Source organism: Danxiaibacter flavus, from assembly GCF_041060425.1.
Lineage (GTDB): Bacteria > Bacteroidota > Bacteroidia > Chitinophagales > Chitinophagaceae > Danxiaibacter > Danxiaibacter flavus.
On record NZ_JAULBC010000004.1, the window covers coordinates 244,005 to 335,645 of the forward strand.

General features: G+C 41.6%; 63 protein-coding genes. 29 read left to right on the top strand and 34 right to left on the bottom strand.

Features of this window, described 5'->3' with window-relative positions; genetic code table 11:
• Positions 1–268: 268 nt before the first annotated feature.
• Together QTN47_RS13750 and QTN47_RS13755 are read right to left on the bottom strand one after the other, a co-directional pair.
• A complete protein-coding gene (locus tag QTN47_RS13750) occupies positions 269–1,021 on the bottom strand; it encodes an NUDIX hydrolase (protein ID WP_369329965.1) in 753 nt (250 codons plus the stop codon).
• 280 nt (positions 1,022–1,301) lie between these two features.
• Complete coding sequence (locus QTN47_RS13755; RefSeq protein ID WP_369329966.1) at positions 1,302–2,870, bottom strand: ArnT family glycosyltransferase; 1,569 nt, start codon at positions 2,868–2,870, stop codon at positions 1,302–1,304.
• Between the two features lie 457 nt (positions 2,871–3,327).
• On the opposite strand from QTN47_RS13755, the gene ligA reads away from it, so the two are divergent.
• The 6 genes from ligA (at position 3,328) to QTN47_RS13785 (ending at position 10,929) form a co-directional block, all read left to right on the top strand.
• Positions 3,328–5,424, top strand: a complete 2,097-nt coding sequence (gene ligA, locus QTN47_RS13760; RefSeq protein ID WP_369329967.1) for an NAD-dependent DNA ligase LigA — start codon at positions 3,328–3,330, stop codon at positions 5,422–5,424.
• A gap of 677 nt (positions 5,425–6,101) precedes the next feature.
• Complete coding sequence (gene eno / locus QTN47_RS13765) at positions 6,102–7,385, top strand: phosphopyruvate hydratase (RefSeq protein WP_369329968.1); 1,284 nt, start codon at positions 6,102–6,104, stop codon at positions 7,383–7,385.
• 256 nt (positions 7,386–7,641) lie between these two features.
• Positions 7,642–7,956: an FtsB family cell division protein gene (locus QTN47_RS13770; protein WP_369329969.1), complete on the top strand. Its 315-nt coding sequence runs from the start codon at positions 7,642–7,644 to the stop codon at positions 7,954–7,956.
• A gap of 79 nt (positions 7,957–8,035) precedes the next feature.
• The gene (locus tag QTN47_RS13775) at positions 8,036–8,269 is read left to right on the top strand and encodes a hypothetical protein (protein ID WP_369329970.1); all 234 of its coding nucleotides are present in this window, start codon (positions 8,036–8,038) and stop codon (positions 8,267–8,269) included.
• A gap of 246 nt (positions 8,270–8,515) precedes the next feature.
• A complete protein-coding gene (nth, locus tag QTN47_RS13780; protein ID WP_369329971.1) occupies positions 8,516–9,190 on the top strand; it encodes an endonuclease III in 675 nt (224 codons plus the stop codon).
• Between the two features lie 110 nt (positions 9,191–9,300).
• Positions 9,301–10,929 (top strand): amidohydrolase, encoded by a 1,629-nt coding sequence (locus tag QTN47_RS13785; protein ID WP_369329972.1) that lies wholly within the window; start codon positions 9,301–9,303, stop codon positions 10,927–10,929.
• A gap of 208 nt (positions 10,930–11,137) precedes the next feature.
• Here QTN47_RS13785 and QTN47_RS13790 read toward each other — a convergent pair whose 3' ends face one another.
• The gene (locus QTN47_RS13790) at positions 11,138–11,653 is read right to left on the bottom strand and encodes a ferritin (RefSeq protein WP_369329973.1); all 516 of its coding nucleotides are present in this window, start codon (positions 11,651–11,653) and stop codon (positions 11,138–11,140) included.
• Between the two features lie 388 nt (positions 11,654–12,041).
• Here QTN47_RS13790 and ileS point away from each other — a divergent pair, with 388 nt between their 5' ends.
• A complete protein-coding gene (ileS, locus tag QTN47_RS13795) occupies positions 12,042–15,428 on the top strand; it encodes an isoleucine--tRNA ligase (RefSeq protein WP_369329974.1) in 3,387 nt (1,128 codons plus the stop codon).
• 6 nt (positions 15,429–15,434) lie between these two features.
• The gene (locus tag QTN47_RS13800) at positions 15,435–16,361 is read left to right on the top strand and encodes a TraR/DksA family transcriptional regulator (protein WP_369329975.1); all 927 of its coding nucleotides are present in this window, start codon (positions 15,435–15,437) and stop codon (positions 16,359–16,361) included.
• Between the two features lie 337 nt (positions 16,362–16,698).
• On the opposite strand, the gene QTN47_RS13805 is transcribed toward QTN47_RS13800, so the two are convergent.
• Complete coding sequence (locus QTN47_RS13805; RefSeq protein ID WP_369329976.1) at positions 16,699–18,513, bottom strand: ABC transporter ATP-binding protein; 1,815 nt, start codon at positions 18,511–18,513, stop codon at positions 16,699–16,701.
• 185 nt (positions 18,514–18,698) lie between these two features.
• Here QTN47_RS13805 and rbfA point away from each other — a divergent pair, with 185 nt between their 5' ends.
• Both rbfA and QTN47_RS13815 read left to right on the top strand, forming a co-directional pair.
• The gene (rbfA, locus tag QTN47_RS13810) at positions 18,699–19,091 is read left to right on the top strand and encodes a 30S ribosome-binding factor RbfA (RefSeq protein ID WP_369329977.1); all 393 of its coding nucleotides are present in this window, start codon (positions 18,699–18,701) and stop codon (positions 19,089–19,091) included.
• Positions 19,092–19,127: 36 nt separating this feature from the next.
• A complete protein-coding gene (locus tag QTN47_RS13815; RefSeq protein ID WP_369329978.1) occupies positions 19,128–20,351 on the top strand; it encodes an FtsX-like permease family protein in 1,224 nt (407 codons plus the stop codon).
• A gap of 149 nt (positions 20,352–20,500) precedes the next feature.
• Here the strand turns inward: QTN47_RS13815 and QTN47_RS13820 are convergent, their stop codons facing one another.
• Positions 20,501–21,343 carry a transketolase gene (locus QTN47_RS13820; RefSeq protein WP_369329979.1) on the bottom strand — a complete coding sequence of 281 codons (843 nt, stop codon included), beginning with the start codon at positions 21,341–21,343 and terminating at the stop codon, positions 20,501–20,503.
• A 224-nt stretch (positions 21,344–21,567) separates the two neighbouring features.
• On the opposite strand from QTN47_RS13820, the gene QTN47_RS13825 reads away from it, so the two are divergent.
• The 5 genes from QTN47_RS13825 (at position 21,568) to QTN47_RS13845 (ending at position 25,734) form a co-directional block, all read left to right on the top strand.
• Positions 21,568–22,707, top strand: coding sequence for a glycosyltransferase family 4 protein (locus tag QTN47_RS13825; RefSeq protein ID WP_369329980.1), 1,140 nt, complete (start codon positions 21,568–21,570; stop codon positions 22,705–22,707).
• 70 nt (positions 22,708–22,777) lie between these two features.
• Positions 22,778–23,341, top strand: a complete 564-nt coding sequence (frr, locus tag QTN47_RS13830) for a ribosome recycling factor (RefSeq protein ID WP_369329981.1) — start codon at positions 22,778–22,780, stop codon at positions 23,339–23,341.
• A 185-nt stretch (positions 23,342–23,526) separates the two neighbouring features.
• The gene (locus QTN47_RS13835; RefSeq protein WP_369329982.1) at positions 23,527–24,276 is read left to right on the top strand and encodes a PPK2 family polyphosphate kinase; all 750 of its coding nucleotides are present in this window, start codon (positions 23,527–23,529) and stop codon (positions 24,274–24,276) included.
• Positions 24,277–24,320: 44 nt separating this feature from the next.
• Positions 24,321–24,749: a large conductance mechanosensitive channel protein MscL gene (gene mscL, locus QTN47_RS13840; protein ID WP_369329983.1), complete on the top strand. Its 429-nt coding sequence runs from the start codon at positions 24,321–24,323 to the stop codon at positions 24,747–24,749.
• A 160-nt stretch (positions 24,750–24,909) separates the two neighbouring features.
• Positions 24,910–25,734 (top strand): segregation and condensation protein A, encoded by an 825-nt coding sequence (locus QTN47_RS13845; RefSeq protein WP_369329984.1) that lies wholly within the window; start codon positions 24,910–24,912, stop codon positions 25,732–25,734.
• A gap of 84 nt (positions 25,735–25,818) precedes the next feature.
• Here QTN47_RS13845 and QTN47_RS13850 read toward each other — a convergent pair whose 3' ends face one another.
• On the bottom strand, positions 25,819–26,982 hold the full coding sequence (locus tag QTN47_RS13850) for a PepSY-associated TM helix domain-containing protein (protein WP_369329985.1): 1,164 nt from the start codon (positions 26,980–26,982) through the stop codon (positions 25,819–25,821).
• A 255-nt stretch (positions 26,983–27,237) separates the two neighbouring features.
• Between QTN47_RS13850 and QTN47_RS13855 the strand changes: the two genes are divergently transcribed.
• Together QTN47_RS13855 and QTN47_RS13860 are read left to right on the top strand one after the other, a co-directional pair.
• Positions 27,238–30,156: an FAD-binding and (Fe-S)-binding domain-containing protein gene (locus QTN47_RS13855; protein ID WP_369329986.1), complete on the top strand. Its 2,919-nt coding sequence runs from the start codon at positions 27,238–27,240 to the stop codon at positions 30,154–30,156.
• A gap of 576 nt (positions 30,157–30,732) precedes the next feature.
• On the top strand, positions 30,733–31,923 hold the full coding sequence (locus QTN47_RS13860; protein ID WP_369329987.1) for a fasciclin domain-containing protein: 1,191 nt from the start codon (positions 30,733–30,735) through the stop codon (positions 31,921–31,923).
• 146 nt (positions 31,924–32,069) lie between these two features.
• Here the strand turns inward: QTN47_RS13860 and QTN47_RS13865 are convergent, their stop codons facing one another.
• The 15 genes from QTN47_RS13865 to QTN47_RS13935 form a co-directional block, all read right to left on the bottom strand.
• A complete protein-coding gene (locus QTN47_RS13865) occupies positions 32,070–32,363 on the bottom strand; it encodes a winged helix-turn-helix domain-containing protein (RefSeq protein WP_369329988.1) in 294 nt (97 codons plus the stop codon).
• Complete coding sequence (locus tag QTN47_RS13870) at positions 32,356–33,039, bottom strand: hypothetical protein (protein ID WP_369329989.1); 684 nt, start codon at positions 33,037–33,039, stop codon at positions 32,356–32,358. The genes QTN47_RS13865 and QTN47_RS13870 overlap by 8 nt, the downstream gene beginning before the upstream one ends.
• Positions 33,040–33,069: 30 nt before the next feature.
• On the bottom strand, positions 33,070–33,738 hold the full coding sequence (locus QTN47_RS13875) for a DUF2306 domain-containing protein (protein ID WP_369329990.1): 669 nt from the start codon (positions 33,736–33,738) through the stop codon (positions 33,070–33,072).
• Between the two features lie 285 nt (positions 33,739–34,023).
• On the bottom strand, positions 34,024–34,653 hold the full coding sequence (locus tag QTN47_RS13880) for a hypothetical protein (RefSeq protein WP_369329991.1): 630 nt from the start codon (positions 34,651–34,653) through the stop codon (positions 34,024–34,026).
• Between the two features lie 23 nt (positions 34,654–34,676).
• Positions 34,677–35,132, bottom strand: coding sequence for a DoxX family protein (locus QTN47_RS13885; RefSeq protein WP_369329992.1), 456 nt, complete (start codon positions 35,130–35,132; stop codon positions 34,677–34,679).
• Positions 35,133–35,238: 106 nt separating this feature from the next.
• Positions 35,239–37,485 (bottom strand): TonB-dependent receptor, encoded by a 2,247-nt coding sequence (locus QTN47_RS13890; protein WP_369329993.1) that lies wholly within the window; start codon positions 37,483–37,485, stop codon positions 35,239–35,241.
• A 305-nt stretch (positions 37,486–37,790) separates the two neighbouring features.
• Complete coding sequence (locus tag QTN47_RS13895) at positions 37,791–38,543, bottom strand: lysophospholipid acyltransferase family protein (protein WP_369329994.1); 753 nt, start codon at positions 38,541–38,543, stop codon at positions 37,791–37,793.
• A 300-nt stretch (positions 38,544–38,843) separates the two neighbouring features.
• Entirely contained in the window at positions 38,844–39,788 is a 945-nt protein-coding gene (locus QTN47_RS13900) for a hypothetical protein (protein ID WP_369329995.1), read from the bottom strand.
• 320 nt (positions 39,789–40,108) lie between these two features.
• Positions 40,109–41,014, bottom strand: coding sequence for a hypothetical protein (locus tag QTN47_RS13905; protein ID WP_369329996.1), 906 nt, complete (start codon positions 41,012–41,014; stop codon positions 40,109–40,111).
• A gap of 448 nt (positions 41,015–41,462) precedes the next feature.
• Positions 41,463–43,040: a F0F1 ATP synthase subunit alpha gene (gene atpA, locus QTN47_RS13910; RefSeq protein ID WP_369329997.1), complete on the bottom strand. Its 1,578-nt coding sequence runs from the start codon at positions 43,038–43,040 to the stop codon at positions 41,463–41,465.
• 85 nt (positions 43,041–43,125) lie between these two features.
• The gene (atpH, locus tag QTN47_RS13915; protein WP_369329998.1) at positions 43,126–43,689 is read right to left on the bottom strand and encodes an ATP synthase F1 subunit delta; all 564 of its coding nucleotides are present in this window, start codon (positions 43,687–43,689) and stop codon (positions 43,126–43,128) included.
• A gap of 72 nt (positions 43,690–43,761) precedes the next feature.
• The gene (gene atpF / locus QTN47_RS13920; protein WP_369329999.1) at positions 43,762–44,256 is read right to left on the bottom strand and encodes a F0F1 ATP synthase subunit B; all 495 of its coding nucleotides are present in this window, start codon (positions 44,254–44,256) and stop codon (positions 43,762–43,764) included.
• Between the two features lie 176 nt (positions 44,257–44,432).
• Entirely contained in the window at positions 44,433–44,681 is a 249-nt protein-coding gene (atpE, locus tag QTN47_RS13925) for an ATP synthase F0 subunit C (RefSeq protein WP_369330000.1), read from the bottom strand.
• Positions 44,682–44,720: 39 nt separating this feature from the next.
• On the bottom strand, positions 44,721–45,833 hold the full coding sequence (gene atpB, locus QTN47_RS13930) for a F0F1 ATP synthase subunit A (protein WP_369330001.1): 1,113 nt from the start codon (positions 45,831–45,833) through the stop codon (positions 44,721–44,723).
• A 262-nt stretch (positions 45,834–46,095) separates the two neighbouring features.
• Positions 46,096–47,934 (bottom strand): ABC transporter ATP-binding protein, encoded by a 1,839-nt coding sequence (locus QTN47_RS13935; RefSeq protein WP_369330002.1) that lies wholly within the window; start codon positions 47,932–47,934, stop codon positions 46,096–46,098.
• A gap of 582 nt (positions 47,935–48,516) precedes the next feature.
• Here QTN47_RS13935 and dnaB point away from each other — a divergent pair.
• The 4 genes from dnaB to QTN47_RS13955 all read left to right on the top strand — a co-directional run bounded on the left by dnaB (position 48,517) and on the right by QTN47_RS13955 (position 54,646).
• Positions 48,517–50,124 carry a replicative DNA helicase gene (dnaB, locus tag QTN47_RS13940; protein ID WP_369330003.1) on the top strand — a complete coding sequence of 536 codons (1,608 nt, stop codon included), beginning with the start codon at positions 48,517–48,519 and terminating at the stop codon, positions 50,122–50,124.
• 255 nt (positions 50,125–50,379) lie between these two features.
• Positions 50,380–51,081, top strand: a complete 702-nt coding sequence (locus QTN47_RS13945; RefSeq protein WP_369330004.1) for an RsmE family RNA methyltransferase — start codon at positions 50,380–50,382, stop codon at positions 51,079–51,081.
• 8 nt (positions 51,082–51,089) lie between these two features.
• Positions 51,090–52,697: a L,D-transpeptidase family protein gene (locus tag QTN47_RS13950; protein ID WP_369330005.1), complete on the top strand. Its 1,608-nt coding sequence runs from the start codon at positions 51,090–51,092 to the stop codon at positions 52,695–52,697.
• A 776-nt stretch (positions 52,698–53,473) separates the two neighbouring features.
• The gene (locus QTN47_RS13955; RefSeq protein WP_369330006.1) at positions 53,474–54,646 is read left to right on the top strand and encodes a hypothetical protein; all 1,173 of its coding nucleotides are present in this window, start codon (positions 53,474–53,476) and stop codon (positions 54,644–54,646) included.
• An 807-nt stretch (positions 54,647–55,453) separates the two neighbouring features.
• On the opposite strand, the gene QTN47_RS13960 is transcribed toward QTN47_RS13955, so the two are convergent.
• Complete coding sequence (locus QTN47_RS13960) at positions 55,454–56,386, bottom strand: NAD-dependent epimerase/dehydratase family protein (protein WP_369330007.1); 933 nt, start codon at positions 56,384–56,386, stop codon at positions 55,454–55,456.
• 234 nt (positions 56,387–56,620) lie between these two features.
• Between QTN47_RS13960 and QTN47_RS13965 the strand changes: the two genes are divergently transcribed.
• Together QTN47_RS13965 and QTN47_RS13970 are read left to right on the top strand one after the other, a co-directional pair.
• Entirely contained in the window at positions 56,621–58,495 is a 1,875-nt protein-coding gene (locus QTN47_RS13965; protein ID WP_369330008.1) for a DNA polymerase III subunit gamma/tau, read from the top strand.
• A gap of 411 nt (positions 58,496–58,906) precedes the next feature.
• Positions 58,907–60,589, top strand: a complete 1,683-nt coding sequence (locus QTN47_RS13970) for a pyruvate dehydrogenase complex dihydrolipoamide acetyltransferase (protein ID WP_369330009.1) — start codon at positions 58,907–58,909, stop codon at positions 60,587–60,589.
• Positions 60,590–61,609: 1,020 nt separating this feature from the next.
• Here QTN47_RS13970 and kdsB read toward each other — a convergent pair.
• From kdsB to QTN47_RS14005, 7 genes are all read right to left on the bottom strand, one after another.
• Positions 61,610–62,335, bottom strand: coding sequence for a 3-deoxy-manno-octulosonate cytidylyltransferase (gene kdsB / locus QTN47_RS13975; RefSeq protein WP_369330010.1), 726 nt, complete (start codon positions 62,333–62,335; stop codon positions 61,610–61,612).
• A 158-nt stretch (positions 62,336–62,493) separates the two neighbouring features.
• Complete coding sequence (locus QTN47_RS13980) at positions 62,494–63,675, bottom strand: glycoside hydrolase family 76 protein (protein WP_369330011.1); 1,182 nt, start codon at positions 63,673–63,675, stop codon at positions 62,494–62,496.
• Positions 63,676–63,750: 75 nt separating this feature from the next.
• Positions 63,751–65,055, bottom strand: coding sequence for an IPT/TIG domain-containing protein (locus QTN47_RS13985; RefSeq protein ID WP_369330012.1), 1,305 nt, complete (start codon positions 65,053–65,055; stop codon positions 63,751–63,753).
• 318 nt (positions 65,056–65,373) lie between these two features.
• Positions 65,374–67,176, bottom strand: a complete 1,803-nt coding sequence (locus QTN47_RS13990) for a RagB/SusD family nutrient uptake outer membrane protein (RefSeq protein ID WP_369330013.1) — start codon at positions 67,174–67,176, stop codon at positions 65,374–65,376.
• A 16-nt stretch (positions 67,177–67,192) separates the two neighbouring features.
• Entirely contained in the window at positions 67,193–70,582 is a 3,390-nt protein-coding gene (locus tag QTN47_RS13995) for a TonB-dependent receptor (protein ID WP_369330014.1), read from the bottom strand.
• Positions 70,583–70,679: 97 nt separating this feature from the next.
• On the bottom strand, positions 70,680–71,624 hold the full coding sequence (locus tag QTN47_RS14000) for a FecR family protein (protein ID WP_369330015.1): 945 nt from the start codon (positions 71,622–71,624) through the stop codon (positions 70,680–70,682).
• 153 nt (positions 71,625–71,777) lie between these two features.
• A complete protein-coding gene (locus QTN47_RS14005; protein WP_369330016.1) occupies positions 71,778–72,386 on the bottom strand; it encodes an RNA polymerase sigma factor in 609 nt (202 codons plus the stop codon).
• Positions 72,387–72,589: 203 nt separating this feature from the next.
• On the opposite strand from QTN47_RS14005, the gene QTN47_RS14010 reads away from it, so the two are divergent.
• Positions 72,590–74,227, top strand: coding sequence for a mechanosensitive ion channel family protein (locus QTN47_RS14010; protein ID WP_369330017.1), 1,638 nt, complete (start codon positions 72,590–72,592; stop codon positions 74,225–74,227).
• Here the strand turns inward: QTN47_RS14010 and QTN47_RS14015 are convergent.
• From QTN47_RS14015 to QTN47_RS14030, 4 genes are all read right to left on the bottom strand, one after another.
• Positions 74,217–75,509, bottom strand: a complete 1,293-nt coding sequence (locus tag QTN47_RS14015) for a TolC family protein (RefSeq protein WP_369330018.1) — start codon at positions 75,507–75,509, stop codon at positions 74,217–74,219. The genes QTN47_RS14010 and QTN47_RS14015 overlap by 11 nt on opposite strands.
• A 146-nt stretch (positions 75,510–75,655) precedes the next feature.
• Positions 75,656–78,721 (bottom strand): efflux RND transporter permease subunit, encoded by a 3,066-nt coding sequence (locus tag QTN47_RS14020; RefSeq protein ID WP_369330019.1) that lies wholly within the window; start codon positions 78,719–78,721, stop codon positions 75,656–75,658.
• 49 nt (positions 78,722–78,770) lie between these two features.
• Entirely contained in the window at positions 78,771–79,844 is a 1,074-nt protein-coding gene (locus QTN47_RS14025; protein WP_369330020.1) for an efflux RND transporter periplasmic adaptor subunit, read from the bottom strand.
• 341 nt (positions 79,845–80,185) lie between these two features.
• Entirely contained in the window at positions 80,186–82,600 is a 2,415-nt protein-coding gene (locus QTN47_RS14030; protein WP_369330021.1) for a hypothetical protein, read from the bottom strand.
• 382 nt (positions 82,601–82,982) lie between these two features.
• Between QTN47_RS14030 and QTN47_RS14035 the strand changes: the two genes are divergently transcribed.
• Positions 82,983–83,849 carry a serine hydrolase gene (locus QTN47_RS14035; protein ID WP_369330022.1) on the top strand — a complete coding sequence of 289 codons (867 nt, stop codon included), beginning with the start codon at positions 82,983–82,985 and terminating at the stop codon, positions 83,847–83,849.
• A gap of 57 nt (positions 83,850–83,906) precedes the next feature.
• On the opposite strand, the gene feoB is transcribed toward QTN47_RS14035, so the two are convergent.
• A complete protein-coding gene (feoB, locus tag QTN47_RS14040) occupies positions 83,907–86,024 on the bottom strand; it encodes a ferrous iron transport protein B (RefSeq protein ID WP_369330023.1) in 2,118 nt (705 codons plus the stop codon).
• Positions 86,025–86,443: 419 nt separating this feature from the next.
• Between feoB and QTN47_RS14045 the strand changes: the two genes are divergently transcribed.
• The 4 genes from QTN47_RS14045 (at position 86,444) to QTN47_RS14060 (ending at position 90,764) form a co-directional block, all read left to right on the top strand.
• On the top strand, positions 86,444–88,087 hold the full coding sequence (locus tag QTN47_RS14045; protein WP_369330024.1) for a M28 family peptidase: 1,644 nt from the start codon (positions 86,444–86,446) through the stop codon (positions 88,085–88,087).
• 24 nt (positions 88,088–88,111) lie between these two features.
• Positions 88,112–88,546, top strand: a complete 435-nt coding sequence (locus QTN47_RS14050; protein ID WP_369330025.1) for an IPExxxVDY family protein — start codon at positions 88,112–88,114, stop codon at positions 88,544–88,546.
• A 215-nt stretch (positions 88,547–88,761) separates the two neighbouring features.
• On the top strand, positions 88,762–89,013 hold the full coding sequence (locus QTN47_RS14055) for a 4a-hydroxytetrahydrobiopterin dehydratase (RefSeq protein WP_369330026.1): 252 nt from the start codon (positions 88,762–88,764) through the stop codon (positions 89,011–89,013).
• 221 nt (positions 89,014–89,234) lie between these two features.
• Positions 89,235–90,764: an arginine deiminase family protein gene (locus QTN47_RS14060; RefSeq protein ID WP_369330027.1), complete on the top strand. Its 1,530-nt coding sequence runs from the start codon at positions 89,235–89,237 to the stop codon at positions 90,762–90,764.
• Positions 90,765–91,641: the final 877 nt, after the last annotated feature.

The following is a 91,641-nucleotide window of genomic DNA, read 5'->3' on the forward strand; positions in this document are numbered from 1 at the left end:
CTGCGCGAAGCGCACCTTAAATCTTTGTGCCCCTTTGCGCTTTCGTGTCTTTGTGGCAAAAATCGTCGTGTTTCGCCCTGTCGCCGTGTCTCCGTGGTTCCTGGCGAAACATTTCACGCGCCGAACACTACGAAGCATAAAGCTATCACCGTTATCTTCTTCTCTTTTCTGCGCGAAGCGCACCTTAAATCTTTGTGCCCCTTTGCGCTTTCGTGTCTTTGTGGCAAAAATCGTCGTGTTTCGCCCTGTCGCCGTGTCTCCGTGGTTTTTAAAAATCAATTCCCGTCCACCTTCTCTTCGTATTCTCATACTTCGCAAAATCAAACTCGTACAATTTCCCCGGCCTGTGCGGCACGTCATCTTCCATTTCACCGGTATCAATCAATAGATCCATAGAGAAAAATTTCTTTCTGAAATTGCGCCTGTCCAGCTTTACATTTAGAATGGCCTCATACAGGTTCTGCAGTTCACGCAAAGAGAATTTTTTTGGAAGAAGGTTAAAGCCCAGCGGGTGTTCCTGTATCCGCTTTTGCAGCCATCTATAGCATTCCATCATAATTTCCTTATGATCGAAAGCCATGCTTTTTATTTCAGTTACTTTATGCCAATGCAGCTCGTTCTCAATCTTGTCCAGTTTAATATGCTCAATGCTTAGCAAGGAGCAATAGGCAACGGTTAAGACCCGGCCGCCCGGGTGCCGGTCTGGTTTGCTGAAGATCTTTACCTGTTCCAGGTAAACGTCATGCATGCCTGTTCGTTGCTGCAACACCCGTTGTGCCGCTTCATCCAAATCTTCATTATCCGCAGCAAAGTCACCCAAAAGGCTCCATTCGCCCTTAAATATTTCCAGGTCACTTCTTATCAAAAGAATCTTCAGGTCGTTTTCTTCAAACCCGAAAATTACACAATCAACTGTTATGGGCACCCGAGGATAAGAGTCAACAAGCTTACGTGCATCCTTGATCAGACCAGGAGTAAATTGTCGATCATCGTCAGTGGATATTCCAACTTCTTTTCCCATTTTGGCTTAATCTTTTAATTCAGGCATTGTTTAGAAGACTTGAAGCAATTTTGGTATACAGGCCTGGTAAACAACACAATCGAAATGCGCTAAAGGTACTCAAACTGGACATAGCATAAAATGTCCCTACATTAAAAAAGGCTGAAAGGGATGAATATGTTTCATAAGGTAATTTCCTTTAGAGAGCGGGCTTTATCAACCCGATACATTGCTATCTGCCGGAATCAATTGACACTATATTCCCCCCACTAAATACCTACAAAAAATGTACGGGAAATGTTTACCTGAATGTAAATTTTTTATTGTGTAACTCATCTTTTGCATTGAAGTTTTTCAACAAAAAGACGTCAAAATATCTTGCAGGTTTACCGCGTCGCACCTGCACAAATCTCCTCAAAAAAGTTATTTCGGAAAAATAGGGTGAATACACCTCCTTTGCGGTCTGGCCGCAGTTGGTCGGTACCACGGCCAACGCATTTCTTCCCGCGATTATATCGCCCCTAAGCTGGTTAAGCCAGGCATATTGGTGAAGATCTTCCAGATGTCCAACTCCTACAACATGACTATTGCGATGCCTGGCAACATAATAATCAAGATGCGCTGCAGGAAACCATTTTCCACATACCAAAGGGAGGTCTTTTTCGAGTGTGCCTGCGACCACAGCACTGTCCTGCCACTTGTTAAACTGCTGACCAAAAGAATCCCATCCCCAAAGATCTAGCGTGAAATCCGTTTCTCCGTAATTTTCTTCCGAAGTCTTATCACCAACAGTTCCGGGATAAAAATGAACCAGCGTTACACAACCAACTGCCAGTATCAACATGAATATAACAGTAGTTTTAAGAATACCCGGCCAGACTTCCGACTGTCTAAATCTGAATTTCTCATCAAGATAGGCAGCTGCAATAAAACCAAGACTCATAAAACCAGGACCGGTCCAGTGTGGCAATACGTTTCTAAATAAAGAAACTGCCGTCACTACAATGATAATTGGCCAGCCGCAAAGCGATAATAGTCGCTGATACGGGCGCTCCGTTAATCTTCTTCTTCTTAAAGAAATCACTGCCAATATGGTCAGAACAACGTTAATGGGATTGTTATAAAAAATCTGTCCAAAAATTGTCTGCAAAAAACCGTCTTTATCAAGCGTAAATTTTGTTACGGTCACCCGTTCACTATGGTAACGCCATGTAATAAAATTGTTCTGGATATTCCAGAATATGATCGGGCTGAAAATAATAACGGTTATAATAAAAGACAGGTACAGCCAGGGATTGAGCAGCATTTTTCGGTTGTAGAGCAGTATATAAAGCCCCAATCCACCCCACAGGAAAATGCCGTGCACCTTACACATAATACAAAGCCCGTTAAGCACACCGGCCCACAACCAATATTTCGCGGGTATATGGCTTCTCTTTTTGTCCAGTTGTACTATGCGCAACATAACATATAATGCCGCAAGCCAAAATACTACTTGCGGACTATCCGGCAGAATAAAGGTGCCCGCAATTATGGAGCTGTAAATGCTCGTATTATAGAGTACTGCAGCAAACCAACCTGTACGCTCATTGCGCACAAGTTGACCGATCCGGTAAGAAAGTATTGTGCCGATGGCTGCAAAAACAATTGATCCCAACCTGATAAAGACCTCACTTTGAAAATGGAGATTGAACGTAAACAGCTTTATCAGAATACCCACTGCAGGCGGGTGATCAAAATAGTTGTTTTGCAAATGCAATGCATAGGTGTAATAGTACACTTCATCGTTACCCAGCTCCAGCAGAGAGGCAAGCACAATTCTGATAACAGTGGTTATTAAAACCAAATAGAGCACTTTGTTAATCTTCATGAGACACAGTTGGTAACGATGCTTAAGAAGCCGGAAAAATAGTAAATATGTGATCAAATTCAAGTAATTAGGTGGGATATTTTGCGAGAAGCCTGAGGCATAGGGTGTGAGGCATAAGGCAGGGGGGGATAAGTTGTACGTTATACGTTGTACGTTTTTTGAAGCGGAGTTTGAAGACAATGGTTAAGATAAAAGTTTGAAGCTGGGGGAAGCCGTAAGGCATGGGGTGCCAGGAAGAGGGGTGAAGTATAAGGTGTGAGGTGCAATACTTAATTCGAGATGAGCTTTAGCTGGCTAGCCTTCCTTTCGCTCAGATAAACGTACAACGTATAACGTATAACTTACAACTCATGCCTCACACCTCACGCCTCACGCCTCATCCCTCACACCCTACGCCTTAGGCTCTGAGCTCTAAGCTTTCAGCTTTTACATATCTTAGCCGCATAATTTCCTTCGCATGTATAATGAAGAACAATCAAAACAACTCCAGAAACAAACTACGCTTCTTTTAAAAAGCCTGAATGAAACCGGGCCGGAAGAGATAAAGACGTTAAGGGATGTTTTAAGATTTCATGAGCACCGGTATTACGTAATGGACGACCCTTTACTTGCAGATGCAGAGTATGACCAATTATATACGCGCCTGAAAAAAATTGAAGAAGAGAACCCCGCGCTGATCAGTTCTGACTCTCCAACACAACGTGTGGGTAGTTCCCTTAATCAAAGCTTCCCTACCGTTCAACACCTTGTGCCGATGCTGAGTCTTGACAATAGTTATAACGCGGATGATTTGCTCGATTTCGACCGTAAAGCCCGCGAAATAACAGGTTTGAAGGAAATTGAATATTGTATTGAGCCGAAGTTTGATGGTGCGAGTATCTCCCTGATCTACGAAAACGACATGCTGGTGCGTGGCGCAACACGTGGTGATGGTGTTGAAGGAGATGAAATTACCACCAATATAAAGCAGGTCAGGTCAATACCATTATCTGCTCCATTTTCAAAATACGGCATTCAGCAGATCGAGATCCGCGGTGAGGTGATCATGACCAAAAACAGCTTTAAGAAATACAACGATGCACTTGCTGAACTGGGTATTGCGGCTTTAGCCAATCCACGCAATGCAGCCAGCGGTAGTCTTCGTATCAAAGATCCGCGCGAAGTAGCTAAAAGAAATCTTGAAGCATTTCTGTATCACGTGAGCGACTATACCTTGCTTCCAGGCAAGAGCGTTCCGGAAGAATTGACAACGCATAGCGGCTCTCTGAAATTGTTGTGGGATTGTGGCTTCAGATCTCCGCAAAAGGAAAAACAAGTGCGGGAAGGTATTACAGATGTGATAAAACATGTGCATGATTATGAGGAAATGCGCGACACACTTCCTTATGAAATAGACGGGATGGTAATTAAAGTGAACGATTTTGAGTTGCAGGATAAAATGGGGATGACCACCCACCACCCCCGATGGGCAATTGCCTTTAAATTCAAAGCAAGACAGGCAACAACCAAACTCAAAGGCATTGAGTTCCAGGTTGGCAGAACCGGCGCAGTTACGCCCGTTGCGAAACTGGAACCTGTGTTCATAGGCGGCGTTACCGTATCAAGTATTTCTGTTCACAATGAAGAATACATCAAGGAAAAGGACCTTAAAATTGGCGATAGTGTGTTAATTGAGCGAGCAGGAGATGTAATTCCTCAAATTGTAAAATCCTTGCCGGATGTAAGAACAGGACATGAAAAGCAAATTGTATTCCCGAGAAACTGTCCCGTTTGCAACAGCGAACTATACAAAGAAGAAGGCGAGGCTGTCTGGCGTTGCATCAATATCGAATGCCCGGCGCAGGTAGTCGAACGGATCATCCATTTTGTGAGCAAAGATGCTATGGATATCAGAAGCTTTGGTGAGGCCAACGTTCGCAAGTTTTATGAACTGGGCTTATTGAAAGATGTGCCGGGTGTTTACCAGCTTGATTTTTCAAAAATTGGTCAGTTGGAAGGATTTGGTAAAAAATCCATCGATAACCTTCAGACAGCCATCGAAACTTCCAAAAAGCAGCCGCTGAACAGGTTAGTCTACGCACTTGGGATCCGCTATGTTGGAGAAACAACCGCGAAAACACTGGCAAACACTGTTTCCGATTTGATGGATCTGACCAAAATGTCGGAGGAAGATCTGCAGCAATTGGAAGACATCGGAATTAAAGTGGCTCAAAGCGTTTATAAGTTCTTCAGCAATGTTCAGAATATTGAAATGCTCAATCATCTGAAAGAACTGGGAGTAAACTTCAGTAACACAAAAAAACAGGCTGTAACAGGCGAAAACACACTGCACGACCAAACCTTCCTTTTTACGGGCACCATGAACAAACTGAAACGCAGCGAAGCCGAAGCGATGGTGGAAGAACATGGCGGGAAATTACTGTCCGGCGTAAGCAGCAAACTGAATTACCTCGTGGTTGGCGAAGATGCCGGCAGCAAACTGGAAAAGGCCAAGAAAATCAATACGGTGAAGATCATCAGTGAAGACGAGTTTATTAAGCTGATAGGCGGGTAGAGAAGCTGAAAGCTGAAAGCTTAAAACCTACCGAAGCATAAGATAAATTAGTCGCAAATCTGGGTAGACCGATGCTGCCTTGAAAACCTGGTCAGGTTCTACAATCAATGCGGCGCAGAGCGAGGTGTTGGCCCGGCACTCCTGCCTGAACCGACTTGCCGGGACGGGGTTTGACTTGAATTTTCTTTCCAGCCCGACCAAGTCATTCAGGCAGGAGTTGCTTTCTTTTTTCAGGAAAAGGAAAGTGACAAATTTTGAAAGAGAACAAGTTTCTTATCAATCGACAAATCATGCGGCGACTTTTTATAGACGGAGGGTGTGCAGCATCGTATGATTTTTTTTAGGTTGAAAGATGACATTCCTCATTTTAGAAAGGTTTTCAGAAAAATACTTTTTAACTCTACTTCGCTGAAACGACTACTACACCTGCGTTTGAGAAGCAGTCTACGATCTTTTTTCCTCGCTGGAGATTGTCTAAAATCGCTAACCCCCGTTAGCTTTAAATTATGGACATTTTTGTGTGAAACAATGCAGGAGAATTAAAAACATTGTTTCTTTGCATCCTGTTCGATTTTTTGCCGGACAGGATGAACGCACATGTCTGCGACGCCCGTCACACACTTGTGCCAGTAACACCGAAATCAAATAATATTTATAACAGTAAACAAAAAGAAATCATGAGCTACATTGCCGACATTCATGCCCGCCAGATTTTAGACAGTCGCGGAAACCCTACAGTAGAAGTTGATGTACTTACAGAAAATGGCCAGCTGGGCCGTGCCGCTGTTCCTAGTGGCGCTTCAACAGGTATTCATGAAGCAGTTGAACTGCGTGATAACGACAAGTCTGTATACATGGGCAAAGGCGTTCTGAAAGCGGTAAGTAACGTAAACGATATAATTGCTGACCAACTGATCGGTTTTTCTATCAATGACCAGACTGGCATTGATGCTAAACTGCTTGAACTGGATGGCACTGAAAATAAAAGCAAATTAGGCGCTAACGCAACTTTAGCTGTTTCTATGGCTGTTGCAAAAGCTGCTGCACTTGAAAGTAACCTGCCGCTTTACCGCTACCTGGGTGGCGTAAATGCAACAGTGCTTCCAATGCCTTTAATGAACATTTTGAACGGTGGTGTTCACGCTGATAACAAGATCGACTACCAGGAATATATGATCGTTCCCGTTGGCGCAAGCTCTTTCAGCGAAGGTCTCCGTTGGGGCGTTGAGGTTTTCCACAACCTGAAAAGCGTTTTGAAAAAGAAAGGTTACAGCACTAACGTAGGTGACGAAGGTGGTTTTGCTCCTGATATCCAGAGCAACGAAGAAGCTATCGAAACCGTACTGCAGGCTATTGAAGCTGCAGGTTACAAAGTAGGCGAGCAGATCGGTATTGCACTAGATGCTGCAAGCAGCGAAATGTTCAAAGATGGCAAATACAAATTCTACAAGAGCTCAGGCAAAGAAATAAGCAGCGATGAAATGGTTGCTTACTGGACTGAGTGGGTGAACAAATATCCTATTGTTTCTATTGAAGACGGTATGGCCGAAGAAGACTGGGACGGCTGGAAAAAATTAACCGATGCTATCGGCAGCAGATGCCAGTTAGTGGGTGATGACCTGTTTGTTACCAATACCAAAATCTTACAACGCGGCATTGACAGCAAAACTGCAAACAGCATCCTGATCAAAGTAAACCAGATTGGTACTGTTACTGAAACTATCAACGCTGTTCAGTTAGCTCAGACCAACGGCTACACTACCATCATGAGCCACAGAAGCGGTGAAACTGAAGATACAACGATCGCTGACCTGGCTGTTGCATTGAATTGCGGACAGATCAAAACCGGCTCTGCTTCACGTACTGACCGTATGGCGAAGTACAACCAGCTGATCCGTATTGAAGAAATGCTGGGCGAGAATGGCATCTATCCTAAAGGAAAGATCCGCTTTGGGAAATAAGACCGTAAGATGGTAAGATCGTAAGACCGTAAGACCGTAAGATTGTAAGACGTGTAAGAAGGCGGTTAATTGAACGGAGACGTTTTTATTAAATAGAGATTATGGAGAAGACATAGAGACCTGCAGAGATATTCTCGGTAACTTTGTGTCTTCTCTTTTTTTGAAATAAAACCGGGCCGATGACGTTATAGAACCAGTGAGGGCAGCCTTTTTACTTTTGACTTTTGAATTTTGAATTTTTACATTTGCTTATTACATGAAAGCACTCAACATCATATTATCCGTTTTAAAGAACAAATACCTCCTGGCTATCGCGGTATTTGTGGTAATGTTAATATTTGTAGATAAGAATGATGTTTTCGTGCAGGTTTCGAGGAAACAACAGCTCAAAGAGCTAACCGACAGCAGGGATTTTTACCTGAAAGAAATAGAAAAAACCAAAAAAGAACTTGCTGATCTTCAAAACAATCCGGCAGCATTGGAAAAATATGCCCGGGAAAATCTGTACATGAAAAAGAGCAATGAAGATATTTTCATTGTTGAAACACCCGTCGACTCCTTAAAAAAATAGACCGGGCGTATAATAATCCGGCCAAATGATCGTTTTAGAGCTAGAAAAATGATTGATCACCCCAAAATGTTTTTCTACCATGACCAATTTTACCACAGAAGATTTACTTATGTTCTTATATGATGAACTTTCTCCGATGAAGAGAAAACAAATAGAAGAAGCTCTTCAGCAAAATTGGGCTCTGAGAGAAAAACTACAGGTGCTGCGCGAAGCCGCCGCTCGCTTAAGTAAATGCAAACTTAAAAGCCCCACAGATAAAACTGTTGGTTTGCTTTTAAATTATGCTGCTGGGAAAGTGAGTCTATCGAGATAGCTTGGAGCTATTAGCTATCAGCTTTGGGCCTGAAATGCCCGATGCATTCGGATCTCAATGTCTTTATTAGGTCTATCACCTTTTTGTTTCTCCAACTTTATAGTAACATATAGTGTATATGGCACAAGGTAGTTGCGTTTAGTATAATTGTGTTGTCAAATGTTCCATTCGCGCAGCTCACAGTTAATAGCTGATAGCTGAAAGCTGAGGGCTTTTCCCCATCTTTGCCAAACAACCACAGCTATCATGACGCGGAAACAACGTTACCAGTTTGTAATAGACTATTTTCAGGAACATGCACCGGAGGCAGAAACAGAACTTATTTATGATAATCCTTACCAGTTATTGGTAGCAGTGATATTGTCCGCCCAATGCACGGATAAACGGGTAAATATGACTACGCCTGCGATATTTGAAAAATATCCAGATCCGGAGCATCTTGCCATGGCAAGATTTGATGAACTTTTCCCACTGATCAGAAGTATTTCCTATCCCAATAACAAGACAAAGCATCTTATTGGAATGGCCAATATGCTGATCAATGATTTCCATGGCGAAATACCTATGACTGTAAACGAGCTGGTAAAACTGCCCGGCGTTGGGCGTAAAACTGCAAATGTTATTACGTCTGTAGTCGATGAACAACCTAATATGGCTGTTGACACGCACGTTTTCCGCGTCTCTGCCAGAATTGGCCTCACGGAAAAAGCCACTACTCCACTCGCGGTTGAAAAACAACTGCTACAGTTTATTCCGAGGGAACTGGTACACAAGGCGCACCACTGGCTTATCTTACATGGAAGATATATTTGTGTTGCCCGCAATCCCAAGTGCAATATTTGTGGATTGAAACCAGCATGTAAATACTATAATAAGGTTGTGCTAAAAGCTCAAAGCCTAAAGCCCAAAGCTGAAAGCTAGATCTAAAGCGCATCAGCCTGTAGCCTAAATAGAACAGCTTACACCTTTCACTATTCACCATTCACTATTCACTATTTTAATTTCCACTTTTGACTTCTAAATTCTCCCCAATGCGTTCAATTTTTCATTTGTTTTTAGCCTGTGTGTTCTTTGTTTCCTGCAAGAACAAGGAAGCGGCAGATCTTATTGTCCATAACGGCCTGGTTTATACTGTTGACAGTTCCTTTGCCACGGCTCAGGCGTTCGCTGTTAAGGACGGCAAAATACTTGCCGTAGGTACAAATGATGAAATACTGGATCAGTACTCAGCAAAGGAGAATGTAGACGCCCAGGGCAACGCGGTGTATCCTGGCTTTATTGATGCGCATGCACATTTCGTGGGTTATGGCCGTTCTTTATTCGCAGTAGATCTTTTTGGCTGCACCAGTTTTGAAGAAGTGGTAAGCAGGGTGCAAAAATTTGCATCAGAACATCCCGACGAGGCATGGATCATTGGCCGCGGATGGGATCAAAATAAGTTTCCCGGCAAAGCCTACCCCACCAATGACACATTAAACAAATTATTTCCCAACAGACCGGTAATGCTTGAGCGAGTTGACGGGCATGCGGCCATCGCTAACCAAAAAGCACTTGCATTGGCAGGAGTAGTTGCAGGTCAGAAATTGACCGGCGGCGAAATTGAAACGAAGAATAATACTCTTACAGGTGTGCTGATAGATAATGCAGTTGATCTTGTTGGCGCTAAAATTCCGTCTCCATCTAAAGCCGACTATACCAAATGGCTGCTGGCTGCACAAAAGAACTGCTTTGCACAAGGTCTTACCACTATTACCGATTGCGGCCTTAATTACACCGATGTGGACGTAATAGATACTTTGCAAAAAGAGCATAAATTACTGATGCGGATGTACATCATGTTAAGTGATAACCAGGATAATCTTCAACGATACATAAAGCGTGGCCCCTATAAAACAGAAAGAATGTATGTGAGAGGCTTCAAAGTTTATGCAGATGGTGCACTGGGAAGCCGGGGAGCCTGCCTGTTACATCCTTATAACGATAAGCCGGGATGGTCAGGATTTTTGTTGAGCAGCAAAAGCCACTATGATTCCCTGGCTGCAGTATTATCTCAAACCGATTTTCAAATGTGTACCCATGCCATCGGTGATAGTGCCAACCGCGAAATACTCAACATCTACAACAAATATCTCAAAGGCGAAAATGACAAACGCTGGCGCATAGAACATGCACAGCTTGTTAATCCGCTTGATATTAATTTGTTCGGAGCGGCAACGATCATTCCCTCAGTTCAACCAACACACGCAACCAGTGATATGTATTGGGCCGCTGACAGACTCGGTACTGAGCGTCTGAAACAAGAAGGGTATGTTTACAAACAACTGCTGAAACAAAATGGCTGGATACCATTGGGAACGGATTTTCCTGTTGAAGATATAAGTCCTTTTAAAACCTTTCTTGCTGCAGTTTTCAGAAAAGATGCCAAAGGTTATCCGTCCGGAGGTTTTCAAATGGAAAATGCTTTAACAAGAGAGCAAACGATCCGCGGCATGACAATCTGGGCAGCGAAGGCAGGATTTCTGGAAAAAGAAAGCGGCAGCATTGAAAAAGGCAAGAATGCAGACTTCATTATCCTATCACAGGATCTCATGAAGGTCACCGAAAAAAATGTGCTCGATACAAAGGTTACGGCGACTTATGTTGGCGGGAAGAAAATGTAAAGTCACATTCAAAAGTGAAAACCCATGTGTAGCCTTATCTGTATTCTTTGAGGTTAATTTTGACAATAGCAAAAAGCCACAAAGAGAAAATTCTCTGTGGCTTTTTGATATATAAATAGACATCGAAACATCCCAACCAAAACCGCTTCAAAAGAATGAACAAGACCGCCTGAAAAGTTTTGACTTTTGAATTTTTACTTTTGAATTTCTATCTTTTCTTCCCTCCTTCCGGCCCTCTGAACAGCATAATATCTCTGTCAAATAAATAGATCCCACCTTTATCTTCACCCACCAGCACTAATTTATCGTTCAATGTCCGTGCTAAATGCTCTTCTTCTATTTGTTCATTTACATACCATTGTAAAAAGTTGTGGGTCGCATAATCTCTTTCAGTTAGCGCCATCCCCACTATATCATTAATACTGGTTGAAACAATAATTTCATGTTTCAAAAATTCTTCGAATACCCGCTGCAACGATTGAAAAGTGATCATTGGTTGTTCGAGATGAGGAACAATCGCAAATCCTCCGCGTTCATTAATATACCGGATGAGTTTTAACATATGCATTCGCTCCTCATCAGATTGTTTGTAAAAGAAATTCGTAACTCCGTCGAGCCCAGGCTGAATTTCCGCCCAACTTGCCATAGCGAGATATGCCTGGGAACTTTCCGCTTCCAATTGAACCTGCTTGTTTAATGCTTCTTGCATGGGTTTCGATAACATAAGCTTGGTTTTATATTTCTAATATAACTAAAGGAGAAAAGAAAAACAAGCAATGAGCAATCAGCTATCAGTTATCATCTATTGTGAAAATTAACCACAGAGTGGCAGGAGTTCTTTCACAGAGAAAAGGAGTTTTTTAATTTTTAGCGCTTCATTAGTTCATTTACTTCTTGCCCCTTATATAAATTGGAAGAATACAGCTGGTCATGATCAATGCCTTAATAATATACTAAATATCACAGTTCAAAGAAATACGCACCTGCAAATGCAGCTAAAAGCTATCAGCTGTCAGCTTCTCTTACGGTCTTACATGTCTTACTGTCTTACGCGTCTTACATGTCTTCATTTTCCTACCTTTGCAAACTTAAAATAGGATAGAACTGTCAATATGAGCGCTAAATACCAGGAATTTTCAGGGTTAAACCTTCCCGCAATAGAACAGGAAATTCTTGCCAAATGGCATGAAACACAGGCATTTGAACAAAGTGTATCACTGCGCGAAGGCGCAACACCATTCGTGTTTTACGAAGGTCCGCCGAGTGCCAATGGTATGCCAGGCATTCACCACGTTATTTCACGTACGCTGAAAGACCTGGTTTGCCGCTATAAAACCATGCGCGGATACCAGGTAAAACGCAAAGGCGGATGGGATACGCACGGTCTGCCCGTTGAGCTTGGTGTGGAGAAAGAATTGGGTATTACCAAAGAAGATATTGGCAAAAAGATCTCTGTAGAAGAATACAATAAAAAATGCCGCGAAGCAGTGCTTCGTTATAAAGACAAATGGGATGACCTGACCCGTAAAATGGGGTATTGGGTTGATCTGAATGATCCCTACATCACATTTGAAAATAATTATATAGAAACGCTTTGGTGGATGCTAAGCGAATTGTATAAAAAAGGATTGTTGTACGAAAGTGTGAGCATTCAGCCATACTCACCTGCTGCAGGAACGGGTTTAAGCTCACACGAATTAAATCAACCCGGCACTTACAAGGACGTAAAGGATACCAGTGCTGTGGTGATGTTCAAAGCGGTGAAGAATGAAAAGAGCCAGTTTCTTTTCGACGCAGCAGGCAATGACGAAGTTTTCTTCCTGGCCTGGACCACTACTCCATGGACATTACCTTCCAACCTTGGCCTGACTGTCGGTGGCAATATTGATTACGTGCTGGTAAAAACTTTCAATCCATACACGCATCTCCCTGTAAATGTTGTCCTTGCAAAAGCTTTATTGGGCAAATACTTTAAAGAAGACGCAGAGAACGGTGATTTTGAAGCCTATAAAGAAGGTGACAAGGTTATTCCGTGGCAAATACTGACAGAATTTAAAGGGAGAGATATCGAAGAAGCACGTTATGAGCAGTTGTTACCATATGAAGCGAACAGTGCTGATAAAACTGGCGGCGATCCCTTCCGCGTATTGCTTGGCGACTTTGTAACCACTGAAGATGGTACAGGTATCGTTCACACAGCTCCGGCATTTGGTGCAGATGACTTCAGGGTTGGACAGAAATATGGCATCGGCATTCTCGTTATGGTTGATCGCCAGGGAAAATTTGTTGACGGGTTGGGTGAGTTCAGCAACAGGTATGTGAAAGATTATAAGGATGAGCCTAATTATGTGGATGTTAACGTAGACATCTGCGTTAAGCTGAAGAAAGAGAACAGGGCTTTCAAAGTGGAAAAATACGAGCACAGCTACCCGCATTGCTGGCGCACGGATAAACCGGTTCTGTATTATCCGTTAGATGCATGGTTCATTAAGACCACTGCTTTGAAGGACAGAATGGTTGAACTGAACAAAACAGTTAACTGGAAACCAAAAAGTACCGGCGAAGGCCGTTTTGGCAACTGGCTGGAAAACATGGTAGACTGGAACCTTAGCCGCAGCCGCTTCTGGGGAACACCATTGCCGGTTTGGAGAACAGAAGACGGGTCTGAAGAAAAATGCATTGGCAGCATTGCCGAACTGAAAGCGGAAATGGCCAGGGCCGATAAAGTACTTGGCACAGACCAAAGTGCGTCAATCGACGGAGCTTCGCTGGATTTACATAAACCATTTGTTGACGAAGTAACGTTGGTAAGTGAGAAAGGACTGGCTATGAAACGCGTTCCGGATCTGATAGACGTTTGGTTTGATAGCGGAGCAATGCCTTATGCTCAATGGCATTTTCCTTTTGAAAACGCCGACACTTTTGCTCAGAACTATCCGGCTGATTTTATCGCCGAAGGCGTTGATCAAACCAGGGGATGGTTTTATACCCTGCATGCACTTGGCTCCTTAATGAAAGAATCTGTTCAGGAGGAATTGAAAAAGCATGGCATTGAGGCTGATGACAAAAAATATCCCGGTTTAGCTTACAAAACAGTTGTTAGTAACGGTTTGGTTCTGGACAAGAATGGCAACAAAATGAGTAAGCGTCTTGGCAACGTGGTAAATCCTTTCGAAACCATCGAAAAATTCGGAGCCGATGCCACACGCTGGTACCTGATCACCAACGCGTCTCCCTGGGATAACCTGAAATTTGATATAGAAGGCATTAAAGAAGTTCAGCGTAAGTTCTTTGGTACCTTATATAATACCTACCAGTTCTTCGTTCTGTACGCGAATGTGGACGGTTTCTCGTTCGAGGAAGCATATATCCCGCTAGAACAGCGCCCTGAAATTGACAGGTGGATCTTATCTTCTCTTAACACGTTGATTAAGAAGGTAACAGAAGCGATGGATGAGTACGAGCCAACTATCGCCGGCCGTGCAGTTGAGGAATTTGTGGACGAGCACCTGAGTAACTGGTATGTACGTTTGTGCCGTCGCCGTTTCTGGAAAGGAGAATACGAGCATGACAAGATCTGTGCTTACCAGACTTTATATGAGTGTCTGGAGACACTGATCCGGCTGATCGCACCAATTTCTCCGTTCTTTAGTGATGCTGTCTTCCGCAACCTGAATGCTGTAAGTAAGCGTTTCACTGTTGAATCTGTTCATCACGCAGACTTCCCGGTGGTAAAAGAATCCGCTATTGACACGCTTTTGGAAGAAAGGATGCAGTTGGCACAGGATGTTTCATCATTGGTACTGTCTTTGCGTAAAAAAATGAACCTTAAAGTTCGTCAGCCACTCCATAAAGTGCTTATCCCGGTATTAAATCCGCAAATGAAAGTACAATTGGAAAAAGTAGAAGATCTGGTTAAGGCGGAAGTAAACGTTAAAGAAATCGATTATATAACGGAGACTGAAGGATTCATCAGCAAGAAGGTAAAAGCCAACTTTAAGGCGCTGGGAAGCAAGTTAGGACCAAAAATGAAAGCGGTAAGCCAGGCTTTATCCTCATTTAGTCAACATGATATAGCTTCTTTAGAAAAAGATGGGCAATATGCATTGAATATTGGAGGAGAATCCATTACTTTACTCCTTAGTGAAGTTGAGATTGCTGCCGAAGACATCCCCGGATGGAGTGTAGCAGCAAAAGGAAACTTGACGGTTGCTTTGGATATTACCGTTACCCAAGAATTGAAACAGGAAGGCGATGCCCGCGAGTTCGTAAATCGCATCCAAAATATTAGAAAAGACAGTAGTTTTGATTTAACAGATCGTATATTCGTAGAAGTGCTTGAAAACGCTGATATCAAGACATCTATAAATGAATTTAAAAACTATATTTGCGCTGAAATTTTGGCAGACAGTCTGACTTGGGTACCTGAATTACAGGATGGTACTGAGATTGAGGTGAACGACATTCTGTTGAAAGTGAGCGTGAACAAAAAAGGATAACGTTCTATGCCAACAAAAAAGCCTGCACCCAAGAAAGTGGCTAAACCAGCGGCCAAACCGGTTGCTAAAAAAGCAGTGCCTGCAAAAAAGGCGGCACCAGCTAAAAAAGCAGCAGCGCCGGTTAAGCCTGCTAAAAAAGCGGTGGAAAAATCCGTATCAAAGCCTGCAGTAAAAAAAGCTGCACCAAGCAAAAAAGTAGTGCCAGCACCTGTAGCTAAAAAAACAACTCCGGCTCCTGCTCCTAAAAAAGAAGTTGCGGTTAAAGCAGTTGCAAAAAAAGCTCCGGTAAAATCGGCACCGGAAAAAGAAAAACCGGTTAAAGCGGCCCAGGCAGAACACATAAATAAGACGAAACCAGCCTTGGCCACAAAACCAGAACCGGTAGCTCCGGCTCCTGCACCAGTGCCCAAGCCGGCTCCGAAACCTAAACCGGAACCCTTAAAAGAAGTAAAAGTTCCAAAGACATCTGTAAAGACAAGTGTACCTTATCAACCAGAGTACAAATCGCTGGAACAGAGGCAAGAACCATCAAAATCAAACGAACCATTGGTACGATATAACGATGCCGATCTGGCAGAATTCAGAGAGCTGATCAATAAAAAATTGGAAGCAGCGAAAAAAGAACTGGCTTATCTTCAAGGACTTATCACCCGCAAAGACGAACTTGGCGGAGATGAGGCAGAAAGCCGCTACATGACCATGGAAGATGGCAGTATGAGTATGGAACGTGAGCAATTGAGCCAGATGGCCAGCAGGCAGATCACGTACATCGACCACCTGGAAAAGGCACTTATCCGCATTGAAAACAAAACTTACGGAATTTGTCGCGTTACGGGTAAACTGATAGACAAAGCGCGCTTAAGAGCTGTTCCTCACGCTACCTTGAGCCTCGAAGCAAAACTGGGATTGGTTAAGCCAACGAATGAACAATAGTAATTAGTATCTTATTAAAAAAGGCTGTCATGTAGTAATGATGGCCTTTTTTGATGTACTATGTGAGGCGAATGTACGGTGTTAGATGCCCGCCCGTACCGAACGACACGTTCGGGCGGGTACGGTGTACGATGTTGGGCAGCCGGATGGAAAGGCGCTGTAAGTACGATTTACGAAGTACGAAGTACCTCTGTGCAACAACAATGATTGAAGGCGGACAACTTGAATGCGCCTACCTGCTACCTGCTACCTGCTACCTGCTACCTGCTACCTGCTACCTGCTACCTGATACCTGATACCTCACCCAAGCTAATAGCTCATAGCTGACAGCCGATAGCTACTTAACTTCCTGCATCGCAACCAGCTTATAATAAATTCCTTCTTTAGCCAGCAGTTCATCGTGAGAGCCACGTTCTGCGATTTCGCCTTTTTGCAAGACGACAATTTCATCCGCGTGTCTGATAGTTGAAAGACGGTGGGCGATTACAATGCTTGTACGGTTTTGCATCATATTATTAATAGCATCCTGAACCAGGCGTTCACTTTCAGTATCCAGAGAGGATGTCGCTTCGTCTAAAATAAGGATGGGAGGATTTTTGATAACCGCCCTCGCAATGGTTAGGCGTTGTCTTTCGCCACCACTTAATTTGCTTCCCCGGTCACCAATGTTCGTGCGGAATCCGTCTTCTTTATTCAGGATAAAATTGGAGGCATTGGCCACTTTTGCTGCCTGTATAATTTCATCTTCGGATGCATCAGGTTTACCAAGAGAAATGTTGGAGGCAATTGTCTCATTAAATAATACAGGCTCCTGTGTTACTATACTAATATGTTTGCGGATAGAACCCAGCTGATATTCTTTAATATTAACACCATCAATCAACAATTCACCAGAACTAACATCGTGAAAGCGCGGAACGAGATCCGCAAGCGTACTTTTACCAGCACCGGAAGATCCGACCAATGCAACTGTTTTTCCTTTTGGAATGGTAAGATTGATGTTCTTTAAAATCATGTGATCACCATAACCAAAACTTACATTGCGAAACTCAATGGAGCTGTTAAAGCTGTCCAGTTGTTTAGAACCGAAATCGTCAACAACAACAGGTGCATCAAGCAACTCTTCTACCCTGTCGATGGCTGCCGCTCCACGCTGCACGTTAAAAAAAGATGTTGAAAGATTTTTTGCCGGATTGATCAGCAAACCAAAAGTGGCGATATAAACAATGAGATTACCCGCGGCCATGCCGTTATCTCTTAGCGCCAGCCTTGCGCCGAAATATAGAATAGAACACAGTACGGTAATACCAAGTGTTTCCGTTAAAGGAGATGCCAGATCACGACGTGCATTCATTTTATTCCGGATACGAAACAATGTGTTGTTTACGTAGTGAAACCTGTCCAGCATAAGCTTTTCAGCAAGGAACGCTTTAATCACACGCATGCCACCAAGTGTCTCGTCAAGAATTGAAAGAGCCTCTCCCAATTTAACTGAAGCAGCCTGAGATTGTTTTTTTAGAGTCCGGCTGATGCGACCTATAATAAATGCAGTAAGCGGTAATAATATTAAAAGGAATAATGAAAGACCCGGGCTTAAGTAAACAAGATAAGCAAGATAGAAGAGTACAGTCAATGGATCTTTGATGAGCCCTTCAAGCGTACTTACAATCGAACTTTCAATCTCACTAACATCATTCGTCATCCGGGATATGATATCACCTTTTTTCTGTTCGGTAAAATAACCGATGGGTAGCATTAAGGTTTTGTCATACAAATCGCTTCTCAACCTTGTAACGACAGCACTTCTTATCGGCGCAGAAATTAAATTTGAAAAATACAGGAACACATTTTTGAGGATCGTAACAATAACTATAAACACGCAGATAAAGCCTACTGCAACAAGTTTGTCATTATTGTGCTGATGAATTATATCAAGAATAAGACGGTTCACATATCCACCCACCGCATTGGAACTCATTACTGCTTTATCAGCCTGGGAGTCATCAGCATTAAATATTATTTGCATGAAAGGTGCAAGCATCCCTATTGAAAAAATGGAGAAAAATATAGATAATACAGTACACAAAAAATACAGTCCCAGCTTTCCCTTATACTCACCTACATATTTAAAGATCCTGGATAATTTTTTCATCCGTTAATATTTGTTGTTTTGGCCGGACAAATAATCCGCACCGGTTAGCTTCGAAAGTTGTAAATTACCTTAGGTGAATATCTCTATTCACCTAAAAGCGCGAATAAACGTGCAAAGTAACTAATTTTACAAGCTCATTTATTTATTCCGCATGCGGCGGAATGGAAATAGGAAAAAATTAAGTTATGGAGGAAGGTAAAAGACAACGGCAGGTGGCCGGCGTAATTCAACAGGAAATGAACGAAATATTCAGACGACTGGGGCTAAACATGATTGATGGAGGTATGGTTTCCATTTCTTCCGTAAAAGTTACACCAGATCTTTTGGAAGCAAGAATATACCTGAGCTTATTCCAGGTTGCCGACGCAAAGACAACCATGAAAAAAATTGAGGATAGAGCCTGGGAGATCAAAAAAGAACTTTCCGAAAGAGTTAAGCATCAGCTGCGAAGAATTCCCGTTATACATTATTTTCAGGATGATACGCTTGACCATGTATTTAAAATGGAAGAGCTGTTTAAAAAGATACACGAGGAAAAGCAGAAGCCATCATCTGATGAAGCAGATAAGGCTGAATAGTGCATAGATTAACCGATCAAAGCTGAAAATAGATCCATGAAACTTCTGTTTGCCTGGCGTTATTTTAAATCACGGAAGAGTACCAACGCAATCAACATTATTGCCTGGATAAGTGTGCTGGCAATAGCTGTCGGTACCGCTGCACTTATCATCGTGCTTAGTGTTTTCAATGGTTTTGAGGATCTTGTTAAAAGCCTTTATGGTGATTTTTATTCTGACATTAAAATAACTCCCGCTAAAGGAAAATTTATTCAGCTTTCTCCATCTCAGATATTAAGCGTTAAAAAAGTAAATGGTGTGAGGGGCCTTAGTCTTGTAGTTGAAGAGAAAGCCATGCTGGTAAATGGAGACTGTAACTCCATTGTTTTTCTAAAAGGCGTTGACGAAAACTATGACAAGGTAAACGGCATTTCGTCCCAATCACATATTATTCGTGGTGACTATCACCTCGGAGTAGTGGATACTCCGGCACTGGTGCTTGGTGTTGGCATTGAAAATGCAGTTTGTGTTGATCCTGCATTCAGAGGCTCAGAACTTACGATCTATTTACCTAACAGGAAAGCGAGCAACTTTAACAGCCTTGATGCCATGAACGCTTACAATGTTAGTGTGGCAGGCACTTTTATGGTACAGCAGGAGTTTGACAACAAATATGCATTTACCAACCTTTCATTTGTTCAGAACATGCTCAATCTCCCTGCTGATGAATATAGCGGCATTGAGGTAGCTGTTTCAAACCAGGAACAGGTGGACCAGATAAAACAGCAACTGCAAAAAACATTGGGCGACAAGTTTATTGTACAAACACGCTACGAGCAAAACCAGAGTTTGTATAGCATTATGCAGGTAGAAAAATGGGTCATTTATGGTATTCTTTCATTAATACTTGTAGTGGCAGCATTCAACATGATTGGTGCGCTAACAATGCTGGTATTGGAAAAACAAAAAGATATTGCTGTATTAAAAGCAATGGGAGCAACCAGCAACCTGGTTCAGAAGATTTTTTTAAACGAAGGATTACTGCTGGCAGCCATTGGTGGTATTGCAGGAATGATTGTCGCTATTATTATATGCTTTCTACAACTAAAATTTCACCTGGTTAAGTTACAGGGCGGCACATTTATAGTTGACTACTACCCGGTAAAAATGTATCCTTTCGATTTTGTACTTGTAAGTATCACGGTTTTGCTTGTTGCCGTTCTTGCGGCATGGATCCCTTCAAAAAAAGCAAGCACGCGCGAGTTCTCGCTAAAAAGTTAAGATCTTTTTTTCTGAATGGTACATCACCATTTCTCAAACTACATTCCTTTCCATTTCAGAAATAAAAAAGCCGGCATTGCCGGCAATTTTATCAAAAACTACAACAATATTTTAGTGTGTGGAATACAAGCAAGCATCCACGGTGCATTTTAATAGTCGCCTAAAGTCTCTGGTAATTGACCAAGGGCTTTAGATAATTGTTCGTCATTTGGAGCAACACCGTGCCATTCGTGGTGGCCTTCCATAAAGTCAACACCTTTACCCATTACAGTTTTCATCAGGATACATATAGGTTGTCCCTGTCCTGTTAATGATTTTGCTTTGTCCATGGTAGCAATTACATCGTCCATATCATTGCCATCCATTTCAATTACGTTCCATTTAAACGCCTCAAATTTGGCTCTCAGATCACCAAGATCCATAACCTTAGCCGTCGGACCGTCAATTTGCTGACCGTTCCAGTCAATAGTAGCAATCAGGTTGTCTACTTTTTGGTGACCTGCAAACATGATCGCTTCCCAATTCTGTCCTTCATCAAGCTCACCGTCTCCGTGAAGCGAAAATACCAGGTGATTATCTTTATTCAACTTTTTGGCAAGTGCAGCGCCCACAGCCACGCTCATACCCTGACCAAGTGAGCCGCTGGCGATTCTGATACCGGGAAGATGTTCGTGTGTTGCAGGATGCCCTTGTAAACGGGAGTTAAGTTTACGGAAAGTTGCAAGTTCTTTCACTTCAAAGTATCCGCTTCTTGCAAGCGTTGAATAATATACGGGTGAAATATGACCGTTGGATAAAAAGAAAAGGTCTTCGCCTATGCCATCCATCTTAAAATCAGGATCGTGGTGCATCACCTTAAAATATAAGGCCGTAAAAAAGTCTGTGCATCCAAGAGAACCACCCGGATGACCGCTTTGAACAGCATGTACCATTCTTACAATGTCTCTTCTAATTTGCGTAGCAATGTCCTTTAGTTGTGCAACATCTGGCATAAGCATTTAAATTTTAGGCTCACAAAGCTAAGGTAAACGTTATAGAATTCATTCTTTTTAGCAGATTTAAAAAATTGAAATCATGGCTTAAATATTGCACATACATGTATTTTTTTTACACTACGTCTTAATTAACTTTTGTCAATTAAATAAGTTGGATTACTTTTACGCCCAAGATTGACATAGCTTTTAACATAAGTGTATTAACACAAAACCAATTGAGAATGACACAAATTGTCTTAGGTTGCGTATTGTCATTTGTTGTTACGTTTTTTCTTATGCCAATCGTAATAAGGATAGCTCATATAAAAAACTTATATGACCTGCCGGATAAAAGGAAAGCTCATACCAACCCTACCTCTTCGCTTGGAGGCGTCGCAATTTTTGCCGGGATAGTTATCAGCCTCCTTCTTACGATGAACTTTGCTGACAACAACACCGCATTTCAGTCATACGCCGCTTGTTTCTTTATTATTTTTATCCTTGGGGTAATAGATGATATAGTTATTATATCTGCGTGGAAAAAGGTGGTAACCCAGCTCCTTATAAGTGTAGTATTGTCTTTTAAGGCCGGCCTGCTCATTGATAACCTGCATGGTTTTATGGGCATTGACAACCTTGACGTTGTTTCTAGTCATTTATTCACGTTCTTCACAGTGATCGTTATCATAAATGCCTTTAATCTTATTGATGGTATTGACGGATTAGCGGGTTCCCTGGGCGTGTTTTCGTCAATAGCGTTCGGTATTTTTTATCTTATTAATAAAGATTATTCTTATGCATTGCTGGCTTTCAGCGTAGCAAGCAGTTTCCTTGGCTTTCTCATGTATAACTTTCCTCCGGCAAAAATATTCATGGGCGATTGCGGCTCATTATTGCTGGGGTTGATCATGAGTGTAATGGCAATTCACTTTATACAAACTGCGCCTTCTGCACCGGTATTGCCAATTACTGCCTCCCCGGCAATTGCATTTGGAGTATTGCTGGTTCCTTTAATGGACGCTTTGCGTGTATTTATTATCCGTGTATCGAAAGGACTATCTCCTTTTGCGCCAGATAGAAATCACCTGCACCATTTACTAATTGATAAAGGTTTTACTCACAAAAAAGTAACGCTTACCATACTTGGGATTAGCGTTCTTTCAACCGTTATAGTATTTTTTGCACAACTTTCACTTGGTACAACAGCTATTATTAGCAGCCTGGTATTGACTTTCTTTGTCAGTGTGTACCTGTTGAAACGTTATGTCTATGGTAAACGTCGTCTTCTGCACATCGTAAATGAAGCAGACAACGAAGATGACAACGTAAGGGTTGTTCCTATTTTTAATCCCGCAGACAAAGTTGTTACGAAGGAAGAATAGAGTGTGGTGTATTTGCGTTTTTAGTTTATGGCATATTTGATTAGATTTGCCGCCGCTAAACTTTTAATTTATGTCTGAAGAATTGGATCTTATCATGGATGATGTTAACTCTTCCATGAAAAAAGCAATAGATCACCTGGAAGTAGAATTAACTAAGATAAGAGCCGGCAAAGCATCTCCTGCCATGTTAAACGGCATCAATGTAGACTATTACGGTTCGCCCACACCTATAAGCAATGTCGCCAATGTAACCATACTGGATGCAAAAACCGTTAGCATTCAACCGTGGGAAAAAAATATGCTTGCTCCTATTGAAAGAGCAATTATGCAGGCCAACATTGGTATTACTCCTCAAAATGATGGTGTTCAAATTCGCCTGTTTCTTCCTCCTTTAACTGAGGAAAGAAGGAAAGAGCTGTTCAAAAAAGCCAGCGGTGAAGGCGAAAACAGCAAAGTAGCCATCCGCAACCTTAGAAGGGATGCCATGGAGCAAATTAAAAAGCTGCAGAAAGACGGTTTGAGCGAAGATGCGGCAAAAGATGCTGAAAAAGATATTCAGGACCTGACAGATAAATTCATCAGTCTTGTTGATAAACATCTGGCAGCAAAAGAAAAAGAAATGATGTCGATCTAAAATATTGACCAAAGAATAGAAACGAGTGGGTTTTACTCACTCGTTTTTTATTTGCCGTAAATGTCAATCCGTATTACATAGATTTTTCTTCTTTAAGAATCTGAAAACGATTATATTAGTATAGTTGTTTCGAAACAGAGCTTTGTGAGGAGAACGCTATTTCGCTCCTCAGTAAAACCAGCGGCATGGCAAAAATCAGGTTGAAAGACATTAGCACGACTGCTCCATTAAAAACAGATAAGGAAAAAACTAAGGCAGCTACAGAAAAAATTCTCAGCGAGCTTGACGAACTTCAAAACCTTTTGTACGCAGAATCCAAACATTCCGTTCTGGTGGTTATACAAGCGATGGATGCAGGAGGAAAGGACGGCGCTGTTCGTCATGTTTTTGGCAGACTCAATCCTCAGGGTGTCCTGGTTAAATCTTTTAAAGTGCCTACGGCAGAGGAACTGGCTCATGATTTTTTATGGCGCATCCACCAACATACGCCGGCAAAAGGAATGATCCAGGTGTTTAACCGTAGTCACTACGAGGATATCCTGGTTACAAGAGTTCACAAAATGATCGATGACAAAACTGCAAAGAAGAGAATAAACGCAATTAATCAATTTGAGCAGTTACTTGTTGAGCATAATAACACAAGGATACTCAAGTTTTATTTACATGTTTCGAAAGAAGAACAGACAAAACGATTGGAGGAAAGAATCAACGACCGGACAAAACAATGGAAATATAACGAGAATGATCTTCATGAGGCGCAGTTATGGAAGGATTATATGAAAATGTATGAAGATTGTTTTAACCTGTGTAATGATGTTCCCTGGATCATCGTACCGGCGGACCATAGCTGGTACAAAGAATACGTCATAGCTAAAACTTTGCGTGATGAACTTAAGGGGCTGAAGATGCGTTACCCGGGATTAAAAAAGGCCTAAGCCGACAAGCACAAAACGTTTTTTGCAACCTAAAAAAAGACAATATGGGATTTTTTAAAGAATTCAAAGAGTTTGCAGTTAAAGGCAATGTAATGGACCTTGCCGTGGGTGTTATCATTGGTGGTGCATTCGGAAAAATTGTATCATCTCTTGTTGATAATATCCTTATGCCAGTGATTGGACTTGTTACTGGCGGCGTGAATTTTACTGACAAATTTATCTTACTAAACGACAGTAAGGGTACCGGTTTCCCTTCTCTTGCAAAAGCAAAGGAAGCGGGAGCTCCGGTTTTTGCCTATGGCGCTTTTTTGCAAAACGTGCTTGATTTTATCATCGTAGCATTCTGTGTATTCCTTCTTGTGAAATTTATGAATACAATCAACAGGAAAAAAGAAGAACCGGCACCTGCGGGCCCAAGCAGCACAGATCAACTGCTTATGGAAATCAGAGATGAGCTGAAGAAAAAAGCTTAATTATCACTCCTGATTTACAAAGACTTAGTAAGTTATCAACCTGTTTCACTGAGTTTTCCATACCTATGGTACTCAAACGAGTATTTACGGGTAATGCGATACTTTTGTGTATCATGATGAATGTTCTTCATGATCTTGTTTTACCATTAAATGTGATATTTTGCAAATTCCCGGCTACCAGATAAAATTACCCCAGTTTGAAGGCCCTTTCGATCTTCTGTTGTTCTTTATTGAAAGGGACGAACTGGATATCTATAATATTCCTATCAACAAAATAACGCAGGACTTCCTCTCGTACATACACGATCAGGAAAAGCTGAACATTGAGCTGAGCAGCGAATTCATTCTTTTCATTTCCACGCTCATGCGCATCAAGGCAAAAATGTTGTTGCCGCGCAAAGAGATCGATGCCAATGGTGTAGAGATAGATCCGCGCCAGGAACTGGTAGATAAAATTCTTGAATACAAAAAATTCAAGGAAGCCTCCGTTCAAATGGCTGAAATGGAAGCTATTCGCATGTTGATGGTAAAACGCGGTAATTTGGAAAAAGATTTATCGCAAATTGGAGAAGATTCATCTGAAGGAACTGAAATACAAAATATTACCCTTTTTAAATTGATGAAAACTTTTGAAAAGGTAATGCAACGCGTTCAGGTTAGAAATAATAAACCTGTTCATACCGTTGTTCGCTATAACTACACGATGGAGGAAAGCCGCGAACAAATGTTGCACGTTGTTCAGAAAGAGAAAAATGTTTCATTCGCAAAGATTTTTGACCATTGCAACGACAGGATCCAGGCAATCTTTCTTTTCCTTTCCATGCTTGAGCTAATACAGCTTAAATTTATGACCATACTGGTTGGTGAAGGCCGCAATAATTTCATTGTAGAATGGAACAGCGACAGAGAAGAAGACGCTGCCAATATTGATTTCAACAAGGCCTTCGGAGATAATAATGATGAAGTAAATCCTTCATTGAATTAGTATTTTTTGACAGTTCCGCATATCATTGATATCTGACGATACGATGTACAATAAAAAAGCCGCGAGAATTTCACGGCTTTTTTATTACGATTTTTGATATTCCTTTTCAGGGGCTTTTACTGTTACCGGATGATATTTCTTCTTCTTCTTTTTACCCCACCAGATTATTACTCCCGTAACTGGCAAACTGGCTGCAATAAGGCTTGCAAAAAATGCCATCACTTTTCCTGGTAAACCAAGAATTGCTCCCACGTGAACATCATAGTTCATACGTAATACTTTGTCTCCCAGCTTTGCATCCTTAAACCGGCTGTAGATATGCCTTACTGGTATTTCTTTTAAAGTATACTGATCAAAATAGCGATAATCTGATTTCCAATATGTCGAGGCATCGGGATTAGCAACAGCCTCTATCGCTACAGAATCATTTTCAGGATAGTGTACTTCTATCAGTTGAGCATTGCTATGCTCTTTCTTCATTATTTGCCAGATCCTGTCAACGGCAGGCCCTGAACTGCTAAATGAGGCAGGTTTGGGAGCAGAAAAAGTTTCTTCATACAATATCAGTTTTTTGCCGCCGGACAAAGTATAATACATCGATTTTGAGACCCATTGAAAACCCCACACTAGCCCCGTAATAACAATAAAAATAATCACCCATGTTACATAAAACCCGAGTACGTTGTGCACGTCGTAATTCACGCGGCGCCATTTTGCGCTCCATTTGATAGAGAACCGTTGTTTTCGTGCCGCACTGTTTTGGGGCCACCATAAGATGATCCCTGTTACCAGCATTATAAAAAAAATCAATGTAGCGCTTGCCACAATCGGTTGTCCGATGGTTGGTGGAAGCCATAAGTAATAGTGTCCCATGATTACAACACGGAAAAAATCACGGTTCATATTTTTTATCTTCAACACCTCACCACTGTACGGATTGATGAAGACAATGTAATAATATTCAGGATCTGCATTATAAAACGAAGCCTGTATGGCTTTCTTTCCACCTTCATAAGTAACACTATGCAATGACTTTCCCGGCAATGCTGTAGTTGCAATCTCCTTCACTTTTGATGGTGATACCATTGGCCGTTCTTCTTCCTGCACAAACCTGTATGACTGCGTTACGTTTTCAATTTCACGTTCAAAAGCAAGCATGCAACCTGTAATACCAAGAAATAATACGATCAGCCCGGAAGCGAGTCCCAGCCATAAGTGAGCAATAAGAACAAACTTTTTCAAAGTCATATTATGATTTAATCGAATTTCCGTTTTGAATTAGTTTCTGCCGGCAGACGGCATGATGGAATGCCATCTTTCTAATGGCTGCAAAATTGTTCGTCCTTATTTACAACCATTGTTAGAATAGGGAAATGATATTACGAGAAGAGGAAACATTAAAGCAGAATGCGTTATTTCCACTAACTACTGTTCGCAAAATGGCATCAAAACAAAAGGGAGAAACAACGTAAATTCGCAATCGCCTTCAACTGAATCGTGACTATGACAATACAAGACAAGTTGCAACAATTAATTGAAACACTGGATGGGGAATTATATGTTGACGACACCATGCGCATTTTATATTCCACAGACGCTTCTGCATACCGCGAAAAGCCACTGGCTGTGGCAATTCCGAAAAGTACTGACGATTTAAAGAAGCTTATTGCTTTTGCACGTCAAGAAAAAACATCTCTTATTCCCCGTACTGCAGGAACTTCTCTTGCCGGCCAGGTTGTAGGCGATGGGATTATAGTAGATGTTTCGAAACATTTCACACAAATACTTGAATTAAATACCGAAGAAAATTGGGTAAGGGTTCAGCCAGGTGTTATACGCGATGAGCTGAATATGTTCCTGAAACCACACGGGCTTTTGTTCGGCCCGGAAACATCCACTGCCAACCGGGCAATGATAGGAGGCATGGTGGGAAACAACTCGTGCGGCTCTAACTCTGTTGTTTACAGAAGTACACGCGAGCACCTGCTCGAAGTAAAAGCATTGTTAAGCGATGGATCCGAAGCTGAATTTAAAGCCTTGTCATTAGACGACTTCCATGCAAAGTGCGAAGGTGATTCGCTCGAAGCTAACATTTATAAAAAAGTTCGTGGTCTGTTAAGCGACTATAATAATCAACAGGAGATCAGAAAAGAATTTCCGAAGCAAAGCATTGAAAGAAGAAACACCGGCTATGCAGTAGATGTTTTGCTGGAAAGCGCGCCTTTTACTGCAGGTCAACCTGATTTTAACTTTTGCCAGCTAATCGCAGGCTCAGAAGGCACATTGGCTTTTCTTACGGAAATAAAACTTAACGTAGTACCCTTGCCGCCCAAAGAAACCGGCTTGCTTTGCGTTCATTTTAATTCGATAGACGAATCTTTAAGAGCTAATCTTATTGCGCTGAAATACGCCCCAACGGCGAGCGAGTTAATAGATCATTATATTCTTGAATGCACCAAAGACAATATTGAACAAAGCAAGAACCGTTTTTTTGTGAAGGGTGACCCTGGTGCAATACTTGTTATTGAATTCAAAAAAGAAACAAGAGAAGAAATTACCGCCATCGCCCAACAGGTGCAGCATGAAATGGAGCAGGCTGGATTAGGTTACCATTTTCCTTTGCTGTTTGGCGATGACACCAAGAAAATATGGACCTTGCGCAAAGCAGGTCTCGGATTGCTGAGCAATCTTCCCGGCGACGAAAAGGCCGTACCCGTTATTGAAGATACTGCAGTAGATGTAAATGATCTTCCGGACTTTATTCGTGATTTCAATGAAATACTCAAACAGCATAATCTGTATTCAGTTCACTATGCGCATGCAGGATCAGGAGAAATCCATCTTCGCCCGATTATCAACCTGAAAACAGAAGATGGTAACAGATTGTTCCGCACAATTGCTGAAGAGATTGCAACATTGGTTAAGAAATATCACGGATCATTAAGCGGAGAACATGGTGATGGCAGATTGCGTGGCGAGTTTATCAAACAAATGGTCGGCGAAAAGAATTACCAGTTGCTGCGCGAAATAAAATATACCTGGGACCCCAACAATATATTCAATCCAAATAAGATCGTAGACACGCCGTCTATGAACAGTATGCTGCGTTATACACCCGGACAAAAAACGCCTGCATTCAAAACTGTCTTCCGTTATCACGATCAGGATGTGCTGCAGCATGCAGAGCAATGTAACGGATCCGGTGATTGTCGTAAAACACATTTGTCCGGTGGTACTATGTGTCCTTCATTTATGGCAACACGAAATGAAAAGGATACTACAAGGGCAAGAGCAAATATCTTAAGAGAGTTTTTAACCAACTCATCCAAGATCAATCGCTTTGACCACAAAGAGATTTACGATGTAATGGACCTTTGCCTGAGTTGCAAAGGCTGTAAATCAGAATGTCCCTCAAATGTTGACGTCGCTAAATTAAAAGCAGAGTTTCTTCAACAATACTATGATGCTAACGGCGTGCCTTTTAGAAGCAGGTTGATAGCCAACTTTACAAAATCTGCAAAACTGGGGGCCATAGCTCCTGGTTTGTACAATTTTGCGATGACCAATAAAGGCATCAGTAATCTTATTAAAAAGACTTCAGGTTTTGCGCCTGAACGCTCAATGCCTCTTTTGTACAGGACAACACTTGAAAAGTGGTTTGCAAAACACACTAAACAGCAACCGCAGCAAGGCAAACAGGTATACTTGTTTTGCGATGAGTTTACCAATTATAACGATGCTGAAATAGGCATGAAAGCCATTCAGCTTTTAGAAAAACTCGGATATAATGTTGTTATTCCACAACACGAAGAAAGTGGCAGATCCTGGCTTTCCAAAGGTTTGTTACGCGAAGCAAAAAAAATAGCCAACAGAAATATTGCCTTACTAAAGAACATTGTTACAGCAGAAACTCCGCTAATAGGAATTGAACCTTCTGCTATTTTAACTTTCAGGGACGAATATATTGACCTGGCTGATGACGATCAGTTTGAAGCGGCAAAGGCGTTGTCTAAAAACGTTTATACGATAGATGAATTTATTGCTAAAGAAATAGACAAGGGCGCTATTGATAAAAGTAAATTCACCAGGGAAAAACGAAGCATTAAGCTCCACGGCCACTGTCAGCAAAAATCACTTTCATCTGTTGCATCATCTGTTAAACTGCTTTCTGTTCCTGAAAATTATTCTGTGGATACAATCCCATCAGGTTGTTGCGGCATGGCGGGTTCGTTTGGCTATGAAAAAGAGCATTACGAACTTTCAATGAAAATTGGAGAGCTTGTATTATTGCCCACTGTACGCAAGCAGCCTGAAGATGTAATTATTGCTGCACCCGGAACAAGTTGCCGGCATCAGATAAAAGATGGTACCGGCAGAAAAGCCAAACATCCGGTAGAAATATTATACGAAGCCTTGGTATAAACAACACGCGGGTTAGTTACATACAGAACTAACCCGCACTTTTTTTATTGCTTTGCTAACTCTACCCGCTGTTAACATATCTACATTAGTATCTGTCCAATCAAATTGTTATCAGCGTTATCTCTACAAAATTTGATTTAAAATTTTAACATTTGGCTCACTTTTTGGAGCTGCTCTTCTGTTCTGATCAATTCGATACCGTTTCCCCCTACAGATAACATTTTGATAATTCGTACAAGATACGAACGACGCGTTATTGCATTTTTGCAAAGCCTGTAAGGGAGCGTATTGACCTGTAACTAAACAATTCAAATTTTTATTTCAACCGTATGTGTGTTCCGCTATTTTCGAACAACAATAATTCAGGCAAGCAGCTATCCCCTTATATTTCATTTCTATCAAACCGTGCTCATTCCTTCCAATATTCCATGAAACCCGTACACTTACCCGTGACAACATTATTTAATCTTTCTCACTTCGTTCAATCACCGTTCAATAATTACACCTGTTTTTGCACAACAAAAAATTCCTTCCGGGTGTATAATAATTATTCATCTTCAAAAATTCAGACAAAGTATGAAAAGAACTATGTTTCACGTTAACAAGCGTCTTTACGCTGCCCTTCTGGTTTCTCTATCCCTCTTTCTTATCACATCCTGTCAAAAGAGCGGCTTAAAAGACCAGCAGAGCAACAATACAAGTGTGGCTGCTACAGATGAAATTAGTGAAGCTGATGCCACTGCCAGCGCCAACGCCTATGCCAGTCAGGCTTTGCAGGATTATAAAGCTCAAAAAGCTGATATACAAAAAACAATTCAGGCTGCTCTTGCTATGTCTACCGACGCGAAAGCAAATAAGAATACCATATTTATTTTAACCAAAAAGCTTCCGTTCTTTAAATCACTTGCTGCTGCAATACAGGTTACAGGCCTTGGCAAAGCAGCTAATGATGATTCAGCTCATCTCACTTTCTTTGCTCCTAACGATGAAGCATTTGCGAAGCTGCCTGAGCCATTCAATACACCAGAGAACATCCTGGCAATAAAGGATCCCACTCAACTGGATTGGTTAAGAACCACATTACAATACCACGCTGTAAAAGGTGAAATCTCTTTTGATCAGATTCCTCAAAAAAGAAGCAGTCTTAAAACTGTTAAAGCAAAGAAAAGAGATTGGGACAATACAATCTATTTATCCTGGTTCCAGGATATGGTTCAGATCAACGGTACAGCTCAAATCATCATGCCGGATGTATGGGCTACTAATGGAATCATCCAGGTGGTTGACAATGTTTTGATGTATCCTACTCAAAGCGTTGGAGAATATCTTGAGTCAAATCCGAACTTCAAAGTACTCACTGCAGCACTTGTTAAAACCAACCTGCTTGACTCTGCAAAACATGGCAACTTTACCATTTTTGCGCCAACGGACGAAGGTTTCAGAAAATCTCCCAAACCTTATAACAGTGTAGATCAGATAAATGCTATCACTAAACCAAATGTTGTTTATGATCTGTCAAACCTCGTCAAATACCACATATTAGCAGGGCACTATTTTGGCTGGGACCTCGGCTTCTTCTATGCTAAAACAACCTTGTCAAAAAGCGATGTAAACAAGATTATTACTGCCACAGGTGTACCTGTGGGATTTGTAAAAGGAATGGGTAATGTTGGATATGCTAAAATATGGCCGGGCAATATTGTTTGCACCAACGGGGTTATTCATATTATTCCTGCATTGCTTAGAAGAACTCCTGATAAGAAATAATTGCCGGGTCAAACTATAAGTTCAGAAGATATTTAAAAATATTTGGGAAGGACGAATAAATGAAATTTTCTTCTGATTTGTGACATGTGATAAGCGTAAAATAAAAAAGCATTTAAAGCCACTGACAGCATTCGACGTCGGTGGCTTTATTTTTTTGTAATATGCAGGTATGCCTGTAACGATTTTACGTAGTCTTCGAATGCCCTGACTCCCTTAGGTGTTATTTTACAGGTTGTATTCGGATAATTGTCTTTGAACTCTTTGATCACCTCAATATACCCCGCATCTTTAAGCTTTTGAATTTGCACACTAAGATTTCCTGCTGTGGCATTTGTTTGCTCTTTTATGAATGTGAATTCCGCCTCTTTTACACTTATAAGCAAACTCATTGTGGCCAGCCTGAGTTGTGAATGCAATATGGGATCCAGATCTTTAAACATTCGCTTTCTGTTTAAGATATTTTTTACGCAAAATCAACCCCGGTATCAACCAGCACGCAATTGCTGCAATGCAGGAAAATATCATATCATATTTTGTAGTGGTAAAGCACGATGCAACAAACAGGACATAAGTAATAATGGCACCAGTTATCATGGGTCTGTAGTTCCTTATCCTTCCCATAATAATTGTAGGGAAAGCATAGATCAATATGTAAATAGATGTGATGCTCAGCGTGAATGGCTCAAGCACTTCATCTGGCCTGGACTGATCCAGATAATGCTTTGTCAATTGCCATCCTTCATTCTGGATGATATGTTGAAAGGCAGACGGCACAATGCTTTCATAAATTATCAATCCGCAAATAGTAAATGCGTACGTGGACCATACAACATTTATCGCGTATCCATCGTATCCAACAACTTTCCTTCTTCTGTTTTCCCTCATAGTAATAAACACCTGGGGAATAACTGCAAACAAAATGATCAGCCATATATTGAAGCCGATGCTGAAGTTGAACTCCAGCTGCAGATAAGTAACCATTGCGGCAACAGACACGCAAGATCCCCACAGAAGCATGCTTGTTCCACTATCATGAAAACTGTTCTTTGCCTTGTTGATCATTCCTGTTATCAACTGAAGGCTTTCTTCACCGGTAAGCAGTTTTTCTTCTTCCATATAAGGTCTTTAAAATGCTTTGTGCGAATATTAAATTGTTTGAGGATCTTTTCCCGAAACAAATTTTCTTATAAAAAATATAATGATGAACGTTCCAATTAATGCAGGCGCAAGCCATAATATCCACCCTTGGTTTACATGCACGTTTACTACCAGAAAAGCGGTATAGGCTGCAACGAGCGCACCAACCATTCGTATGATATGATTGTAAAGCCACACTTGTTTTATTGCCTTTTTGCCTGCGATAAGCCCCAGGTCGGCCAATGAGAACCAGAGACATAACACTCCGAATACGGAAGGTACCAACCCAAATAAATTTCCTTTAAGAATACCCTTTATGGCAAGTAGGCAGAGAAATAATCCAAACGTCAGACCGAATATAAGTACCGCATAATCCACCCAGCTGAATCCAATATTGTCGCTGATTTGCTTGCGTTTTAATATAATCATTCGATAACCCGAAGAAGCCATATACAACGTAAATCCGGCAATTGCAAAAAGAAATACATTTTCGTGGCCGGGCATGTTGGTAATAATTAATGAAGAGGCGGAAGCGATGAACATTCCGTAGAAAAAAAGCCTGCCGGCAAGCAAATGCCATTTGCGTCCTTTAAGTGCACTTGCGGCAATAGTTCCTGCCAGCAAGCCCAACGAGCCCCCGGCAATGTGCAAAATAAGAAGTGTTTGAAATAATTGCATTTTACTGACTACACTATTTAAAAACCGAAAATAAACCTCAGTTCACTACCACACGCAACTTAATATCCACAAAAGAGGTGTCAGGTGTCAGGTGTGAGGTATCAGGTATTAGATACCAGGAGTGGTATGCAACAAGCCAGCGGTCGCTGAACCTATCTTTAACCTTTAACCTCATGCCTCATACCACAGGCCTTATACCTCATGCTTCATACCTCACGCCTTTGCCTCACACCTTACACCGATACCTGATACCTCATACCTCATACCTCACACCTGATTCTAAGATTACTTACACTTCTCAAGCATGTCCTCAGTTTGTTTTTGTCCCCAATGCGGGTACAACGGCTTAGGTTGCTCAGCCTTGAATAGCTGTTCAGCTTTTTCAAACACAGGCTTTGCAACATCCTTTCCTCCGCCAAATTGCTGCGGCCTGTTAAACAAACTCATACCCTGCAAATAATACAATCTAGGATTGTTTGGATCCAGTTTCATTCCCGCCTGTAAAGCAGACGATGCCTGTTGTCCATATGTCTGCCAACGCTCTTGCGGGTTAACCAGCATCTGTTGTGTTGCCGACATATTTCTGATGGTGTATAACTCTGCGTTCTTTTCAATTGCCTCTGCCTTATCTAATAAAGCCGCTATCTTTTCAGCATTCTTGTCTTTATCAACAGCAGGATCTGCCCATCCCGAATTTGTTAGCGCAAGCGCAGCATAGTAATATGGCAACCACTGTGTTTTTTCCGCATCGCCAATTCTTTCAAAGGCATTAGATACAGTTGTAAGATCCTGGGTTGTTTTAGCAGAATCAAGCATAGCGAGCGATTTTTGCATCGCGGCTGTAAACTTATCGCTCTGGGCATAAGTTGAAAGAAATGTCGCGACCATCGTTACAGTGAGCATGAGTGATTTCATATATCTGATTTTATGTTTGTTGATTAGTTGGTATTACAAATAGCGAAATAATAAACCCACCAGATAAACAATATCTGCATGGGTATTCTTATCCATAAATATGACAATCCTTTACCTGTATAATCCGCTTTTTCATAATTCACCTTTCGCGCTGCTGCATGTATGTTCGCAGGCAGCAGTACAAGAAAGAATGCAATCAACGCAAAGCCGGTAGCCGTTATATAGTCTTTCAAAACAAGCATCACTCCCAACACAATTTCCAGGATACCGGTTATATAAATTATCGCCTTTTTTGCTGGCACTTGCGGAGGAAGCATCATCATCATCCCCTCCGTAAACTTGAAATGGCCAATGGCAGTAAACACCAGCATAACAAACATTGCCACTCTACCACTCAACCCAACATTCAATCCACCGAAAAGCAGCGTTACCAATAACGTTAACCCAAACGTTATCAACAATACAAATAGTGGTTTCATGTATATTCAAGTTTATTTTTCTTCTTCTTCACCTCTTCTTTCTTTCTCACTATCTTACTCTCTTACCATCTTACTGTCTTACGATCTTACGGTCTTACGATCTTCCTCACAGGTTGTTATTTATCGCATCCTGCGTTCTATCCACACCCCAGCTTAAGAACACCCCAACAAAATAGAACCTTTTTGCGGGAGGTATAACCGGTTCTTTATTTAAACCATTGTAAGAATAGTTGTATCCATACACCGCATTGTAACCCAGCACATTTGTAATACTTGCTACCAGCACAATAAATGTTTTTGCGTTAGGCTTACCAACAGATGGCACATAGTTCATGCTAAAACCAAGACTGTTATAATTTTTGGTTGTGCCATGATCTGCCATTACGTACTTGTTATTGCCGCTGTTATACATGAGGTTGTAATAGGGCCTGCCTGTAGCAAAACTGTATGTAAAATTGAAACCTGTTTTAATACTTGTAAAGAAGCGCTTTGTTACAAGTGATGCAGTGTGGTTTGCAGCAAAGTTTGGCGTCATCTCTCCTGGAAAATTTAAATAATTCCTTTTAGTATCAAGATAAGAATAGCTCACCCAGTAGTCAAAGTTTTTAAACGTCTTTTTATCTCTCCAAAAAAGCTCTATACCTTTCGCATAGCCGCTACCGTTGTTATTGTAATAAGCATAGTAATAGTTAACAGGAATGGTTTTAACCAGCGCGTCATACTTTTTGTAATAAGCTTCTACACGCAGGATCCTTTCAGCAACCATTTTTTGGTAGTTAACAATATAGTGTGTTGCCCTGGTATAACCGAGGCTATTTGTAAAGAACAATTGCTGGTTTTCTGCTTTCTGATAAAAGACGCCATATGCAGCGGATACCTGTGCTCCCTTGCCCACTTTATAGGCTAATGAAACTCGCGGCGCAAGGTTCGACTTATTGATCAATGAAGAATATTCAAAACGTGCACCAATATTTGCAGCCAGGTTGTTGGTTACATATATGTCTGTTTCGGCAAATGCAGATACAAGATTATCAGTTAGCTTTCTAAGCGTGTCATTATAAGTGCTTTTGTTAACAGCATACCAGTCTTCTGCGCCAAAACGAAAGTGACTTATACCTCCAAGCTTTTTATCAAATACAGCCTTTAGCTGAGTTAGTTGCTGATTGTTGACTACAGCATAAGATTTTGTGTAATACCATGGCTTTCCTTGTAAGATCACCGGCTGATTATTCTGATCCTGCAATTGCTGGCTGATGTCATCTTTATTGTAGCTGTACCCTGCTCCCAGGTTCATCTTCCAGCCGCGTCCCAGGTTTTCGCGATAGCTTAAATTATTGTACCAGTTGGTATTGGTTAATCCGAAGGCATCTTTCAGGTCGAGACTGTCAATATCCGGCCGTCTTAACCCCAATTTGCTATAGCTAAATGTTGTGTAGTATTTGATGATACCTCCATGCTTTGTCTTAATCCGGAAATTGGCATCACCGTTATGAAATTCCGGCATTTTAAAATAGTCAGGAGTCTGCTTTACTATACTGAAATAAGCAACCAGGTTGGTATACCCATAGTTAACACCCCAGGATGATTGTTTATTCTTTGAGAGTTCCTGCAGTCCTGCACCAAGGAACAACGGTGATATGGCTGCATTTGCTGCAGATTTCTCGGGCAGGTCAATAGATTCCAGGATCAATGCTGAAGAAAGAGCTTCCCCATATTGCGCGGAATATCCGCCGGTACTGAATACAGTTCCTTTAAACAGAAATGGAGAAAAGCGGCCGCGTGTAGAAATATCAGGTACACTTGTATAATATGGATTATTAACAAGTGTGCCATCTATAAATTGTTTGGTTTCATAACCAGCTCCACCTCTAACAAACAAACCTTCCTGCTCACCCACCTGCTGTGCACCGGGCAAGGTTTTTAAAGCTGCAGTAATGTCTGCATTGGCCCCACCGGTCGTAGCAACATCAAGAGAGCTCAACACTGCAGAGCGCTTGGAATCACCTGCAGCAAAAGCGCCCGCTGTAACAGTTACAGCTTTTAATTCATCCAGTTGTTCTTTCAATGAAACGTTATAAACAATCGGCAGTTTATCAATATGCACATTTTGTTCAAATGAGAAATAACCAAGGCTTGTAATAGAGATCAGGAAATTACCTTTTTCAGTAGTAGTAAATTTAAAATTGCCCAGGCTGTCAGATGTAGCGCCGTCGTATGTGTCTTTAAGTGTAATGCTTGCTCCTATAATTGGTTTCCCTCTGTTATCTTTTACCTTTCCGCTAATCGAAACCTGGGCTTTTAAGTATGTAATGGTTAAGAAAAAAGTTATCAATATGGTTAAGGATCTTTTCATATTCAGTTAATTCACAGCAAACATAAACTGGTTTATACTATAAACCAAATTAAAACGATGATTGTTTCCTGGTATTTGATGAATGGCTCAAAACGAAGGTGAATGACATTTTAAAGGCGGTAAAAAAAGATGCATTAGCATGCACATTTCAAGCATCCGATCAATTAACAATTCAATGTCGTTTAGTTAAGCAAGCATCGTCATATTTGGAAGACCTGAATGAATTCTCTGTGTTGCTCTGTGTGTTCTCCGTGTAACTCGGTGTAACTGTATTTTTGTTTCAGGTGTTTGAGAAATGGCGCCTCTTAACTAAACGGCATTGAATTAGCGGATAACGCTGCCCGTATTGCATCCTCTGCCTCTGCAGCAACAGCTTCTCTTTCTTTACCATTTGTCTCGATGGCCGGAAGTACCGTCCAACTGATACGTTCACCAACTGACATCGGAAATTTCCCCCAACGGTTCAGCTTCCAGATATCATTGATAGCAATCGGCACAACCAATGCATCCGGTGCTTTTTTTAATAATGTGGTAATGCCTCCGGCTGCAAAACGTTTTATTGTGCCGTCTTTTGACCTGGTACCTTCAGGAAATATAACCGCACTATAGTTATTTGCATTTATCAGTTTTCCCAGGTTTGAAATTTCAGTGATCGCCTGCCTGGAGTCTTTTCTATTGATCAACGCAGCTCCACTATGACGGAGATTGTAGGAGATGCTGGGAATGCCTTTTATCAACTCAATTTTAGAAACAAACTTTGGATAATTGTTGCGCAGGAACCAGATAATGCCTGGCACATCATACATGCTTTGATGATTAGCAATGAAAATGATTGGTTTATCAACCGGGAGGGTCACCTTATATCTGACACTTATATGCGTTCCCAAAATGCACAGACTGTACAAAAGACAAAAATTCAATACGTCAACAATTTTCTTATGAGCTGTTCTTCCAAATATTCTCAGTGCAATTACCTGCAATACATGGAACACACAGAGCAATAGTCCAAACACAATATAAAATATTGGAGTCAGTATATATCCTAAGATTTTTTTCACAAAAAGGGGTCTTTAAAAGCTTCCGTCAAGTCTAATAATCAACAGCCGGATTATTTTTGATTGATGATTACTAATCCGGGTAGTCCGATTTGTCGGGCATCGAAAATAAAAAACCTGTCCCAGGCCTAACATGAGATTTGTTATAGATTAATAAATAAAAAGTGTTATCAGCCCCGATGTAAAATGAACATGAGATATAGATTACCAACTTTTCCCGCAACGGGAAACAGATACTTCCGGAAAGTCAAAGGTAGTTTCCGAAAAAACAATCATGCGTGGCCATCGACTGATACTTCTTAACTAGTAATAAGTAAGATTAATCTCCTCCGCCTTTTTATAATTGTTTACGTCTTCATTGTTCCGGATGTTAGTAAAAATGGTGATGTTATTTGCATATCCGTCAGCATTGTAGGTATACTTAAATGTATATTCATCATAATAAACGTAGTTATTATCATACACAAGTAAACCAAGGTTATTCCTGGACAGCGTAACATTATCGAATGGAAAATATTGCGGATAGAATTTGCCATTGCCCATCACCTCATACCTGTTCGGGAATACATTATAAGGCTGCACGGAAAGATAATAGAGAATATTATTCTGGAAACTAAACGGATTCGCCTTTGCGTCAAATTCGCTTAATCTTATTTGCATAGTATAATCTCCAATAACTGTAACCGCCGAAATATTCTTGTCCGTTGAATAATCAGTTGTTGTCTGTATTTCAGGAAACTGATCACCTAAGTAATGGAAATCACGTGTCTTTAAAAGGCCGTTCGGATAATAATCGTAACCAAACGTTGATGAACTGTCTCCGCTGTAGTAGCCTGAGATTGGCCTGTATATACTCTTCCGGACAATCACATTACTATCCACCAGGAAACTGGCATCCACTGTTGGCCTTTCATAAGAATTGTCAGTTAAGTATTTGTAACCGCTGGGGATACAACTGTTTTCTGAGTACAGTACCTTTATGGAATAATCGTAAGCCAGCGTTTTTCCTGTTAATTGTTCATGCGAAATGCTATCTAATAACCCATTAGTATAAAAAAGAAAATACTGATTGGTAACGATGTCAGAGTCTTTTACCTGAATGGACTTAATCTTCTTCTCAGAGCTGTATAAGGCCGAACAATCAGAACAGGTTTCGTCGTCTGATCCGTGTTCAATAATTTTTTTGCATGAAGCAAAACCAATCAACAAAAGTACAGGCAACAAATACCTCAGTGATCTGGGATTCATAGTTAAAATTTTAAAGGTTTCAGATTATTGATTAGTGTGAAAAGAGAAGTGGAGCCAAAAAAATCACGAGTAAATTACAGCAGCTAATTTGAAATTGCAAGACAGGCTGGAAATTTTAATCTGATAACTTATTCGAAACTCTTCCCGGACGCTACTTTCGGATGAAGAGGTGCCACAAACAGAGATAACCGGAAGCTTACTTTCAGAAGTCTTCCGGTTAACACAAAAATTACTTCCCAACCTAAACAGGCTTAGTTAAATATCGATGCAACTGCGTTGATCACACTGATCAATACAGAAATGCTTCTATTAAAATTTGTTTATTGCTTTGGCAGATATTCTATCTCTGTTCCGGGAGTCAGATACATCGAACCGATAAATAAATATGGAAGTGTGGTTGAAGATTTCTGCGCATGATTCAGTCCGTATCCCAGGGGTTTTCCAACAATATAGGAACGGTGAAGTAATGCTTTATCAAAACCCGCATTATCATTGGCCTGCCGGCCGCGTGCAAGTGAAGCAGAAACCAACTTTTGGGGTAAGCCCTGTGGAGTATAAACTTCTGCGGTAAATGGATTGTTTTTACTGTAGTCACAAGCAATGAACATCCAGATCTTATTTACACGATGCAGATTTATCATATGATCATAACGGGCTCCCGATATCAGGTTGCCGTTCGCATCATATGGATAAAGTGTTATGTCAGTATGTGAAAAGCCATCGTCATCTTTCCATGTTCGCGCAGTCCTACTCACCCTACCGCTTGCATCATATGTATAATCAATAATATCAACATATATATAATCTATTGGTCCCTGCTTAGTTCTCATTCCAAAAAAGAAAAGAGAATCTCTTGCTATAACACTTCCGATATAAACATATTTATGCCATAGTTCGAATGCGCCGTTATCAAACCCCGTAATATAGTTGAGTAGCTTTGTATCATCGGAATAGGTAAAATATGAATGCGGATATCCTGAGGCACTATTTTTCAATGTTATCTTGGTTGGGTTCCAGGAAGGGTTATAAGCTATAGATGCGCGCTTGTAATAACTACTGTTATCAACAATCGTTTTAATAATATAACCGGCATAACTGCTATCAGCAGAAGCGGTCTTCACCTTCTCATCGGAGTTGTTATGAGAAACTACGTCCATGTTCTTTGAACAAGCGGCAAAAAGAACAATCAGGCTTACTGCAATCACGTGTGGTAAAACTTTTTTCATACGCAGCGATTTAATTAAACAATAAAGGATTTAACGATTAAATAAACGTTCAAACAACCGGGTTCATACTACACAAAGAAGCATAGTTTAAGTTGCTATTCAGTCTTAATAGTGCTATATAATGGTGCAAAAAGCCGGCCATTTAAGAACCAGGGAAAATGGGATCAGTTTACCAACAATAGGCACTATCAAAGAGTAATTTGCTGCACACTTCCGGGAGTAATTTTCAACAATTAATATTGGGAAGTTGTAAGAACGATATTAATGTTGCAGCGTTGCGATGAATGTCATTTTTTAGGAGAAACTGCTCATAAGGCAGCAAGGACAAGCGTTTCGGCGTAGCAGAACATCTGCTATCAAGTTAGTACAATTTTCATTACAAAAATCATTTACCGCATAAAAAAAAGCGGCTTTAAAAGCCGCTTTTATATTATGAAAAGTACTTCAGTTATTTGTACTGAGGAATAATGCTTTTCGCCAGCTCAACCATTTTGGCGATACCAGCATCAGGCAAATTACCCTTCTTAAATTCAGCAAGAACATCCGGATATTTGTTCTGCATTTCAGTTAAGAAATGATCTTCGAATGCTTTTACGTTTTTAACCGCAACTTCACGAAGAAGACCCTGAGTACCTAAGTAAATGATCGCTACCTGTTTTTCAACAGCAAATGGAGTGTACTGAGGTTGTTTCAGAATTTCCACGTTACGTGCACCTTTATCCAGTACAAGTTTAGTAGCAGCATCCAGGTCACCACCAAATTTAGAGAAGGCTTCCATTTCACGATAAAGCGCCTGGTCAAGTTTCAATGTACCGGCAACTTTTTTCATTGATTTGATCTGGGCGTTACCACCTACACGGCTTACAGAGATACCCACGTTGATCGCAGGGCGGATACCCGCGTTGAACAGGTTACCTTCAAGGAAGATCTGACCGTCTGTAATAGAGATAACGTTTGTAGGAATATATGCAGATACGTCACCAGCCTGTGTTTCAATCATTGGTAAAGCTGTTAAGCTACCACCTCCTTTTACCAGGTGCTTAATTGAATCAGGAAGATCGTTCATGTTTTTAGCAACAGCATCATTGGCGATTACTTTAGCCGCACGTTCCAGTAAACGGGAGTGCAGATAGAATACGTCACCAGGATAAGCTTCACGTCCCGGAGGTCTTCTTAACAGAAGGGAAACTTCACGGTAAGCTACAGCCTGTTTAGAAAGATCATCATAAATGATCAATGCCGCACGACCGGTATCACGGAAGAATTCACCAATCGCAGCGCCAGCAAATGGAGCGTAGAACTGCTGAGGAGCAGGATCGCTTGCAGAAGCCGCAACGATAGTTGTATAAGCCATAGCGCCGGCATCCTGTAAAGTTTTCATGATACCTGCAATGGTAGAAGCTTTCTGACCAATTGCAACGTATATACAATATACAGGTTTACCTGCATCAAAAAATTCTTTCTGGTTGATGATGGTATCGATAGCGATAGCAGTTTTACCAGTCTGACGGTCACCGATGATCAACTCACGTTGTCCACGTCCAATAGGAATCATTGCATCGATCGCTTTAATACCTGTCTGTAACGGTTCTTTTACCGGCTCACGAAAGATTACACCCGGAGCTTTACGTTCCAGGGGCATTTCGTAAAGATCGCCTGTAATAGGTCCTTTACCGTCAATTGGTGTACCAAGGGTATTAATAACACGTCCCATAAGGCCATCGCCCACTTTGATAGAGGCGATCTCGCCAGTACGGCGAACTGAGTCTCCTTCTTTAATACCTGTACCTTCACCCATTAATACCACACCCACATTGTCTTCTTCAAGGTTAAGAGCAATGGCTTTAACTCCGGTTTCAAATTCAACAAGCTCACCTGCGCGAACATTATTCAATCCGTAAACACGGGCAATACCGTCACCTATCTGGAGAATTGTACCAATCTCTTCCAGGTTTGCGGTGGCATCGTAGCTACTCAGTTGTTGCCTTAATATCGCTGATATTTCATCCGGCTTAATGTCAACCATATTATTTTTTATTATTTGCCCCCGCTCTTGCGGGGAAGTTCACCAATTTATTGTTTCTTATAGATAAAGCCTTTCGGCTGATTTATTACCTGATATTGCTTACAAATGTGTTTTCTGAAAACTGCTTTTTAATATCCTGCAGATCGCGTAAAACAGATGCATCAATCCTGTTATTGTTATAATCGAGTATGAACCCTCCTATCAATTTAGGATCTACAACTGTTTCCAGATCAATATTGGTGTAGCCTGTTTCAGCTTTTACTTTATTTACAATGTCGTTTATAACATTCTCACCAACCGCTGTAGCAGTAGTCAGCTTAACACGATTAATTCCTTTGATCACATTGTACTGATCAATAAAAGCATCTATCATTTCAGGCAGATTGGTCTCACGGCCTTTGTTAACCAGAAGTTTGATAAACTGAGCTGTAACATTCTCAATCCTGCCTTTTGTAACAGCCTCTATTATCGCATTTTTCTTATCGGGATTAACGATAGGGCTACGCAAAACCAGTACAAGATCCCTGTTGGTTTTACGAATTGACGAAAACAGCTGCATGTCTCGATAAACCTCTTCCAGCTTGCCTTGTTCTAAGGCGAGGTCGATGAGGCTCTTTGCATATCTTGCGGCTAAACGTGGATTAGGCATCTTATATTTTTCTTTGAAGACCTGAAGTGAATATAGTGATCAACAATCATTACACCGCTTCAAATCCGCATTTTAATTCAATTTTACTTCTCCGGCTAATTGCTTAATGTAATTTTCCTGCTCTGCTTTATTCGATAATTCTTTTCTCAACACTTTTTCTGCAACTTCAACAACCAGGTTACCTACCTGGTTCTTTACATCAGCCATTGCAGCATTTTTCTGTTGGTCTATGGCCACACGTGCCTCGTCTACGATCTTGTTGTATTCACTCTGAGCCCTGGCTTTCGCCTCAGCAATCATTTTATCAGCAGATTCTTTAGCTTCTTTAATCAGTGTAGCTCTTTCTTCACGGGCTTTAACCAGCAATGCTTCGTTGTCGCTTTGCAACTGAGCCATTTCAGCTTTTACTTTTTTGGCAGTAGCAATTGACTCTGCAATGTTGGTTTCCCTGTCCTTCAAGCTTTTTAAAATCGGCTTCCAGGCAAACTTCTTTAAGATAAGCAATACAATGACGAACGCTACGAGCGTCCAAACCATAATTCCTAAACCAGGTAATAAAAGTTCCATATATGGATTTGATATTTGAAATTTAAGATTTGAAATTCCAGATTTGAAATTTGAGATTTGAGATTTGCTGAAGCAAGATCCAAACTAATCATTTCAAATTTCTAATTTCAAATTTCCAATTAAGAAATACTGCATCCTCCGCCCTGTGCTTTAGATGCAGTAATCATTTTTGCGGACTACTTAGCCAATACCGCCAACAGACCTGCGATAACTGCGAAAAGGGCAACACCCTCAATGAACGCAGCAGTCAGGATCATGTTACCACGGATATCGTTAGCAGCTTCCGGCTGACGAGCGATAGATTCTACCGCACCTTTACCGATCTGACCGATACCGATACCTGCGCCAATTGCAGCCAAACCGGCACCAATCGCACCACCCAACTGAGCAGTACCCGCTTCCAATAAAATGTTCATTAAAGACATACTGTGTGTTTTTGAATTAAAAAAGAGTTCAAAATATGTTTATAAAAAAATTTCTTCATTATGATGTCCATGCTCGTCGTGTGCATGTCCCGCTTCAAACGATTGGCCGATAAATACCGCCGTCAGATTCGTAAATATGAATGCCTGGATAAAGGCAACCAATATTTCGATCAGATAAATGAATACGGAGAAAGCAATAGACACCGGTGTAAAGCCCCAGCCCGCAACAGTTGACATTTGACCGAAGATAAATATCAATGATACGAAGCTCAGAATTACAATGTGGCCCGCGGTCATATTCGCGAAAAGACGTATCATCAACGCTGCAGGCTTAATAAATATACTCAATAATTCAACGGGAATAAGAATCAGCTTTACAAGGAAAGGAACACCGGGAGGCCAGAAGATGTGTCCCCAGAAGTGACCGTTAGTGCTGATTAAGATAATGATCAGTGACACGACAGCCAGAATGCCGGTAAAAGCGATGTTTCCTGTTACGTTCGCTGAACCTGGAATCAAACCGATGATACTGTTAATCAGGATAAAGAAGAATACCGTTAACAGGTAAGGCAAATATTTGTCATGCTTGCCATACAGGTTTGGCTTGGCTACATCATCTCTCACAAAAGTGATCACGGGTTCAATAGCATTCTGAAATCCTGTGGGAGCACTGTCTGCACCGCGTACCTTGTATTTTTTTGCAACGTTCAGCATGATGATCAATAAAAGAATCACGCCTATAAACATCTGAACCACATTTTTGGTCAGGGAGAAATCGTACACTTTAGCTTCTTCATTTACAGATCCGTCTGCATTAACTGCAACGATCTTGTTTTCTTCCAACTTGTAGCCTTCATATGCCGCATGGCCATGCTCAAATTTTGAAGATGAAAAAACAGATAAGCCTCTTTCAGGAGAATAAACAATTATCGGCAAAGGAATAGTCGCATGGAAATCACCCATATCAAAAAAATGGAACTCATGCGAATCTAATACGTGGTGAATAATGGTTTCTCCGGCATTAAACTCAGCCTCAGCGTGCTCGCCTTCTGTGTGTGCAGGATTCTCCTGCGCGTACAGGCTTTTGGTGCCAAAGGTCAAAAATACGCCGAAAGTCAATGCCAGTAAGAGTTTCAAGCTTTTAGAAGCCATATCTTGGTGAAATTTTGCGCAAAGATAAGGGTGACAGCGCTGAATTGCATAGTATAAGCCGGGAAATTCGAAAATATTTAGCCTTAAAAGGAGCTTTATGCGGGAATTTCCAAAATTCGGTGTCATCTGGTCATGATTCGGCAAACCGGAACACCAGATTATTAAATTTTATAATAACCGTAAAGAAACCTATTAATAATAGTAATAAGAAGAAAATCCCGCATTGAGTGGCTGTTTACACCAGATTCAGCGACATTCCCGGCTATTTCGCCAGGATCGATCCTTTCTCTTTTTCGAACTGCATGTTATGCAATTTGCTGTAAAAGCCGCCGAGTGCGAGTAATTCCTCGTGATTGCCAATCTCTTTTATCACGCCCTTATCCAGCACGATAATTTTATCTGCTTTCCGGATCGTAGACAACCGGTGCGCAATTACAATTGATGTCCTGTCTGAAATCAACTTTTCAATAGCTTCCTGGATCAGCATTTCGCTTTCAGTATCTATTGACGAGGTAGCTTCATCCAGAATTAAAATTGATGGATTGTATAGCAATGCACGGATAAAAGAAATAAGCTGACGCTGACCAAGACTTAAGGTATTGCCTCTTTCCATCACATTAAAACTGTAGCCGCCGGGCAGGCTCATGATAAATTCATGAACGCCGATGAGCTTTGCGGCTTCGATCACTTTTTCTTTACTTATCTGTGTATTTCGTAAGGTTATATTATCGAGTATAGAACCTGAAAACAGAAAAACGTCCTGCAGCACCACACCAATGCTGCTTCGTAATACATCCGTGTTATACGTTTCAATGTTTACACCGTCAACCCTGATCTCACCTTTTTGAATATGATATAATCTGTTGAGCAGACTGATGATAGAAGTTTTGCCACTTCCGGTGTGGCCAACCAGCGCCACTACCTCTCCTGGTTTAACCTGGAAGTTGATGTCTTTTAAAACATATTTATCATCAACATAAGCAAAAGAAACATCATCAAACTCAATAGCACCTTTTATAGATGCAGGAGCGTATGTGCCTTGCTTCTGAATATAGTCCTCATTATCCAGTACTTTGAATACTCTTTCAGCCGCAATCATTCCCATTTGAAGCACATTGAATTTATCAGCGATCATCCTGAGGGGCCGGAAAATAAGGTTCAGATACAAAATAAATGCAGTAAGCTTGCCCGCAAGACTCATATCCAGCGGGTAGTTCAGCGCCTTTCCTGCCAGCCACCATACCAGCAAACCGGTGCTGAAAGCCAATACCACTTCCACTACAGGAAAGAAAATTGAATACGCAAAAATGGCTTTGATATTCGCGTTGCGGTGATCGCGGTTGATCTTTTTAAATTTATTGAACTCCCTTTCCTCTGCCGCAAACGCCTGAATAACATGCATTCCGGTCAAATGTTCCTGTACAAAAGCGTTCAGCGCAGCAACTGCATTACGTACTTTAATAAAGCTTTTGTTTACGCTTTCTTTAAAATAATACGTTGCAATAAGCATTAAAGGAAATGGTATAAGGCTGATCAATGTGAGCCTCCAATCGGTGTAAAACATTACCACCAGCGTTACAATGATTGAAAGCATATCTGCAATGATCGGCAATAGCCCGTCAGAAAAAATGTCATTAATACTTTCAATGTCATTGATCGTTCTGGTAGTTAAAGTTCCTATAGGTGTATTATCGAACTGACGCAGATTAAGCCCCAGTATTTTTTTAAACACCGTCACCCGCAAATCTTTTACTACAGATTGCCCAAGCCAGGCTGTTACAAATGAAAAAAGAAAGCGAACAATAGTTTCAATAAGCAGGAAAAAAACCTGGAAAACTGTTACGGCAATGATGAATTGGGTAGCATCACTATAATCGCCTTTTAACAACAGAAAATCAAGCCATGAAGGAATATTAAAATGCTTTCCCGATGCTTTGTCAACCGTTAATTGAATAAGATATGGCCTTACAGGTGTGAAAGCAGCCAGCAGAATTGCCATAGCCACACTGCTGTAAAATGCTAACCGGTAAGGCTTTACAAACTGGAATACTCTTTTAAGTACTGAAAAATCGAAAATCCTCTTTTTTACTTCTCCGCTCATGATGTAGATGCAAAAATAGTGAAAAGCTGAGAGCTTAAAGCTTATAACCGGGTTGATCAGTGTCAAGTCAAAAGTAAAAAGTCAAAATTCAAAAGCTTTAATGCACCACCCAAATATTTCTTAAGGCCCAAAAACGGTGTCTCAGGCTCCATAAAGAGATTTTGATTTTTGACTTTTTACTTTTGAATTTAAAAACATATAACAATATTTCAACTTCTTTCTATTTACGCAAATTGAGGGGAATGGGCAATTTTTTTAAAAAATTCTTTCTTCACAAACCGATGTGCAATAATCCGTGAAAACTTTTCTAAATTGTGTATAAAGCCAGCTTTTTTGTTGAATAACCAGGGACGAATGTGGAAACGGCCTTAACAAAAAGTGCATTAATTGTGAAATGAAATAGCTGAATATTAATTGAGAAAAATTTTCTACAACAAAAAAGTAGCTGTTATATTCGCCGTCCTTTCTCAATGGGATAACATTTCGGAAACGTTGCGGTAATATTTTCTTAACACTGGCAGATGGGTAACCCTGAGAGGATTGGTGAACAAATAAGTTTACTAACCTGTTGAATTTTTTGTGATGGACATTGCGAATTTGAATAAAGATAGGAAGAAGGGACGAAAGCCCTCGATTGATGTTAGCACGATGATGTATGGCAAAATTCCACCCCAGGCCAAAGAACTGGAGGAAGCTGTGCTCGGTGCGATAATGCTGGAAAAAAGTGCGTTTGACACGGTGGTGGAGATTATAAGGCCGGAGTGTTTCTACGTTGATGCCAATCAACGGATTTTTCGCTGCTTTCAATCGCTTGCGCAAAAAAGCATGCCGATTGATATTCTTACTGTAGTAGAAGAACTCAAATCAAAAGAAGAACTGGAAATGGTTGGTGGCCCGTACTATGTAACGCGCCTGACCAACGCAGTTGTTTCTACTGCCAATATTGAAGCGCATGCCAGGATAGTTCTGCAAAAATTTATTCAGCGTGAGCTGATCAGAATAAGCGGAGAAATTATTGGCGATGCTTATGAAGACAGCACCGACGTATTTGACCTGCTGGATGATGCTGAATCAAAAATGTTCAACATCACCAACAACTACCTGAAGAAGGATTACCAGGACATGGGTACTGTTCTGGCTAAAACGTTAAACCGTATTGATGAGCTTCGTAAAAAAACCGAAGATATTTCCGGTGTTCCAAGTGGTTTCCCTACGCTCGACAGAGTTACCTATGGATGGCAGCCAACGGATCTTATTATCCTAGCTGCGAGACCTGCCGTGGGTAAAACAGCCTTTGCATTAAACCTGGCCCGTAATGCTGCAATGAATAGTACAAGACCTACTCCGGTTGGCTTCTTCTCTCTTGAGATGGGTGCGTCACAGCTTGTACAACGTATTCTTTCTGCGGAGAGTGAGATCATGATGGAAAAGATCGCGCGTGGTAAGCTGGAGGAATATGAATATCAGCAATTGCAGAAAAAGGGTATTGCGAGACTTGAAACTGCGCCGCTGTTCATTGATGATACAGCCGCTTTGAACATCTTTGAGTTCCGTGCTAAAGCAAGAAGACTTGTAAATAAACATAACGTAGGCTTCATCATCATCGACTATCTTCAATTGATGAGTGGTAGCGATAAAGCAGGTAGCCGTGAGCAGGAGATCAGTACTATTTCCCGTACGTTAAAACAATTGGCGAAAGAATTAAATATCCCAATCATTGCACTGAGCCAGTTAAGCCGTGCCGTTGAAACACGTAAAGAAAGTAAGATGCCTCAGTTGAGTGACTTACGTGAATCTGGTGCGATTGAGCAGGATGCGGATATGGTTATGTTCATTTACCGCCCTGAGTACTACGAAAACATGAGTAATGAAATGGGTGAAAGTACAAAGGGTGAAACACACGTGCGTATAGCCAAGCACCGTAATGGTTCGCTCGAAACCATCAAACTCCGTGCAATGCTGCACATTCAAAAATTTGAGGAGTGGGATGAAGGCGGCTTACCTGGAATGGGCGGCGGAGGAGCAGGAGGAGGAAGCTGGAAACCAATTGGAAGCGGGCCTGCACTTCCTCCCAGCGGAGGTACCCAGGGAGATGACAATGATGGTGGCGGAAGATTTTTTATTCAGAAAGGCAGCCGCATGAACAGTGGCGATTTTGATGAAGGATTTGAAAGTGATGCACCGTTTTAGCTGTGAGCTTTGAGCTATCAGCTATGAGCTGGCATTCTTAATACGTGCTGCTAACTTTTTAGACTAAGTTTTATATTTCCATAAGAAACCTCTCCATAACCCCGGAGAGGTTTTCTTTTGTCATAAGTACTCAGCTATTTATCTTAAACCTCACACCCCTAATCTTAGCCTTTGAATTTTAACTTTTGAATTTTGATTTTTGACTTTCTTACTTTCTGTAGATATTTTTGCACAGATAATATGAATTACGGCTAAATGGCATTACCCTACTTTTACGAACCATCAATACAAGTCTCCAATCACACATTTACTTTAAGTGAAGAAACCAGTAAGCATTGCATTCAGGTGCTGCGAATGCGGGAACAGGAAGGTTTAAAATTAACAGACGGTAAAGGCAATGCATACACAGCTGTTATAACACATGCCGATAAAAAGCATACTACAGTAGCCATTCAGGAAATGCTTGTAGAACCTCCGCCACAAAAAAAACTATGCGTCGGCATATCTCTTCTTAAAAATGCAAGCCGCTTTGAATGGTTTCTTGAAAAGGCTACCGAAATTGGTGTTACAGAAATTTACCCACTATTGTGTAAGAGAACAGAAAGGCAGCACTTCCGGCACGACAGACTAAACGGCATTCTTATTGCAGCTATGCTTCAAAGCCAGCAGGTTTGGCTTCCGGTAATGCATGAACCATTGAAATATGCAGACGCGTTGAACCAAATGAACCATTCTTCTCAATTAATTGCGCATTGTGAAGAAGGTAAAAAAGAACACATCAGAGATCTTTCATTAAGTGAAGACATGTGTATGCTGATTGGTCCTGAGGGAGATTTCTCCAGTGAAGAAATCGCGCTGGCGCAACAAAGAAATTATATACCTGTAACTTTAGGCAACACAAGGTTAAGGACGGAAACAGCGGCAATAGTAGCCGTAACCCTATTAATAAACAATTAAGAACTACTATGAACGGTAAAAGAATTTTAGCTGCGTTGCTGATATTTACAACGGGTGTTTGGATGGCATGTAGTACACAACCGAAAAAGAAAAAGCCGGTTGTGCAGGATACTACGATCAACATAAGAACGTCCTACAATAACCTCTTTCTTGACAGCAATATTGTTAAAAATTTTTTATTGTCCCATGGCCAGTTTGATTCTTTCCATGCTCAATACCTGGATTTTTATAAGCAACGTAATTATGAGTTCGCATGGTTTGACAGCAGCGGAATTGCTGAACAAACAAGAAACTTTTACAACATGTTGGGTCCTGCGATTGAAACATTGCAGGATAGCGGCCTGTACAATAAATCAATAGAAAAACTATACACGCTTTTTACTGCAGATACAGTTCATCCGAAAACGAAGGCTCAGATGATTGAAGCTGAATTATCCTTCACCGGTCAGTTCTTTACTTATGCAGCCAAAATGTATAAAGGAAGCGATATGGATGTATCTGAATTGGGATGGTTCATTCCCAGGAAAAAGGTTGACCTGACTGCCATACTCGACTCTACAATACTCAACAAAGGCAACCCCGTAAATGTTCCGTTAAATAGTCAGTACAACAAATTGCAAACCTATCTGCAGAAATATTATGATCTAAGAAAAATATATCCGGTAGATACGCTTTCAATGAACGTAAAGAAAATTCAAAAGGGAGACTCATCCTTACTTGTTAAAGAAATTCAGCAACGTCTTTTTTTACTTGGCGATCTGGAAGACCCCGACACTACCGGTGTTTTTGACACAAGCTTCTTGACTGCTGTTAAACGGTTCCAGGAAAGAATGGGTTTAACGATTGATGGTGTTATCGGCCAAAAAGTGATTGATGAACTGAATGTTCCCATAAACACACGCATACAACAAATACTTGTCAATCTTGAAAGGGTCCGCTGGCTGCCTGCAGAAAAAGATTCAATATACATGGTGGTAAATATTCCTGAATACAGGCTGCACGTTTTTCAGGATGGTGAACAAACTTTTAGTATGCGGGTAATTGTGGGTACAGCTGCCAACGGAACGGTGGTGTTCAACGGAAACCTAAAGTATATTGTATTCTCCCCTTACTGGAATGTTCCTACAAGCATTGTGAAAAACGAAATTGTACCCGGTATTCAAAAGAACCCCAACTATATTGCGGAACACAACATGGAAATAACCGGCAATAATGCAGGCTTACCGGTTGTTCGGCAAAAACCCGGAGGAACAAATTCCCTCGGATTAGTCAAATTTCTTTTTCCAAATACATATGATATCTACCTGCATGATACGCCCAACCGCGATCTTTTCAATTCTTCCAACAGAAGTTTTAGTCATGGTTGTATCCGCGTTGGCAACCCCGTAAAACTTGCAGAATTTCTTTTACGTAACGACACGGCCTGGACCAGTCAGAAGATTGACAGCGCCATGCATATGGATAAAGAAAAATGGGTTACGCTGCAACAATCAGTTCCTGTTTTTATTGTTTACCTGACTGCATGGATAGATCAGGAGAACAAACTGAACTTTAGAAAAGACATCTACGGCCACGATGCAAAAATGGCTGACAAGTTGTTTGTGAGGAAGTGGTAGGGAGCTGCGAGCTGTCAGCTATGAGCTTTGGGTGGCAGGTTTCAGGTGTAAGGCGTAAGGTTTGAGGTTTGAGGTAAGGGGTCACTCCGCACTTAAAACATCGTCCACCATACACCGTACATCATACATCGTACATCTAACATTCACTTACGCTGCCGCACCTATGTACTTCGTAACTCGTACTTCGTACTTAAAAATCATCGGGAAGTGCACTAATTTCCGGCTTCAACCCACATCGTACACCGTACATCATACATCTAACATTTAATCGCGCTGTCGCACCTGTGTACTTCGTAACTCGTACTTCGTACTTAAAAATAATCGGGCAGTGTACTAAACTCCCGGCTTCAACCCACATCGTACACCGTACATCATACATCTGACATTTAATCGCCCTGTCGCACCTGCGTACTTCGTAACTCGTACTCCGTACTTAAAAATAATCGGGCAGTGTACTAAATTCCCGGCTTCAACCCACATCGCACACCGTACATCATACATCTGACATTTAATCGCGCTGCCGCACCTGCGTACTTCGTAACTCGTACCTCGTACTTAAAAATAATCGGGCAGTGTACTAATTTCCCGGCTTTAACCACATCGTACATCGTACACCTTACATCTAACATTCACTCACGCTCTTGCACCTGCGTACTTCGTAACTCCTACTTCGTACTTAAAAATCATCGGGCTGGAAACGAAACTTCCGGCCTGGCTCACATCTAAAATCGTACACCGTACATCGTACATTTCCTTATATTCGTAAAATGAGTACAATGCACTTGATTGAAGTAAACAATGCGGCGACGGCAAAAGAGTTCAATAAGGTTAATGTATTGATGAATGCAGGCAACCCCAATTATATTCAACCATTGGATAGTGAAGTAAATGATGCGTTTGATCCTGAAAAAAATAAATCTTATAAATACGGAGAAACAAAACGTTGGATCCTAAAAGATGACAACGGCAAACTTCTTGGCCGTATTGCTGCCTTTACCAATAGTAAATACACAAACAAGGGAACAGAATTTAACACTGGCTGCGTTGGCTTTTTTGACTGTGTGAACGATATAGCTGCTGCTACACTTCTTTTTGATACTGCAAAAGCGTGGCTAAAGAGCAAAGGCATGGAAGCGATGGATGGTCCGGTTAATTATAATGATCGCGATAAGTGGTGGGGATTGATGGTTGAAGGATTTGATGTGGAACCCATTTACGGCATGGCTTTCAATCCGCCTTACTACCAGCAATTGTTTGAGACATATGGCTTCAGGAATTATTACGACCAGTATTACTATGAGATGCAGGTTGACGCGCCGTTGCCGCCGAGATTTCCTGAACGCCATGCAAAGTTTAAAGCAAAACCAGATTACCAGGCAAGACATATTGACCTGAAACAGCTGGAAAAACATGCGCGCGAATTTGCTACAGTTTATAATGCAGCCTGGGCACAACATGGCGAGGCGAAGGAAATAACTGAAGAGCAGGCGATGAAGCTGTTCAAAAAAATGAAGCCGATCATTGACGAACGTGTCATCATGTTTGCCTATTATAAAGAAGAGCCGATTGCCATGTGGATCAATATTCCCGATCTAAACCAATACTTTAAACACTTCAATGGCAAGTTTGGGTTATTACAAAAGCTCCGTTTACTGTGGATGAAAAAGAATGGCGCCTGTAAGGTATTTACCGGCGTGGCTTTTGGCGTTGTTCCCAAATTTCAGGCCCTCGGCATTGATTCATTTATGATATATGAAGGCGCGCTGATACTTCAAAATAAAGGCTGGTACAACAGGTACGAGATGGGCTGGGCCGGCGACTGGAACCCCAAGATGTTGAACATTTACAAAAACCTTGGCGGCACCCAAAGCAGACATATGGTAACATACAGATACATCTTTGATAACAAATATGAATTTGAAAGACATCCGGTGATGGAATACAAGTAGATGTTGGATGTACGGTGTTCGATGTTAGATGTACGATGTGGGACAAACCTGGAGCCTATGTCTGCTGATTTGTGTTTTAAGTACGAAGTACGAGGTACGAAGTACGCGGGTGCGGCAGCGCGATTAAATGTTAGATGTTTGATGTACGGTGTACGATGTGGTTGAAGCCGGAATTTTAGTACGCCGCCCGAGGATAAGTACGAACTACGAGGTACGAAGTACGTTGGTGCAGCAGCGTGAGTGAATGTTAGATGTTTGATGTACGGTGTACGATGTAGGGTAAAGCCGGAAATTTAGTACGCTGCCCGATGATTTTAAGTACGAAGTACGAAGGTGCAGCAGCGTGAGTCAATGTTAGATGTTTGATGTACGGTGTACGATGTGGGGTGAAGCCGGAAATTTAGTACGCCGCCCGAGGATAAGTACGAACTACGAGGTACGAAGTACGTTGGTGCAGCAGCGTGAGTGAATGTTAGATGTTTGATGTACGGTGTACGATGTAGGGTAAAGCCGGAAATTTAGTACGCTGCCTGATGTTTAAGTACGAACTACGAGGTACGAAGTACGCAGGTGAAGCAGCGTAAGTGAATGTTAGATGTTTGATGTAGGGTGTACGATATATTATAAAATATGAAGTTCGATTAACGAATACATAAGTGCAGCTGCGAGAGTAACTGTACGGTCAGCGTGAAATAACCTTTTTCTTAACGCAAAACCTCAATCTTTACGCCTACCTCACGCCTTACGCCTGATACCTGAAACCTGATACCCAAAGCTCATAGCTGATAGCTGACAGCTCACAGCTCATCACTGCCTCAGCGTCCAGATTGCTGTTTCAATAATGCCATTCTTATAAGAAGTTGGTTCGAAGTGAAAGGCGGTATCGAACTTGGTTGAATCGAAAATGTAGGGATATTCGTTTTGATAAAGCATTTCCTGCAATTCCTTGATCGTCCGGTCAAACAGCCCTCCTATCCAAACCAACCAACCGGATAATTTATTGTAGGAACTGTCGGCCTGCATGGCCGTGGCGGCCTGATGAATAAATTCTTCTCCCGTTAAGGGATGCGGAGCCGTGGGCAGGTGCCATGTTTGACCGAATGCATCTTCACTATTTGCCAGCATATACAATGCCCGGGCAGCATCTGGCACGTAGGTGAACGAATGAGGAACATTGGGATTGCCCAACCATTGCGCATGTTTTCTTTTCTTGAAATTCTTAAACACAAGCAAGTTGGCAACGCTTGTACTAAATCCGACAGGACCATAAAAATCAGCGGACCTCGCAATAAGCGCGGTTATGTTTTTATTGGCAATTTCATCAAGTAATTTCGTGGCTATCAGCGCCCTGATCTCCCCTTTACGGCTAACCGGGTTAAAAGGAGTTTGTTCTGTCATCACTCCATCAACTTTGCCATACATGTATACATTATCAAAAAAAATCAACTTTGCACCTGATTCCCTGCATGCGTTTATCACGTTAGTCATAATAACCGGCCATTTTTCTGCCCAAACCCTGACATCATATTTTAACCCTGTGAGCAGATAAACTACTGAAGAATTCTCCACCGCCTGTAATGCTTGTTTGTAATCTGTAATGTCTGCGCGAACCGTTTCAACACCATCCACCGGCTTAACATTTCTTGAGACCAGCCTGATATTTTCATGATGACTGGTCAGCACGGCCAGTAATTCATTCGCCACCGAACCTCCGGCGCCAAGTATTGTATGAAGTTTCATAAATGCTCACCATTTGAATGTGAGAACAGTATTAAATCTAAGCGGAAAAAGATTGCTTTTATAATGCCTGCGCTTAAAAAAAAATTATATCAACCGTCCTCAATGTTTTGCCTGTAAAAACAGTTTATTTCTATTCTACACATTTGGTTTATTTACAATAGCAAAATATCAGCCATGTTTTGCACACAGGCTGTTTGTAAATTTTTGGTAAGATGAACGGCAAACTGCTAACTCATGCTTATCTTGCAAGCCGCTATGGATAAGTTTATTGTTTCCGCAAGAAAGTACCGCCCGCAAACTTTTGATACTGTAGTAGGCCAGTCACATATTACCACAACGTTAAAAAATGCGATTAAAAACAACCAGTTAGCACATGCATTTTTATTCTGTGGTCCAAGAGGTGTTGGTAAAACTACCTGTGCACGTATACTTGCCAAAACCATCAACTGTGAAAATCTTCAGCCTGATGGTGAAGCTTGCAACGAATGCAATTCCTGCAAAAGTTTTAACGACGGCATTTCACTGAATATTCATGAACTGGATGCTGCCAGTAACAACTCCGTGGATGATATACGATCATTAGTTGAGCAGGTTCGCTTTGCACCCCAGGCCGGAAAATACAAAGTGTATATCGTGGATGAGGTTCACATGCTTAGTACCAGTGCCTTCAATGCATTTTTGAAAACACTGGAGGAACCGCCATCCTATGCAATTTTTATCCTGGCTACAACTGAAAAACACAAGATCCTGCCCACGATCCTTTCACGTTGCCAGATCTTCGATTTTAAGAGAATTACCAGCAACGATACGGTCGGTCACCTGCAGCAAATTGTAAACAAAGAACATATTGATGCTGAAAAAGCGGCATTACAGGTTATTGCACAGAAGAGCGAAGGCTGTATGCGCGACGCACTAAGTATACTTGACAAAATAGTAAGTTTTACGAACAGCACGGTTACCTACCACAATACACTGGAGCACCTGAACATTCTTGACCACGACTATTATTTCAGGCTATTGGAATGTTTACAGCAACAGGACATGGCAGGCGCCATGCTGTTGTATGATGAGATCAACCGTAAAGGATTTGAAGGTGATCTTGTATTGAACGGCTTCGCCGAATTCATCCGTAACCTGCTTGTTTGCAAAGATCCCCGTGCCGCAGCGTTGCTGGATGTGGTAGAAGGCATGCAGGAAAAATATACGTCTACTGCCGCCAAAGCAGGCATTGCCTACCTTGTGAGTGCGCTGAATATTTTGAACGAGGCCGAGATCAACTACAAAATGGCCCGGAATAAACGCCTGCATGTGGAATTAACCATCATCAAGCTCAATTTTCTGCAACAGGCAATTGAACTCGCAGCCGAAAATGGTAGCGTTGTTAAAAAAAAACGGCTTGACGGACCGGTAGTTTATAAAACAAAGAACATTCAATCTTTACAAAATAAAACAGCAGGCGCTGCCCCGGCCGTTCCTGCTGCACAACCATCAACTCCAGGACCTGCAAAACTATATATAGAACCTTCAGTTGCACCTCAAACAACTCAGGTTGAACAGCCCAAAACGGTTCAACCATCTGCAGCGCCAAAACCGGCAGCCCCGGCAAGGCCTAACGCTTCCTCCACAGCGACTCAGGGTGTGGGTGGCAGCAAATCCAAAAGAAGTTTGCTGGATGGTCTTCGTGAAAAGTATGGCGATAAATACACCATCGAAGAAATCAAAGAACCTGAAGATCTTGATATAAATAAGCTTACTCAAGTGTGGATGGGTTATGCTGACAAACTTGAAGCGCAGCAGAAACACTCTGCATCCAACACCTTCCGTATTTCAAAGATCCGCATTGATGACCCGGTTTCTTTTTCAGTAACTGTTTATGCGTTAACGCAGCAAAAGTTTATTGAGGGAGAAAAAACCATTCTTATAGACGAAATTCAAACTGCGTTCAACAACAGGGGGATTACCTTTAAAGTGGAAATTGAAGAAGGGGAAAAAGAGGAAGTTCCGGTTCACCTGACGCTTAACAGCCGCCAGAAACTGGAGCGAATGGCAGAAAAAAATCCGTGGGTAATGGAATTGAAGAACAGGCTGGGATTGGAATTGGATTATTAGCGGGGAGCATAAAGCTCAAAGCTGAAAGCCTAAAACCACCTTGATTAGTGGTTTTGGCTGTTTTAAATTGGGTCTGCTTTTTACAATGACACTTCCGGAATGGAAATTTTGGCGTATTTTATAGAAATATTGCCGGAAAAACGAACGTTTTCGCTTGCCGTTTGAGGTTTTAGCCTTGTACATTTATCGCTGAACCTTAAGGATTAAGCGCAAAACATAAGTTTAAATAATAAGATGGGTTGAATTACGCTTTTTACTGTAATTTCACGGCGCAAAAATCCGCTCTCATATTAAAGGAACGGATCATGCGTGCAATAATATTCATATTGCAGGCTTCAACGGAATAACTGACCTTGTTCTATTGTTTGCCACCGAAAAATAAATTCTATCATCATAACTGATTTTGATTTTATGGCTGAAGTGATTTTAATGCCCCGCCTGAGCGATACCATGACTGAAGGTGTTATCGCCGCATGGCATAAAAAAGTGGGTGATTCCGTTAAGAAAGGCGATTTATTAGCTGAAATAGAAACAGATAAAGCCACTATGGAACTGGAGAGCTACCAGGAAGGTACTCTTTTACATGTTGGCGCTGATAAAGGTGGCAAATTGCAGGTAAACGACCTGCTGGCAATTATTGGAAAAGCCGGTGAAGATGTAAGTGCCCTTGTTGCACAACATTCAGGCGGAGGAAGCGGCCAGGCTGCACCTGCTGCTGAAGAGAAAAAAGAAGAAAGCAAACCTGCTGAATCAAAACCAGCTGAAAATAAAGCATCTGAAGCTCCGGCTAAATCTGTGGACGTTTCTTCTATGGAAGAAGTTGTACTGATGCCCAGACTAAGCGACACCATGACTGAAGGCGTTATTGCTGCATGGCACAAAAACGTAGGTGATTCAGTTAAAAAAGGTGAAGTGTTGGCTGAGATCGAGACTGATAAAGCTACCATGGAGCTTGAAAGCTATAAAGAAGGTAAATTATTATACCAGGGTGCTAAGGCCGGCGAAAAAATCAATGTAAACGATCTGCTTTGCATTATTGGCAACGAAGGATTAGACGTTAATGCTATTGTTAGTGCGGTTAAAGGTGGCGGCGCTGCGGCTCCGGCTCCTGCGCAGGAACAAAAAGCACAGGCAGCGGCTCCAACAACTGCTGCTGCAGCTCCTGCTCAAGCTGCGCAGCCCCAGGAACAACAGGTGGTTAATGAAGGAAGGATCATAGCATCTCCTCTTGCTAAAAAAATCGCTGCTGACAAAGGCATCGATCTTAAATATGTAAAAGGAAGTGGCGATAACGGAAGAATTGTTAAGACTGATATTGACTCTTATAAACCATCAGCAGCTCCTGCAGCGGCATCTCAGCCTGCACAAGCAGCGGCTCCTGCTGCAGTCGCAACAAGTGCACCTCTTGGACAGGTTAGCTTTGATGAAGTTCCTGTTTCGCAGATGCGTAAAACAATTGCCCGTCGCCTGAGTGAAAGCCTGTTCACTGCTCCTCACTTCTACCTTACAATGAGCATTGACATGGATGCGTGCGTTGCAGCCCGCGCCAAACTCAATGAAGTAAGCAAAGTGAAGATCAGCTTCAACGACATGGTATTAAAAGCTACAGCAGTTGCGCTGAAACAGCATCCAAAAGTTAACAGCAGCTGGCTTGGTGACAAGATCCGCATTAACCACCACGTTAATATCGGTGTTGCGGTAGCTGTTGAAGAAGGATTGCTGGTACCTGTGGTTCGTTTTGCCGACGGTAAATCTTTGAGCCAGATAGCAGTTGAGGTAAAAGACTTTGCTCAAAAAGCAAAAGATAAAAAATTACAACCTGCAGATTGGGAAGGTAGCACATTTACCATCTCTAACCTGGGTATGTTTGGAATAGATCAGTTTACGGCTATTATCAATCCGCCGGATGCATGTATCCTTGCTATTGGCGGTATCTCTCAGGAGCCTGTAGTTAAGAACAACCAGATTGTTCCGGGTAATGTAATGAAGGTTACCTTAAGTTGCGATCACCGTGTAGTAGATGGTGCAACCGGTGCCGCATTCTTGCAGACATTGAAGAGCCTGTTGGAAGAACCTTTGAGAATGATGATCTAATAGCTGTGAGCTTTGAGCTATTAGCTTTGGGCCTTGATTCGGAAAGGTTTATTAAATCTGAACTTATAATTGATTTAAATAAAAAAATTGCTCCTTTAATGGGAGCAATTTTTTTATTTGGGATGTTTTATCTTGTGTAATTGTTTCTTGCTGCCGCCCTTTCAGGGCTTGTTTGAATGTTTACTCCCTTATTCATAGGGCGTTGCCCTATGCTAATGCTTGTCGCCCTTTCAGGGCTTAGAGAGGGATTATTTCATGCTGTTGCATTGCTGTATTTAATATGATGGTTTCACGCGGCGTACGCAACGAAGTGAGGTTTATAAATTTTGAAAATTATATTGATTCAAATAATAAATCGCTCCCTAAACCGGGAACAATTTTATCTTATGATGTTTTGTCTTGTGTAATTTCTTGCTAATGCCCTTCCAGGGCTTGTTTGGATGTTTACGCCCTTATTCATAGGGCGTTGCCCTATGCTAATGCTTGTCGTCCTTTCAGGGCTTAGAGAGGGATTATTTCATGCTGTTGCATTGCTGTATTTAATATGATGGTTTCACGCGGCGTACGCAAAGAAGCAACGATGCAGCGAGCTCAGATGATTCCCTTTGTGCTCTTATGCGCCCTGGCGCTTCTTTACTTGCTTAGCCGTATATGTCGCCTCACATGGTTCAAAAACTTTGTGCCTCTTGGTGTCATTCACGTCTTCGTGCCCGCCCGTGCCGGATCGGACGAGTTTCAAAAAGTCTCCGTGGGTCTTGGTGCCGCCCTGCCTCCGTGGTTTTTAAACCTTTGTGTTTCTTTGCGCCTTTCTGTCTTCGTGGCAAAAAACGCCGTGTTTCTCCAGTGTCGCCCTGCCTCCGTGGTTTTAAAACCGTCGTGCTTCTTTGCGTCTTTCGCGTCTTCGTGCCCGCCCGTGCCGGATCGAACGGGTTTCAAAAAGTCTCCGTGGTTCTTAGTGCCGCCCTGCCTCTGTGTTTCAAAAAACCGCTGTGTTTCTCAGTGTCGTTCTGTCTCCGTGTTTCATAAATATCTTGCGGCTCGTTCCAAATCTTCCGGTGTATCAATCTCCACGCCCATATAATCAACAATGATCATCTTAATAGGCACACCATTTTCCAGGTAACGAAGACATTCAATCCTCTCTGCTGCTTCAAGCGGTGTCATTGGCCAGCTCGTAAAATTCAATAATGCCTGCTTGCGGAAAGCGTATACACCAATATGCTCGTAATATATAGTTGGTAATTCTTTATTACGTGGATATGGAATAACTGAGCGGCTAAAAAACAAGGCGTTCAAATTCTTATCAACAGCTACCTTAACGTAGTTTGGATCTTCAATATATTGCTGTTCTTTCAGTACCTGCATGAGGCTGGCTACCTGCACCTTCTTCCCTTCCTCTCCTTCGAATACATGCAGTATCTTTTTTAACGGCTCTTTCTTCACAAAAGGTTCATCGCCCTGTACATTCACCACTATATCAACAGCTAAATCTTCAATTGCTTCTGCAATACGGTCGCTACCACTTTCATGCTGCCTTTTACTCATCACAGCCTTCCCGCCATTATTCACGATCTCATTGAAAATAATCTCACTATCTGTCGCAACCATTACATCGTCAAACAAACCTGTAGCAACTGTATTATCATATGTATGCCTGATCACCGTTTTGTCGCCGAGCATTTGCATCAGCTTTGCAGGAAACCTTGTTGCTGCATAGCGGGCAGGAATAAGTGCCATTTTTTTCATGGATCAAAAATAATGGAAATGAGCACATGTAAGGCTTACAATGTTAGATGTACGATGTTAGAATGTACGGTGTACGGTGTACGATGTTAGATGTACGGTGTACCGCGTTAGATGTACAGTATTGGCCTGCTTCGCACAATCTTTTGACCTTTGAATTTTTACTTTTTACCCGGCGGACACAATTGCATGATGGCAACTGCACTGCTTGCTTCATAAGATTGTATTGTACCTGAAGGACATACTACATTGTAATTCCTGTAGGTAAGTCCTCTTGACGGATCCCTGTTTCCCCAGGCTTTGTTTACATTGTGCTGGATCCATGGCAAATACTCCTGCTTGCCTCCATCATTTATCAGCATCATAACATAACGCCCGAATATTGCTTTCAAAACACCTTGTTCGTTCCAATCGCCTTCGGCGGGAAGTATGCCATCCGCATTGCACATTGCGGACTTTGTATAGTCGGCAGCTTTTACCGCGTTTTCCAGGTAACCCAGGTTATTTGTGGCCTTATAAAGCAATACAGATGCACCGATAAAAGTACCTTGATTATAAGTGTAGTTATCCCAGCCCTTCCTACCATTCACATTATTATCAGCAACGCGGCCATTGGTCTTGTCATAAAGACTATCTACAGCCCAGCTATAAATCCTTGTTGCCTTTTGCAGGTAATCTTTCTCGCCAGTGAGATTGTACAAATTAACAGCCGCAATAATTGTAGGAAAGGTGATGCAGGCATTTTTACCGGTACGTTTAAAATCCCAGAATAAACCGCTGTTCACTTCGTCATAAGCGCCTTTGTATACCTTACCATCTTTATCGTAATCAAGAGATCCATCAGACGGGCCAAACAACACGCGGTGAAATCCGGATTTTGCCAGCTCTAAGTATTTATTATCCTTCGTTATCTCAAAAGCCCTTGTTAATGATATGATCCACCACATCATGTCATCATAAATAAACCATTCGGTCTTATTGTTCCAGTTGAACTTGTCATAACGATTGTATGCACCTTCATAAATATCGTCCATCAACTTTTTATACTGACTTTCATTGGTGCGGCGATATGCATCCATAGCCATATCCCAATAAATTGCCTGGCACCAGATAGCGCCGATATTCTTTTTCTCAGTTGAGCCATAATACAGTCTATCATTACTGCTGTAGAAATAATTATTGAAATTGTTATAGGCGGCTGTCGCGTCTTTATCAGTAAATGAAACTTCGTTATTATCAGGATTAGGACCGATTGGAGGTCCGTCTGTTTCACTCTTGCCGCAGTTTGCTACTAAAACTGCAAGCACTGTAATTACAAGATGCTGGTAAAATAAATGTCTCATGTTGTATCGCTTAAAAGTGTCATGGCACATCAGGCAAATAAATTGATGAACCACTTGTGTGTGGCTAAAGATAGATTATCTGACGGTTATCTTACGGATCCGGTTATTGTCCATGTCCAACACATACATATCTCCATTCTTATCAACAACAACACCGGTAGGCCTGTTGAATTTTGCATTATCGCCCATACCTTCCACAAAACCTGCGCTGGCCGCCTGCCCTGCAATTGTTTTTACTTCATTATTGCCGGTTGTGATCATACGGACACAATTACTCTTATCGCCACCTCCCTGACCACTTACATAAAGATTGCGCTTGCTATCGATAGCTATTCCCCATGGCCTGTCGAACGTCGCATTTGTTCCTATCCCATCATCACAACCGCCAACCCTGAGCTTACCGGCTATTATGCTGCCATTATCAAACTTATCCGCAGATGCGTCATAAGTATATTTAAGTACTGCCTGATCATCGTAATGCGTTGCATATATATTGCCTTGTGCGTCTATTGCAATGGTGCAGGGAAGCGAATGATTAATTACACGTTGTACTGTTCCATTCTTTAGCTGATAAACACCATCGCCATAAAAGTCCGACCAGTACACAGCACCGGTATTTTTGTTTATAACGACGGAGGTCAATTCATTGCCACCATTTCCGCTTGGGTAAGCCCATGTTGACACCATCCCATCCGGAGTAATCCTGCGAATACGTCTGCCGTTTCTTTCAGCAACGTAAATGTTGCCAGTTGCATCTACAGCGGTCCCACAGGGATTATTGAATTTTGCACTGCCAGCTTTCCCATCTTCGTATCCGTTTGCTCCGGTTCCGGCTATTGTTGTTACTGTTCCATCAAAACTAACTTTCCTGATTTTTTGATTACCTCCATCAGGCACATATACGTTCAGGCTGTCATCTACGGAAAGCTGTCCTCGTACGCCATTGAAATTGAAAGAGGCGAATGCGCCCTTTCCATCATCTGAACCGCGGTTACCCGACCCTGCTAATGTGCTTACTTCATATGAAAACAGGTAATTGAAATTGTGTTCACTTGAACCGCTCTGTTCACCTATGGTAACTACAACAGGACCATCACCCGTTTTTGCGGGCACCAAAGCCATAATCTGTTTTTCGTTTGATGCTATCACCCTGGCCTGAATGCCGTTGATGCTAACTTTAACCTGGCCGGTATCCGATGAAAAATTGCTTCCTGTAATAAGTAGCTCATTGCCTTCCTGGCCTTGTTCCGGTAAGAATTTTGAAATAGTAATCGCTGCTGAAGGATTATGTGCATATCCTTTGTCTTCTTTTTTACATGCGGTAAAAAGCAGGATAAGAACAGCGCATGAAAGTATATAATAATTGAGTTTGCTAATCATAAATTAAGTTTATGGATCAAATTAATATGTGGAAAATGGACAATAGAATGAGTTTAGTTAAGCAGGCATCTTCAACTTCGGGAGATGTCTCCTTTCGTCGACATGACGATCCTGGCTTATCAGAAAAAGTGATCATAGCAGCACTAATAACCAGCATATAATAATGTGTAAGGCTGCACCCGCATCGTCACCTCGACGACAGGAGAGGTCTCCCGAATATTGAACTGACCACGATATTTTTATGAGCGCCTGACATTAACAATTCCTAACTAAACGACATTGAATTGACATTCATAAATGACCTGGCCTTATCATTGTTTACCAGCCTGTATTTTGTACAAGCTGTTTATCGTTATTTATATCACCTGAGGGAATCGGAAATAAGTAATGCTGTTTATTGAACACACGTGTTTCGAAAACTGTCACTTTCAGAAAATCCGGCAGATCAGAACCTATGGTCAATCCATACATAGGACCGCCTTGCGTTTGTTCTGCAGTCTTCCACCTGCGCACATCAAAGTAGCGATGGTTTTCGAAGGCAAGTTCTACGCGCCTTTCCTTTCGAATTGCCAACCGCATCTCTGCCTGGTTTTCAGGTGCAGGCAGTGAAGCTGATCCATACTCCGGTACTCCGGCACGCACTCTGATCAGGTTCAGGTATTTCAGAATATCCGCGTTGCCAGGATCACTTTCATTAAGACACTCTGCATAACTTAAATACACTTCAGCCAACCGCATTAAAATAAGCGTCCTGTTATTATTATCCCACTTTCCAAAACCCATAGCCTTGCGCACCACATATCCTGTTTTTGAATAATCATTGGACGTTTTAGAACGGCCTGAATTTCCGTTGTAAAACAGTTCGGTTATGATTTCTCCGTTCTGCGTATTAAGCCACAAACTACCGTTATACGTTATGTTTACATAAAACCGCGGTTCTCTGTTTGCCCAGGAATTGTAAGTACTTCTTGATCTTGTATCCATTGGCGCCTGAAAGTTGGAATAGCCAGTTGATTGATACCCTGAAAGCGGGTCATCAATACTTCTTCCATTCGCAGTAAAGAACGCATCAACCATATTCTGTGTAGCATCTATTGCAGTACCTCCTTTTGAATCGCGGTCACCGGGTGCTCCGGAATGAAATGGTGTTAAGGCATATTGCCACGGCGCAATAGAGCAGTCTACACGAATGAATATTGCTTCCTTATTCCAGTCTTTAATAATCGCGTTCTTGCAAGACATGTATGGATCAATAACTCCATTCCTGAGCTCAACATTTAAATCATAAACAGAAGGAACAAACTGGTTGATAAATGCCAGGTAAGCATCAGCAGCTATTTTCCATTTGCTTCCATCATTAGTTTGGCTGATCAACTGCTTACCATCTTTATTTTGCAAAGCGGCATAATCCGCATTGCCGTTAAATAAAGGACTTGCTGCATACATCAGCGCCTGTGCACGTATGGCATAGCAGACTCCTTTTGTAATACGGCCGCCATCCTGTTCGGTACTTGCATAAGTAATGGGAAGATCCTGGGCGGCCTTTTCCAACTCTTCAACCACATAGGCTGTGCATTCATCATACGTGTTGCGGGGGATCTGCAAATTGGCATCCACGGGAACCGGCTTTTCGCCCAACAAAATAACCGGACCATAAATACGCATCAGGTAAAAATAGAAGATTGCCCTTAGCGCTCTGGCCTCCGCTTTATGCATTGAAATCTGTTCAGGTGAAATGCCATTAATCTTGTCTGCGTTCTCCAGAAAGATTCCGGCTGCCCTGATGGCCTGGTAATAGTTTGTCCAATAGTCAGATACCAGTCCGGTTGAAGCATCCCAACTTCCGTTGTTTAGATTATTAGCAACACGGTCTGCCCAGCTAAGCTCTGCTTCATCAGATGCACATGTCCATACGCCGGCATTCTGATTGCCGCCAGCATCCCTTTGACCATATTCGTCCGGCACCCGGCTATAGATATTTGAAAGAAACTTGTTGGCAGTCTCCCAGGATTGAAAAGTACTTTCAAGAGAGATCTTTTCTTCGGGAACCTGGCTGAGGTATTTTTTACATGAAATACAAGCAAGGGAAACTACCAATACTGTATATATTATTCTTTTCATTTGTTGCATTTTGGATTTAAAATTTCAGGTTCACGCCAAGAGATATTACCCGCACATTCGGATAGTGCGTACCATTGTCCGAATTAAGTTCCGGATCCCACAGCTTAAACTTGCTAAAGGTGAGCAGGTTAATGCCCTGTAAGTATATCGCCGAATTTTTTACACCAACTCTTTTCAGCAAGGCTGCAGGGAGGTTATACGATATCATGGCTGATTTAAGACGCATAAAACTTACGTCCTTCACCCACCATGAGCTCGTTTGATAATTGTTGGTGTTGTCTGAACCACCATATGCCAGCCGTGGATAAAAAGGATGAGGGTTTGGATTATCAGGCGTCCATCTGTCTTTGGCGATTTCAAAAACGTTACACAGCTCATCCTTAAACGGTGAAATAGCAGAACCTCCTATATGCCTGTCTGCATTGGCGATTCCCTGAAATAAAACTGCTACATTGAAAGCCTTATAGCCCACATTGAATCCGAAGCCATAAATAGTTGTTGGCACATCTCCCCTGCCGATGTACGCCACATCCTGATAGTCAATTTTGCCATCGCTGTTAAGGTCCTTATACCTGATGTCACCAGGCAGAATTTTAGATTTATCGCCGCCAGGCACAGGATTGTTATCTATGTCTTTCTGGTCCTTAAACAGGCCATCGGCGATGTATCCGAAACGTGCGAGGATATTGTGCCCACGTTTTTCCATCCAAGGATAATCCTGCGGCGGCATATCATTTTCTATCAACTTGTCTTTGTTATAGGTAAAGTTGCCACGCAAACCCAGGTTCACCTTGCCAATAGTTGTATTGTATTCGAGTGTAGCGTCAATCCCCTTATTGTCAACAACACCCAGGTTGCCATACTGCTGCTCTTTTAAGCCCATAAAAGCAACATTTGATTGTCGTTGAAGGAATATGCCTTTGCGATGCTCTTTGAATACATCTACAATAAGTGAAAGCTGATTATTTAGCGTGCGGAACTCGAAGCCAAGATCCTGCTTATTTGATATGGCCCACTGAACATTGGTACCATAACGGGTAATGCTGATGCCGCTTACATTGTTAAACGCACCGTATTTGTAGCCCGCATCATTATCGTTCAGTTTGTCAAGATAAAGGAAGCGAAGATTGGCATCACTTACCGTACCAAGTCCTGAGTTACCATTTGAATAGCGAAGCTTTAAAAAATTCACTACGTTCTTTACAGGATCAAAAAAACTTTCGTTGGATATTACCCAGCCTACACCTACTGCGGGGAAAATACCATAGCGATTATTGGGACTAAATAATTCGGAGCCATTGTAACCGATATTGAATTCTGCGAAGTATCTGTCGTCGAACGAATAGGTCGCCCTTCCTGCCAGCCCTACATACTTTTCGGGAATAGATGTCATATAATCGCCAAAGGCATTTGTTTTGTCACTTGCGTAGAACAAAGCAAGTCCGCTAACCCTATGCCTGTTAAAACTTCTGTCATAGTTAACGGCAGCTTCGCTATAGAGCAGTCGTTCCCCGCTATTACCCCTGTCGTATCCTAAATACGTCTGTTTAGGCGTATAAACGCTTAACAGTTTTAGTGTTCCGCCCGGATTGTATGGATCGCTTTTGCTGACAGTATATGTTTTATTCTCCTTACTTCTTGTTACCGTTTGATTGTTCTTACTATCAAAAGCCATCATCGCGGTTATGTTGAGTCCCTTCGTAATGAAGCCAAGATCCTGTGTGAGTCTTACGTTTGAGTAGATCTTGTTTTCATACTCATTTCGATAGCCTCTTTTTGCCAGATCTGCATAGGGATTTCGTGATCCGCCATTAGGAGAAATACCGGGTACAAAACCGCCGGGATACATTATTGGATAAATAACCGGCGTGGTTGTCATGGCTCCCTGGAAAATATCATGCGTTGCAATAGCCGGATAATTTCCGTTTGAAAAATATCCCTGCACTCCCACATCCAGCTTTGTGGTTCTTGTAATCTTGACATTAAGATTGGAGGTGAAATTGTACCTGTTGTATTTTAATGAAGAGTTGTATTTCTCCAGTTCATCGGTTTTTAAAAAGCTCCCTTCATTGTAATAGGAAAGCGAAACATAAAATTGTGTGTTTTCTACACCACCACTCACATTTATATTGGCCTTTCTAACATGCCCGGTTTTATTGAGTATAGCATCCATCCAGTCAACATTGGGATACACTAAGGGATCGAGCGCCGACACTGTTTTGTCAATGTATTCCTGCGAGTACAGGGGATTTTGGTTACGGGTTGTCAACGCCTCATTAGCCAGATGCATATAAGAAACACCATCCATCATAGCCGGCTTTTTAGTAAACGTGTTAACACCTTCATTGTAATCAAAGTACACCTGCGGCTTTCCCACTTTGCCGCTTTTTGTTTTGATAACTACCACACCGTTGGCCCCGCGTACGCCATATACCGCCGTACCCGATGCATCTTTTAGTATGGTGAACGATTCAATATCTTCAGGATCTACATTGTTTAAATCGCGCTCAACACCGTCAATTAAAATAAGCGGACTTGCACTGTTTCCCTGGCCAAAAGTGGAAATTCCTCTTATCCAAATATCTGCTGCGCTTTTTCCCGGCTCACCGCTTCGTTGTACACCTACAATACCTGCTATTCTTCCCGCCAGCATGGTGGAAATATTGGCCGCCGGCTGGTTAAGCTCTGCCGGCTTTAATGTAGACTGTGCACCTACCAGGCTTATTTTTCTTTGTTTACCAAACGCAACTACGGCTACATCTTCCAACTCCTTATCTATTCCCGGACGCATTTTAATATTGAGCATTGTTTGATTGCCCACGCGAACTTTTTCGGTAGCGTAACCTATAAGGCTAAAAACAATTACTGTTTCCTGTGAAGGCACTATAATTTTAAATTTGCCACTTGTATCTGTTGCGGTTATGGCAAGTTTGCCTTCAGCCTCTACGGTCACACCTTCTATAGGTTTGTTGTTCTCATCAACAACGATACCGGACACTATAATGTCGGCTTTTCGTGCTGCGTTGAACGTGGATGCGGTCTTTAATTCGTCTTTCCTGCTTATGACAATAATTCCGTTCACTTCTTCGAATGTGAGCGGGGTATGCTCCAATAGCTGATTCAGCACTTTATCAAGCCGCTCGTTTACAAAGCGTTGATCAGAAACAGAAAAATTGCTTAAGAGCGGGCTGTCATATGCAAAAACAATTTTGGTATTTTGTTGAAGATGTTTGATGGCGGCGTTAAGTGATCCGCTTTTGATAGCAATGGTTACATTGGTTTTGCTTAGTATTTGGTTTTCTCCAGCTTTTGCGGCAAAGAACAGCAACATACCCGTTAATAAGCAAGCGAGTTTGAGCATAGTCAATCGCGTTGCGCAAACCTTTACTGCCAAGGTTCTTTTCATTCTTTATAGCTTTAGTTTATGGAATAAAAAAAATGTTTGGCGTTATTCAAAAGGCAGCGATCGATTGGTTCTCTTTCAAAGAGTTTATTATAGTTATTTACTCATAAAATAAAATGTGGTTGCTCCCTCCACTTATTTTAAAATGATGAATTGCGGCGAGTACCTCTGCGGCTTCCATGGGTTTCATCTCCGTAGAAAGTTGCGTGGTATATCTGCTTTTTTTTATCTTGTCATGGTTGGTAGTAATAATTACGCCGAAGTTTTTTTCCACAAGAATTGCCATCTCATCAAAAGGAACATCATTGAGAACGAGGTAACCTTTTTGCCAGTCGAGTACACGGTCCTCTGTAGGCTTTACAATGAACGATCTGCTGTTCCTGTTGAAAACAAGTTCTTCATTTTTTTGCAGTTGTTTTAAACAGTGGCCATCATCTGCAACCTGCACGCTGCCACGTACAACTGCAATTGAAAAAGTTTGAATGTTCCTGTAGGCTGAGATATTAAAAGCTGTTCCCAGAACCGTTGTGGTTATCGCCTGATTTTTAATGACAAAAGGAGTTCCCTTCTGTTTGTGCACATCAAAAAATACTTCGCCATCAATTAAATCAACAATTCGTTCTTTTGAAAGATCGTCAGCAATACGGATTGTTGAGCCGGCATTAAGATTCAGCACAGTGCCATCTTTCATCCTTAACATTTTCCGTTCGCCTGTGCCTGTAGTATACGTGGTAAAAGTTTGGACAGCGCTATTCCTATAATATGCTAAATAATAAAGGATGCCCGCACCTAACAGCAGGGGCAGGAGAACCGCAGCAGCCCTCAACCACCAGTTTCGTTTTTGCCTGTAACTTTTATTAAAACTGATGCGTTGCTGAATGTCTCCCCATATTTCTGCTTTTATTTGTTTTTTTTCGGCATCGTTTATATCGAGTACTTCATCATCAAATGACCTGTACCAATAGTTCACCAGGTTCTGTTCCGGGCCATTCGCTCTTCCGTTAATGTACCGTTTAAATAAATGCCTGATCTGTGTTTTATCCAAGATGATAGTTCATTTGCTTAATATACTTATCTCATAAAATGCCGTTTGGTACTATTGCCGGAATAACTTTTTTTAAAAAATAATTTCGTGTGGGATAGCTCAATACAGATTCGCGTAATTGGACAGGAGCAAATAGTTAGGGCATGGCAGTGTTTAGCTGCAAAAATAATAGCAGGAAAGTATAGTAAGGATGAGTAGTTCATTGTCAGTTGCCCCTTTTGAACGGATGGCGCGTCTCAACCTCTTTAGAGCTTCTGTCAATTGGTTCTTCACTGTTTGTTCCGAAATGTGCAATATTTGCGCAATTTGTTTGACCGATAGATCATTCTCCCTGCTAAGCCGAAATACCTGCTGTATACGATCAGGCAACAGATTTATTTCATATTCAATGAATTCTTCCAGCTGTTTTGTTTCCAGTAATTTTTCCTCCACAACATCCGGCATCGCATCAAAGAGTTCAGCTTTTTCTATATGGGCAAATCTGTCTGTGTAGTAACTAATGATCCTGTATTTCAGTGCGGTAAATAAATACCTGCTTAACTCTCCGTTCTCATCGGTAACAATAAACATTCTCCGGAGCCATAATGTTGTCATAACTTCCTGCACCAGGTCCTTTGCATCGTTCACCCCTACGCGTTTAGCAGCACGCATGTATAACGGCTCCCAATATTTATCGTACAAAGCTTTAAAGGCGCCAATATTTTCTTCCCGAAGGGATTGTAGCAGGTTTGCATCACTTTCGTATGACTTTTCGACATGCATGCTAACGTTGGTAGGGTTGAATCTTAAAGGTAAAGTTGATTACGAGGTAAAATTCCTTTTTTTTCTCCTAAAACAAAAAAAGACTATCCGTACTCTATGGCCGGACTTATAAATAAATGCCACTTCCCCTTTAAAACATCCCCGTTCTAAACCAACTGCCCCGGCCAACGTTTTATTTATAACGCTCACTAAAAACCGGTATTATGAAAAATATGTTTTTACTGCTGGCCGCACTGTGTATGTACACTACGGCTCTTACTCAAGTGGCTGATTCACTGCACCTGGATACGACCATAAATAAAGGCAAGGCCATTGTATTCAAAAACGATACGTTGTTTAAAGTATACACGTCCCTGGCCAATATAACTCCGGAAGAAAGGGCTACATTAATACAATACCGTCTCAACCGCATTGCGGCACTTGATCACTTCGACCAGGACAAACTGACCATTGTAAAAGACTCTGCGGGCATGTACAACCTGGCATATGACGGCGCTATTATTATTTATGTGAGTGATAAAGATGCAGCCGCAAACAATATTTCCGCAGAGCGTCTTGCCAAAAACTACCAGGTGATCATCAGGGACAAAATGTTAGCCTATTTTGCCTTTAAGGAACCCGGGAGCATTGCTATATCAGCCGCCGAAGCGATTGGGATAATTGTTGCGCTTATTCTTGTAATATATATTGTTAACAAGCTGGTTAAAGTGCTTACAAGAAAATACATTCTGCAGAAACCACTGCCACCAGTTCAGCTTAATAAATACCAGCTTATTTCGCCTCAAAGATACCGGGCGATTCTTTTACGGCTCATAGGCTTGTTGAGATGGTTATTTATCATATTTGTCGTCTATATTTCCCTGCCGCTAATATTTAGCCTGTTTCCCTGGACGAGAAGTTTTGCGGACAGCCTGCTGGACTTTGTTATTAACCCTATGATCTCGATTGTAAAAAGCTTCGTCAGCTATTTTCCCAACATGATCACTATACTGGTGATTTTTCTTGTAACCCGTTATGCGGTGAAACTCGTCAGGTTTTTCGCGGAAGAAATAACAAAAGGAAGGCTCACTATAGCAGGCTTTTACGCTGATTGGGCCATGCCAACTTTCAATATTATCAAAGCACTGATGTACATCTTTATGTTTGTCGCCATATTTCCTTATCTGCCAGGCGCAAACTCAAAAATATTTCAAGGTGTGTCTGTTTTCCTGGGCATACTTTTCTCTATCGGATCTTCATCAGCAATAGCAAATGTTGTTGCAGGTATAGTGATCACCTACATGCGTCCTTTTAAAATAGGAGACAGAGTTAAAATAGGCGATGTAACTGGAGATGTGCTGGAAAAAAACCTGTTGGTCACCAGGATAATAACGATCAAGAACGAAGAGATAACCATGCCTAATGCCAACATTCTTACAGGAGGAACTACCAATTATTCTTCGCTTGCAAAACAACAAGGGCTCATACTGCATACAACGATAACCATTGGTTATGATGCACCCTGGCAACAAGTGCAGGCATTGCTGATAAAGGCTGCAAAAGCAACCGTTGGTGTTAAGGAAGATCCTTCTCCTTTTGTGCTGCAAACAAGCCTGGATGACTATTATGTTTCTTATCAGCTAAATGCATATACAGAGCAGCCACAAATTATGCAGGATTTATATTCTTTACTGCACCAGAACATCCAGGATTGTTTTAACGAAGCAGGCGTAGAAATTATGTCACCCGCCTATCATTCATTGAGAGATGGTAACACCATTGCAATTCCTCCGGATTATCGTCCCGAAGGTTATGAGCCGGATCATTTCACCATTTCATCTATCAATAATGCTAAAAAGTAAGCGTATAAGTAATTCTCTTCAGCTCAATCTCTGCAGCTTTTGCGGCATAAGCAAGATTGACTAACAAATAACCGGCATTTTCAAAGCTTTTCTGCGCCTCTCTTACTTCGAGTATTGTAGCCTGTCTTAGCTCAAAACGAAGCATGGTGAGATCAAGCAGTTTTTGTGCGAGTTTGTAATTGTCTGTCTGTGATATGTATTGCTGTAATGTATTGATGTAAGCCTGGTACGTTTTAACCGCATTAGCCGAATAATCACGGATTAGGGTCTGCTTTTGCAATGTTGCATTCTTAACATCTATCTCAGCTACTTTTTGCTGACGCTTATAAGCCGATCCGTTATAGATGGGAACCGCCAGCGTAAGGCCTAATGTGGGGCCATAAGTCTGGTTGAGCAAGGTAAAACCCGCACCGCTCTGGCTGCGACTATAACTTAAACCTGTGTTGAAGCGAAGGGCAGGATAGCGCTGCGCGGCAACTTCTTTTACTATATACTGGTTGATCTTGATCTGCTGGTCAGCAGCAATAATGTCTGGATTGGTAGTAAGTTTTGTTAGAACTGAGTCCAGCTGAAGACTGTTATCTACCAATATTGTATCACTGACTGTAATTACAGAATCCGCATTCAATGTAAGCAGGGTAAGCAGATCAGCCTTGGCATTTTCTATCACCAGCTCCTGGGATTGTTTTGCCTGTAATAAAGTATTGAGGTCGATCTGCGCGAGGTAAATATCCGCATTGTTTGCCAACCCCGCAGATTTCCTTACCTGCAATATTTTGAGTTGTTCCTGCGATGCTTCGATGGATTGCTGAATAGTTTTGGTGTAACTCTGTTGCCGTACAATATCAAAATACTTGGTCATTACACCGGCAATGGTGTTCATCACCTGGGAATTAAGTACCTGCTCACTCTGATTTTGCAACTCCTGTAAACGCTTTTTTGTTGAAACTACATGCATGCCGTTGTACAAAAGCATGGTTGCTGTAACGGCTGCGTTGGTGCTATTGGCAGCGACTCCCGTTCGGTCTGTGGTGGTGCCGTTGGATAGCTTCTGGTTTAATGTTGTAATCTGTTCAAGATTTGACGCAGAGCCTGTAACAACAGGCAATCCACCAGCCACACCGTAATTGTTTAATATAGTATTTTGTTCAACCGAATTTTTTGCCAGTTGTATATCAAGACTGTTCTTCAACGCAATGCTGATCGCATCCTGCAGATTCAACTGCTGCTGGGCGCCTGCATGTAAACTGAACAGTAATAGTATACAAAGAATTTTTTTCATGTTTGTGTTTATAAAAGAAAGTTATGCGTTTTACGTTTTACGTTTTTTAGAGCGAAGACTAAATCGGGTAAAGCCTTCTGTTTTTAACTTCATAATTACTTGCTTCGCTGATATCAACGTATAACGTAAAACTTATTACTTAAAAGTTATTCCGTTATATTGGTTTTATGTGCCTTATGTTTTCCTGATAAAAATGTATAGATCGCAGGAATAACAAATAACGTAAGGATAAGCGAAAATATGATGCCGCCAACAACTACAATACCCAACGGAATCCTGCTCGTTGACGCTGCACCAAGGCTCAGTGCGATAGGCAACGCTCCAAGAGATGTTGCAAGACTTGTCATTAAGATCGGCCTTAAACGCTGTTGTGCTGCTTCTACAACCGCTTCCATTTTCGACAATCCCATCTCTCTTTTCTGGTTAGCAAATTCTACAATTAAGATACCATTCTTGGTTACAAGCCCGATCAGCATGATCATTCCAATCTCTGAAAAGATGTTCAGGGTTTGACCAAACAGCCACAAGCTCAATAACGCCCCTGCAAAAGCCAGAGGTACTGTAAACATGATACTCAGTGGATCCACAAAACTTTCGAACTGCGCGGCCAGGATAAGATAAATGAGTATCAGCGCCAATCCAAATGCAAACAGGATGTTTGAAGAGCTTTCCACATAGTCACGCGAAGAACCACTTAAAGCAGTTTGAAAACTGGGATCGAGTAATTTATTGGCTATTCCCTGCATGGCCTGTATACCATCGCCAATGGTATAACCTTCAGATAACGAAGCAGAAATTGTGGCAGCCTTATACCTGTTAAAGTGAAACAATGTAGACGGATTTGTGCTCTCCTGCATATTGACAACTGCATCCAATGGAATATTTTGTCCACTCGCATTTTTTACGTAGAGTTTTTCGATATCTGCCGGTTTGTTACGCACCGGTCTGTCCACCTGGCCTATCACCTGGTATTGATATCCGTTCATGATGAAGTATGCCATTCTTCCTCCGCTAAAGGCTGACTGCATGGTTGCAATAACATCTGCTGTTGAAAGACCAAGATCCTTAATCTTCATCCTGTCCACAGTTATCCGCAGCTCAGGCTTGTTGAACTTCAGGTTAACATCCACGTTGGCAAATGTTTTATCCTTCCTGGCTTCTTCCAAAAATTTTGGAATGATGTCTTTCAGTTTATTTATATCCTGGTTCTGCAATACGAACTGAACAGGTAAGCTTGTTCTGGCACCGGAACCAACAGAGATGGTTTGCTCCTGGATGGCAAAAATTCTTGCCTCATTAAATCGTCCCAGCTTACGTTGAAGATCATTCACGATTTCGTTCTGACTGCGTTTTCTGAGCTTGGGATCTACAAGACCAATACGGGGCTGCGAAGTATTTACCGAACCTCCGGCAGGAGTTCTTGCAAAAACGAAATCCCTTTCAGGAACAGAGTCATATAAGAAATCTGCAAATTTTGAAGTAAGCTTGTCCATCGCGCTGAAACTTGTTCCTTCAGCGCCGGTGGCAGTAAAGCGGATACTGCTTCTGTCCTCAAGCGGGGCGATCTCACTTTTTAGATTTCTAAACACCAGGAATATGCATGCTACACACAAAAGAATAATGACAACTGCAGCCCATCTGACTTTCATGAATTTTTCCAGCAGGCGTCTATAACCGTTTTCCATGCCCTGGAAGAAAGGTTCGGTTTTCATGTAGAACCAACCATGAGAACTATCCTTTCTGGTAAGATATACGTTCAATACAGGGGTAATCGTAAGCGATACAAAGGCCGAGATTAATACCGCGGCAGCAAGTACAACACCAAATTCACGGAACAGCCTTCCGACAAATCCTTCAAGGAAAATTACCGGAAGAAACACGACTGCTAACGTGATAGAGGTTGAGATAACCGCAAAAAAGATTTCTTTACTTCCTTCCAATGCAGCTTTACGGATTGGCAGCCCTTCTTCTAATTTCCGGAAGATGTTTTCCGTTACAACAATACCATCATCCACCACAAGTCCCGTTGCCAACACAATCCCGAGCAACGTTAGGATATTGATGGAGAATCCGGCAATATACATAATGAAGAACGTTGCGATCAGCGAGATGGGGATATCTATCAAAGGTCTTATTGCGATCAACCAGTTTCTGAAGAAGAAGAAGATAACCAACACCACAAGCCCAAATGCTATCAGTAGTGTTTCCTCAACCTCTGCAAGAGAGTGGCGGATGTTGAGCGTGTTATCGATAAGCACGTTAACCTCAACGCCGGATTTGTTAGAAGCTTTTATTTCGTCAAGCCTTTTGTATAATTCGTCTGCAATTGCAATGTTGTTAGCACCGGGCTGAGGAACGATCGCAAGGCCTACTGCGTTAACACCATTGTATCTCCAGCTTTGCTCCATTTGTTCAGGACCAAGTTCTACGCGCGCGATATCATTCAATCTTACAATACCTGCGGAATCCTGTCTGATAATCAGGTCCCGGAACTGCTGTTCAGATGTAAGCCTTCCCAATGTGCGGATGGTTAATTCGGTATTATCACCATATATCTTTCCCGGGGGAAGCTCAACGTTTTCGGTTCTTAAAGCAAGGCTTATATCGGTAAACGCAATATTATAGGCGCTCATTTTGTCCGGGTTAAGCCATAAACGCATTGCGTAACGTTTCTGGCCGAAGATGAATACAGAGCTAACATCATTGATGGTTTGAAGCTGCTGTTGCAATACGTTTTCCGCATAATCGCTCAGCTGCATTAATCCTTTAGTGCGGCTTTGTACTGCGAGGATAACGATGGGATCACTATTGGCATCTGCCTTGGCAACAACGGGGGGCGCATCTATGTCGAGCGGAAGACTTCGCTGAGCCTGGCTCACTTTATCACGTACATCACTCGCTGCAGCTTCAAGATCCACACCCAGGTTAAACTCTACGGTTATCTGGCTGCTTCCTAATGAGCTGGAAGAGGTGATTGTTCTGATACCAGGGATACCGTTGATCTGTTTTTCCAGTGGTTCGGTTATCTGGCTTTCTATAATGTCGGGGTTCGCTCCCGTGTAAGAAGTGGTAACTGTAATGATTGGCGGATCAATTGCCGGATAATCCCTTACAGCCAGAAATGTGTAGCCGACAATTCCAAACAGGATGATCATAAGATTCATCACTGTGGCCAATACAGGGCGTTTCAGCGATAATTCAGAAATATTCATGAGCGATGAATAGGATGTTTAATGGATACAGTGCAGCGGGTGTAACTAATTACTGGGTTTGTGATGCCAGTTGTTCAAGCGTTTTAACGCTCCGTACTTTTAATTCAGCTTTAGGCCTTGCAAATAACACACCAGTAACAACCACCGAATCTCCTTCTTTAACACCGGTAGTTACTTCTACATTATCTGCTTCACGCTCCCCTGTTTGCACCGTCACAAAAGCAGCATGACCGTTCTTAACCAATACAACCTGTTTATTTTTATCGTCCGGAATAATGCAGTTGGTAGGAATCATAATGGCTTTCTTATCAACACCTGCATTTACATACATTTTTACAAATGCTCCCGGATTTGCTGTTCCATTCAAAAGAATAGTCCGCACTTTAAGATTACGCGTTGCCTGGTTAATCTGAGGCTCAATGGCAACTATTTCAGCTTTTTGATTTTTATCCGCAGATACATCCACTTTTACGTCAACAATATTGCCAACCTTAATGATATTACTGTATTGTTCAGGCAAAGTAAAATCAATCTTGATCTTGCTTACCTGTTGCATAGTGGCGATAACCGTTGCTGAAGAAACATACGCGCCTGGGCTTACCTGTCTTAAACCCACAACACCATCAAAAGGTGCTTTCACTACTGCTTTATCAATCAAAGCCTGCGTATATTGTATATCCGCTTTATAACCATTTACCTGGTTTAGAGCTGCATCGTAATCGCTTTGGTTAATTCCTTCTACTGCAAGCAATTGCCTGTAGCGTTGTTCTGTTTTTTCTGCCAGATCCAATAACACTTTGCTTTTTTCCAGTTGTGCACGCAGATCGGCATCATTGACCCTCGCAATAACAGTTCCTTTAGAAACACTCTGACCTTCCGGAACGCTTAGATAAATGAGGCGACCGGCAATTTCCGGGCGAAGTTCTACATACTCATTTGCCACAACTGTTCCGTTGGCTTCAATAATATTGTTTATACTTTGATTGGATGCAACAATAACATCGACAATAGGCGTAGTTTGACCACTTTTAGGCGGATCCTGCTTTTTTCCACTGCAAGAAAGTAAACATAGTGGCAGGGAAAGGCTACATATAGTATTCCTAAACAGAACTTTATATTCCATGATAACTTTTTCTGGGGCCAATAAAGATAGAAAGATTTAAACCGATTTAAGCGGTCTTTAATATTGCTCGGTGAACAGGGGGGAAAATAAGGTGAAGAGAGCTATCAGCTATTAGCTATCAGCTTTCAGCTCTTTGCTGTCTCGTCTTAAAGTACTGACGTCTATAAAAAGTTGTTTGCAGATTTCTGGGCTTACATTATGACTATTTAATATGAAGCTTTCTCTTTGTTTGAATAAAAAAGCTCGCGTAAATCGCGAGCTTAATCTTTTAAAAGAACTGCACTCAAGAGAACTTTTAGCTTCTCAACAGCAGCTGATAGCTGATAGCTAAAAGCTGACAGCTATTCATACACTTGTTCAATGTGTGTGAGCTTACCATCTTTAGTAACACCTTCAACTATAACCCTGTATTTTTCAGTGATATCATTGTTATAGAATGTAAGCCTGATTTTATGGTTTTCCTGGGTAGTAAGCACGTAAGGATTCCAGTATAAGGTGGAGCGCACGTCACTATGTTCATTTCTTTCGTCGAATGTTTCATAGTTAGGCGAATAAAATTCTTTCATTGTTGAATAACCCCAAACAATTTTTGTTGGGAGACCTTTGCCCGGAGCCTGCTTTACATCGCCACCTTTACGGGTGTACACCGCAATTGCACCATTGCTACCCCCACCAAAGCTACCGAAAAAAGGAGGCGTAAATGCCTTAACATAAGCTACGTCGGGCATGGGGATATTTTGCAGTTGCTGAACATCTACTTTCATTTCGTCAAGGTAAACATCAGGCGCGCCGCCCCTCCACATCAGGCTTGTGTTGGAAGGAGCTCCTGTTATTTGTAAACCGGCAACACGTCCCTGCAGATAAGTAAAGATATTCATCTGGCCTTGTGCTGCTATATCGTTCGCAACATCAAAACTTGTGGAATTGCCACCGGAAAATAATCCGGATGTATATTTTTCATCAAGCACCTGTTGTGGTGATTTAGTTCTTGATTTAACGGTAACACCTTCGAGTGTAGTGCCTTGCAATAACTTTTCCAGGCGCGCCTGTTCGTCAGCAAAGTATTTTGCCCTGGCATTGCCGGTAGTATCGTTAAGCATATAAGCAAAAAGGCTTTTATTAAGACTAACCTTGCCCGGGGTTGTAAGCAATCCGCTTGTAAACCTGACCTCAACCGCAGATTCTAATCCTCTTGCCTTACCAAACTGGTAATGGATCTTTAAGGAATCGAAAAATACGAAGCCTGGCTGTTTAAATGATCCATCCTTCGCAATCGGAAATGTAAGCATCTGTGTTGATGAATCTTTACCCTGCACAATAGCAAACAGATCACCGGATTCACGCATTTGCATTGGGGTAGCACCGAAAACTTTACCTCCGAGTTCTGCATACGCTGTGTCTGCAGGATACTTTATCTGAGGCAGAATGCCTTTAGCCAGTTCGCCCCATTTAAACCTGCGCCATCCGTTGGTGAGCATTACATAATCCAGGTTATTTCTAACGGTATCGTTATCTGAAGAAAAATAATACCAGGGATTGTGTATATATCCTTTCAGTTCACTTCCCAGTAACAAATGAGAAACAAGGTTGTTGCTACTGTCTGCAGCAATACCTGCATCTGTAACGGCCACAGAAAGATTAGCAGCAACAGTGTCCGGTAAATCTATTTCTAATGTATTCTTGCCACGTTTGCCAAGATTTAATGAATAAAAATCGACATTCGGTTTAAATATTGCGTCGTTGTTGTTCACAAAACAAATACGTTCTGCCACGGGAGTGTATGAATCATCAAACAATGTAACCTGCAGGATACCGCTTGGCAATTGTGCTGTAGGAATTGAGCCTCCGATAGCGGATGTTTCTTCCAGCCTTACATTGGCCTTATATACCAACTGCTGGTAAGTGGTTGCAATAATATGCAGTTGTTTTAAAGCGGCCGGAACATTTTCACTTCTTTTAATAAGAAAGTTAGCCTTGCCCTGGCTGGGGATGATAGCGACAGTTGCTCCGAAAGTTTTAGCTGCAGGCAACGGTGTTTCATAAGCATTGTTTGCGTCATCTGTCCATTTGGCTTTATAAGTTACTCCTGCCGCAGGTTCCAGCGTAAATACACCCATGCCATCATGTACACTTGCAAATTTGCCAACGGTCTCGCCTTTGCTGCTGACAATGGTACCCTTTGCTTTTACCGGCTCTCCTATCTCGTTCGTAGCCTTAAATGCAACTTTTGAAGAAATGCCTTCAATTAAATCGCCTCCTTCCGGGAAAAACTGAATGAGAGACTTAAACTTAACCGGCTGTGCAGTACCCGCAGAAGCTTTCTTTGGTGCTATTCTTATTGCTTTATTGAAAAGAAATGCAGTGTCGAAGTTCAACATCCATTTAGTATATGCCCTTGCATTGATGATCTTTCCGGTATAGCCGGCCGGTATGTCTAACTGACCACGCGCTGAAGATTCAATAATGGGCGACGATGTATGTTGGATGAGATTGCCGTCAGCATCCGTCCAGTCAATGTAAAAACTTTTACTTATTTCGGAATTTTCAATGCCTGCCATCAGATAGGCTTTAAACCAAATAGTTTCTCCGGGAGAATATAACCCTTTGTCAAATTGTATATATACACGTTCCTGTAAATAATCACTTCCATATCTGGCCATGGCTGTATCCAACGCAGTTTGCGCTTTGGCAAAAGAAAAAAGTCCTGCACAGAAAATGGTAAACAACAGGCCTCTTTTAAAAACTACATGCTTCATATTACGAGATTGCTTAATTCTTATAGAAGGAATAAAAATAAAACGATTCAAATATATTATAACAACCTTAACAATTTGTGTAGAACGTTTTTTGCGGAACCACGGAGGCACAGGCGACACAATGGAACGCGGCTTTTTTGCCACAAAGACTCGAAGACCAAAGAAGTACAAAGTTTTTTTGAAACCGAGGCACGAAGAGCACAAAAAGAATCACGGGATTTTGGAAAGCCACAAATACGTGAAGAGCATCAAACAAGGCAAAGGAATATTAAAATCTATACTTAGTGCTCCTTAGTGTTTTTGTGGCTTAGTGGTTCCCCGAAAAGAAATATCCTGTGTTCTTGGGTCTTCTTCTTTCCATAAAATTGCTAACTTAACATCCATGAGAAAATTGATGACCGCCCTGCTTGCATTAGTATGCGTAACTGCTTATTCACAAAAAACGGACAAAAAGTTAGAAACACAGATCAATGAGATCATTAAAGGATTTAACGGCGATGTTGGTGTTTACGTGCATGATCTCAAACACAACAAGATCGTTGCCATCAATGCTGACACTGTTTTTCCGACCGCAAGTATTGTCAAGATCCCCATTTTGCTAGGCATCATGCGTAAGATTCAGGATGGAGAGCTGAAATACCATCAACGAGTTGTCTATAAAGACTCCTTGTATTATAGCGAAGGGGATGATATTCTTTCAAATTTTAAGGAAGGATCCCAAATTGAACTGAGTAAAGTAATGATGCTGATGCTTACTATTAGTGATAACTGTGCGAGCTTGTGGCTACAAGGCCTTTCGGGTTCCGGAACGCGCATTAACCAGATACTTGACAGCATGGGATTAAAGAGTACGCGCGTGAACAGTCGCACGCCCGGAAGGGAACAAAACAGGTCGGTCTACGGATGGGGGCAAACCTCACCCCGCGAAATTGCATGGGTAATGGAGCAAATAGTTAACGGACGTGTATTTACAAAAGAGGCCAGCGATAAAATGCTTCGCTTGCTCAGCCGTCAATACTGGGATGAAGAAGCAATCTCTCAAATTCCGGCAGGTGTTTTTGTGGCAGATAAAAATGGCGCCGTAGATGCCAGCCGGAATGAAATACTTTACGTAAACGGCAAGAAAGCACCTTACATACTAAGCATCTTTACAAAAAATAATAAGGACAATAGCTGGGAGCCAACAAATGAAGCCTGGGTTATGACAAGGAAGATTTCAGCCTTAGTATGGAAGTATTTGAATGAATAGGCCCGCGCATCAAATGAAACGTGGGCCTTCTGATATCTTCAGAACGAGAATAATTCCTTAAAAAATGTGGAACACCGCGAGACTGGTCACGTAAGCCAGGAATGTCATGTACGCGAGTTGTATGGCGGGCCATTTCCAGCCTCGTGTTTCTCTCTTTACTACGGCCAGCGTGCTCATACACTGCATCGCAAGCACATAAAACACCATCAGCGATAGGGCCGTCGGCAACGTGTACACCTTTGTTCCATCCTCGCGAACGGCATTATGCATTTTCTGTTTAAGAGAAAGATCATCCGTTTCCTCTACACTGTAGAGGGTAGCCATAGTGCCGACAAATACTTCCCGCGCAGCAAATGATGTAATTAGTGCTATGCCAATCTTCCAGTCAAATCCGAGTGGAGCAATTACAGGTTCGATTGATTTTCCAAGGATACCTGCAAAAGAATTCTGTAGCTTCTCAGAATTATATTGCTTGTTTATTTCAGCCAACTGTTCTGTACTTGCATGTTGCTTTATAGCTGCATACTTCTCATCCACATTGTGCATTCTTTGAGAAGGACCATAGGAACTTAATACCCACAACAACAAGCTTATCACCATGATAACCCGTCCTGCATCCATCACAAATATTTTCGCCTTTTCAATCATAGTGATGCCGACATTCTTCCAGCGCGGACCGCGGTACACCGGCAATTCAAGAATGAAAAAGCTTTTCTCTTTCATCTTAACAACAAACTTCAACACGTAGCTTACGATGAGCGCCATAACAACACCCAACAAGTAAAGTCCCATCATTACAAAACCCTGTAAGCTTAAAAATCCCAAATAATATTTCGAAGGAACAACAAGGCTGATAAGGATGGTAAACACAGGAAGTCTCGCACTACAACTCATCAACGGCGTTACCATTATGGTAAGCAGCCGTTCTTTTTTATTTTCAATATTGCGTGTACTCATGATAGCCGGCACTGCACAAGCAAAACCGCTGATCATCGGCATTACACTTTTCCCATTCAGACCAACTTTACGCATTAGCTTATCGCTTAAAAAACTAATACGCGCCATGTAGCCCGTGTCTTCTAGTATTGTAATCAAGCCAAACAGGATCATGATCTGCGGCACAAAAACCAGTATGCCGCTAAGCCCTGCTATAATTCCATTCACCAGCAAATCGCTCCACCATGTTTCGGGCAAAGTATTGTTCAGCCAGCCGCTCACTTCTGCAAAGCCCCAGTCAATAGCATCCATCGGATACTGCGCCAGCCAGAAAATACTTTGAAACAACAAGAACAGAACTGACAACAAAATAATGTACCCCCAGAACCGGTGGAGAAGAACGTTATCAAGTTTTTCTGTGAATAATTTTTTTTGCAAAGGGTCAGGCTCTACCACGTTTTTCTGCATTATTTGTTTTATGCGGCCATAGCGCTGCATAATTTCCTCTGCCTGAGTTTTTGTAGGATTGAATTTGTTGTCTATTTCCGTCTGTTCAATTGCATCCTGTAATTCAGGAGCCAGAGGAAAATTCTCATGATTAATCAGGTAATGAATAGACGCGTATTCACTTAGATGTGGAATCAACTTTTGCATCCCTTCCACTGCAGCGGGCGCAAGTTCCCTGTTCCCGATAAAATCTCTTTGCGGCGGATGATACTGATGCTTACCTGTTTGAACAAGCGCCTTCTTTAATTGTGCAATGCCCTTGTCTTTCCTTGGATTTACCACAACCACCGGAACGCCTAATTCTCTTTCCAAACCAGGAACATCGATTTCAATACCTTTTTTGCGGGCAAGATCCATCATGGTGAGCGCAATTACCACTGGCACTTTCAGGTCTATGATCTGGCTGCAGAATAAAAGATTGCGTTTAAGGTTATTCGCGTCGGCTACAAGTAATATCAGATCAGGTTTTACATTGTCTTCGTCGGCATGCATTAACACGCGGTAAGCAACCCACTCATCTGCCCTTCTTGGGTAAAGACTATAAGTTCCCGGCAGGTCTATAATGGAAGCCTGCAGATTATCATCCAGTCTACTCTCGCCTGTCTTCTTATCAACAGTAACCCCCGGAAAATTTCCCACCTTTTGGTTAAGCCCGGTAAGTGCGTTGAACAGAGATGATTTACCGCTGTTGGGGTTGCCGACCAGGGCTATATTAATATTTTGTAAAGCCAAACCTGTCTCTTTTGAATTGCAGGCAGTCGCCAAACCACACTGCTGTTAAAACATTCAATCTAAATGATGCAAAGTAACGTCAATTCCGAGAATAACATTACGAGATTGGGAAAAGGCGGGGAGAGGTGTGAGGGAGCAGGTATCAGGCGTAAGGTATCAGGTTTGAGGCCTAAGGTGTAAGGCATAGGGTTTGGGACGGGAGGGCAAGGTGCGAGGGTATGGCATTGAACAGCTGCAAAAGTTGGTCGTAATGTTTTGGATCTTCACTCCGCTCCACCGATCCTTGTTCATATGTCAATCGCTATGGCTCATTCCTCATACCTCGCCCCTTACACCTGATACCTGACACCTGATACCTGACACCTGAAAGCTGAAACTTCTTCCTACTTTTGCAGCACATAACCAACTCATTGTGATTTATGAAGATTCTATTGGTGGCTATTGTTTTAGTTCCGGTATTAACATTTGGGCAAAGCAGGAAACAGCGCAAGGCGGAAGAAAAAGAAAACAAAACGATTCTCACAAATCTGCAGGCTCACGTAAAATATCTTGCTGATGATGCAAGACAAGGACGCAGAGCTGGCACACAGGGAGAACTGGACGCAATGGATTACATAAGCCGTCAGTTCGGAACCGTTGGACTAGAACCCAAAGGAGACAACAACTTTGTACAGGAGTTTGATATTAATGAAGGCAAACAATACGATCGTCAAACCACAACTTTATCTGTTAACGGCGCTGCCTTAAAACCTGGTATTGAATTTATTCCCATCGCTTTTTCTGCCAACAGTTCTGCGGATGGCACATCTTCAATTGGCGTCAGGGAAAAAGGCGAACCGTGGTTTTATGATTTAAAAGATATACTTGAAGACAATAAAAACAATCCCCATTTTGATGTTGATAATGCAATTCAGAATGAGGCAAAAAAAGTAACAGCAAAAGGTGCAAAGGCTTTACTCGTTATCAATACCTCGACATCTGAAGATAATGTTCAGTTCAATAAATATGATACTACCGAAGTTGCAGGCATTCCTGTAGTTTATATCACAAAAGATGCGTTACAAAAATATTTTCCGGACAACACCGGCATTTATGATCTTAAACTTTCTGTAAGTCTTCAGCCCAGGCAACGCAAAGCCCACAACGTTATAGGATATATTAATAATAGTGCGGGTAATACAATTATCATAGGTGCTCATTACGACCATCTCGGTTTTGGCGAAGATGGCAATGCACTGGATTCGCAGGGACAGGTTCATAATGGTGCGGATGATAACGCAAGCGGAACAGCTGGTCTTATTGAAATAGCAAGGATCCTGAAAGCAAGCAGCGCAAAAAGTAACAACTATCTCTTTATTGCATTTTCTGCGGAAGAGCTTGGATTGTTAGGTTCAAAATACTGGCTTAGTCATCCAACTATCGCCATCACTCCCAATTACATGATTAATATGGACATGATAGGCCGTTACGATACCGCAAAGAAACTTACAATCGGCGGATATGGAACTTCTCCTGTTTGGTCTCAGGTGATTTCAACTGTTAATTCCGGCGGATTTGTGCTCCATTTTGACAGCAGCGGAACGGGACCAAGTGATCATTCCTCATTCTATCACAAGAATATCCCTGTTCTGTTCTTTTTCACAAACACGCACAGTGACTATCATAAATCAACAGACGATTGGGACAAGATTAACTACACCGGCGAAGTTGGTATTTTACGTTATATACAGCATATAATAGAAGCAACGGATAAACAAGGCAAGCTGGCTTTCTTACAAACGCGTGAACAAGAAGTTGGCTCAGTAAACTTACCGGTAACGCTTGGTGTTATGCCCGATTATGCGTTTACAGGAAAAGGCATGAGAATTGATGGAGTAAGCAAAGGCAAAATAGCAGAAAGAGCAGGTTTGCAAGGCGGTGACATTTTAACGCAGCTTGGCGACTACAAATTTATTGACGTTGTTACTTATATGAAAGCACTTCAACATTTCAAAAAAGGAGATAAAACAACACTCTACGTTACAAGAGACAGTAAGGAGATTACATTTAATATAGAATTCTAAACCCGGCTGGAATAATATTTCGAGATGAAACTAACACTTAACATAGATGATATTACAGATGATTTCTTTTCGGATACAAGATTGCTCGGAATTATTGCAGTGACTAAAAACTATCGCTTCTGCTGGCAGCTAAATAGTTTTCTCGGATATAATTTCAGACTGAACAGAGATATAGAAGTGCATTTACGCAAGAAAGAAAGAAATTATTTTTTTCCGGTATATCAGCATAACGTTAACAATACTTTTCTAAATCACTATATCTATCACAATAGTTTTGACGGTGAGTATCTTCTGCCTGAATTTAAACATATTGACTTTTTATGGTTGATGAAAGGAGATGCGGTGTGTGATGATGATTGCAATAATCTTATCCGTTCTGTTAAAACAATACCCGGGGTTCAATTGGTGACCGAACTGACCAATGAAAAAATAAAAAACAAGGGACACCTGATATTTTGAGCATTGGAATCAATGCACAGTGACAATCTGGTAAAAAAAGGAATCACTCCTGAAGGTTAAAGTTCTTTTCAACATATGCCGTAAGCTGTACCACAATTGCGCTATTATTTGAAAAACGCTATAAAGCTCGTAAGTTTATGTAACAATTACTTCAGAGCAACAATAGCCCGATATGATCTGACAACATTGTCAAATAACCTTATAAACAGTTGTATATGAGTAGCAATACCGCTGCAGGCTGGAACGAAGCTGATAATAAACTGTACAAAAAATTTGAATTCAAAAACTTTTCGGAAGCATTTGCCTTTATGACCAGGGTTGCATTAGAAGCCGAAAAGATGAATCATCATCCTGACTGGAGCAACGTGTATAACAAAGTAGAAATTTGGTTAAACACGCACGATGCCGGAAATACCGTTACAGCAAAAGATCATGCGCTGGCAGAAAAGATAAACGCTTTAACGTAATGAAGTCAAAAGTAAAAATTCAAAAATAAAAACGATCGGTGCAGTCACACTGCTTTTTATAATAAGATCTTCCGGCAATAATTTTTGAATTTTTACTTTTTACTTTTGACTTAAAAGACTTGCACTTGCACACCCCCTTTATTTACAATTTAGTTAACTACTATATTTTGAATTTACAATCTCTTATCTTGCGGCAGGCAGTTTAGCGATAATGTTTTTTTATGGCACAGAATGCAATACATGTTACATCTGAAATAGGAACACTGGAGAGATTATTAATCCACAGCCCTGATGGAGGAATTGGCAAAATAGTACCCAGCAAATTCCAGGAATGGTTATATGATGACACTGTTTTCCTGAGCAACATGCGCAGGGAATACAATGAATATATCAAACTACTTCTCTATTTTCTTGATCCCGATAAAATCGGTTACATACGGAGTTTTGAAAAGAGGCAGGACAAACAAAAGCAACCTGACTGTTATAAGCCTGATCATCCTGACTACTTTAACAGTGATAAAGTGTTGGATACAGAACATGTTCTGGCAAAAGTGCTTGAGCAGGATGCTATAAGATCTAAACTTATTTCTGCCGTATGCGCATGGGAAGGTTGCAGTTTTAAAACAGAAAGGAAACTGGATGCTATCGAAAATCCGCATGAGCTGGCTAAAGTACTTATAAGCGGTGTGTTATATAATCCCGATAAAAAGCAACGGCAATTGGCATTTCAGCCATTACCGAATTTCATTTTCACCAGGGACATTGGCATTGTGCTGCATGACCACCTGTTGTTGAGCAACGCTGCATCTCCGGCACGCGAACGAGAATCGATGTTGATGAAGTTTATTTCTTTCTATCATCTTTTTGAAAAAAAACAGGAAAAAATAATTGAGATATCAGAATCGAGCAGCTTCTTCCTGTTAAATGAAGAAGAGAGACGTGACTTTAAGACATCAGTTGAAGGCGGTGACGTTATGATGATCGCTCCGGGACATATGCTTATTGGCATAAGTGAGCGGACGACAGCAAGTGCTGTGAATGAGATCATTCATTCTATTTTTAAAACTCCGGCAGTTGGTATAGAAAAAATTACGGTAATAAAAATTCCGAAACACCGCGCTCAAATGCACATTGATACGGTGTTTACACAGGTGCGAAAAGATACATGGGTACTGTTTGGCAAGTTCTCTGAAATGTTGAACCAGTATAAAAACAGTACAAGATATTCATACTACCACGACCTTGATGACAGTGAGGCAAAACAAACATTTGAACTCGTTGAAATCCGCCGTTACAAAAAATCAACTGAAGAAACTTATGACGCCGGCAAAAACTACGAGATCAATATCAGCCATAAGGTAACAGGTCTTGAATCTCTGTTAAGAAATATAAGTATAGAAGATTTTAATATTCCTGAAAGTGACGTTAGGATCATTTACAGCGGTAACAACATCTTTCCTTATGATGAAAGGGAGCAGTGGACGGATTCCTGTAATTTGTTAGCTTTAAAAGACGGCGTCGTTGTTGGCTACGACAGGAATAAGGAAACTGAAAAAGGATTTATACAGAATGGTTATGATATTATCACTGCGTCAGAACTATTTGACCGCTTTGAAAAGAAAGAAGCTTCACCGGAAACCATTAATAACACTTTAATATTATTGCCATCTGCAGAACTATCCAGGGCACGCGGTGGTGCACATTGTATGAGTATGCCGTTGTCGCGGAAAGATGTGAGGGTTGAGAGGTGAATGGGGATGGTCAATAGTCAATAGTGAATGGTGAATAGTGAAAGGTGCAGCGACGTTTACTATCAATACAATCTGCCTGAAGGTTGAGAAGTGAATGGTGAATAGTCAATAGTGAAAAGCGCGTGAACATTTATTTCCGGGTAAGAATAAAGAGTTAAGAAGTGAATAGTAAAACAACGCACCTTCGTTAAGAGTGTTGACTGTATTTGTTGCGATGATGAGCGTTGAACGTCATGTCGACGACAGGAGACATCTCGCAACATTTAACAGGTTCGTGTTGGGGGAGGCCTCCCCTGTCGTGCCAATGACAGATTTCATAGCAGTAACAATTTTTCCCGTAGGGAATTAAGCTTAATAGAAATGTGCGAATTGAGAACATCATAGTCCGTTAGGACTTTAACCAAATATAAAGGATTAATGTCCTGACGGACAAGAAAGATCCTATATGTTAGGGCTTCTATTAAACTTAAAGTCCTACGGACTATCGATGAAAAAGTATGCTGTCATCTCTGTTTGACTGAGGTTAACCAAATTCTTCAAATCGTGTTTTGAGGATTGGCATTAAATATTGAATGGTGAATAGTGAAAAGTGCGGGAACGTTTATAATAAGTACGAAGTACGAGTTACGAAGTACCTGGCCTTGATCACGCTTACTGTTATCAGGCAGCACATGTAATTTGAAAATTGCGCAAACGGAAATTAGTCAGGCTGATCGAATTGACGAAATCAGACATCATCAAATCAGCGAAGCGAATGGTGAATAGTGAAAGGTGCGGCAACGTTTATAATAAGTACGAAGTACGAGTTACGAAGTACCTGGCCTTGATCACGCTTACTGTTATCAGGCAGCACATGTAATTTGAAAATTGCGCAAAC

Excerpts from the sequence above, each read along its gene's own strand:
- QTN47_RS13885 (WP_369329992.1), bottom strand. The coding sequence starts at position 35,132 with ATGAAACCACTATTTGTATTGTTGATAACGTTTGGGTTAACGTTATTG.
- frr (WP_369329981.1), top strand. The coding sequence starts at position 22,778 with ATGTCTGAAGAATTGGATCTTATCATGGATGATGTTAACTCTTCCATG.
- kdsB (WP_369330010.1), bottom strand. The coding sequence starts at position 62,335 with ATGAAAAAAATGGCACTTATTCCTGCCCGCTATGCAGCAACAAGGTTT.
- QTN47_RS14005 (WP_369330016.1), bottom strand. The coding sequence starts at position 72,386 with ATGCATGTCGAAAAGTCATACGAAAGTGATGCAAACCTGCTACAATCC.
- QTN47_RS13820 (WP_369329979.1), bottom strand. The coding sequence starts at position 21,343 with ATGCCAGATGTTGCACAACTAAAGGACATTGCTACGCAAATTAGAAGA.
- QTN47_RS13960 (WP_369330007.1), bottom strand. The coding sequence starts at position 56,386 with ATGAAACTTCATACAATACTTGGCGCCGGAGGTTCGGTGGCGAATGAA.
- QTN47_RS13855 (WP_369329986.1), top strand. The coding sequence starts at position 27,238 with ATGACAATACAAGACAAGTTGCAACAATTAATTGAAACACTGGATGGG.
- QTN47_RS13805 (WP_369329976.1), bottom strand. The coding sequence starts at position 18,513 with ATGAAAAAATTATCCAGGATCTTTAAATATGTAGGTGAGTATAAGGGA.
- QTN47_RS14055 (WP_369330026.1), top strand. The coding sequence starts at position 88,762 with ATGAGTAGCAATACCGCTGCAGGCTGGAACGAAGCTGATAATAAACTG.
- QTN47_RS13755 (WP_369329966.1), bottom strand. The coding sequence starts at position 2,870 with ATGAAGATTAACAAAGTGCTCTATTTGGTTTTAATAACCACTGTTATC.
- QTN47_RS13825 (WP_369329980.1), top strand. The coding sequence starts at position 21,568 with ATGACACAAATTGTCTTAGGTTGCGTATTGTCATTTGTTGTTACGTTT.
- QTN47_RS14060 (WP_369330027.1), top strand. The coding sequence starts at position 89,235 with ATGGCACAGAATGCAATACATGTTACATCTGAAATAGGAACACTGGAG.
- QTN47_RS13865 (WP_369329988.1), bottom strand. The coding sequence starts at position 32,363 with ATGTTTAAAGATCTGGATCCCATATTGCATTCACAACTCAGGCTGGCC.
- QTN47_RS13870 (WP_369329989.1), bottom strand. The coding sequence starts at position 33,039 with ATGGAAGAAGAAAAACTGCTTACCGGTGAAGAAAGCCTTCAGTTGATA.
- QTN47_RS13770 (WP_369329969.1), top strand. The coding sequence starts at position 7,642 with ATGAAAGCACTCAACATCATATTATCCGTTTTAAAGAACAAATACCTC.
- ileS (WP_369329974.1), top strand. The coding sequence starts at position 12,042 with ATGAGCGCTAAATACCAGGAATTTTCAGGGTTAAACCTTCCCGCAATA.
- QTN47_RS13775 (WP_369329970.1), top strand. The coding sequence starts at position 8,036 with ATGACCAATTTTACCACAGAAGATTTACTTATGTTCTTATATGATGAA.
- QTN47_RS14045 (WP_369330024.1), top strand. The coding sequence starts at position 86,444 with ATGAAGATTCTATTGGTGGCTATTGTTTTAGTTCCGGTATTAACATTT.
- ligA (WP_369329967.1), top strand. The coding sequence starts at position 3,328 with ATGTATAATGAAGAACAATCAAAACAACTCCAGAAACAAACTACGCTT.
- QTN47_RS14010 (WP_369330017.1), top strand. The coding sequence starts at position 72,590 with ATGAAAAATATGTTTTTACTGCTGGCCGCACTGTGTATGTACACTACG.
- QTN47_RS14015 (WP_369330018.1), bottom strand. The coding sequence starts at position 75,509 with ATGAAAAAAATTCTTTGTATACTATTACTGTTCAGTTTACATGCAGGC.
- QTN47_RS13955 (WP_369330006.1), top strand. The coding sequence starts at position 53,474 with ATGCACTTGATTGAAGTAAACAATGCGGCGACGGCAAAAGAGTTCAAT.
- QTN47_RS13985 (WP_369330012.1), bottom strand. The coding sequence starts at position 65,055 with ATGATTAGCAAACTCAATTATTATATACTTTCATGCGCTGTTCTTATC.
- dnaB (WP_369330003.1), top strand. The coding sequence starts at position 48,517 with ATGGACATTGCGAATTTGAATAAAGATAGGAAGAAGGGACGAAAGCCC.
- mscL (WP_369329983.1), top strand. The coding sequence starts at position 24,321 with ATGGGATTTTTTAAAGAATTCAAAGAGTTTGCAGTTAAAGGCAATGTA.
- QTN47_RS13875 (WP_369329990.1), bottom strand. The coding sequence starts at position 33,738 with ATGCAATTATTTCAAACACTTCTTATTTTGCACATTGCCGGGGGCTCG.
- atpE (WP_369330000.1), bottom strand. The coding sequence starts at position 44,681 with ATGTCTTTAATGAACATTTTATTGGAAGCGGGTACTGCTCAGTTGGGT.
- QTN47_RS13750 (WP_369329965.1), bottom strand. The coding sequence starts at position 1,021 with ATGGGAAAAGAAGTTGGAATATCCACTGACGATGATCGACAATTTACT.
- QTN47_RS13950 (WP_369330005.1), top strand. The coding sequence starts at position 51,090 with ATGAACGGTAAAAGAATTTTAGCTGCGTTGCTGATATTTACAACGGGT.
- QTN47_RS13835 (WP_369329982.1), top strand. The coding sequence starts at position 23,527 with ATGGCAAAAATCAGGTTGAAAGACATTAGCACGACTGCTCCATTAAAA.
- QTN47_RS13815 (WP_369329978.1), top strand. The coding sequence starts at position 19,128 with ATGAAACTTCTGTTTGCCTGGCGTTATTTTAAATCACGGAAGAGTACC.
- QTN47_RS13785 (WP_369329972.1), top strand. The coding sequence starts at position 9,301 with ATGCGTTCAATTTTTCATTTGTTTTTAGCCTGTGTGTTCTTTGTTTCC.
- QTN47_RS13995 (WP_369330014.1), bottom strand. The coding sequence starts at position 70,582 with ATGAAAAGAACCTTGGCAGTAAAGGTTTGCGCAACGCGATTGACTATG.
- QTN47_RS14030 (WP_369330021.1), bottom strand. The coding sequence starts at position 82,600 with ATGAAGCATGTAGTTTTTAAAAGAGGCCTGTTGTTTACCATTTTCTGT.
- QTN47_RS13850 (WP_369329985.1), bottom strand. The coding sequence starts at position 26,982 with ATGACTTTGAAAAAGTTTGTTCTTATTGCTCACTTATGGCTGGGACTC.
- atpH (WP_369329998.1), bottom strand. The coding sequence starts at position 43,689 with ATGCCTAATCCACGTTTAGCCGCAAGATATGCAAAGAGCCTCATCGAC.
- QTN47_RS13970 (WP_369330009.1), top strand. The coding sequence starts at position 58,907 with ATGGCTGAAGTGATTTTAATGCCCCGCCTGAGCGATACCATGACTGAA.
- QTN47_RS13890 (WP_369329993.1), bottom strand. The coding sequence starts at position 37,485 with ATGAAAAGATCCTTAACCATATTGATAACTTTTTTCTTAACCATTACA.
- rbfA (WP_369329977.1), top strand. The coding sequence starts at position 18,699 with ATGGAGGAAGGTAAAAGACAACGGCAGGTGGCCGGCGTAATTCAACAG.
- QTN47_RS14025 (WP_369330020.1), bottom strand. The coding sequence starts at position 79,844 with ATGGAATATAAAGTTCTGTTTAGGAATACTATATGTAGCCTTTCCCTG.
- QTN47_RS13990 (WP_369330013.1), bottom strand. The coding sequence starts at position 67,176 with ATGAAAAGAATAATATATACAGTATTGGTAGTTTCCCTTGCTTGTATT.
- QTN47_RS14035 (WP_369330022.1), top strand. The coding sequence starts at position 82,983 with ATGAGAAAATTGATGACCGCCCTGCTTGCATTAGTATGCGTAACTGCT.
- eno (WP_369329968.1), top strand. The coding sequence starts at position 6,102 with ATGAGCTACATTGCCGACATTCATGCCCGCCAGATTTTAGACAGTCGC.
- QTN47_RS13965 (WP_369330008.1), top strand. The coding sequence starts at position 56,621 with ATGCTTATCTTGCAAGCCGCTATGGATAAGTTTATTGTTTCCGCAAGA.
- atpF (WP_369329999.1), bottom strand. The coding sequence starts at position 44,256 with ATGGAACTTTTATTACCTGGTTTAGGAATTATGGTTTGGACGCTCGTA.
- QTN47_RS14020 (WP_369330019.1), bottom strand. The coding sequence starts at position 78,721 with ATGAATATTTCTGAATTATCGCTGAAACGCCCTGTATTGGCCACAGTG.
- QTN47_RS13905 (WP_369329996.1), bottom strand. The coding sequence starts at position 41,014 with ATGAAAAAAGTTTTACCACACGTGATTGCAGTAAGCCTGATTGTTCTT.
- nth (WP_369329971.1), top strand. The coding sequence starts at position 8,516 with ATGACGCGGAAACAACGTTACCAGTTTGTAATAGACTATTTTCAGGAA.
- QTN47_RS13880 (WP_369329991.1), bottom strand. The coding sequence starts at position 34,653 with ATGAAATCACTCATGCTCACTGTAACGATGGTCGCGACATTTCTTTCA.
- QTN47_RS13860 (WP_369329987.1), top strand. The coding sequence starts at position 30,733 with ATGAAAAGAACTATGTTTCACGTTAACAAGCGTCTTTACGCTGCCCTT.
- QTN47_RS13935 (WP_369330002.1), bottom strand. The coding sequence starts at position 47,934 with ATGAGCGGAGAAGTAAAAAAGAGGATTTTCGATTTTTCAGTACTTAAA.
- QTN47_RS13980 (WP_369330011.1), bottom strand. The coding sequence starts at position 63,675 with ATGAGACATTTATTTTACCAGCATCTTGTAATTACAGTGCTTGCAGTT.
- QTN47_RS14050 (WP_369330025.1), top strand. The coding sequence starts at position 88,112 with ATGAAACTAACACTTAACATAGATGATATTACAGATGATTTCTTTTCG.
- atpA (WP_369329997.1), bottom strand. The coding sequence starts at position 43,040 with ATGGTTGACATTAAGCCGGATGAAATATCAGCGATATTAAGGCAACAA.
- QTN47_RS13900 (WP_369329995.1), bottom strand. The coding sequence starts at position 39,788 with ATGAATCCCAGATCACTGAGGTATTTGTTGCCTGTACTTTTGTTGATT.
- atpB (WP_369330001.1), bottom strand. The coding sequence starts at position 45,833 with ATGGCTTCTAAAAGCTTGAAACTCTTACTGGCATTGACTTTCGGCGTA.
- QTN47_RS13790 (WP_369329973.1), bottom strand. The coding sequence starts at position 11,653 with ATGTTATCGAAACCCATGCAAGAAGCATTAAACAAGCAGGTTCAATTG.
- QTN47_RS13945 (WP_369330004.1), top strand. The coding sequence starts at position 50,380 with ATGGCATTACCCTACTTTTACGAACCATCAATACAAGTCTCCAATCAC.
- QTN47_RS13800 (WP_369329975.1), top strand. The coding sequence starts at position 15,435 with ATGCCAACAAAAAAGCCTGCACCCAAGAAAGTGGCTAAACCAGCGGCC.